Source organism: Streptomyces sp. NPDC093591, assembly GCF_044764885.1.
In the GTDB taxonomy this organism is placed as follows: domain Bacteria; phylum Actinomycetota; class Actinomycetes; order Streptomycetales; family Streptomycetaceae; genus Streptomyces.
Window position 1 is genome coordinate 191327 of the sequence record NZ_JBIWIY010000007.1, and the last position, 114246, is coordinate 305572.

The 114246-nt window shown below is 71.0% G+C and carries 102 protein-coding genes, 1 tRNA gene and 1 pseudogene (2 of these 104 only partly in view); 50 read left to right on the top strand and 54 right to left on the bottom strand.

Annotated features, from left to right (window positions below; genetic code table 11):
- The 5 genes from prcB to arc all read right to left on the bottom strand — a co-directional run.
- Nucleotides 1-150 carry the 5' end (the start) of a proteasome subunit beta gene (gene prcB, locus ACIREI_RS16990; protein WP_403333327.1) on the bottom strand. The gene continues 696 nt to the left of window position 1, outside the view, so only the first 150 of its 846 coding nucleotides appear in the window; it begins with the start codon at nt 148-150; its stop codon lies beyond the left edge, outside the window.
- On the bottom strand, nt 102-668 hold the full coding sequence (locus tag ACIREI_RS16995; protein WP_403333329.1) for an endonuclease VII domain-containing protein: 567 nt from the start codon (nt 666-668) through the stop codon (nt 102-104). Before ACIREI_RS16995 ends, prcB begins: the two co-directional genes overlap by 49 nt.
- Before the next feature lie 50 nt (nt 669-718).
- On the bottom strand, nt 719-937 hold the full coding sequence (locus ACIREI_RS17000; protein ID WP_030955201.1) for a ubiquitin-like protein Pup: 219 nt from the start codon (nt 935-937) through the stop codon (nt 719-721).
- Nucleotides 938-1135: 198 nt separating this feature from the next.
- Nucleotides 1136-2647 (bottom strand): depupylase/deamidase Dop, encoded by a 1512-nt coding sequence (gene dop, locus ACIREI_RS17005; RefSeq protein ID WP_403333331.1) that lies wholly within the window; start codon nt 2645-2647, stop codon nt 1136-1138.
- Nucleotides 2648-2892: 245 nt separating this feature from the next.
- Nucleotides 2893-4659, bottom strand: a complete 1767-nt coding sequence (gene arc / locus ACIREI_RS17010; RefSeq protein ID WP_302001932.1) for a proteasome ATPase — start codon at nt 4657-4659, stop codon at nt 2893-2895.
- Between the two features lie 245 nt (nt 4660-4904).
- Between arc and ACIREI_RS17015 the strand changes: the two genes are divergently transcribed.
- Nucleotides 4905-5210 carry a ferredoxin gene (locus ACIREI_RS17015; protein ID WP_403333334.1) on the top strand — a complete coding sequence of 102 codons (306 nt, stop codon included), beginning with the start codon at nt 4905-4907 and terminating at the stop codon, nt 5208-5210.
- Nucleotides 5211-5268: 58 nt separating this feature from the next.
- Here the strand turns inward: ACIREI_RS17015 and ACIREI_RS17020 are convergent, their stop codons facing one another.
- The 3 genes from ACIREI_RS17020 to ACIREI_RS17030 all read right to left on the bottom strand — a co-directional run bounded on the left by ACIREI_RS17020 (nt 5269) and on the right by ACIREI_RS17030 (nt 8750).
- Nucleotides 5269-5847 (bottom strand): hypothetical protein, encoded by a 579-nt coding sequence (locus ACIREI_RS17020; protein ID WP_403333336.1) that lies wholly within the window; start codon nt 5845-5847, stop codon nt 5269-5271.
- A 264-nt stretch (nt 5848-6111) separates the two neighbouring features.
- Nucleotides 6112-7014: a tRNA (adenine-N1)-methyltransferase gene (locus tag ACIREI_RS17025; RefSeq protein WP_403333338.1), complete on the bottom strand. Its 903-nt coding sequence runs from the start codon at nt 7012-7014 to the stop codon at nt 6112-6114.
- Nucleotides 7015-7088: 74 nt separating this feature from the next.
- Nucleotides 7089-8750, bottom strand: a complete 1662-nt coding sequence (locus tag ACIREI_RS17030; RefSeq protein ID WP_403333340.1) for a site-2 protease family protein — start codon at nt 8748-8750, stop codon at nt 7089-7091.
- A gap of 174 nt (nt 8751-8924) precedes the next feature.
- Here ACIREI_RS17030 and ACIREI_RS17035 point away from each other — a divergent pair, with 174 nt between their 5' ends.
- Both ACIREI_RS17035 and ACIREI_RS17040 read left to right on the top strand, forming a co-directional pair.
- Entirely contained in the window at nt 8925-10028 is a 1104-nt protein-coding gene (locus ACIREI_RS17035) for a RecB family exonuclease (protein ID WP_403333342.1), read from the top strand.
- 14 nt (nt 10029-10042) lie between these two features.
- Complete coding sequence (locus ACIREI_RS17040; protein ID WP_128427961.1) at nt 10043-10714, top strand: response regulator transcription factor; 672 nt, start codon at nt 10043-10045, stop codon at nt 10712-10714.
- Nucleotides 10715-10806: 92 nt separating this feature from the next.
- Here the strand turns inward: ACIREI_RS17040 and ACIREI_RS17045 are convergent, their stop codons facing one another.
- From ACIREI_RS17045 to metH, 4 genes are all read right to left on the bottom strand, one after another.
- Nucleotides 10807-12387 (bottom strand): ABC transporter substrate-binding protein, encoded by a 1581-nt coding sequence (locus tag ACIREI_RS17045; RefSeq protein ID WP_403333344.1) that lies wholly within the window; start codon nt 12385-12387, stop codon nt 10807-10809.
- Between the two features lie 101 nt (nt 12388-12488).
- A complete protein-coding gene (locus ACIREI_RS17050; protein WP_403333346.1) occupies nt 12489-14090 on the bottom strand; it encodes an ABC transporter substrate-binding protein in 1602 nt (533 codons plus the stop codon).
- Nucleotides 14091-14514: 424 nt separating this feature from the next.
- Nucleotides 14515-15210 (bottom strand): HAD family hydrolase, encoded by a 696-nt coding sequence (locus ACIREI_RS17055; RefSeq protein ID WP_403333350.1) that lies wholly within the window; start codon nt 15208-15210, stop codon nt 14515-14517.
- 119 nt (nt 15211-15329) lie between these two features.
- Nucleotides 15330-18848 carry a methionine synthase gene (gene metH, locus ACIREI_RS17060; protein WP_403333352.1) on the bottom strand — a complete coding sequence of 1173 codons (3519 nt, stop codon included), beginning with the start codon at nt 18846-18848 and terminating at the stop codon, nt 15330-15332.
- A 295-nt stretch (nt 18849-19143) separates the two neighbouring features.
- Between metH and ACIREI_RS17065 the strand changes: the two genes are divergently transcribed.
- From ACIREI_RS17065 to ACIREI_RS17080, 4 genes are all read left to right on the top strand, one after another.
- Nucleotides 19144-19908, top strand: a complete 765-nt coding sequence (locus ACIREI_RS17065; RefSeq protein ID WP_403333354.1) for an IclR family transcriptional regulator — start codon at nt 19144-19146, stop codon at nt 19906-19908.
- A gap of 321 nt (nt 19909-20229) precedes the next feature.
- Entirely contained in the window at nt 20230-21024 is a 795-nt protein-coding gene (locus tag ACIREI_RS17070; RefSeq protein ID WP_403333356.1) for an MIP/aquaporin family protein, read from the top strand.
- Nucleotides 21025-21121: 97 nt separating this feature from the next.
- A complete protein-coding gene (gene glpK / locus ACIREI_RS17075; protein WP_403333358.1) occupies nt 21122-22663 on the top strand; it encodes a glycerol kinase GlpK in 1542 nt (513 codons plus the stop codon).
- Nucleotides 22664-22716: 53 nt separating this feature from the next.
- On the top strand, nt 22717-24333 hold the full coding sequence (locus ACIREI_RS17080; protein WP_403333360.1) for an FAD-dependent oxidoreductase: 1617 nt from the start codon (nt 22717-22719) through the stop codon (nt 24331-24333).
- A gap of 237 nt (nt 24334-24570) precedes the next feature.
- Here ACIREI_RS17080 and mtnK read toward each other — a convergent pair whose 3' ends face one another.
- From mtnK to ACIREI_RS17100, 4 genes are all read right to left on the bottom strand, one after another.
- Complete coding sequence (mtnK, locus tag ACIREI_RS17085; protein WP_403333362.1) at nt 24571-25743, bottom strand: S-methyl-5-thioribose kinase; 1173 nt, start codon at nt 25741-25743, stop codon at nt 24571-24573.
- 22 nt (nt 25744-25765) lie between these two features.
- Nucleotides 25766-26812: an ABC transporter permease gene (locus tag ACIREI_RS17090; RefSeq protein ID WP_403333364.1), complete on the bottom strand. Its 1047-nt coding sequence runs from the start codon at nt 26810-26812 to the stop codon at nt 25766-25768.
- 94 nt (nt 26813-26906) lie between these two features.
- Nucleotides 26907-28448, bottom strand: a complete 1542-nt coding sequence (locus ACIREI_RS17095) for a sugar ABC transporter ATP-binding protein (RefSeq protein WP_403333366.1) — start codon at nt 28446-28448, stop codon at nt 26907-26909.
- A complete protein-coding gene (locus tag ACIREI_RS17100; RefSeq protein ID WP_403333368.1) occupies nt 28435-29532 on the bottom strand; it encodes a substrate-binding domain-containing protein in 1098 nt (365 codons plus the stop codon). Before ACIREI_RS17100 ends, ACIREI_RS17095 begins: the two co-directional genes overlap by 14 nt.
- A gap of 613 nt (nt 29533-30145) precedes the next feature.
- Between ACIREI_RS17100 and ACIREI_RS17105 the strand changes: the two genes are divergently transcribed.
- The 3 genes from ACIREI_RS17105 to mtnB are packed head-to-tail and all read left to right on the top strand — an operon-like array spanning nt 30146 to nt 32081.
- A complete protein-coding gene (locus ACIREI_RS17105; RefSeq protein WP_403333370.1) occupies nt 30146-30745 on the top strand; it encodes a 1,2-dihydroxy-3-keto-5-methylthiopentene dioxygenase in 600 nt (199 codons plus the stop codon).
- Nucleotides 30742-31476 carry an acireductone synthase gene (gene mtnC / locus ACIREI_RS17110; RefSeq protein ID WP_403333372.1) on the top strand — a complete coding sequence of 245 codons (735 nt, stop codon included), beginning with the start codon at nt 30742-30744 and terminating at the stop codon, nt 31474-31476. Before ACIREI_RS17105 ends, mtnC begins: the two co-directional genes overlap by 4 nt.
- Complete coding sequence (mtnB, locus tag ACIREI_RS17115; RefSeq protein WP_403333374.1) at nt 31473-32081, top strand: methylthioribulose 1-phosphate dehydratase; 609 nt, start codon at nt 31473-31475, stop codon at nt 32079-32081. The genes mtnC and mtnB overlap by 4 nt, the downstream gene beginning before the upstream one ends.
- Before the next feature lie 42 nt (nt 32082-32123).
- Here mtnB and mtnA read toward each other — a convergent pair whose 3' ends face one another.
- Complete coding sequence (gene mtnA / locus ACIREI_RS17120; protein WP_403333697.1) at nt 32124-33155, bottom strand: S-methyl-5-thioribose-1-phosphate isomerase; 1032 nt, start codon at nt 33153-33155, stop codon at nt 32124-32126.
- Between the two features lie 339 nt (nt 33156-33494).
- On the opposite strand from mtnA, the gene ACIREI_RS17125 reads away from it, so the two are divergent.
- The 9 genes and pseudogenes from ACIREI_RS17125 (at nt 33495) to ACIREI_RS17165 (ending at nt 42199) form a co-directional block, all read left to right on the top strand.
- Nucleotides 33495-34547: a BMP family ABC transporter substrate-binding protein gene (locus tag ACIREI_RS17125; protein ID WP_403333376.1), complete on the top strand. Its 1053-nt coding sequence runs from the start codon at nt 33495-33497 to the stop codon at nt 34545-34547.
- On the top strand, nt 34528-36054 hold the full coding sequence (locus ACIREI_RS17130) for an ABC transporter ATP-binding protein (RefSeq protein ID WP_403333378.1): 1527 nt from the start codon (nt 34528-34530) through the stop codon (nt 36052-36054). The genes ACIREI_RS17125 and ACIREI_RS17130 overlap by 20 nt, the downstream gene beginning before the upstream one ends.
- A 1-nt stretch (nt 36055) precedes the next feature.
- A pseudogene (locus ACIREI_RS17135) lies at nt 36056-37083 on the top strand (ABC transporter permease).
- Nucleotides 37083-37949 carry an ABC transporter permease gene (locus tag ACIREI_RS17140; protein ID WP_403333380.1) on the top strand — a complete coding sequence of 289 codons (867 nt, stop codon included), beginning with the start codon at nt 37083-37085 and terminating at the stop codon, nt 37947-37949. Before ACIREI_RS17135 ends, ACIREI_RS17140 begins: the two are co-directional and overlap by 1 nt.
- 8 nt (nt 37950-37957) lie before the next feature.
- Entirely contained in the window at nt 37958-38734 is a 777-nt protein-coding gene (locus tag ACIREI_RS17145) for a purine-nucleoside phosphorylase (protein ID WP_403333699.1), read from the top strand.
- A complete protein-coding gene (locus ACIREI_RS17150; protein WP_403333382.1) occupies nt 38731-38988 on the top strand; it encodes a hypothetical protein in 258 nt (85 codons plus the stop codon). The genes ACIREI_RS17145 and ACIREI_RS17150 overlap by 4 nt, the downstream gene beginning before the upstream one ends.
- Nucleotides 38985-40283, top strand: a complete 1299-nt coding sequence (locus tag ACIREI_RS17155; protein WP_403333384.1) for an amidohydrolase — start codon at nt 38985-38987, stop codon at nt 40281-40283. The genes ACIREI_RS17150 and ACIREI_RS17155 overlap by 4 nt, the downstream gene beginning before the upstream one ends.
- Before the next feature lie 70 nt (nt 40284-40353).
- Nucleotides 40354-41025: a FadR/GntR family transcriptional regulator gene (locus tag ACIREI_RS17160; RefSeq protein WP_403333385.1), complete on the top strand. Its 672-nt coding sequence runs from the start codon at nt 40354-40356 to the stop codon at nt 41023-41025.
- Nucleotides 41026-41200: 175 nt separating this feature from the next.
- On the top strand, nt 41201-42199 hold the full coding sequence (locus ACIREI_RS17165; RefSeq protein ID WP_403333387.1) for a PAC2 family protein: 999 nt from the start codon (nt 41201-41203) through the stop codon (nt 42197-42199).
- Nucleotides 42200-42257: 58 nt separating this feature from the next.
- Here the strand turns inward: ACIREI_RS17165 and ACIREI_RS17170 are convergent, their stop codons facing one another.
- On the bottom strand, nt 42258-43232 hold the full coding sequence (locus tag ACIREI_RS17170; RefSeq protein WP_403333389.1) for an SMP-30/gluconolactonase/LRE family protein: 975 nt from the start codon (nt 43230-43232) through the stop codon (nt 42258-42260).
- Nucleotides 43233-43544: 312 nt separating this feature from the next.
- Here ACIREI_RS17170 and ACIREI_RS17175 point away from each other — a divergent pair, with 312 nt between their 5' ends.
- The gene (locus ACIREI_RS17175) at nt 43545-45269 is read left to right on the top strand and encodes a S8 family peptidase (protein WP_403333391.1); all 1725 of its coding nucleotides are present in this window, start codon (nt 43545-43547) and stop codon (nt 45267-45269) included.
- A gap of 54 nt (nt 45270-45323) precedes the next feature.
- Nucleotides 45324-45920 carry a hypothetical protein gene (locus tag ACIREI_RS17180; protein ID WP_403333393.1) on the top strand — a complete coding sequence of 199 codons (597 nt, stop codon included), beginning with the start codon at nt 45324-45326 and terminating at the stop codon, nt 45918-45920.
- Nucleotides 45921-46011: 91 nt separating this feature from the next.
- On the opposite strand, the gene mshC is transcribed toward ACIREI_RS17180, so the two are convergent.
- The 4 genes from mshC to ACIREI_RS17200 all read right to left on the bottom strand — a co-directional run bounded on the left by mshC (nt 46012) and on the right by ACIREI_RS17200 (nt 49549).
- Nucleotides 46012-47241, bottom strand: a complete 1230-nt coding sequence (gene mshC / locus ACIREI_RS17185) for a cysteine--1-D-myo-inosityl 2-amino-2-deoxy-alpha-D-glucopyranoside ligase (protein ID WP_403333395.1) — start codon at nt 47239-47241, stop codon at nt 46012-46014.
- A 147-nt stretch (nt 47242-47388) separates the two neighbouring features.
- The gene (locus ACIREI_RS17190; protein ID WP_403333397.1) at nt 47389-48207 is read right to left on the bottom strand and encodes an SCO1664 family protein; all 819 of its coding nucleotides are present in this window, start codon (nt 48205-48207) and stop codon (nt 47389-47391) included.
- A complete protein-coding gene (locus ACIREI_RS17195; protein ID WP_403333399.1) occupies nt 48171-48761 on the bottom strand; it encodes a DUF3090 domain-containing protein in 591 nt (196 codons plus the stop codon). The genes ACIREI_RS17190 and ACIREI_RS17195 overlap by 37 nt, the downstream gene beginning before the upstream one ends.
- Nucleotides 48762-48862: 101 nt before the next feature.
- Complete coding sequence (locus tag ACIREI_RS17200; protein ID WP_403333401.1) at nt 48863-49549, bottom strand: histidine phosphatase family protein; 687 nt, start codon at nt 49547-49549, stop codon at nt 48863-48865.
- 62 nt (nt 49550-49611) lie between these two features.
- On the opposite strand from ACIREI_RS17200, the gene corA reads away from it, so the two are divergent.
- Nucleotides 49612-50610: a magnesium/cobalt transporter CorA gene (gene corA / locus ACIREI_RS17205; protein WP_403333403.1), complete on the top strand. Its 999-nt coding sequence runs from the start codon at nt 49612-49614 to the stop codon at nt 50608-50610.
- 37 nt (nt 50611-50647) lie between these two features.
- Here the strand turns inward: corA and ACIREI_RS17210 are convergent, their stop codons facing one another.
- Nucleotides 50648-51436, bottom strand: a complete 789-nt coding sequence (locus ACIREI_RS17210) for a ferritin-like domain-containing protein (RefSeq protein WP_403333405.1) — start codon at nt 51434-51436, stop codon at nt 50648-50650.
- A gap of 260 nt (nt 51437-51696) precedes the next feature.
- Complete coding sequence (locus tag ACIREI_RS17215; protein WP_403333407.1) at nt 51697-52752, bottom strand: LLM class F420-dependent oxidoreductase; 1056 nt, start codon at nt 52750-52752, stop codon at nt 51697-51699.
- Between the two features lie 185 nt (nt 52753-52937).
- Between ACIREI_RS17215 and ACIREI_RS17220 the strand changes: the two genes are divergently transcribed.
- The gene (locus ACIREI_RS17220; protein WP_403333409.1) at nt 52938-53921 is read left to right on the top strand and encodes an aldo/keto reductase; all 984 of its coding nucleotides are present in this window, start codon (nt 52938-52940) and stop codon (nt 53919-53921) included.
- Nucleotides 53918-56203 carry a helix-hairpin-helix domain-containing protein gene (locus ACIREI_RS17225; RefSeq protein ID WP_403333411.1) on the top strand — a complete coding sequence of 762 codons (2286 nt, stop codon included), beginning with the start codon at nt 53918-53920 and terminating at the stop codon, nt 56201-56203. Before ACIREI_RS17220 ends, ACIREI_RS17225 begins: the two co-directional genes overlap by 4 nt.
- 81 nt (nt 56204-56284) lie before the next feature.
- Here ACIREI_RS17225 and ACIREI_RS17230 read toward each other — a convergent pair whose 3' ends face one another.
- Nucleotides 56285-57010 (bottom strand): hypothetical protein, encoded by a 726-nt coding sequence (locus ACIREI_RS17230; RefSeq protein WP_403333413.1) that lies wholly within the window; start codon nt 57008-57010, stop codon nt 56285-56287.
- Nucleotides 57011-57057: 47 nt separating this feature from the next.
- On the opposite strand from ACIREI_RS17230, the gene ACIREI_RS17235 reads away from it, so the two are divergent.
- Nucleotides 57058-57246 (top strand): DUF5703 family protein, encoded by a 189-nt coding sequence (locus ACIREI_RS17235; protein ID WP_005485166.1) that lies wholly within the window; start codon nt 57058-57060, stop codon nt 57244-57246.
- Nucleotides 57247-57344: 98 nt separating this feature from the next.
- Here ACIREI_RS17235 and ACIREI_RS17240 read toward each other — a convergent pair whose 3' ends face one another.
- The 3 genes from ACIREI_RS17240 to ACIREI_RS17250 all read right to left on the bottom strand — a co-directional run bounded on the left by ACIREI_RS17240 (nt 57345) and on the right by ACIREI_RS17250 (nt 60038).
- Nucleotides 57345-58175: a chaplin family protein gene (locus tag ACIREI_RS17240; protein WP_403333415.1), complete on the bottom strand. Its 831-nt coding sequence runs from the start codon at nt 58173-58175 to the stop codon at nt 57345-57347.
- A gap of 146 nt (nt 58176-58321) precedes the next feature.
- On the bottom strand, nt 58322-58555 hold the full coding sequence (gene chpH / locus ACIREI_RS17245) for a chaplin ChpH (protein WP_302001893.1): 234 nt from the start codon (nt 58553-58555) through the stop codon (nt 58322-58324).
- A gap of 157 nt (nt 58556-58712) precedes the next feature.
- Nucleotides 58713-60038 (bottom strand): M20/M25/M40 family metallo-hydrolase, encoded by a 1326-nt coding sequence (locus ACIREI_RS17250; protein WP_403333417.1) that lies wholly within the window; start codon nt 60036-60038, stop codon nt 58713-58715.
- Nucleotides 60039-60227: 189 nt separating this feature from the next.
- Between ACIREI_RS17250 and ACIREI_RS17255 the strand changes: the two genes are divergently transcribed.
- From ACIREI_RS17255 to ACIREI_RS17270, 4 genes are all read left to right on the top strand, one after another.
- Nucleotides 60228-60312 (top strand) — tRNA-Leu (locus ACIREI_RS17255).
- Between the two features lie 271 nt (nt 60313-60583).
- Complete coding sequence (locus tag ACIREI_RS17260) at nt 60584-64462, top strand: Pls/PosA family non-ribosomal peptide synthetase (RefSeq protein WP_403333419.1); 3879 nt, start codon at nt 60584-60586, stop codon at nt 64460-64462.
- Nucleotides 64463-64539: 77 nt separating this feature from the next.
- Nucleotides 64540-65883, top strand: a complete 1344-nt coding sequence (locus ACIREI_RS17265; RefSeq protein WP_403333421.1) for a M1 family metallopeptidase — start codon at nt 64540-64542, stop codon at nt 65881-65883.
- A gap of 13 nt (nt 65884-65896) precedes the next feature.
- A complete protein-coding gene (locus ACIREI_RS17270) occupies nt 65897-66271 on the top strand; it encodes a YchJ family protein (RefSeq protein WP_403333423.1) in 375 nt (124 codons plus the stop codon).
- A 5-nt stretch (nt 66272-66276) separates the two neighbouring features.
- Here the strand turns inward: ACIREI_RS17270 and ACIREI_RS17275 are convergent, their stop codons facing one another.
- Nucleotides 66277-66978 carry a FadR/GntR family transcriptional regulator gene (locus ACIREI_RS17275; RefSeq protein ID WP_403333425.1) on the bottom strand — a complete coding sequence of 234 codons (702 nt, stop codon included), beginning with the start codon at nt 66976-66978 and terminating at the stop codon, nt 66277-66279.
- Nucleotides 66979-67121: 143 nt separating this feature from the next.
- Here ACIREI_RS17275 and ACIREI_RS17280 point away from each other — a divergent pair, with 143 nt between their 5' ends.
- The 5 genes from ACIREI_RS17280 to ACIREI_RS17300 all read left to right on the top strand — a co-directional run bounded on the left by ACIREI_RS17280 (nt 67122) and on the right by ACIREI_RS17300 (nt 72385).
- Complete coding sequence (locus ACIREI_RS17280; RefSeq protein ID WP_403333427.1) at nt 67122-67631, top strand: gluconokinase; 510 nt, start codon at nt 67122-67124, stop codon at nt 67629-67631.
- A 109-nt stretch (nt 67632-67740) separates the two neighbouring features.
- Complete coding sequence (locus ACIREI_RS17285) at nt 67741-69180, top strand: GntP family permease (protein ID WP_403333429.1); 1440 nt, start codon at nt 67741-67743, stop codon at nt 69178-69180.
- Between the two features lie 10 nt (nt 69181-69190).
- A complete protein-coding gene (locus ACIREI_RS17290; protein ID WP_403333431.1) occupies nt 69191-69955 on the top strand; it encodes an SDR family oxidoreductase in 765 nt (254 codons plus the stop codon).
- 14 nt (nt 69956-69969) lie between these two features.
- On the top strand, nt 69970-70995 hold the full coding sequence (locus ACIREI_RS17295; protein ID WP_403333433.1) for an L-idonate 5-dehydrogenase: 1026 nt from the start codon (nt 69970-69972) through the stop codon (nt 70993-70995).
- A gap of 178 nt (nt 70996-71173) precedes the next feature.
- Nucleotides 71174-72385 carry a hypothetical protein gene (locus ACIREI_RS17300; RefSeq protein WP_403333435.1) on the top strand — a complete coding sequence of 404 codons (1212 nt, stop codon included), beginning with the start codon at nt 71174-71176 and terminating at the stop codon, nt 72383-72385.
- Here ACIREI_RS17300 and ACIREI_RS17305 read toward each other — a convergent pair.
- From ACIREI_RS17305 to ACIREI_RS17320, 4 genes are all read right to left on the bottom strand, one after another.
- On the bottom strand, nt 72296-72919 hold the full coding sequence (locus tag ACIREI_RS17305; protein WP_403333437.1) for a cytochrome b/b6 domain-containing protein: 624 nt from the start codon (nt 72917-72919) through the stop codon (nt 72296-72298). The two genes, ACIREI_RS17300 and ACIREI_RS17305, sit on opposite strands and share 90 nt — an antisense overlap.
- A complete protein-coding gene (locus ACIREI_RS17310) occupies nt 72903-73631 on the bottom strand; it encodes a molybdopterin-dependent oxidoreductase (RefSeq protein ID WP_403333439.1) in 729 nt (242 codons plus the stop codon). Before ACIREI_RS17310 ends, ACIREI_RS17305 begins: the two co-directional genes overlap by 17 nt.
- 88 nt (nt 73632-73719) lie before the next feature.
- Nucleotides 73720-75264 carry an APC family permease gene (locus ACIREI_RS17315; RefSeq protein ID WP_403333441.1) on the bottom strand — a complete coding sequence of 515 codons (1545 nt, stop codon included), beginning with the start codon at nt 75262-75264 and terminating at the stop codon, nt 73720-73722.
- A 229-nt stretch (nt 75265-75493) separates the two neighbouring features.
- Nucleotides 75494-76444 (bottom strand): hypothetical protein, encoded by a 951-nt coding sequence (locus ACIREI_RS17320; protein ID WP_403333443.1) that lies wholly within the window; start codon nt 76442-76444, stop codon nt 75494-75496.
- Between the two features lie 304 nt (nt 76445-76748).
- On the opposite strand from ACIREI_RS17320, the gene ACIREI_RS17325 reads away from it, so the two are divergent.
- The 4 genes from ACIREI_RS17325 (at nt 76749) to ACIREI_RS17340 (ending at nt 79044) form a co-directional block, all read left to right on the top strand.
- Complete coding sequence (locus ACIREI_RS17325; RefSeq protein WP_403333445.1) at nt 76749-77645, top strand: DMT family transporter; 897 nt, start codon at nt 76749-76751, stop codon at nt 77643-77645.
- 86 nt (nt 77646-77731) lie between these two features.
- Nucleotides 77732-78259, top strand: coding sequence for an NUDIX domain-containing protein (locus ACIREI_RS17330; protein ID WP_403333447.1), 528 nt, complete (start codon nt 77732-77734; stop codon nt 78257-78259).
- Nucleotides 78260-78325: 66 nt separating this feature from the next.
- Nucleotides 78326-78718, top strand: a complete 393-nt coding sequence (locus ACIREI_RS17335) for a YidH family protein (RefSeq protein WP_403333449.1) — start codon at nt 78326-78328, stop codon at nt 78716-78718.
- Nucleotides 78715-79044 (top strand): DUF202 domain-containing protein, encoded by a 330-nt coding sequence (locus tag ACIREI_RS17340; RefSeq protein WP_403333451.1) that lies wholly within the window; start codon nt 78715-78717, stop codon nt 79042-79044. Before ACIREI_RS17335 ends, ACIREI_RS17340 begins: the two co-directional genes overlap by 4 nt.
- Nucleotides 79045-79096: 52 nt before the next feature.
- Here ACIREI_RS17340 and ACIREI_RS17345 read toward each other — a convergent pair whose 3' ends face one another.
- The gene (locus ACIREI_RS17345; protein ID WP_403333453.1) at nt 79097-80074 is read right to left on the bottom strand and encodes an NADP-dependent oxidoreductase; all 978 of its coding nucleotides are present in this window, start codon (nt 80072-80074) and stop codon (nt 79097-79099) included.
- A 113-nt stretch (nt 80075-80187) separates the two neighbouring features.
- On the opposite strand from ACIREI_RS17345, the gene ACIREI_RS17350 reads away from it, so the two are divergent.
- From ACIREI_RS17350 to ACIREI_RS17360, 3 genes are all read left to right on the top strand, one after another.
- Nucleotides 80188-80484 (top strand): hypothetical protein, encoded by a 297-nt coding sequence (locus tag ACIREI_RS17350; RefSeq protein ID WP_403333455.1) that lies wholly within the window; start codon nt 80188-80190, stop codon nt 80482-80484.
- Nucleotides 80485-80668: 184 nt separating this feature from the next.
- Nucleotides 80669-81703, top strand: a complete 1035-nt coding sequence (locus ACIREI_RS17355; RefSeq protein ID WP_403333457.1) for a phosphotransferase family protein — start codon at nt 80669-80671, stop codon at nt 81701-81703.
- Nucleotides 81704-81708: 5 nt separating this feature from the next.
- The gene (locus ACIREI_RS17360; RefSeq protein WP_403333459.1) at nt 81709-82923 is read left to right on the top strand and encodes an acyl-CoA dehydrogenase; all 1215 of its coding nucleotides are present in this window, start codon (nt 81709-81711) and stop codon (nt 82921-82923) included.
- A gap of 444 nt (nt 82924-83367) precedes the next feature.
- Here ACIREI_RS17360 and ACIREI_RS17365 read toward each other — a convergent pair whose 3' ends face one another.
- The 3 genes from ACIREI_RS17365 to ACIREI_RS17375 are packed head-to-tail and all read right to left on the bottom strand — an operon-like array spanning nt 83368 to nt 86448.
- Nucleotides 83368-83961, bottom strand: a complete 594-nt coding sequence (locus tag ACIREI_RS17365) for a TetR/AcrR family transcriptional regulator (protein ID WP_403333461.1) — start codon at nt 83959-83961, stop codon at nt 83368-83370.
- 55 nt (nt 83962-84016) lie between these two features.
- Nucleotides 84017-85681 carry a class I adenylate-forming enzyme family protein gene (locus ACIREI_RS17370; protein ID WP_403333463.1) on the bottom strand — a complete coding sequence of 555 codons (1665 nt, stop codon included), beginning with the start codon at nt 85679-85681 and terminating at the stop codon, nt 84017-84019.
- Nucleotides 85678-86448, bottom strand: a complete 771-nt coding sequence (locus tag ACIREI_RS17375) for an SDR family oxidoreductase (protein WP_403333465.1) — start codon at nt 86446-86448, stop codon at nt 85678-85680. The genes ACIREI_RS17370 and ACIREI_RS17375 overlap by 4 nt, the downstream gene beginning before the upstream one ends.
- A gap of 188 nt (nt 86449-86636) precedes the next feature.
- Between ACIREI_RS17375 and ACIREI_RS17380 the strand changes: the two genes are divergently transcribed.
- Nucleotides 86637-87875, top strand: coding sequence for an exo-beta-N-acetylmuramidase NamZ domain-containing protein (locus ACIREI_RS17380; RefSeq protein WP_403333467.1), 1239 nt, complete (start codon nt 86637-86639; stop codon nt 87873-87875).
- Between the two features lie 107 nt (nt 87876-87982).
- The gene (locus ACIREI_RS17385) at nt 87983-89329 is read left to right on the top strand and encodes a serine-threonine protein kinase (RefSeq protein ID WP_403333469.1); all 1347 of its coding nucleotides are present in this window, start codon (nt 87983-87985) and stop codon (nt 89327-89329) included.
- 3 nt (nt 89330-89332) lie between these two features.
- On the opposite strand, the gene ACIREI_RS17390 is transcribed toward ACIREI_RS17385, so the two are convergent.
- Nucleotides 89333-92128 (bottom strand): penicillin acylase family protein, encoded by a 2796-nt coding sequence (locus tag ACIREI_RS17390; RefSeq protein WP_403333471.1) that lies wholly within the window; start codon nt 92126-92128, stop codon nt 89333-89335.
- A gap of 230 nt (nt 92129-92358) precedes the next feature.
- Between ACIREI_RS17390 and ACIREI_RS17395 the strand changes: the two genes are divergently transcribed.
- Both ACIREI_RS17395 and ACIREI_RS17400 read left to right on the top strand, forming a co-directional pair.
- Nucleotides 92359-92964, top strand: a complete 606-nt coding sequence (locus ACIREI_RS17395; protein WP_403333473.1) for a hypothetical protein — start codon at nt 92359-92361, stop codon at nt 92962-92964.
- Between the two features lie 111 nt (nt 92965-93075).
- Nucleotides 93076-93816: a 3-keto-5-aminohexanoate cleavage protein gene (locus ACIREI_RS17400; protein ID WP_403333475.1), complete on the top strand. Its 741-nt coding sequence runs from the start codon at nt 93076-93078 to the stop codon at nt 93814-93816.
- A 139-nt stretch (nt 93817-93955) separates the two neighbouring features.
- Here ACIREI_RS17400 and soxR read toward each other — a convergent pair whose 3' ends face one another.
- The gene (gene soxR / locus ACIREI_RS17405) at nt 93956-94435 is read right to left on the bottom strand and encodes a redox-sensitive transcriptional activator SoxR (RefSeq protein WP_403333478.1); all 480 of its coding nucleotides are present in this window, start codon (nt 94433-94435) and stop codon (nt 93956-93958) included.
- A gap of 115 nt (nt 94436-94550) precedes the next feature.
- Between soxR and ACIREI_RS17410 the strand changes: the two genes are divergently transcribed.
- Nucleotides 94551-95012 (top strand): MaoC family dehydratase, encoded by a 462-nt coding sequence (locus ACIREI_RS17410; protein ID WP_403333480.1) that lies wholly within the window; start codon nt 94551-94553, stop codon nt 95010-95012.
- Between the two features lie 29 nt (nt 95013-95041).
- Here ACIREI_RS17410 and ACIREI_RS17415 read toward each other — a convergent pair whose 3' ends face one another.
- From ACIREI_RS17415 to ACIREI_RS17425, 3 genes are all read right to left on the bottom strand, one after another.
- On the bottom strand, nt 95042-95665 hold the full coding sequence (locus tag ACIREI_RS17415) for a TetR/AcrR family transcriptional regulator (protein WP_403333482.1): 624 nt from the start codon (nt 95663-95665) through the stop codon (nt 95042-95044).
- A 118-nt stretch (nt 95666-95783) separates the two neighbouring features.
- Nucleotides 95784-96071, bottom strand: coding sequence for a YiaA/YiaB family inner membrane protein (locus ACIREI_RS17420; RefSeq protein ID WP_302001851.1), 288 nt, complete (start codon nt 96069-96071; stop codon nt 95784-95786).
- A 60-nt stretch (nt 96072-96131) separates the two neighbouring features.
- A complete protein-coding gene (locus tag ACIREI_RS17425) occupies nt 96132-97283 on the bottom strand; it encodes an acyl-CoA dehydrogenase family protein (RefSeq protein WP_403333484.1) in 1152 nt (383 codons plus the stop codon).
- A 124-nt stretch (nt 97284-97407) separates the two neighbouring features.
- Between ACIREI_RS17425 and ACIREI_RS17430 the strand changes: the two genes are divergently transcribed.
- The 3 genes from ACIREI_RS17430 (at nt 97408) to ACIREI_RS17440 (ending at nt 99833) form a co-directional block, all read left to right on the top strand.
- Nucleotides 97408-98049 carry a TetR/AcrR family transcriptional regulator gene (locus ACIREI_RS17430; RefSeq protein WP_403333486.1) on the top strand — a complete coding sequence of 214 codons (642 nt, stop codon included), beginning with the start codon at nt 97408-97410 and terminating at the stop codon, nt 98047-98049.
- A 47-nt stretch (nt 98050-98096) separates the two neighbouring features.
- Nucleotides 98097-98807: an ArsR/SmtB family transcription factor gene (locus ACIREI_RS17435; protein ID WP_403333488.1), complete on the top strand. Its 711-nt coding sequence runs from the start codon at nt 98097-98099 to the stop codon at nt 98805-98807.
- Nucleotides 98808-98891: 84 nt separating this feature from the next.
- Nucleotides 98892-99833, top strand: coding sequence for a DMT family transporter (locus tag ACIREI_RS17440; protein ID WP_403333490.1), 942 nt, complete (start codon nt 98892-98894; stop codon nt 99831-99833).
- Here ACIREI_RS17440 and ACIREI_RS17445 read toward each other — a convergent pair.
- The 12 genes from ACIREI_RS17445 to ACIREI_RS17500 all read right to left on the bottom strand — a co-directional run bounded on the left by ACIREI_RS17445 (nt 99825) and on the right by ACIREI_RS17500 (nt 113868).
- Entirely contained in the window at nt 99825-101147 is a 1323-nt protein-coding gene (locus tag ACIREI_RS17445) for an MFS transporter (RefSeq protein ID WP_403333492.1), read from the bottom strand. The genes ACIREI_RS17440 and ACIREI_RS17445 overlap by 9 nt on opposite strands.
- Nucleotides 101148-101340: 193 nt before the next feature.
- A complete protein-coding gene (locus tag ACIREI_RS17450) occupies nt 101341-102423 on the bottom strand; it encodes a Zn-dependent alcohol dehydrogenase (protein ID WP_403333494.1) in 1083 nt (360 codons plus the stop codon).
- Nucleotides 102424-102476: 53 nt separating this feature from the next.
- Complete coding sequence (locus ACIREI_RS17455) at nt 102477-103865, bottom strand: aldehyde dehydrogenase family protein (RefSeq protein ID WP_403333496.1); 1389 nt, start codon at nt 103863-103865, stop codon at nt 102477-102479.
- 100 nt (nt 103866-103965) lie between these two features.
- A complete protein-coding gene (locus tag ACIREI_RS17460; protein WP_403333498.1) occupies nt 103966-104427 on the bottom strand; it encodes a DUF3574 domain-containing protein in 462 nt (153 codons plus the stop codon).
- 29 nt (nt 104428-104456) lie between these two features.
- Entirely contained in the window at nt 104457-105794 is a 1338-nt protein-coding gene (locus ACIREI_RS17465) for an ABC transporter ATP-binding protein (protein ID WP_403333500.1), read from the bottom strand.
- A gap of 126 nt (nt 105795-105920) precedes the next feature.
- The gene (locus ACIREI_RS17470; protein WP_403333502.1) at nt 105921-106598 is read right to left on the bottom strand and encodes a class F sortase; all 678 of its coding nucleotides are present in this window, start codon (nt 106596-106598) and stop codon (nt 105921-105923) included.
- Entirely contained in the window at nt 106585-107244 is a 660-nt protein-coding gene (locus ACIREI_RS17475; protein ID WP_403333504.1) for a hypothetical protein, read from the bottom strand. Before ACIREI_RS17475 ends, ACIREI_RS17470 begins: the two co-directional genes overlap by 14 nt.
- Nucleotides 107245-107343: 99 nt before the next feature.
- The gene (locus ACIREI_RS17480) at nt 107344-108579 is read right to left on the bottom strand and encodes an MFS transporter (protein ID WP_403333506.1); all 1236 of its coding nucleotides are present in this window, start codon (nt 108577-108579) and stop codon (nt 107344-107346) included.
- Between the two features lie 58 nt (nt 108580-108637).
- Nucleotides 108638-110050 (bottom strand): CitMHS family transporter, encoded by a 1413-nt coding sequence (locus ACIREI_RS17485; RefSeq protein ID WP_403333508.1) that lies wholly within the window; start codon nt 110048-110050, stop codon nt 108638-108640.
- Nucleotides 110051-110184: 134 nt separating this feature from the next.
- Entirely contained in the window at nt 110185-112437 is a 2253-nt protein-coding gene (locus tag ACIREI_RS17490; protein ID WP_403333510.1) for a molybdopterin oxidoreductase family protein, read from the bottom strand.
- A 176-nt stretch (nt 112438-112613) separates the two neighbouring features.
- Nucleotides 112614-113249, bottom strand: coding sequence for a TetR family transcriptional regulator (locus tag ACIREI_RS17495; RefSeq protein WP_403333512.1), 636 nt, complete (start codon nt 113247-113249; stop codon nt 112614-112616).
- Nucleotides 113250-113346: 97 nt separating this feature from the next.
- Nucleotides 113347-113868, bottom strand: coding sequence for a hypothetical protein (locus tag ACIREI_RS17500; protein ID WP_403333514.1), 522 nt, complete (start codon nt 113866-113868; stop codon nt 113347-113349).
- 160 nt (nt 113869-114028) lie between these two features.
- Here ACIREI_RS17500 and hmgA point away from each other — a divergent pair, with 160 nt between their 5' ends.
- Nucleotides 114029-114246 carry the 5' portion of a homogentisate 1,2-dioxygenase gene (gene hmgA, locus ACIREI_RS17505; RefSeq protein WP_403333516.1) on the top strand. Its footprint extends 1120 nt past the window's final position, so the window shows 218 of its 1338 coding nt (coding positions 1-218); it begins with the start codon at nt 114029-114031; its stop codon lies beyond the right edge, outside the window.

The window sequence follows — 114246 nt, forward strand, 5'->3', positions numbered from 1 at the left end:
CGCCTCGATCACGCCCTGCGTGGGCGGGAGTTGACGGTTGCCGGGCAGCATCTCCGGCTGATGCTCGGAGAGAAAGTCCATGAACGAGGACGACCCAGGCGTCAGGAAGGCAGCTGGTAGACGCCCGGTGCTACGAGTGTTGGCTTCCACGCGTTTCCTTCCAGGTAGTCGGCAGCTCGGTTCATCGCTTCGGGATCGTCCCTCAACAGGCCGAGGCCGGAATTGCAGTTGAAGCACAGTACGCCACGGACCCTACCCGTCTTGTGGCAGTGATCCACATGTACGGCCGGAGCCGTCAGACAGATCGCACAGAGCCCCATTTGGGAGTCGATCATCTCGTCGCGCTCGGTTTCGGTGATGCCGTACTTGCGCCGCAGATGTTGCGCCGGCGCTGCGGCCGCTCTGCACGCCTTGCAGCGACTGGCCAAGCCGTCGGCAGCGCTCCTCTTGCGATGCCACTCGCTGCGCGGCTTCACCTCGCTACATCCTCGACAACGCTTGTGCCCCTCGGGCACGTCCTGTTTGAGCGGGACCACAGCTTCCTGCGCACCGCTGTGGTAGTTGGTCCTGCAATCCCGACAGTGGCGCTGCAAGCCACCAAGGTTCGACCGTTTACGAGCGAAGGCCGCGTACGGCTTGTCCTCACCGCACCGCACGCAGCGCTTCACCGCTCCTTCGTTCGCCAAATTCGACGCCCTCGCAACCTTCGATTCGAAGGCTACTCGCCACCTTTCTGAACGAAACTACGGACGAAGTCCTCTGCATTCTCCTCGAGGACATCGTCAATCTCGTCCAGAACCGAGTCGACGTCGTCGCTCAGCTTCTCCTGCCGCTCCTTGAGGTCCTCGGAAGCCTGCGTCTCAGCCGCCTGCTCCTCGACCTCCTCAGTGGAACGTGTGGCCTTCTGCTGTCCGCCGCCGGTGTCCTTGGTTGCCATATCCCTCACCCCGCTCAGTTCGCCCGACATGGTCGACAGGTCGGCTTTCCTGCCGATCGGTGATGATCAGACCCTACAAGCCGGGTCTGACATCGGCCCCGCAGTTTCTCCAACGTACGGGGGCCATCTCGATGATTCCCGGACGGCGGGTTTTCCACCCTGCCCAGCCGACGTCCGGTCCACACCGCCCGGGTACCCTCAGCCGCCTGACAGGACCCTGACCAGGTCTTCCGCGGTGCGGCAGCGGTCCAGGAGCTCCTTGACGTGATTTCGCGTTCCGCGAAGCGGTTCGAGGGTTGGAACGCGCTGGAGGGAGTCCCGGCCGGGCAGGTCGAAGATCACCGAGTCCCAGGAGGCCGCGGCGACGTCGTCGGCGTACTGCTCCAGGCAGCGGCCGCGGAAGTACGCGCGTGTGTCCTCCGGCGGCTTGGCCTTGGCCCTCTCGACGTCTGTCTCGTCCAGCAGGCGCTTCATGCGGCCGCGGGCGGCCAGGCGGTTGTAGAGACCCTTCTCGGGGCGTACGTCGGCGTACTGGAGGTCGAGGAGGTGGAGCTTCGCGGCGTCCCAGTCGAGGTTGTCGCGGCGGCGGTAGCCCTCCATGAGCTCTCGCTTGGCCACCCAGTCCAGTTCGCCGGCCAGGCTCATGGGGTCCCGTTCCAGGCGGTTCAGGGTGTCTTCCCAGCGGGACAGGACGTCCTTGGTCTGTTCGTCGGCGTCCGCGCCGAACCGCTCCTCCACGTACTTGCGCGAGAGCTCGTAGTACTCCATCTGGAGCTGGACCGCCGTCAGGGTGCGGCCACTACGCAGTGTGATCAGGCGCTTGAGAGACGGGTCGTGCGAGACCTGGTGGAGGGTGCGTACGGGCTGGTCGACGGCGAGGTCGACGGCGATGAAGCTGTCCTCGATCATCGACAGGACGAGGGCAGTGGTGCCCAGCTTGAGGTAGGTCGAGATCTCGGAGAGGTTGGCGTCGCCGATGATCACGTGCAGGCGGCGGTATTTCTCGGCGTCGGCGTGCGGTTCGTCGCGGGTGTTGATGATGGGGCGCTTGAGGGTGGTCTCCAGGCCGACCTCGACCTCGAAGTAGTCCGCGCGCTGGCTGAGCTGGAAGCCGTGTTCGTGGCCGTCCTGGCCGATGCCGACGCGGCCTGCTCCGGTGACGACCTGGCGGGAGACGAAGAAGGGCGTGAGGTGGCGCACGATGTCGGAGAAGGGGGTTTCCCGCTTCATCAGGTAGTTCTCGTGCGTGCCGTAGGAGGCGCCCTTGTTGTCGGTGTTGTTCTTGTAGAGGTGGATGGGCTGGGCGCCGGGGAGCTGGGCGGCGCGTTCGGCGGCTTCGGCCATGATGCGTTCGCCGGCCTTGTCCCAGAGGACTGCGTCGCGTGGGTTGGTGACTTCGGGTGCGCTGTATTCGGGGTGGGCGTGGTCGACGTAGAGTCGCGCGCCGTTGGTGAGGATGACGTTGGCGAGGCCGATGTCCTCGTCGGTGAGTTGGCTGGAGTCGGCGGCCTCGCGGGCGAGGTCGAAGCCTCGCGCGTCGCGCAGCGGGTTCTCCTCCTCGAAGTCCCAGCGGGCCCGGCGGGCCCGGTGCATCGCCGCCGCGTAGGCGTTGACGATCTGGGATGAGGTGAGCATGGCATTGGCGTTGGGGTGGCCGGGGACGGAGATCCCGTACTCCGTCTCGATGCCCATTACTCGCCGTACGGTCATGCGGCCCTCCTTGCCCGGCGGCGCCCTCGGTCGTGGGCGTCGCGCAGATACCGCTGGCGCTCGGTTGCGTGTGCGGTGCCCGTCCCCGCACTGCGCGACTCGGCGGTATGGAAGAGCCTAGAGCGCCTCTGCGCTGGTGGGGAGATCATTTGCGTCATTGCCTTGCACGCCTCGTGTTCCGGTCGTGGCCTGGAAAGCAGTGGGCTGCGGGTACCCGGTGAGGGCACCCGCAGCCGCCCTGCCTTTTACAGGTACTGACCGGTGTTTGCCACCGTGTCGATGGAGCGTCCGGTGTCTGCGCCCTGCTTTCCGGTGATGAGGGTGCGGATGTAGACGATCCGTTCGCCCTTCTTTCCGGAGATGCGGGCCCAGTCGTCCGGGTTGGTGGTGTTGGGCAGGTCCTCGTTCTCCTTGAACTCGTCCACGCATGCCTGGAGGAGGTGGGCGACGCGGAGGCCCTTTTGGTTGTGTTCGAGGAAGTCCTTGATCGCCATTTTCTTGGCGCGGCCCACGATGTTTTCGATCATGGCGCCGGAGTTGAAGTCCTTGAAGTAGAGGACTTCCTTGTCGCCGTTGGCGTAGGTGACTTCCAGGAAGCGGTTTTCCTCGGATTCTGCGTACATTTGCTCGACGGCGGTCTGGATCATGCTCTGGACCGTGGTCGACTTGTCACCGCTGTGCTCGCCGACGTCCTCGGGGTGGAGCGGGAGGCGCTCGGTGAGGTACTTGCCGAAGATGTCCTTGGCGGCTTCGGCGTCGGGCCGTTCGATCTTGATTTTCACGTCGAGGCGGCCGGGGCGCAGGATGGCGGGGTCGATCATGTCCTCGCGGTTGGAGGCGCCGATGACGACCACGTTCTGCAGGCCTTCCACGCCGTCGATCTCGGCGAGCAGCTGGGGGACGATGGTGTTTTCCACGTCTGAGCTGACGCCGGATCCGCGGGTGCGGAAGAGGGATTCCATTTCGTCGAAGAAGACGATGACGGGTGTGCCCTCGCTGGCCTTTTCGCGGGCTCGCTGGAAGACGAGGCGGATCTGTCGTTCGGTTTCGCCGACGTATTTGTTGAGGAGCTCGGGGCCCTTGATGTTGAGGAAGAAGCTCTTGCCCTGGGCTTGGCCGGTGACTTCGGCGACCTTTTTGGCCAGGGAGTTGGCGACGGCCTTGGCGATGAGTGTCTTGCCGCATCCGGGGGGCCCGTAAAGGAGGACGCCCTTGGGTGGGCGCAGTTCGTGCTCCTTGAACAGGTCGGGGTAGAGGTACGGGAGCTCGACTGCGTCGCGGATCATTTCGATCTGGTTGCCCAGGCCGCCGATCTGCTCGTAGCCGATGTCGGGTACTTCTTCGAGGACGAGTTCCTCGACCTCGCTCTTCGGTACGACTTCGTAGACGTAGCCGGAGCGGGGTTCGAGCAGGAGGGCGTCGCCGGGGCGGATGGTGACGTCCAGCAGCGGCTCGGCGAGCCGTACCACCCGTTCCTCGTCGGTGTGCCCGACCACGAGGGCGCGCTCGCCGTCCTCGAGGATCTCCTTGAGGGTGACGATGTCGCCGACGCTCTCGTACTCCATGGCCTCGACCACGTTGAGCGCTTCGTTGAGCATCAGCTCCTGGCCGCGCCTGAGGTCGTCGAGTTCGACGCTCGGGCTGACGTTCACGCGGAGTTTGCGGCCTCCGGTGAAGATGTCGGCGGTGCCGTCGTCGTTGGCTTGCAGGAAGACACCGAAGCCGGCCGGTGGCTGTGCGAGCCGGTCGACTTCTTCCTTGAGGGCCACGATCTGGTCGCGGGCCTCACGGAGCGTGTTGGCAAGTCGCTCGTTCTGTGCGGAGACGCCGGCCAGGTTGGTCTGCAGCTCGACGATCCGCTCTTCGAGAATCCTCGTGTGTCGCGGAGAGTCGGCGAGCTTGCGTCGCAGGACGGCGATCTCCTGCTCAAGGTAGGCAATCTGCCCGGCCGGGTCGTCGGACCCGCGTCCCGGGCGGATGCCGCGGTTCATGTCGTCGTCGTGGGCTGCCACGGTCCTCACCTCCTCCAAGGGGAGCTGGACGCTTCCAGACCCTACCTGGGTGGGTGTCGATTGAAACCCCTAGATCACAAAGACTGTCGAGGTGTGTCCGATCTTCACCCTTGCGCTCTCCCTCACGCCAGGGGAATACCCACCGAACATGATTGGAAAGCCGCCGGAGGTAGGGTCGAAGCGTTCAACACCCGTCAGAGCTGGCCGGATTCCCGTGCGGCTCGGCGTAGCAAACGGCAGGAGAGATGAGCGTGGAGCAGGCGGCCGGGGTCGACGGTGAGGCGCTGGAGGTCTGGATCGACCAGGATCTCTGTACCGGTGACGGCATCTGCGCCCAGTACGCGCCCGAGGTGTTCGAGCTGGACATCGATGGTCTGGCTTATGTGAAGAGTGGTGAGGACGAGCTGTTGCAGGCCAAGGGGGCCACAACGCCTGTGCCGTTGCCGCTTCTGACGGATGTGGTGGACTCGGCGAAGGAGTGTCCGGGCGACTGCATCCATGTGCGTCGTGTTTCGGACAAGGTCGAGGTGTACGGTCCGGACGCCGAGTGACCTTGCGTATACGGGGTGTTACGACTGTCTGATTTCTCACACGCGCTGGTGGCGTGGGTCAGACGCTGTGGGCGCCGGCGGGTGTCGAGCGGACGAACGTGCCGTTCTTCCACTGCCACTTCGCGCTCTTCTTCACGTCGGGGCAGCAGCGGGGTACGTCGGTTGACGAGTAGCCGAGCAGGTCGGTGACGACGGCTCCGTCGCGGACGGCGACGTCACTGACGGTGATGCTGTCCTTCGGGTCGATGAGGGTGGCGATGACGCGGGGGGTGGCGGTTTCGGTGGCGTGGGTGAGGACGTAGAGGCCGTCGGGCGGGGTGCCCATGGGTGAGTCGCAGTGGACGACGGCCACGGTTTCGGGGCTGCCGTCGCCGTCCAGGTCTCCGGTTGCCTCTTTGACCACGACGGCTTTCACCGGCCCGCATTCGAGCGGGAAGTCGACGCGTGCGGGGTCGGGGGGTGTGGTGGCCGCGGGGGCGTTCTTCGCTTCCGGTCCGGCTGTCTGGGCCGCCGTCGCCGAGTTGGGTTGCAGGACCGAGGAGAGGGCCACGACGCCGGCGAGGGCTGTGGCGGTGGCGAGCCAGTGGATCGGCCGGGTGTGGGTGTGTGCCAGTTCCGGGACGGCGGATTGCTGCACTAGGAGCGTCTCCTGTGAGGGCTGTGCCGGTGGGGGTGGCCAGAATGGTGCCACACGTCACAGTCGGGGGGAACGGCGGGGTGGGGAGTTCCGGTGCCGGATGGCCGGTGGTTGGGGGTGCGGAGGGGGCGTGCGGGTGTCGTACGACGTTCGGATTGTCGGGTGTTGGTGGTGCGGCAACACAAAGGCGCTGTGGCCGAGTTCCGGGGGTGTTCCGGGAACTCGGCCACAGCGCTTGTGCGTTGAATGCGGCACGGGGCCGCCTCAGCGGCCGGCGCCTCCGTCGGCGTTGGGGCCTTCGTAGTCCTCGCCGTAGGCGCCCTTGGCGGGGCGGCGGCGGCGCATGGGGGGCTCGACGCCGTCGGCGAGGCGGCGGGCGGTGAGCAGGAAGCCGGTGTGGCCGATCATGCGGTGGTCGGGGCGGACGGCGAGGCCCTCGATGTGCCAGTTGCGGATCATCGTCTCCCAGGCGGTCGGCTCGTTGAAGCAGCCGATCTCGCGGATGGACTCGACGGTCCGGGCGAGCTGGGTGGTGGTGGCGACGTAGCAGCAGACGATGCCGCCGGGGACGAGCGCCTTGGAGACCCCTTCGAGGCATTCCCAGGGGGCGAGCATGTCGAGGATGACGCGGTCGACGTCGGTGTCGCTCAGGTTGTCCTGGAGGTCGCCGACGGTGAGCTGCCAGGCGGGGTGGGGGCCGCCGAAGTAGCGCTCGACGTTCTGCCGGGCGATGTCGGCGAAGTCTTCGCGGCGCTCGTAGGAGTGCAGCATGCCCTGGTCGCCGATGGCGCGCAGCAGGAAGCTGCTGAGCGAGCCGGAGCCGACGCCGGCCTCGACGACGCGGGCGCCGGGGAAGATGTCGGCGAAGGCGAGGATCTGTCCCGCGTCCTTCGGGTAGACGACGGCTGCCCCGCGGGGCATGGACAGGACGTAGTCGGGGAGCAGGGGGCGCAGCGCGAGGTAGGCGACGTTCCCGGTGGTGCGGACAACGCTGCCCTCGGGTGCGCCGATCAGTTCGTCGTGCGGGAAGGAACCCTTGTGGGTGTGGAAGTTCTTCCCGTCCTCGAGCGTGAACGTGTAGTGGCGGCCCTTGGGGTCGGTCAGCTGAACCTGGTCCCCGACCTTGAAGGGCCCGCGCCTGCGGGCGGCACCGGTCGGTTCGGACATGTGAACAGCCTACCGGGGTTTGTGGGGGTCGCCGACCACGGGGAAGCCGGAGGACCGCTTTAGGAGAGCCGGGGTCAGCTTGGCCTGGCCATGGCCTTCACGAAGGCGCGCTCCACGTCCGCCGCGGACAGGACGCCGTAGATCTCGCCGGTCTCTTCGACGACGAGGTATTCGGTGGCGGGGGTCGCGCGCAGGGCGTCGAGGAGTTCCTCCCCGGCCAGCTCGGCGGAGATGCGCATGCCGTCGGTCAGGTCCTGGGCGAGGCCGCTGACGGCGACCCAGGGGCGGCGGTGTTCGGGGACGCCGGCGATGGCGGCCTCGCGGACGAGGGAGAGGGGGTGGCCGTCGGCGTCGACGACGACGAGGGCGCGGGCGCCGGCGGCGTTGGCGCGGCGCAGGGCCTCGGAGAGGGGGGTGTCGGTCTCGACGGGGACGGCTCGGCGGGTGAGGGCGCGGGCGCGCAGTTCGGGGAGGTGTTCGCGCAGGCGGGCCATGCGCAGGCTGTTGCCGGCGCCGGTCCAGATGATCGCGGCGAGGATGGCGGCGAGCAGGGCGTCCATGACGGTGTCCATGCCGACGTTGTCGACGGCGTCGGAGCCGAGGGCGCCGGACTGGGTGAGCAGGGGGAGCCCGACGAGGACGGCGACGGCGAGGGCGCGGCCGATCCATGCGGCGGCGATGGTGCCGCTCATCGGTTTGCCGGTGATCTTCCAGACGACGGCGCGGAGCATGCGGCCGCCGTCGAGGGGCAGGCCGGGGAGCAGGTTGAAGGCGGCGACGATGAGGTTGGAGACCATCAGACCGGCGAGCAGGACGCCGGGTACGGTGCCGGGTTCGACGGTCTGCAGGGCGGCGTAGAAGACGCCGGCGAGGGCGAGGGAGAGCAGGGGGCCGACGAAGGCGAGCCAGAATTCCCGTCCCGGTGTCTCGGCTTCCTTCTCGATCTCGGAGACACCGCCGAAGAACTGCAGCTGGATGCGGCGGACGGGGAGTTTGAAGCGGAGGGCGGCGACGGTGTGGGCGAGTTCGTGGACGAGGACGGAGGCGTAGAAGGCGACGGCGAAGAACAGGGAGACGAGGTAGCGGGCGGCGCCGAGTTCGGGCAGTACGCGGTCGAGCTGTCCGCCGAACACCCAGGTGATGAGGGCGGCGACGAGGAACCAGCTGGGGGCGACGTAGACGGGCACGCCGAAGGGCCGTCCCATGAGCAGGCCGCCTCGGGGGTCCTTGGGGCGCTGGGGCGGGGTGGTCTTTCCCGCGTCGGGGGCCGGGGCGGGCGGGCGGGTGGCGCTGGGGCTGTCGGTTTCGTTCGGGCTCGGGTGGGAGGCCTGGTTCGTGGCCCCTGCCGTGGAGGCGTCCTCCGTGGCGGGGCCGCCCGCGTCCTGCCGGGGGGCGGGGTCGGCCGCGAGCTCTTGCGCCTGTGGCCGCCCCTCAAGGGCGTTCCCGCTCTTCTCGCCGTTCTCGCTGTCGCCCTCGCCGCTCGGGGTGTCCGCGTCGTGTGAGCGCCCCGGGGTCTCGTCCTGTGGGCGGTTCTCGGCGTGGCGCGGTGGCTGGGTGGCTTCGTGTTCGGCGTCGTCCCGGTCGGTGTCCAAGGGCTGGGCGCCCGTGGGCTGTTCGGTGTTCGGGGCCGGGTCGGGGCGTGTGGGGTCGGTGGCCGGGGTCATACGGTCTGCTCGGCGCTCGGTCGACTCGCCGGTGCCGGACCGCGGCTGCCCGCTCCCGCCGCTCTCGTCCACGGTGTCCCCTCGTTCGAAGCGTCTTCCGCGCCTGCCGGGCGGATGGGTCTCGGGTCGATGGTATGCGGCCGTGGTGACGCCCTTCGCCCCGGCACCCCTCAGTTTCCCCTGCCGACGCGGGTGTGAGGGCGGCGGCCGGGTCACTGTCAGTGGCGGGCCGTAAGGTCTGTGGGCATGGAGACGAGCACGGAGGGTGCCGCGGCGGACTGCGGCAGTGACGTCGCGCCCGTGACAGGGGCCGTGGCGGACGGGTACCCAGCGGGGGCGGAGGCGTCCCCTTCGGGGGCGGACGGTGTGGTGGCGACGGTCGATGCGGGTGGGGGCGCGGCCCCTGCGGTCGGCGTGGCCGCGCGCCCGGCCATACCGCCGGCCTCGTTGTCGCCGTCCCGTGCCAGTGACTTCATGCAGTGTCCGCTGCTGTACCGGTTCCGGGTGATCGACCGGCTGCCCGAGAAGCCGAGCGCGGCGGCGACCAAGGGCACCCTGGTGCACGCGGTGCTGGAGCGGCTCTTCGACGCTCCGGCCGCCGAGCGGACCGCCCCGCGTGCCAAGTCCCTCGTCCCGGGCCAGTGGGACCGGCTGCGCGAGAGCAGGCCGGAGGTGGTGGAGCTGTTCGAGGACGATCCGGAGGGTGAGCGGCTGGCGAGGTGGCTCGGTGAGGCGGAGCAGCTCGTGGAGCGCTGGTTCAGCCTGGAGGATCCGACGCGGCTGGAGCCCGCCGAGCGTGAGCTGTTCGTCGAGGCCGAGCTGGACTCGGGGCTGCGGTTGCGCGGGATCATCGACCGTGTCGATGTGGCGGCCACGGGCGAGGTGCGGATCGTCGACTACAAGACCGGCAAGGCGCCCCGGCCCGAGTACGCCGAGGGTGCGCTGTTCCAGATGAAGTTCTACGCGCTCGTGGTGTGGCGCCTGAAGAACGTGATCCCCCGCCGGCTTCAGCTCGTGTATCTCGGCAGTGGTGACGTGCTGACGTACGACCCCGTCCTCGCCGACCTGGAGCGGGTCGAGCGCAAGCTGCTGGCGCTGTGGGAGGCGATCCGGCAGGCCACGGAGACGGGCGTCTGGCGTCCCCGGCCGACGAAGCTGTGCGGCTGGTGCGATCACCAGGCCCACTGCCCGGAATTCGGGGGCACTCCCCCGCCATATCCGTTGCCGGTCAGGGTGACTGACCCAGGTTCGGCCGGGGGTCCGGGGGTTGGCCCCCGGGAGATGCAGTCGTTGCCGGTCAGGGCGGGCGCGTCCGGTGACGGCCCGCAGGGCAGAATGGGGCCGGACTAGCGAAGGAGACTTACGTGGCCATCCGCGTCCTACTGGTCGACGACCAGCCGCTGCTGCGTACCGGCTTCCGGATGATCCTGGAAGCGGAGCAGGACCTCGCGGTCGTGGGCGAGGCCGGTGACGGCCTCCAAGCTCTCGACCAGGTGCGGGCCCTGCAGCCCGACGTGGTGCTGATGGACATCCGCATGCCTCGGATGGACGGTGTCGAGGCGACCCGGCAGATCACCGGGCCCGGGCGGGACGGTCCGGCGAAGGTGCTGGTGCTGACGACGTTCGATCTCGACGAGTATGTGGTCGAGGCGTTGAAGGCGGGTGCCAGTGGCTTCCTGCTGAAGGATGCCCCGGCCAATGAGCTGGTGCAGGCGATCCGTGTGGTCGCCGCCGGTGAGGCGATGCTGGCGCCGAGCATCACGCGCCGGCTGCTGGACAAGTACGCCACGCATCTTCCGTCGGGCGACGAGCCGGTGCCGGACACCCTGCACACGCTCACCGACCGCGAGGTGGAGGTGCTGAAGCTGGTGGCGCGTGGCCTGTCCAACGCGGAGATCGCCGCCGATCTGTTCGTCAGCGAGACCACCGTGAAGACGCATGTCGGTCATGTGCTCACCAAGCTGGGTCTGCGTGACCGGGTGCAGGCCGCGGTGTACGCGTACGAGAGCGGGCTGGTGCGTCCCGGCGCGCAGTAGGACTTCGCGTCACGGCACGGAGGGCGCCCCTACTCGGGAACGATCTCGAGTAGGGGCGCCCTCCGTGCGTGTACGGCGGTCAGGGCCGTGTGTCAGCCCTTGCTGAGCTCCCAGAAGCGGAAGACGGTGGAGGCGTCGAGGCAGTACTCCAGGCCGTAGACGTCGTCGTGGACGACGGCGTACTGCTTGGCCTGCCAGACCGGCAGGACGGGGAGTTCCTTGGCCACGATGTCCTGGAGCCGGCCGAACTCGTCGTCGGTCGCGGAGCGGTCGCTCTCGGCGGCGGTGCGCGGGATGAGCGTGCCGGTGATCGAGCGGTTGTCGTAGTTGTTGCCCAGCACGTTGCCCTTGCCGAAGAAGGGGGCCGTGAAGTTGTCGGCGTCCGGGTAGTCCGGGATCCAGCCCTTCACGTAGACGCCGTACTTGCCGGCGGCTATGTCCTTCTCGTACTGGTCGAAGGCGACGGACTGTACGTCGGCGTCGAACAGGCCGCTGTCGTTGAGCTGCCGCGCGATCGCCTTCAACTCCTGGTCGGTGGCGGGGCCGTAGCGCGACGGGGTGGACCACAGGGTCAGCTTGACCTTGCCGGTGATGCCGTCGCTCTGCAGCGCGGCGGCGGCCTTGGCCTTGGAGGGGCGGGCGCCGTAGGTGTCGAAGAAGGCCGTGTTGTGGCCGCCGATACCGGCCGGGATGATCGAGTACAGCGGGCTCGCCGTGCCCTGGTAGACGTCCTTGATGAGGGCGTCGCGGTCGATGAGGTAGGCGATGGCCTTGCGGACGCCGAGCTTCCCGGCGACCGGGTCGTCCATGTTGAAGACCAGGTGCTGGACCTCGGCGCTGCTGCCCTCGACGACCTCGACTCCGGAGTCGCCGCCGGACTTCTCGATGTCGGCGATGTCGCCCGCGGTGAGGCCTCGGTAGGCGATGTCGACCTCGCCGGCGAGGAGGGCCTTCTTCAGGGCGTCCTGGTCGCCGTGGAAGAACTTCAGCGTGACGCCGGAGTTCTGCACCTTGGCGGTGCCCTTGTAGTTCTCGTTGACGGAGAAGACGGCTTCGTCGTCGTCGAACGAGTCCAGCTGGTACGGGCCGGAGCCGACCGCGTCGCCGTCCTTGCGCAGGCCGTCCGCGTCGTACTGCTCCTTGTCGACGATGGAGCCGGCACCGGAGGCGATCTTGCTGGGGAAGGTGGCGTCGGGTGTGTTGAGCCGGAAGACGACGGTCTCGTCGTTCGGTGTCTCGACCTTGTCGAGGGTGGGGAACATGACCGCGGGGCCGTCGGCGTCGTTGATCTTCAGCATGCGGTCGAAGGAGAACTTGACGTCCTCGGAGGTGAGGGCGTCACCGTTGCTGAACTTCAGTCCGTCCCGCAGCGTGCACTTGTAGACCTTGGCCTCGGTGTCGGAGAAGGAGCACTGCTCGGCGGCCTCGGGCTGCGGTTCGGTGGCGCCCTTGGGGAAGCTGAGCAGCGATTGGAAGACGTTGTTGAACAACAGCCAGGATCCGGGGTCGTAGCCGGAGGCGGGGTCGGTGGCGAGGACGTCGTCCGACATCCCCATGACCACCGAGGTTCCGGTCCCCCCGGTGCCCCCCGTTTCGGTTCCGCAGCCGGTCAGCAGGCCGGAGGCCAGCCCTGCCACGACGGGCAGGACCGGCCACTGGTTACGCATGTTCACGTACGAGTGCCTTGTCGTCGGTTGTGAGAAGCCCGGGCCTCGTCCTGGTCCCGGGCCCGGCCCGGCGCGCCCTGGTCCTGGGCGCCGGGGAGGGGGAGACGTCAGCCGCTCACGCCGCGGCCGAGCTCCCACAGCTGAAGGGTCGAGGAGGAGTTGAGCGCATACGCCGTGCCGGTGACGTCGTCGCCCGCGGCGATGTACTGCTTGCCCTGCCACAGCGGGAGGACGGGCACGTCATTGGCGACGATGTCCTGAATGTCCGTCAGGCTGCCCGCGGCGGACAGTCGGTCGGCCGCGCGGCGGGACTCCGGGATGAGGGTGTTGCGGATGGCGCTGTTGGCGTACGGCGAGCCGAGGAAGTTGTCCTTGTCGAGGAACGGCGCGAGGTAGTTGTCGGCGTCGGGGAAGTCCGGGAACCAGCCCATGCCGTAGACCTCGTACTCGCCCTTCTGCTCGGCGGGGCGGAACGTCGCCCAGGGGGCGCCCTGGATGTCGGCGTCGAACAGGCCGCTGTCGTTGAGCTGCTTCTGCAGCAGCTCGAACTCCTTCTTGGTGGCCGAGCCGTAGTGGTCGGTGGTGTAGTGCAGGGTCAGCTTCACCGGGGTGGTGATGCCCGCCTTCTCCAGCAGCGCCTTGGCCTTGCTCACGCTCGGTTCGCCGTACTTGTTGAAGAACGCGTTGGAATGGCCGGTGATGCTGGCGGGGACCAGCGAGTACAGCGGTTCGGCCTGGGAGCCGTAGACCTTGGAGACGAGTTCGCCGCGGTCGATGATCTGGGCCATCGCCTGGCGGACGGCCTTGCTGCGTACGGCCGGGTCGTTGGTGTTGAAGGCCAGGTAGCGGATTTCCAGACCGGACATGTCGACGAGGTCGACGCTTTCGTCGGAGTCGGACGACAGCTTCTGGATCTGCTGGGGCGACATGGTGCGGGTCATCAGGTCGATGTCGCCCTCGGCGAGGGCGGTGCCCATGTCGTCGGCGTTCGCGAAGTTGCGCAGTTCGACCTTGTCGTTGTTCACCTTCAGACTCCCCTTGTAGTCGGGGTTCTTGGTGAACACGGCAGAGACCAGCTCGTCGTTCTTGACCTCGGCCTTGAGGGTGTAGGGGCCGGAGCCGTCGACCTCGAAGCCGTCGCGCAGCTTGTCCTTGGCGTAGATGTCCGGGTCGACGATGCCGGCGACCGGGGTGGACAGCTTGAACGGGAAGGTGGCGTCGGCGGTCTTGAGGTGGAAGATCACCTCGCGGTCGCCCTGGGTCTCGACGGTGTCGATGGTGGACAGCAGCGCGAAGACGCCGCTGTCGGCCTTGAGGGAGCGGGCGCGGTCGATGGAGTACTTCACGTCTTCCGCGGTGACGGCGTCGCCGTTGGCGAACTTCAGGCCCTCGCGCAGTTTGCAGGCGTAGCGTTCGTTGCCGCTGTCGGTGAAGGCGCAGCTCTCGGCGGCCTCCGGCACCGGGGCGCCCTCGCCGCGCGGCTGGATCATCAGGGTCTGCACGGTCTGGCGCAGGATGTTCCAGGTGCCGACGTCGTAGGCGTAGGCGGGGTCGAGCGGGGCGGGAGCCTGCTTCGAGGCAGTGAACGCGTCCGTGGTGCCGACGACGATCGCGTCGCCGTTACTGCCGCTGTCGGTTCCGCCGCAGGCGGCGAGAACCGGCGCGAGCAGGCCGATGACGGCCGGCAGCACCAAAGTTTTGCGGTTCATGCTCGGGTTTCTCCAGCTGTCGACTCCGTGTACCCGGCATGCAGGGGTGGTGCGGCGGATCACGGGGGAAGTGCGATGTTCTCGCGACGAGGTTAGTCCGCGCCCGCAGGGGGGTTCGCCGCCACCGGAGTTGGGGTTCCATCACGCTGTGGAGCCGGTCGCGGACGCACCGAGAACCTTTCACCGGAAGGATTCGTGCACCGATCCATCAATCGGGACACAAGGGTGCGCTCGAAGCCTCCGGCAGAGGGCGTGCGGCGCGCGGTGGGGCACCCGTCGACCCGTTATTGAGTGGCGAACGTCACAAACTGAACAGTCTTGGCATCCACTGGAATTCAGCCATCGGACCGCATTCGAATTCCTCCACGGAATTACCGCGCTATCGATGTTGCACGCTGGGTGAACGTCGCAACTATTTCTGTTGTCAGGCCGCCATCAGCCCGCGCAGAAATGCGAGATCGACCTCTTCGAGGGAGGTCACCACGGTGCGCCGGGCGGCCGGGGTGATCGGCGCCACGGACGGTACGGCGACGACATGGCAGCCCGCGGCCTCGGCCGCCGCGACGCCGGTCGCCGTGTCCTCGACGACCGCGCATCGGGCCGGGTCGACGCCGAGTCCGGCCGCCGCGAACAGGTACGGGTCCGGGTGCGGCTTGGTGCGCGGCACCTCGTCGCCGGCGACGGTCAGCGCGAAGTGCTGGGGGCCGAGCGAGGTGAGCACGCGGTCGATGATGCGCCGGTGCGAGGCGGAGACCAGGGCCGTGGGGATCTCGTAGGCGGCCAGCTCGGCCAGCAGCCGGGCGGCCCCCGGCATCAGCGGCAGGGCGCGGTCGATGCGGTCCTCGAAGCCCTGGTTGAGCAGCACGGTGAGTTCGGCGAGGGTGATGTCGGCGCCGGTGGCCTCGATCAGGAATCCTGCGCTGCGGCTCATGGGGCCGCCGACCACGACATGGCGCCAGGTGTCGTCGAGGGTGTGGCCGAGGCCGGCGAAGATCTCGACCTCGACGTCCCACCAGAAACCCTCGGTGTCCACCAGGGTTCCGTCCATGTCGAGCAGCACGGCCTGCAGGGCTGAGCCCTCGGCCGTAAGAGTTCCTGGTGCGGGGACCGTGCTGGTCATCCACGTACCTCCTTGAAGGGGCGGTCAGGCCGGTTCCCACGAAGGGAACCGGCCTGCGGTGGACCGACCAGTGTACGACTCTCGCTGCCGAAACGCCTGGATTGATCGACGAGCCCGGCTCAGCGGGCGTTGAAGTACTTCGCCTCCGGGTGGTGGATGACGATCGCGTCCGTGGACTGCTCGGGGTGGAGCTGGAACTCCTCGGAGAGGTGGACGCCGATGCGCTCCGGCTGGAGCAGGTCGGCGATCTTGGACCGGTCCTCCAGGTTCGGGCAGGCACCGTAGCCCAGCGAGAAGCGGGCGCCCCGGTACTTCAGCGCGAACATGTCCTCGATGTCGGCCGGGTCCTCACCGGCGAAGCCCAGCTCGGAACGCACGCGCGCGTGCCAGTACTCGGCGAGCGCCTCGGCCAGCTGGACGGACAGGCCGTGCAGTTCGAGGTAGTCGCGGTAGGCGTTCGCCTCGAACATCCGGGCCGTCTCCTCGCCGATCCGCGAGCCGACGGTGACCACCTGGAGGCCCACGACGTCCGTCTCGCCCGACTCCTGCGGGCGGAAGAAGTCGGCGAGGCACAGGCGGCGGCCGCGGCGCTGGCGCGGGAAGGTGAACCGGGTGCTTTCATTGCCGTGCTCGTCCAGGAGGATCAGGTCGTCGTCCTTGGAGACGCACGGGAAGTACCCGTAGACCACGGCCGCTTCCAGGAGGTTCTCCGTCTGGAGCCGGTCGAGCAGACCGCGCAGGCGGGGGCGGCCCTCGGTCTCGACGAGTTCCTGGTAGGACGGGCCGTCTCCGGTGCGGGCCTCCTTCAGGCCCCACTGGCCCTTGAAGAGGGCGCCCTCGTCGAGCCAGGACGCGTACTCCTTGAGCTGGATGCCCTTGATGACGCGGGTGCCCCAGAACGGCGGCTCGGGGACCGGGTTGTCGGTGGCGACGTCGGAGCGGACGTGGCCTTCCTCCGGACGCTCGTCCAGTACGGCCGTGGCCGCGGCGCTCCTGACCCGGCGCTGCTTGAGCTCGGGGAGCTTCGCGCCGGGCACGCCGCGCTTGACGCCGATGAGGGCGTCCATCAGGCGCAGGCCCTCGAAGGCGTCGCGGGCGTAGCGGACTTCGCCCTCGTAGAGCTCGTGCAGGTCCTGCTCGACATACGCGCGTGTGAGGGCGGCGCCGCCGAGGATGACCGGGTAGTTCGCCGACAGGCCGCGCTGGTTGAGCTCCTCCAGGTTCTCCTTCATGATCACCGTGGACTTCACCAGCAGGCCGGACATGCCGATGACGTCGGCCCGGTGCTCCTCGGCGGCCTCCAGGATCGCCGAGACGGGCTGCTTGATGCCCAGGTTGACCACGTTGTAGCCGTTGTTGGACAGGATGATGTCCACGAGGTTCTTGCCGATGTCGTGCACGTCGCCGCGCACGGTGGCCAGCACGATGGTGCCCTTGCCGTCGGCGTCGGACTTCTCCATGTGCGGTTCGAGGTAGGCGACGGCGGCCTTCATCACCTCGGCGGACTGCAGGACGAACGGCAGCTGCATCTGGCCGGAGCCGAACAGTTCGCCGACGACCTTCATGCCGTCCAGGAGGGTCGCGTTGACGATGTCCAGGGCGGGGCGCTCCTGGAGGGCGTCGTCGAGGTCGGCCTCCAGGCCGTTGCGCTCGCCGTCGATGATGCGGCGCTTGAGGCGCTCCTCCAGCGGGAGGGCGGCCAGCTCCTCGGCCTTGCCGGCCTTCAGGGACTTCGCGGTGGCGCCCTCGAACAGGGCCATCAGCTTCTGCAGCGGGTCGTAGCCCTCGGAGCGCCGGTCGTAGATCAGGTCGAGGGCGGTCTGCACCTCTTCCTCGCTGAAGCGGGCGATCGGCAGGATCTTCGACGCGTGGACGATGGCCGAGTCCAGGCCCGCCTTGACGCACTCGTCGAGGAAGACGGAGTTGAGCAGGATGCGGGCGGCCGGGTTGAGTCCGAAGGAGATGTTGGACAGGCCCAGGGTGGTCTGTACGTCGGGGTGGCGGCGCTTGAGTTCGCGGATCGCCTCGATGGTGGCGATGCCGTCCTTGCGGGACTCCTCCTGGCCGGTACAGATGGTGAAGGTCAGGGTGTCGATGAGGATGTCCGACTCGAGGATGCCCCAGTTCGTCGTCAGGTCCTCGATCAGCCGCTCGGCGATCTCGACCTTCTTCTCGGGGGTGCGGGCCTGGCCCTCCTCGTCGATGGTCAGCGCGATCAGCGCGGCGCCGTGCTCCTGGGCGAGCTTGGTGACCTTGGCGAAGCGGGACTCGGGGCCGTCGCCGTCCTCGTAGTTGACGGAGTTGATGACCGCGCGTCCGCCGAGCTTCTCCAGGCCCGCCTGGATCACGTCGACCTCGGTGGAGTCCAGGACGATCGGCAGGGTGGAGGCGGTGGCGAAGCGGCCGGCGAGCTCCTCCATGTCGGCGACGCCGTCGCGGCCGACGTAGTCCACGCACAGGTCGAGCATGTGCGCGCCCTCGCGGATCTGCTCGCGGGCCATCTCGACGCAGTCGTCCCAGCGGGCCGCCAGCATGGCCTCGCGGAACTTCTTCGAGCCGTTGGCGTTGGTGCGCTCGCCGATGGCCAGGTAAGAGGTGTCCTGGCGGAAGGGGACCGTCTGGTAGAGGGAGGCGGCGCCGGGTTCGGGCTGCGGCCGGCGCTCGCCGGGCGTGGCTTCCCGGACGCGCTCCACGAGCTGCCTGAGGTGCTCGGGGGTGGTGCCGCAGCAGCCGCCGATGAGGTTCAGCCCGTAGTCCCGTACGAAGGTCTCCTGGGCGTCGGCCAGGCCCTCGGGGTCGAGCGGGAAGTGGGCGCCGTCCTTGGTGAGGATCGGCAGACCGGCGTTGGGCATGCACAGCAGCGGGGTGCGGGAGTGCCGGGCGAGGTAGCGCAGGTGCTCGCTCATCTCGGCGGGGCCGGTCGAGCAGTTCAGGCCGATCATGTCGATGCCGAGCGGCTCCAGCGCGGTCAGCGCGGCGCCGATCTCGGAGCCGAGCAGCATGGTGCCGGTCGTCTCGAAGGCCATCGAGACCAGCAGCGGGACCTCGGTGCCGGTCGCCTCCATGGCGCGCCGGGCGCCCAGGATCGACGACTTCGTCTGCAGGAGGTCCTGGGTGGTCTCCACGATCAGGGCGTCCGCGCCGCCGGCGAGCAAGCCCTCGGCGTTCGCCTGGAAGCCGTCGCGCAGCGTGCCGTAGCCGATGTGGCCGAGGGTCGGCAGCTTCGTGCCGGGGCCGATCGAGCCGAGCACCCATCGCTGGCGGCCGTCGCGGGCGCCGAACGCGTCGGCCGTCTCGCGGGCGATACGGGCGCCCGCCTCGGACAGCTCGTGGACCCGGTCGGCGATGTCGTACTCGGCCATGGCCGAGTGGTTGGCGCCGAAGGTGTTGGTCTCGACGCAGTCCACGCCCGCTTCGAAGTAGGCCTCGTGGACGGAGCGGACGATGTCGGGCCGGGTGATGTTCAGGACCTCGTTGCAGCCCTCGAGGTTCTCGAAGTCCTCGAGCGTGGGCTCCTGGGCCTGCAACATGGTGCCCATCGCTCCGTCGGCGACCACCACACGGGTGGCGAGCGCCTCACGGAGAGCGGACACACGGGTCCTGCTGTCGGCGGAAGGGGTCGGTGGCAACGAGGCCATGAAAGGGCTCCCTGGAGTGCGACGGCTGTCGGCTTTGCGCCCTTCACGGAACCGTCCGCAGTGGGCGCACGCCGCAAGGGTAGCCGGGACCGCCGCCAAATGGTCAGGGCGTCCACGGGGCGGGACGAGGATGGCGGCCGGGGCGATTCCCGGATACGGGTGACGCAACAGAAGCGGCCGGATGCCGACCGACCATTAGCGGGAGGTCGGCATCGACTAGTAGTGTTCGACATTGCCGAACAGCGGCAGCGACGTCGCATGGTCGACGCTCGAAGGGGACGGAGGCAGTACGGCGATGGCACGGAACATCCAGTCGCTCGAACGGGCGGCCGCGATGCTGCGGCTCCTCGCGGGCGGTGAGCGGCGGCTCGGCCTCTCGGACATCGCCTCATCGCTGGGCCTCGCCAAGGGCACCGCCCACGGAATCCTGCGCACGCTCCAGCAGGAGGGCTTCGTCGAGCAGGACGACGCCTCCGGGCGCTACCAGCTGGGCGCCGAGCTGCTGCGCCTGGGCACCACCTATCTGGACGTGCACGAGCTGCGCGCGCGTGCCCTGGTGTGGACGGACGACCTGGCCCGCTCCAGCGGGGAGAGCGTCTACCTGGGCGTTCTGCACCAGCAGGGCGTGCTGATCGTGCACCACGTCTTCCGGCCCGATGACAGCAGGCAAGTGCTGGAGATCGGGGCCATGCAGCCGCTGCACTCCACGGCCCTGGGCAAGGTCCTGTCGGCGTACGACCCGGTCGCGCACAGCGAGGCGATCGAGGCCGACCGCAAGGCCTTCACGGACCGGACCGTGTGCGAGCTGGACGGATTCGAGCACATCCTCGACATGACACGCGCGCGTGGGTACGCGGCCGACGTCGAGGAGACCTGGGAGGGCGTCGCCTCCGTCGCCGCCCCCATCCACGACCGGCGCCGTATGCCGGTCGGGTCGGTGGGCATCACGGGCGCCGTGGAGCGGCTGTGCCGGGACGGCGAGCTGCGGCCCGAGCTGATCGCGGCGGTACGGGACTGCGCCCGCGCGGTGTCGCGGGACCTGGGCGCCGGGCGGTTCTGAGCGCCCGCACGGGGTGAATGTGGCTGCCGGGACGTCGTAGGACGTTCCGGCCTTCGTCATGCCCCGCCCCCTCCATCTCCATGTCGATAAATCAACACAACCGACAACGATCGCGCATTCGACGACACAGCTCTTGACGCACATACGACGCCGAGGCAAGACTCCCGTCCATCGGTCGGCATTGTCGAACACCTACCGGCAATACGCGCTAGAGTGTGACAACGCCAAGGGCCGGCATCGCTCTCACCCCCGAGGGCAACGCGAACCACCGGAGGGACCCGGGGTTCGGCTTCCCCTGGACGAAGGACAAAGGAGTCGCGGGTGTCCAGCTCCGACATCTTCATCGGCGAGACCATCGGTACCGCCATACTCATCCTGCTCGGCGGCGGCGTCTGCGCCGCTGTCACGCTGAAGGCCTCCAAGGCTCGTAACGCCGGCTGGCTCGCCATCACCTTCGGGTGGGGCTTCGCGGTACTCACGGCGGTCTACACCTCGGCGCCCCTGTCCGGCGCCCACCTGAACCCGGCCGTGACCGTCGCACTCGCGATCAAGGACAACGACTGGAGCAACGTTCCGACGTACTTCGCCGGACAGCTGCTCGGCGCCATGATCGGTGCGGCCCTGGTCTGGGTCGCCTACTACGGCCAGTTCCACGCCCACCTCACCGACAGGGAGATCGTCGGCGGTCCGGGCGCGCAGGCCACGACGGCCAAGGCCGTGGAGGCCCAGGAGAAGGGCGCCGGCCCGGTCCTGGGCATCTTCTCCACCGGTCCCGAGATCCGGAACGCGGTGCAGAACCTCCTCACTGAGATCATCGGCGCCGTCGTGCTGGTGCTCGCGGTCCTCACCCAGGGCCTGAACGACAGCGGCAAGGGCCTGGGCACCCTGGGTGCCCTGATCACCGCGCTCGTGGTCGTCTCGATCGGTCTGTCCCTCGGCGGTCCGACCGGCTACGCGATCAACCCGGCCCGTGACCTCGGTCCGCGCATTGTCCACGCCCTTCTCCCCCTGCCCAACAAGGGCGGTTCCGACTGGGGCTACGCCTGGATCCCGGTGGTCGGCCCGCTCATCGGCGGCGCCATCGCGGCAGGCATCTACAACGTCGCCTTCGCTTAGGAGCACCGATCTTCACCCGTTCGGGTGAGGAGTGCCGAAACTCTCAGCGCGCGCCGTACGTAAAGCCCCATAACCACGGAACTTCCAGGAGCACACAGTGACCGACGCCCACACCGCCGGCCCCTTCATCGCCGCCATCGACCAGGGCACCACCTCGTCCCGCTGCATCGTCTTCGACCGCGACGGCCGTATCGTCTCCGTCGACCAGAAGGAGCACGAGCAGATCTTCCCGAAGCCGGGCTGGGTCGAGCACAACGCCACCGAGATCTGGACCAACGTCCAGGAGGTCGTCGCCGGAGCCATCGCGAAGGCCGGCATCACCCGCGACGACATCAAGGCCATCGGCATCACCAACCAGCGCGAGACCACCGTGCTGTGGGACAAGAACACCGGTGAGCCCGTCCACAACGCCATCGTCTGGCAGGACACCCGCACCGACGCGCTCTGCAAGGAGCTCGGCCGCAATGTCGGCCAGGACCGCTTCCGCCGTGAGACCGGCCTTCCCCTCGCCTCCTACTTCGCCGGTCCCAAGGCCCGCTGGCTGCTGGACAACGTCGAGGGCCTCAAGGAGCGCGCCGAGGCCGGCGACATCCTCTTCGGCACCATGGACACCTGGGTCATCTGGAACCTGACCGGCGGTGTCGACGGCGGCAAGCACGTCACCGACGTCACCAACGCCTCCCGCACCATGCTGATGAACCTCCACACCATGGAGTGGGACGAGAAGATCGCCGAGTCGATCGGCGTGCCGCTGCAGATCCTGCCCGAGATCCGCTCCTCCGCCGAGGTCTACGGCGAGGTCACCGGCGGCAAGCTGGGCGACCTGCTCGGCGGCATCCCGGTCGCCTCCGCGCTCGGTGACCAGCAGGCGGCCCTGTTCGGCCAGACCTGCTTCTCCGAGGGCGAGGTCAAGTCGACGTACGGCACCGGCACCTTCATGGTGATGAACACCGGTGAGAAGATCATCAACTCGTACGCGGGTCTGCTGACCACGGTCGGCTACAAGATCGGCGGCCAGCCGACGGTCTACGCCCTCGAGGGCTCGATCGCCGTCACGGGTTCCCTGGTGCAGTGGATGCGCGACCAGATGGGCCTGATCTCCACCGCCGCCGAGATCGAGACGCTCGCGCTCTCGGTCGAGGACAACGGCGGCGCCTACTTCGTGCCGGCCTTCTCCGGCCTGTTCGCCCCGCACTGGCGCTCCGACGCCCGCGGTGTGATCGCCGGCCTCACCCGGTACGTCACCAAGGCGCACCTCGCGCGTGCCGTTCTGGAGGCCACCGCCTGGCAGACGCGGGAGATCGCCGACGCCATGGTCAAGGACTCCGGCGACGAGCTGGTGGCGCTCAAGGTCGACGGCGGCATGACCGCCAACAACCTGCTGATGCAGACGCTCTCCGACGTCCTGGACGCCCCCGTGGTGCGCCCCATGGTCGCCGAGACCACCTGCCTCGGTGCCGCCTACGCCGCCGGTCTCGCCGTCGGCTTCTGGAACAGCACCGACGACCTGCGCGCCAACTGGCGCCGGGCCGCCGAGTGGACCCCCCGCATGGACGCGGAGACCCGCGACCGTGAGTACAAGAACTGGCTCAAGGCCGTCGAGCGGACCATGGGCTGGCTCGAGGACGACGAGAGCTGACGAGAGCCGACGAAGGCTCCGACGCGAGCTCTGATGAGGAGTAAGAACCCGAAATGACCAGTCAGTCCACCCTGCAGTCCGTGCCTGCCCTCGGTACGCGCCCGGCCTCCGGCTCCAACCCGAGCCGCGCCGAGACCCGGGAGCAGCTCGCCAAGGCGTCGTACGACCTTCTCGTGATCGGCGGCGGCATCCTGGGCATCTCCACCGCCTGGCACGCCGCGCAGTCCGGCCTGCGGGTGGCTCTGGTCGACGCCGGCGACTTCGCCGGCGCCACCTCGTCCGCCTCCTCCAAGCTGCTCCACGGCGGTCTGCGCTACCTGCAGACCGGCGCGGTGAAGCTGGTGGCGGAGAACCACTTCGAGCGCCGTGCGGTCTCCCGCCAGGTGGCACCTCACCTGGCGAACCCGCTCACGTTCTACCTCCCCGTGTACAAGGGCGGGCCGCACGGCGCCGCGAAGCTCGGGGCGGGCGTCTTCGCCTACTCCGCGCTCTCCGCGTTCGGTGACGGAGTGGGACACCTGCTGAGCCCGGCCAAGGCCGCGCAGGACGTGCCCGAGCTGCGCACCGAGAACCTCAAGGCCGTGGCCGTGTACGGCGACGACCAGATGAACGACGCGCGCATGGCGCTGATGACGGTCCGCGGGGCCGTCGAGGCGGGCGCCGTCGTGCTCAACCACGCCGAGGTCACCGGCCTGCGCTTCACCAAGGGCCGGGTGACGGGCGCGGAGCTGCGCGACCGCCTCTCCGGCGACGAGTTCGGTGTGAGCGCCCGCCTGGTGCTCAACGCGACCGGCCCGTGGGTCGATCACCTGCGCAAGATGGAGGACCCGAATGCCGCGCCGTCGATCCGTCTGTCGAAGGGCGCGCATCTGGTCCTGAAGCGGACCTCGCCGTGGAAGGCGGCGCTCGCGACCCCGATCGACAAGTACCGCATCACCTTCGCCCTGCCCTGGGAGGACATGCTCCTGCTGGGCACCACGGACGAGGAGTTCGAGGGCGACCCGGCGGACGTCGCGGTCAACGACAAGGACATAGCCCAGATCCTGGACGAGGCCGCGTTCTCCATCCGGGACCAGCAGCTCGACCGCGACCTCATCACGTACGCCTTCGCGGGTCTGCGCGTGCTGCCGGGCGGCCCCGGTGACACGGCGAAGGCCAAGCGCGAGACCGTGGTGACCGAGGGCAAGGGCGGCATGCTGTCCGTCGCGGGCGGCAAGTGGACCACCTTCCGGCACATCGGCCGTACGGTCATGCAGAAGCTCCAGGCGCTGCCGGGCCACCCGCTGGGCGACGACTTCGAGCCGATCGCCTCGCTGCCGAAGAAGCTGCCGCTGCCGGGCATCGCCAACCCGCGCGCGGTCGCCCACCGTCTGCTGACCGACCGTCCGGCGCCCGGCCCGCGCATGGCGGCCGACACGGCGAAGCACCTGGCGACGCACTACGGTTCGCTGGCCTTCGACATCGCCCGCATCGCCAACGAGAACCCGGAGCTGGGCGAGCGCGTCCACCCGGACGCCCCGGAGATCTGGGCCCAGGTCGTCTACGCCCGCGACAACGAGTGGGCGCAGACGCAGGACGACGTGCTGCGCCGCCGTACGACGCTGACGATCCGTGGTCTGGCCACGGACGATATCCGGGCGAAGGTGCAGGACCTGCTCGACAAGAAGTAAGCCTCGGAGGCGTCGAGGGAGGTTTTCGCCGGATGAGCCTCCCTCGGCGCCAGGTCCGGCCACTCCCCTGACCAGGCCGGACCGCACGAGGGCGGCCCCGTTTCTTCCGCACCGGGGCCGGCCATCACCGGAAGGGGCGGCTCCACGCCGATGGAGCCGCCCCTTTCGCATGCCCTGCGGTCAGTGCCGGGCTTCACGTGCCCAGCTGTCAGGAGCGGACACGCACCTGACGTGCGTTCAGGCCGGCGACTCCACGACCGCCCGTACGGCGACGGGGTCCGGCAGCTCTGCGCGTCGCACGATCAGTTCACGCCCCAGCAGCAGCGCCCGCCGGGACGCCGGTACCGGGTCCGGCAGGGTCGTCAGGTCCGTCAGATGGGCGAAGCCGATGATGCGGCGGACGATTTCCGTGCCGGCGTAGCCGAGGGACTCGGTCCACACGCGGCGCAGGAAGCGGTCGAGGTAGGCGTCGTCGAAGAAGGTGTCGACGCGGGTCGGCCACAGGCGGCGGAACTCCGTCTCGAACGCCTCCCAGGACAGGCGGAGTTGGTCCGCGTGGTCGGACAGCGTGCCGAGCGCCCGTGCCCGCTCCTCGGACACCAGGACGTTGGCCCAGTACAGGCCCAGGTCGTAGCCGACGGGTCCCACGAAGGAGAACTCGGGGTCGAAGACCCGTACCACGTGGGCGCCTTCGCGCTCGCCGACCATGACGCTGCCGGTGTGCAGGTCACCGTGGAGAAGGGCCTGGGCGCTGGTCATGAAGGTGTGGCGGAGGTCGGCGACCTCGGTGCGCAGCCGGGCGTCGGCGCGGAACTCGGCCGCCAGGTCGTCCAGGCCCTCGTGCCAGTGGTTGTGCTCGTGCTCGATGTACGGCTCGGACAGGACCACATCCTCGGTGATCTTGCAGAGCTCCGGGCTGACCGAGGCCGCGATGAGCGCCTTGCGGTCGGCCGACTCCATGCCGAAGTCGCTGGTCGCGAAGGCGAGCTGGGCCACGAACTCGCCGATGCGGGCGGAGGTGCGGGGGCCGTACGGCTCGCCCTCGTTCAGGCGGGTGCGCAGGACCTCCAGGTCGGACATGTCCTCCATGACGAGGGCGTAGTTCTCGGGGTCGTAGCCGTGGATCGCCGGGATCTTGTCCGGGGCGACCTTCGCCACCTGGTCGTACGCACGGGCCTCGGCGTCGGCACGGTCGGGGTTCATCGGCCAGGAGGGGCCGGCGACCCGGACCCAGGGCAGGGCCTGCTTGACAGCGAGGCTGCGGGTGCCGTCGGCCGAGGACGCGAGGAACACGCGGTTCATGTTGCCGTCCGACACCTCGCGCACGCGGATGTCGGTGGCGTCGTCCCAGTGGCCCCGCTCGCGCAGGTAGCCGGGGATGTCGTCGGTCTCCAGGATGCGGTAGCCCATCGTGGGAACTCCTCGAACTTCCTTATGCGGTACGGCGCTTGGACAGGGTGAAGCTGAAGACCAGGGCGAGGATGAGGACCGCGCCCTCGACGACGTCCTGGGTGTAGTACGGCAGGCCCTTGATGGTCAGTCCGGTGGTGATGATGCCGATCAGGACGGCGCCGAGGGCCGTGCCCCAGACGTTGGGGCGGCCGCGGCCCAGGACGGAGGTGCCGACGAGGGCCACCGCGACCGCCTCCAGCAGCTGCGAGGTGCCGGCACTCACGTCGCCCTGGCCGATGCGGGACGCCAGGATCAGGCCGCCGATCGAGGCGAGGACGCCGGACAGGACGTAGGCGAGCGCACGGTAGGCGCCGACGCGGATGCCCGCCAGGCGGGAGGCCTCGGGGTTGGCGCCGATGGCGTACAGGACGCGGCCCCAGCGGGTGCGGGCGAGGAAGACCCAGGCGGCGATCGTCAGGCCGCCGAAGATCAGCACGGAGAGGGGGATGCCGAGGACCGTGCCGCGGTCGATGCGCAGGAAGCCGTCGGTGAACCTGCCGGGGGCCGTGGTGCCGTCGTCCAGGGTCATGCCGGGGGTGATGGACTGGCCGTCGACCAGGATGAGCTTGCTGCCCTGGATCACGAACATGGTGCCGAGGGTGGCGAGCATGTCGGGGATCTTCAGTACGACGATGAGGAGCGCGTTGAGCAGGCCCGCGAGGGCGCCCGCCGCGAGGACCGCGATGATCGCGATCGTGCCGATCTGGTTGTAGACGACCATCGTCTGGGCGGCGACCGAGACGCCGAGGCCCGCCACCGCGCCGACGGACATGTCCATTCCGCCGACGGCCATGGTGAGGGTGACGCCGAGGCCGAGGATCGCGGCGACCGAGACGTACCGGAGGGTGTCGAGGAGGGTCGCCGACTCACGGAAGGAGCCCTCGCTCAGCGCGAAGTACAGGAACAGCGCGACGGTGACGAAGATGAAGCCGTACTTGATGACGGCGTTCTGGACGCGTACGGCCGTGCTGGTGGCGGGCGGGATCGCCGCCTTCACCGGGACCTCGGTGCTCTGCTGGGTGGTCATGGGGTGCTGCTTCCTTCGGGCGTACGAGGCCTACGAGGGGTACGGGGCATACGGGGCCTGCGAGGCGTACGAGGCCTACGGCCGACGGGCGGCATCAGACCGACGCCGAGATCGTCTGGATCACGCGATCGCGTTCCACGTCCTCGCCGTGGGCGTCGAGGTGGACCTCCCCGGCGGCGAGCACCACGACCCGGTCGGCGATCTCGAGGATCTCGTCGACGTCGGCGGAGAGGACGAGAACCGCGGCGCCCTCGGCGGCCAGCGCGCGGGCGCGGCGGCCGATGTCCCGTCGAGCGCCGATGTCCACGCCTCGGAACGGTTCGTCCAGGATCAGGACGCGGGGGGTTTCGGCGAGCCAGCGGCCGACGACGACCTTCTGCTGGTTGCCGCCGGACAGTTCCTCGACGGTGCTGTGCTCGTCGCGGGCGACGACGCCGAGGGCGGCGATGGTGTCGCGGCCGAGGGCGTCCTCCTTGGAACGCCGGACGAGTCCGGCCCGGGAGAGCGACTTCAGGAACGGCAGTGAGATGTTCTGGGCGAGCGACCAGCCGGGGACGAGTGCGTCCGCGTGCCGGTCCTCGGGCACCAGGTGGACGCCGTTGCGGATGGCGTCGGCAGGGCGGCGGGGCTGGTACGCCTTGCCGTCCAGCACGACCGCGCCCGCCAGGAAGGGCTCGGCGCCGAACAGGCCTCGGGCCAGCTCGGTCTTGCCCGCACCCAACAGGCCCACGACGCCGGTGACTTCGCCGGTGCGCAGGTCGAGGTCCAGGGGTGTGCCGCCCTCGAAGAGGCGGACGCCGCGCAGCGACAGGGCCACCTCGCCCTCGGCCCCTTCCCGGACCGGGCGGGCGGTCGTCGCCTCCTGCGCCTGGGCCAGCATCGCGCGCAGGGCGGCGTCCCAGTCGAACGGCTTGGCCTGGTCCTCGGTGAGACGGCCGTCCCGCAGGACGACCAGGCGGTCGGCCAGGGCGTCGATCTCGCCGAGGCGGTGGGAGACGTAGAGCACCGCGATGCCGTCGTCCCGCATCCTCTCGACGAGCGTGAAGAGGCGCTCGGCCTCGGCGGCGGACAGGGCGGACGTCGGCTCGTCGAGGATGAGCAGACGGGGGCGGGTGGCCAGGGCGCGCGCGAGGATGAGCAACTGGCGGTCGGAGATGCCGAGTTCGGTGACGTCGCGGCGCAACAGGGAGTCGCTCCAGTCCAGGCCCAGGCCGGCCTGGATCTCTCGGGCGCGGGCCAGCAGCCTGTTCCCGTTGAGGAAGGGGTTGCCGCGGCTCTGCGCCAGCTCCTCGAAGACGAGGTTCTCGGCGACCGTGAGGCCGGGCACGATGCCCTCGCCGATGCGCTGGTGCACGGTCTGGATGCCCAACTGCCGTGCGGCGAGGGGCGACTGGAGAGCGGCGGGCTCCCCGGCGACCCGCACTTGCCCGCTGTGGTCCGCGTGCACGCCCGACAGGATCTTGATCAGCGTGGACTTGCCTGCGCCGTTCGCGCCGAGCAGCGCGACGACGCTGCCCGGTGCGATGTCGAGGGAGACGGAGGCGAGGACCGTCTTGCCGCCGAAGGACTTGCCGACGTCCCGGAGGCTGACCGCGGGGGCGGGGTCAAGGAGTTCGGAAGGCTCAGTGGGCGACATTGGGGATCCAGTCCGCGGTGCTGACCTTGGCGAGGTTCAGCGCGGGCAGCGCCTCCCGCAGCTGGTCCATGTTCTCGATCTTCTTCTCGCGCAGGAAGTCCTGGGTGATGGCGACGGCCGGGAACTCGACGGAGGACTTGCCCAGTTGACCGGCCAGCTCCAGGGCGGTCGTACGCACGACGGCGGCGCCGACGGCCGACGGGTCGGTGCCCGCGGTGGCGACCCAGGGGCTGTTGTCCGCGGTCATGTTCTGGATGTCGGCGTTGGAGACGTCCGCGCCGAAGACCTTCACCCTGTCCTGGAGCTTCTTGTTCTGGACGGCGAGGACGGTGCCCTTGGCGAGTTCGTCGTACGGGGCGAAGATGCCGGTGACGTCGGGGTGCTGGGTGAGCGCGGCGGACACCAGCGGCACATTGTCGGTGGCCGTGGAGTCGGTCACCTTGCCGACCTTGAACCGCTGCTTCCAGCCCTGGGCGTCGACCGTCGACTTCCAGACGCTGTCGCGCTTGTCGAGGGCGGCGTATCCGGCGACGTTGACGTAGCCGACCTCGGCGTTCTTGCCGAGTTCCTTCGCCATCACGTCGAGGACGGCCTGCGCCATGCTCGCGTCGTTCTGCCTGGTGCTGACGACGCCCTTGGTGGCGCTCTCGACGTCGTAGACGACGACCTTGATGCCCTTCTTCACGGCCTTGTCGATCTCCGGCTGGAGGGTGGCCGGAAAGCCGTGGTCGACGATGATGGCCTGCGCGCCGGAGTTGATGGCCGAGGACAGGTCGGTGGCCTGCTTGGCGTTGTCGGCCTGGGCGTCGTACACGGTCAGGTCGATCCCGAGGGCCTTGGCCTGTGCCTTGGCTCCGTTGCCCCACTGCTCGAAGTAGTCGCCGGCGCCGCTCTGCCGGACCAGGGCCACCTTGACGGTGCCCTTGCTGAAGGGGGCGGGCTCGGCGCCGGTCGCCGCGGCGGCCGACGCGGCGGTGTTGCCGGAGGTCTTGGAGGCGTCCGTGGACTGCGAGCAGCCCGCGAGGAGCAGGGCGGAGACGGAGGCGAGGGAGAGCGCGGCGAGGGGAAGGCGGACGCGGGACATGACGGGGCTCCAGGTGCGGGGAGAGGATGCGGAGTTGCTCGGCCCGGAGCTGGGACACGAAGGCGCCACCGGCCGTTGCGCGGCGCGGCCGGCCGTTTGCGCGGCACCCGACCGCCGATGAGCGGCCACCACCGGCCGGCGCACCGCTGGGCGAGTGCGGCAGCCCGCGGAAAGCGGGCGTGCGGGAGCTCCGGATGAGGTCAGCGACAGCTGGCTGTGGTCGACCGGAGCAAGTCCACGTACAGCCGCCGCACGAGCAGCAGCGTCTTCATACGGAGATCATGGGAACGATTTCAGCCACCCGTCAAAGCGATGGAAGCGGTTTCTCAGCACGTGAGACAACGACTTCGTCACACGGGGTTGACGCTTCGACGGAGTCCTGACGGAGTTACGATCACGGGACCGGCACCCCGAACCGGCACGGTGAGGCCCTGATGACGACTCTTCGCGCGACAGCGATGCGCATGCCCCGCATGCGGTGCTGTCCTGGCGCGATGTGTCGCGGCTGACCGGCACCGACCGGCTTTCCCGCCCGCTGCGCCCTTCCTCACCTCCCCCTCCGGGTGCTTGTCTCGGTACCCGGATTCCCCTTCCAGTTCCAGGAGTTGCACCCATGACCCTGCTGACGACCTGGCCCGAGTCCGGACCTCAGACCCTGATCCGCCGCACCTCGGACCCCGCCGAGATCGCCGCGGCCCTGAAGCCGCTGGGCGTGCGCTACGAGCAGTGGCCGATCCGCGAGGACGTGCCGTTCGACGCGGACAGCGACACGGTGTTCGCGGCGTACGGCCCGGAGATCGACCGGCTCAACGCCGAGGAGGGCTTCACCACCGTCGACGTCCTGGGCCTGCACCCCAGCGACGACCCGGAGTTCCCGGCGAAGGCGAAGGCCGCGCGCGAGAAGTTCCTGCAGGAGCACACGCACGACGACGATGACGAGGTCCGCTTCTTCGTCTCCGGCTCCGGCATCTTCTACCTCCACGTGAACGGCGAGGTGCACGCCGTCTTCTGCGAGAAGGGCGACCTGCTCGGCGTGCCGCGCGGCACCACGCACTGGTTCGACATGGGCACGAAGCCGTCCTTCACCGCGATCCGCTTCTTCCACGAGGAGGACGGCTGGATCGGCAACTTCACCGGTTCCGCCATCGCCTCCCGCTTCCCGGACTACGACACGATCGCGGCCGGCTACGAGGCCGACAGGGCCGCCGCGTGAGCGTGCGGGACCTGCGGTTCGACGTGGACGCCGTGGTGCTCGACATCGAGGGCACCACCAGCGCCACCGGGTTCGTCGTCGACGTGCTGTACCCGTACTCGCGCTCGCGGTTCGGCGCGCTGCTCACCGGGCGCGGCGACGACCCTGAGGTGGCGCGGGCGGTCGCGCAGGTGCGGGAGCTGGCGGGAGAGCCGGACGCCGACGCCGTACGCGTCGAGAAGATCCTCAACACCTGGCTGGACGAGGACCGCAAGGCCACCCCGCTGAAGACCCTCCAGGGCATCATCTGGTCCGAGGGCTTCGCCCGCGGTGACCTCGTGTCGCACTTCTACGACGACGTCCTCCCGCGGCTGCGCGCCTGGCACTCGGCGGGAGTACGGCTGTACGTCTACTCCTCGGGGTCGGTGGCCGCCCAGCGGGCGTGGTTCAGCAACAGCCCGGAGGGCGACCTGACGTCCCTCGTCTGCGGTCTGTACGACACCGAGAACGCGGGCCCCAAGCAGGAGCCGGAGTCCTACCGCCGCATCGCGGAGTCGACCGGCATCGAGCCCGCCCGTCTCCTCTTCCTCTCCGACCGCCCCGGCGAGCTGGACGCGGCCCGCGCGGCGGACTGGTGGGCGGTCGGTGTCCGGCGGCCCGGGGAGCCGTACTACGAGCAGGGCGTCGGCGACCACGCGCAGGCGGGGACGTTCGACGAGATCACCATCACCACTTCCGGGAGCAGCACGTGACCACCGAGATCAGCCAACTCGACCTGGAGGAGGCGGGCGCGGTGCTGGCCGCCGAGTCCGCCCGGTTCGCGTCCTTCGGCTGGATGCGGGGCACCTCGGGCAACCTGTCCGTGGTGCTGTCCCGCGACCCGCTGCGGCTCGCGGTCACGGCCAGCGGGCACGACAAGGGCGAACTGACGCCCGCGGACGTGGTGCTGGTCGACGGGCAGGGCGCCGCGGTGCGGGGCGGCAAGCCGTCCGCCGAGGCCGAACTGCACGCGCGTGTGGCCGCGCTGACCGGCGCCGGGGCCGTGGTCCACGTCCACACGGTCGCGTCCGTGGCGATGGGCCGCCGTGCGCCCGGCGGCATCGTCTTCAAGGACCTGGAGATGCTCAAGGGCGTCGGCCAGCCCGCCCACGACGTCGAGGTGACCCTGCCGGTCATCGCCAACAGCCAGGACATGAAGGTCCTCGGCGACCGCCTGGAGGCCGCGCGCGATCCTCGCATGCCCGCGGTGGTCGTGGCCGGACACGGGCTGTACGTGTGGGGCGACAACCCGCGCCAGGCCCGGCACCACACCGAAGTGGTGGAGTGGCTGCTGGAGTTGGAGCTGTCCCAGCGCTGACACCAGGGAAGGGATCCCCGAGGCCGGGGATCCCTTCTTCGGCTACTTCAGGTGGTCAGCGGGCAGCTGGCCGGAAGCCACTTCCAGCACGCCCCGCTCGGTCACCAGTCCCGTCACCAGGCGCCCCGGGGTGACGTCGAACGCCGGGTTGTGGCCGCGCGACCCGGCCGGAGCCGTCCGTAGGCCGCCCCACTCCAGCACCTCGTCCTCGCCCCGGAGTTCGATGTGGATGTCGTCGCCGGTCTTCGTGGCCAGGTCGACGGTGGTCGTGGGCGCCGCCACCAGGAACGGGATCCCGGCGTCGGCGCAGGCCAGGGCCACGCCCACGGTGCCGACCTTGTTCGCGGTGTCGCCGTTGGCGGCGATCCGGTCGGCGCCGACGACCGCCGCGTCGACCTCGCCGCGCAGGATGGTGCCGGCCGCGGCCCCGTCGGCCTGGACGTAGTGCGGGATGCCTTCCTGGACCAGCTCCCAGGCGGTCAGGCGGGATCCCTGGAGCAGCGGGCGCGTCTCGTCGGCGTACACGACCTCCAGCCGCCCGCGCGCGTGCAGTTCGCGGATGACGCCGAGTGCCGTGCCCCAGCCGGTCGTGGCGAGCGCGCCGGTGTTGCAGTGGGTGAGGACGCGCAACGGCCGGTCCGCGCCGACGCGTTCGAGCAGCCAGTCGGCGCCGTAGGCGCCCATGGCGCGGTTGGCCTCGACGTCCTCGCGCTGGACGGCGGCGGCCTCCTCCAGCACGGCGTCGAGGCCCTCGTCGAAGCGGGTCATGACGCGGTCCACGCACACCATGAGGTTGACGGCGGTGGGCCGGGCCTCACGGACTCGGGCCACGGCCGCGCGCACCTCGTCGGCCGGCCAGCCCTCCCGCTCCCCCTGGAGCAGCGCGAGCGCGACGCCGTAGGCCCCGGCGGCGCCGATCGCGGGCGCGCCGCGCACGACGAGCCGCCGGATCGCGTCGACCAGGGTGTCCACGTCACGGACGTCCATCGTCTCGGTGCGGTGCGGGAGCACGGTCTGGTCGATCAGCGCGAGGCTGGTTCCGGTCCAGTGGACGGCACGCAATTCCTCGGCCATGGGCCGCACTTCCTGGGACATAAGGGGACACTCCTGCTGCTCCTGTGGGTGTCCGTCACCGTACATGACCTCGAAGAACCACAGTTCGAGACAGTTGAGCGGATGTCCGAACATCAGGTGTACAGTCCAGCCACCCGCGCAGCCCGCAGGCCGAGACGAGGAGGACGAGTGCTGCTCACCAAGCGCCGCTTCCTGGACTTCGGCCGCTGCGCCGGCGACGGCTGTCCCCGCTGAACCGCCCCCACCTCAGCCTCTCTTCCCGTCGCCCGCTCTCACCGCACGCGTTCACCGCCGAGCGCGCCTTGCCGTTCCCCGGAAGGCTTCCCGGAAGGTCCCTCGATGCCCCGCAGACTCCGCCGTACCCTGCAACTCGCCGCCACCACCGCGCTCGTGGTCACCGCGGCCACCGCCTGCAACGCCGCTGCCAAGAACGAGGCATCCGACAGCGCGAGCGGCGGCAGCGGCAAGACCTTCACCCTTGTCACCCCGGACGCCGTCGGCCAGAACGAGTTCCTGAAGCTCGCCGTCAGCGGCATCAAGGACGCGGCGAAGCGGCACGACGGATCGCAGAAGGTCTACGAGTCCACGGACACCGCCTCCCAGCAGCAGAACGTGCAGGCCGCCGTCGAGGCCCAGCCGGACGTCATCGTGCTGGTCGGCTTCGAGTTCGCCGACCTCGTCGCCCAGCAGGCCGAGAAGAACCCGAAGCAGCAGTTCCTGATCGTCGACGCCTGCACGACGAAGACGTACGAGAACGTCAGCTGCGCCGTCTTCCGCGAGCACGAGGGCGTCTACCTCGCGGGCGCCGAGGCGGGCCTGCTCAGCAAGTCCGGCAAGGTCGGCGCGGTCGACGTCCTCGACACGCCCCAGTTCCGGCGCTACAGCGACCCGTTCGCGGCCGGCGCCAAGAAGGTCGCCGCCAAGACGGAGACCTCGACGCGCTTCGTGGGCGGACAGTCCCCCTTCGACGACTCGGCCCGTGCCAAGGAGCAGGCGAACACCCTGCTCTCCAAGGGCTACGACCAGATCATGGCGGCCGCGGCGGCCGGCAACTACGGCGTCTTCGAGGCGGCGAAGGCCAAGGGCGCGTTCGCGTACGGCGTCGACGTCAACCAGTGCGTCTCGGCGCCCGGCACGGTCGTCGACAACGTGATCAAGCGCACGGACGTCGCCGTGGACAAGGGCATCGACGCCGTCCTCGCCGGAAAGACGGGCACGACCGTCTCGTACGGCCTGAAGGAGGGCGGCATCAGCCTGACGGGTCTTGAGGACGGTGTGGAGTCGTCGAAGTGCGTGATCGCCGACCACAAGGACGTCCTGAAGAAGGTCGAGGCGCTGCGCGACCAGATCGTGGCCGGGAAGCTGACGGTAGATGACCCCGCCGCGAGCTGAACCGGCCGTCGAGCTCCGGGGAATCACCAAACGGTTCCCCGGCACGCTCGCCAACGACGCCGTCGACCTGACCGTCCACCGCGGTGAGATCCACGCGCTCATGGGCGAGAACGGCGCGGGCAAGTCGACGCTCATGTCGATCCTGTACGGCATGGAGCGCGCCGACGCCGGGACCGTCCGGATCGACGGGCAGGCCGTCGAGCACGGCTTCGGCAGCCCGTCCGACGCCATGGCCGCCGGGCTCGGCATGGTCCACCAGAGCTTCAAGCTGTTCGACGCGCTGACGGTCGCCGAGAACGTGGTGTACGCCGCCGAGCCGCGCCGCTTCGGCCTGGTGGACCGGGCCGCGGCCCGCCGCCGGGTGAGTGAACTCGCCGAGGAGCATGGGCTGTTCGTCGATCCGGACGCCCGGGTCGGGGACCTGCCGGTCGGCGTGCGTCAGCGCGTGGAGATCCTCAAGCTGCTGCACCGGGGCGCCCGCACGCTCATCCTCGACGAGCCGACCGCCGTGCTCACGCCGGCCGAGGCGGACGCCCTGTTCGCGGTGCTCAAGTCGCTGGCCGCCGAGGGCCGCACGGTGATCCTTGTCACGCACAAGCTGCGCGAGGTGCTGGAGGGCAGCGACCGCGTGACCGTCCTGCGGGACGGCCGGGTCGTGGCCCGGCTGGTCACGGCGGAGACCTCCGCCGACGAGATCGCCGCCGCGATGACCGGCCGCGCGGTGGAACTGGACCGTATCCACGCGCCGGGCACGCCGGGTGACGTGGTCCTGGAGGCGTCCGGCCTCGCCACCGACGCCGTGCACGACGTCGGTCTGACCGTCCGCGCCGGGGAGATCGTCGGTATCGCGGGCGTCGCGGGCAACGGGCAGAGCGAGCTGGTCGAGGCACTGGCCGGACTGCGGCCGGTCACGGCCGGGCAAGTGACGCTCCAGGGCGAGGAGATCACCCATGCCTCCGCCACCGAACGCCGCCTCAAGGGGCTGGCGTACGTCCCCGAGGACCGCCACGCGGTCGGTACGGCGCCGGCGGCATCGGTCGCGGACAACCTCGCGATGGGCCACCACCGTACGTCCCTGTCCTCCCGCGGCCTGCTGCCGCCCGCGGCCGTCCGCGCCCACGCCCGGCGTCTCATGGAGCGCTTCGGCATCAAGGCGTCCGCCCCCGAGGTGCCCGCCTCCGCGCTGTCCGGCGGCAACCTCCAGAAGCTGCTGATCGGCCGCGAACTCGCCCATGACGCGCCGCTGTTGCTCGTCGAGCAGCCGACGCGCGGCGTGGACATCGGGGCGATCCAGAACATCCACGACCAGCTGATCGCCTACCGCGACGCCGGTCACGCCGTGCTCCTCGTCTCGGCCGAGCTGAGCGAGATCCGGGGGCTCGCGGACCGGGTGCTGGTGATGTACGAGGGCCGGATCACGGCGGCGTACGACAAGAGCGAGGCGGACGAGCGGACGCTGGGCCTCGCCATGGCCGGCGGCACCGCCGCCGTGGAGGCCGTCGACTGACATGAACGACCGGATGTCCGGAGCCCTGCGCTCCCCCGTCACCTTCTCCGTGCTCGCGGGCGTCGTCATCGGCGCGCTCTTCCTCGTCGGCACCGGCGCGGACCCGCTCACGGCCTACGAGGCGGTCCTGACCGGCGCGCTCGGCGCCGACGGCATCGGCTCGACCCTCACCACCGCCACCAGCGTGCTCGGCATGGCGCTGGCGCTGGCGATCCCGCTGCGCGCCCGGCTCATCAACCTGGGCGGCGACGGACAGATGGTGCTCGGCGGCATCACCGCGGCCGTGACCGGCCTGTACTCGCCGCTGCCCGCGCCCCTGACCGTCGTCCTCGCCCTTCTCTCCGGCATGGCGGCCGGCGCCGCCTACGCGGCCCTCGCCGCCCTGTGCGAGAACCACCTCGGCGTCCCGCTGCTGGTCAGCAGCCTGCTGCTGAGCTACCCGGCGGTGTCGCTCGCCTCCTACCTGGCCCGCTACCCGCTCAAGGAGCCCGGCTCCAGCCTCCCGCAGACCCGGGCGATGCCCGACGGGGTGGCACTGCCCGCGTTCGGCGACTCGACCGTGACCGTCGGGCTGGTGCTCGTCGCCCTCGCGGCGGCCGCGTACTGGTTCACGGATCGGCGCACCGCCGTCGGGTACGAGATACGCATGACGGGCCTCAACGCGCGCTTCTCGGCGTACGCCGGGGCCTGACCCTGAAGTTGATGTCCGTCTCCGGCGCGCTCGCCGGACTCGTGGGCGCCATCGGGGTGTTGAGCTTCCCGTACCGCTTCGTCGACGGCTCGCTCACCGCTCCCGGCTACACCTGGACGGGCCTCACCGCCGCGCTGCTGGCGATGGCGGCCCCGGTCGGCACGGTGGTCTCCGCGTTCTTCTTCGCGGTCCTCCAGGTCGGCGGGCTCGCGATGGAGCGGACGACCGAGGTGCCGCGCGAGCTGACGCAGGTGCTCCAGGCGATCGTGATCGTGTTCCTCGCGGCCCGGCTGCGCTTCCCCGGCCGCCGGCCGGGCCGCCGTAAGGAGGCGGTGTGATGTTCCTCGACTCCGATCTGCTGATGTCGGCGCTGCGCGCGCTCACCCCGATCCTGCTGGCCGCGCTCGGCGGCGCGATCTGCGAGCGGGCGGGCGTGTTCAACATCGGCCTCGAAGGCATGATGCTGATGGGCTGCTTCACGGCGGTGGCCACCAGCTGGTTCACCGGCAGCGCCTGGCTCGGCGTGCCGGCGGCGGCCCTCGCGGCGGCCGCGTACTCGCTGATCCTGGCCGTGGGCGCGGTGACGCTGCGCGGGGACGCGGTCGTTCTCGGCGTGGCCATGAACCTGCTGGCCGTCGGCCTGACCGGGTTCCTGCTGCGTACCGTCTTCGGCGTCCAGGGCACTTTTGACGACCCGTCACTCGCCGGGCTCCCGCTGATCGGCGGCTTCACCCCGCTGACATATCTGTCGTGGGCGGCGGTCGCGGTGGCCGCGGTACTGCTGTCCCGGCATGTGTGGGGGCTGCGGCTGCGCGGGCTCGGCGAGGCCCCGGACGCGGCGGCGACGCTCGGGGTGAGCCCGGCCGGGTACAAGTACGGGGCGATCCTGCTCTCCGGCGTCCTGTGCGGGCTGGCCGGTGCCCAACTCGCCCTCGGCAACGTCACCTTGTTCACCGAGAACATGACCGCGGGCCGCGGCTGGATCGCCGTCGTCGCCGTCATGCTCGGCCGCGCCGCCCCGGTCGGCGTCCTGCTCGCCGCCCTGCTGTTCGGCCTCGCGGAGGCGGCCGGCTTCCGCTTCCAGGGCCTCGGTCTGCCGCAGCAGGCGACCGACGCCGCGCCGTACGTCGTCACGCTCGGCGCCCTGTTCCTCACGACGGCCCGCCGCCGTCGCCGTATCCGCCCTTCCGGAGCCGCCTCATGACCCAGGATCTGCCCCAGGACCCGCTGCCCGTCACCCGCATACCCCGCACCGGGCTCCCGGCGCACGCGGTCGTCGTCGGCGACCCGGCGCGCGCGGCCGCCGTCGCCGCCCTGCTGGACGGTGCCGAAGAGGTGTCCCAGCACCGCGAGTACCGCGTGTTCAGCGGGAGTTGGAAGGGCGTGCCGGTCACCGTCGCCTCGCACGGGGTGGGCGGGCCGGGCGCGATCCTGATGTTCCAGGAGCTGGCGGACGCGGGGGTCCACACCATCCTCCGGTTCGGTACGGCGGGCGCGATGCGGCCGGGTATCGGCGACGGCGACCTCGTCATCGCGGAGGCGGCCGTACGGGACGACGGGGTCACCCAGCAGTTGCTGCCGCCCGAGTACCCGGCGGTCGCCGCCCCCGAGGCGGTGCTCGCGCTGCAGCGGGCCGCGCGTGCGGCGGGCGCCCCGCACCACCGGGGCATCGTGTGGACCCGGGCGGCGTTCCAGCCGGGGCTGCTGCCGCTGTTCTCGTACGACGGTGCCGGGCTCGCGGCGATCGAGATGGAGCTGTCGGCGCTCCTCGTCACCGCCTCGCTGCGGGACATCGTCGCCGACGGCGTGCTCGTCATCGACGGGGCGAACGCGGACGAGCTTGTCGACGACGAGGGCACCAGCGCCTACGACCCGCACCGCGAGGTCGTCGCGGCCGGTGTGGAGCGGGGCGCGGTGGTGTCGCTGGAGGCGCTGCGGCTGCTGGCGAAGGAGTACCGCGCGGATCGTCCCGAGGAGGGCGCGGCGTGAGCACGATCGAAAGGGAGCTCTCGGCGCTGCTGGTGACGGCCTCGCCGCGAGAGCTGATCGCCGGGGGCGCGCTGGTCGTGGACGGCGCCGACGAACTCCTTGACGAGGACTCCCCCTCACCGCCAGGCGGGTACGACCCGCACCGGGAGGCCGTCGCGGCAGGCCTGGAGCGGGGCTCGGTGGTCTCGCTGGAGGCGCCGCGGCTGCCGGCGGAGGAGCATGCCGCCGGCCGTTCGGAGGGGAGTGCGGCGTGAGCGTGATCGACCTGTTGGTCCACGGCGGTGACGTCCTGACGGTCGACGACGCCGGAACCGTCGTACGCGGCGGGGCGGTCGCCGTCCACGAGGGCGAGATCGTCGCCGTCGGGCCCGCCGCCGAACTGTGTGCGCGGTTCACCGCGGCGGAGTCCGTCGACGCCGCGGGCTGCCTGGTCCTCCCCGGCCTGATCAACACCCACACCCACCTCGCGATGACCCTGCTGCGCGGTCGCGCCGACGACGTCACGCTCCAGGGGTTCCTGGAGCGGGTGCTGCGGTGGGAGGCCGAGCTGCTGTCCCCGAAGAACGTGGCGGCCGCGGTGCGGGTGGCGGTGGCCGAGAGCGTACGGGCCGGGGTGACGTCGGCGCTGGACATGTACTGGTTCCACGAGGCGGCCGAGCGGGCGGCCCGCGAGTCGGGCTGGCGGCTGCTGACCGGGCCCACCTTCATGGACGTGCCGGAGCCGCCGGACAAGCTCGCCCACGAGGACCGGATGGCGTGGGCCCGCCGGGACCTGGAGGCGCGCGGTCCGGCGCGGGGTGGCCGGCGGCCCGTCCTCTTCGCGCACTCCACCTACACCCTCTCCCCCGACCAGCTCACCGAGATCGCCGCCCTGGCACGGGAGTTCGGGGCGCTGCTGCACATCCACGCCGCCGAGAACGCGACCGAGGTCGCCACCGTCGAGGTGCGGTACGGCAAACGCCCGGTGGAACTGCTCGACTCCCTCGGGCTGCTCGGCCCCGACCTGCTGCTCGCCCATGCCGTGGAGCTCAACGGGCCGGAGATCGCCGCGCTGGCCCGCACCGGCACGTCCGTGGCCCACTGTCCCGTGTCGAACCTGAAGCTGGGCTGCGGCATCGCGCCGGTGCCCCGGCTGCTGAGCGCCGGCGTGACCGTCGGGCTCGGCACGGACGGGGCCGTCAGCTCCAACACCCTGGACGTGCTGGGGGCGGTGCGGCAGGCGGCGCTGGTGCACAAGGCGGGCGGCGACCCCACGGCGGTCGGCGCCGAGCGTGCCGTACGCCTGGCGACGATCGAGGGCGCGCGGGCGCTGGGGCTCGGGGCACAGCTGGGCTCGCTGGAGGCCGGCAAGCGGGCCGACCTGATCGTGCTCGACCTGAGCGCCCCGCATCTGCGTCCGCCGCACGATCCGTGGTCCACGCTGGCGTACGCGGCGCACTCGGCGGACGTGCGGGACACGGTCGTCGACGGACGCGTGCTGATGTGGGACCGGGTGCTGACGACGATGGACGAGGAAGCGGTGATCGCCGGTCTGGAGGCGCTCGTCTGAACAGGCCGCATAATGTGGGCTGAGACGTCGGATGTCTTGCACGGCGTCCTGAACGACCGGGAGGGCGGCCATGGCAGTCACCGACGAGGCGATCGAGAAGATCAAGGGCATGATCGTCTCCGGCGCGCTGCGCCCCGGCGACCGGCTCCCCAAGGAGAGTGAGCTGGCCGCCGATCTCGGGCTGTCCCGCAACTCCCTACGGGAGGCCGTGCGGGCCCTGTCGCTGATCCGGATCCTGGACGTACGGCAGGGCGACGGCACCTACGTCACGAGCCTGGACCCGCAGCTGCTGCTGGAGGCGCTGAGCTTCGTCGTCGACTTCCACCGCGACGACACGGTGCTGGAGTTCCTCGCCGTGCGCCGCATTCTGGAGCCGGCCGCCACGGCGATGGCGGCGTCGCGGATCAGCGAGCAGCAACTGGACGCGCTGGCCAACCAGCTGGACAAGCTCGGCGACGCCCCGTCGGTGGAGGAGCTCGTCGCCTGCGACCTGGAGTTCCACCGGGGCATCGTGCAGAGCTCGGGGAACTCGGTGCTGTGTTCGCTCCTCGACGGTCTGTCGGGGCCGACGACGCGGGCGCGCATCTGGCGGGGCCTGACCCAGGAGGACGCGGTGAGCCGGACCCTGCACGAGCACCGGGCGATCCTGGCGGCGCTGCGGGACCGGGACGCGGAGGCGGCGCGGTCGTGGGCCACGGTGCACATCGCGAGCGTGGAGCAGTGGCTGCGGTCGACGCTGTGACCTGGCGGTCCGCTTAGGCACGCCTTCGTCGGACATCGGATCTCTAGCGGGTGTTCCGGGGTGGCGAACGGGGCAGTGATCCGTTCACTCCCCCGTGCAAGGGGGCTGCGGGCGCCCCCGCCGCACGCCGTAAGGTTGTGTGGTCAAGCGAGGGCACGTCGGAAGGAGGCGCTGGGTGATCGAGCTCGAGGGGGTTCCCGAGCTGATCGACCCGGTCATGGTGGCCGCGTTCGAGGGCTGGAACGATGCCGGCGACGCCGCCTCCACCGCGGTCGCGCATCTGGACAGGGAGTGGAAGGGCGAGGTGTTCGCGGCGCTGGACGCCGAGGACTACTACGACTTCCAGGTCAACCGCCCCACGGTGTGGATGGATGCCGGGGTGAGGAAGATCACTTGGCCGACGACAAGGTTGTCGGTGGTCCGCGTCGGCGGCGAGAAGCCACGTGATCTCGTACTCGTCCGGGGTATCGAACCGTCCATGCGGTGGCGTTCGTTCTGCAACGAACTGCTCGGCTTCGCGCACGAGCTGGGTGTGGAGCTGGTGGTCATCCTGGGCGCTCTGCTCGGCGACACCCCGCACACGCGTCCGGTCCCGATCAGCGGCACCACGTCCGACACGGACCTGGCCCGCCGCATGGATCTGGAGGAGACCAAGTACGAGGGCCCCACGGGCATCGTCGGCGTCCTCCAGGAGGCCTGCACGCACGCCGGCGTGCCGGCGGTGTCGCTGTGGGCCGCCGTACCGCACTACGTCTCGCAGCCGCCCAACCCGAAGGCGACGCTGGCCCTCCTCAACCGCCTGGAGGACCTGATCGACGTGCGCATCCCGCTGGGCGAACTGCCCGAGGACGCGCGCGCCTGGCAGGTCGGCGTGGACCAGCTGGCCGCCGAGGACAGCGAGGTCGCCGAGTATGTGCAGTCGCTGGAGGAGGCCCGGGACACCGCGGAGCTGCCGGAGGCGTCGGGCGAGGCGATCGCCCGCGAGTTCGAGCGGTATCTGCGCAGACGGGACGGCGGCGGCCCGTCTGCGGGCGGGCACGCCACGGAGAGCGGAGAGGCCGGGCCGTTCCTGAGGGACAACCCGGGCGGCCGTACGAAGCCGCCCAAGCCGCCGAAGCCGAGCGGCACGGACGACGACGGGCCGTCGGGGTCGTCGGAGTCGCCGGAGGAGTGAGGACGAGGGCGGTGCGCCGGACGCACCGCCCTCGTCCGTTCCGTGGGGACGGGTCTCGTCACGCCGGCACGGAGATCACGTCGTACGTCGTCTCCGGCGTCGGTGTGGTCGTGAAGCGCGCGTTGGGCAGGTAGAGGCGGCCCTGGTGGGCGGCCACCGTGGTCGGCACGTCGAAGAGCGGGTCGGTGATCCGGCGCTGGAAGACGCCGCTGCGGCCGTCGGCGGCCAGCTTGAACACGTCGATCGCGTTCTGCCGGTTCTGTACGACGTACAGCGTCCGTCCGGTCAGCAGCAGGCCGTCGCCGTTGGTGAGCGGGGCCGCGTCACCGAGATCGACGAGCTCGGTGACGCCGGTGCGCGGGTTCACCCGGTGCAGGCGGCCGACGCCGGACTGCACGACGAGGAGGGCGGAGCCGTCGGGGGTGCGGGTGATGCCGTTGGCGTTGACGACCTCGCCGGGGGACTGGCTCCAGTCGCCGCTCAGGGTGAGCGTCACGATGTCGTCCGTGTCCGGCAGTTCGCCGCGCCGGCCGAGCGGCAGGGCGTACAGCGCGGGCCGGTAGGAGTCGGTGAACCAGGCCGTGCGCGGGGTCAGGAACACGTCGTTGGCGAAGGTCGGGGTCGCCGTGGTGAGGACGTACGAGGCGAGGATCTCGCCGGTGCGGGCGTCCACGACGCGGGCGCCCTGGCCGCGTCCGGCGACGAACAGGCGTCCCCGGTCGTCGAGTTTGAGGCCGACCGAGGGCGTGCCGGGCCCGGCGGAGATAATGCCGCCTTCGCCGGTGCGCAGGTCGGCGCGGTAGATCGAGCCGTCGCCGAGCGAGCCGAGGTAGGCGTACGGTCCGCCGCCGATGGTGATGCCCTCCGGGCGGAAACCGTTCGGGAGGTGGATCACGGAGGGCCGGGTCTTTCCGGCCGCCGCGGCGGAGGTGCCGGCGGATCCGACGAGTACGGCGCCGGCGGTGGCGGCGCCGGCCGCGAGGAGTGCGCGGCGGGTGGGGCGAGGTGCGAAGGAGCGGCGTTCGGGGGACACGGTGCGTCCTTCCGCGGACAGGACCGGCCAACAGCTGGTCCAACGGTCAACTGACTCTTCCACCACACCACACGCCGACCGCCTCCGCAGCATGGGACAGCCTCTCGACAGCGTCTGGACAGCTTCTGGCCCGATTGTGGCGTGACATCTCTTTCAGGACGGATTGCTCACGTTGCCCAATTCAACTTGTTTTCAAACCGAGTTGGCGAACGCGGTCTGGACGGACCGGGCAGGGAGTGCTTGGTTGTCCCCCGAAGGCGCGCCGCACCACCCGCACTTGGGATCCGCAGGAACCGAAGGGAGCGGCAGACGATGACCGACCAGGCACAACCGGCGCAGGGCCCGGGAGCGTCCGGGCCGGGGCCCGACGGAGCGGGATTCACTTATCGAGGAGCCGAGCGGGAACTGATCGTCGTCGCCCGCCCGGAGGCCGGGCTGCGCGCCCGGGCCGAGGGCGTGCGGTCGGTGTCGGGCGCCGACACCTCGGCTCTCGACATGTTCCTCACCGACGAACAACTCGCGCTGGAGCCGCTGTTCGGCAACGAGGAGCGGCTCCAGCAGGCCACCGGCGCCGAGGACGTGCCCGACCTCGCGCTGTTCTACCGGGTGCGCGGCGGGGAGAGCCGCGCCGAGGAGCTGCGGGCGCGCATCGCCGCGCTGCCGGGGATCGACTCGGCGTACGTGAAGCCGGGCGCGGTGCCGGCCTCCCTCGGGCAGGTCGGGGAGGACAGCGGGCGCCTGAAGGAGGGCGCGCCGGTCACGCCCGACTACACCGGCCGGCAGGGCTATCTGCGGCCCGCGCCCGAGGGCGTCGACGCGTACTGGGCCTGGCAGCGGCCCGGCGGCACCGGTCAGGGCGTGACCGTGGTCGACGTGGAGGGCTCCTGGCAGCTCGGCCACGAGGACCTGGCCGCCAAGCTGGCCGGTGTCGTGGTCGGCACGCCGATGGCCGACCTCGCCTGGCGCAACCACGGCACCGCCGTGATCGGGGTGATCGGCGGCGACCGGGGCGAGTACGGCGTCACCGGCATCGTCCCCGACACGGTGACCGCGGCCGCGTCCTTCCAGGGCATCGGCACGGCGGCCGCGATCCACGCGGCGGCGGACCGGCTGAGCCCCGGCGACATCGTGCTGGTCGAACTGCACCGCCCGGGGCCCCGGTTCGAGTACGCCGACCGCGACGACCAGCGCGGCTACGTGCCGCTGGAGTGGTGGCCGGACGACCTCGCCGCCGTCCGCCACGCCACCGCCAAGGGCGTCCTCGTGGTGGCGGCCGCGGGGAACGGCGCCGAGTCGCTCGACGACGCGGTCTACGAGCGCCGCCCGGACGGCTTCCCGGAGTCGTGGCGCAACCCGTTCAACCCGTCCAACCCGACCTCCGGTGCCGTCCTGGTCGGCGCGGGCGCCCCGCCGCCCGGCACGCACGGCCGTGACCACGGCCCGGACCGCTCACGGCTCGCGTTCTCCAACTACGGCGCCCGCGTGGACGCCCAGGGCTGGGGCCGCGAGGTGACGACGACCGGCGGCTTCTGGGACCGGCCCGGCGATCTTCAGGGCGGGCCGGAGGAGATCGCCTGGTACACCGACACGTTCTCGGGGACGTCGTCCGCCTCCCCGATCGTGGTCGGCGCGCTGGCCGCGCTGCAGGGCATGCTCAAGGCGGCGGGCCAGGAGCCGATGTCCCCGGAACGGGCCCGCGCCGTCCTGCGGGCCACCGGCTCTCCGCAGCAGGACGCGCCGGGCCGGCCCGCCTCCCAGCGGATCGGCAACCGGCCCGACATCAAGGCGGCGGTCACCCACCTGGTGCCGCAGGCGGTCGGCTCGGGCAGGGCCGAGCGGTACTGGGACGAGCTGCTGCCGTATCCACGTGAACTTCCGCCCAGGCTCCGGCTGTTCGTGGCCGGCGAGTGGCGCAACCTCAATCATCCGTCCCCGGAGATCCGTCAGGCGGTCCACACCGCCTTCGCGGGGGGACGGCCCGAAGTCCGGGTCTGGTTCTCGGACGACGAGATCGTCGGTCTGGTCATCACCGGCTGACGCGGCCCATCACATCAAGGCAAGCCCATCACATCAAGGGAAGGTGACACCCGCATGAGCACCACCCCGCAGATGAGTCACATGGGACAACAGCAGGGCCAGCAGTTCCCCAGCACGTCGCCGTACGGGCAGCAGCCGTACGCGCAGCAGCCGTTCGGTCAGCAGCAGGGCTACGGCCAGCAGCAGGGCTACGGCCAGCAGCAGCCGTACGGCATGAGCGGCTCCCTGGAGCAGCTCCAGCAGCTCGGTCAGCAGCAGCCGTTCCAGCAGCTGTTGCAGCAGCTGGGCCAGCCCTTCGGCGGGCAGCAGCAGGGTCAGCAGGACCAACAGGCGCAGCAGGCCGAGCAGCAGATGCAGCAGCAGCTCCAGCAGGTCGCGCTGGCGGCGGTGCAGCAGGTCGTGCAGCAGGTGCAGGCCCAGGCGCTCGCCTCCGGTGTGGCGAACGGCTTCGTCGACATCGTTCACCCGCTCCAGGGGCAGCCGCACCAGATCTTCCTGCGCATCAACAACCAGTTCCGGGTTCTCAACAACCCGAACCCGCAGGTGCACCAGCAGATCCAGCAGGCCTTCGCGTTCGGCCACCAGGTGATCGGCATCTGGGACACCCAGTCGCCGAGCGTGCTGCGCAGCGTCCGCATCCAGCGGATCTGACGGGCTGACGCCCACCGCGACGCACCCACGACGCACTCGGGGCGCTTCCTCCGGCGGGAGGAAGCGCCCCTTGCGTGTCTGTCCGCCGTGGTTACAGCGCCACGCCCAGCAGCGCGTCGACGGCCCGCGATACGACGCCGGGGGCGCCCGTGTCCGTACCGCCCCGCTCCTCCTGCGCCACGACCCAGCCGTCGACCGCGGCGAGCGCGGCCGGGGCGTTCAGGTCGTTGGCGAGGGCCTCGCGGATCTCCTCGACGAGCGCCTCGGCGGGCGGGCCGTCGGGCCGGGAGACGGCGGCCCGCCAGCGGTCGAGACGGGCGACGGCGTCCTGGAGCACCTGGTCGGTCCACTCCCAGTCGGCCCGGTAGTGGTGGGCGAGGAGGGCGAGCCGGATGGCGGCGGGGTCGACGCCTTCGCGCCGCAGCTGCGACACGAAGACCAGGTTCCCCTTGGACTTGGACATCTTCTCGCCGTGCAGGGCGACCATGCCGGCGTGGACGTACGCCTTGGCCATGGGGAACTCGCCGGTCAGCACCTGGGCGTGCGAGGCGCCCATCTCGTGGTGCGGGAAGGCGAGGTCGGAGCCGCCGCCCTGGACGTCGAAGCCCATGCCGAGGTGGTCGAGGGCGATCGCGACGCACTCGATGTGCCAGCCGGGCCTGCCGCGCCCGAGCGAACCGCCGTCCCATCTGGGCTCGCCCTCGCGGGCGGCCATCCACAGCATCGGGTCGAGCGGGTTCTTCTTGCCCGGACGGTCCGGGTCGCCGCCGCGCTCGGCGGACAGCAGTCGCATCGCGGCGGCGTCGAGGCCCGACACCTTGCCGAAGTCCGGGTCGGACTCGACGGAGAAGTAGATGTCCCCTTCGAGCTCGTACGCGGCCCCGGCGTCCCGCAGCCGCTCCACGAGCGGCACGATGCCGGGTATCGCCTCGACGGCGCCGATGAAGTGCCGCGGGGGCAGCATGCGCAGGGCGGTCATGTCCTCGCGGAAGAGGGCGGTCTCCTTCTCTGCGAGGGCGGCCCAGTCGATGTTGTCGCGCTCGGCCCGCTCCAGGAGCGGATCGTCGATGTCGGTGACGTTCTGGACGTAGTGAACCTGCCGCTTGGTGTCGAGCCACACGCGCTGGACGAGGTCGAACGCGTTGTAGGTCGCCGCGTGACCCAGGTGGGTCGCGTCGTACGGGGTGATGCCGCAGACGTAGATACGGGCGACGGGACCGGGGTCGAGGGTGACCGGACCGCCGGTCGCGGTGTCGTGGATCCTCAGGTCGCGGCCCTGACCAGGCAGGGCGGGGACCTCAGAAGCGGGCCAGGCATACATGTCATGAGCCTAACCGGACGGATGTTCCGGATACGAACCGGACCGGGGCGGATGGCCGGTAAGGCCTTCTTGCGCGATACCGGCCGTTGTGCTGCTGGACGGGGGGCCGTGGCGAGCCGGAAGGCCGTGGCCTGGAGAAGGGCCGGGCTAGACCGGCGGCCAGGGAATCGCCGGCCACTCCCCGCCCGGTTCCGGATGCTTCCCGGACGTCACCAGCGCCTCGACACGCGCGCGCGTGGCGTCCACCTCGGCGGCGGTGATCAGTCCGGCCAGGCGTACGGCCAGCTCACCGCCCTCCTTCAGCCCTGTCCGCAGGGCACCGAGCACCTCGGCCGCCTCCGCCGTCAGCGGCTCCCCGGCCCAGCCCCACAGCAGTGTCCGCAGCTTGTTCTCGACGTTGAAGGTGACGCCGTGGTCGATGCCGTACAGATGGCCGCCCTCGGTGGGCAGCAGGTGCCCGCCCTTGCGGTCGGCGTTGTTGATCACGGCGTCCAGGACGGCGAGCCGCCGCAGCCGCTCGTCGTCGGCGTGCACCAGCAGGGCGGTCTTCCCCTCGCCGACCTCGGCGAAGCCGATCGCCTTCCAGCCGGGCTCGGGCTCCTCGCCGTCGACCAGGGCGAGCAGCTCGGCCTCGGGCGTCACGTCGATCCACAGCTGGACCATGCCCTCGCCGTACGGTCCGTCCCGCAGCACGGTGGGTGGTACGAGCCCCCAGCCGGTCGCCTCGGAGACCTCGTACGCGGCGACCTCGCGCTGCGCGAGCGTCCCGTCGGGGAAGTCCCACAGCGGCCGCTCACCGGCGACCGGCTTGTACACGCAGGACGCCTCCTGCCCCTCGTACGCGACCGTGCAGAACAGCGCCGCGTTGGACGCCTCGCGGATGCGCCCGCGCACGGTCAGCTCGCCCTCGGCGAGCAGGTCCACCGGGGTCACGCTCCGCGGCGGTATCCGTTCTGGCGCGGACATACGTGTCCTTCCGGGTCGAGCGGGAGGCTGCACAGCGGGCACGGCGGCCGCCCGGCGTTGACGACGTCCAGGGCGCGCTTGGCGAAGGCTCTCGCCTGCGCGCCGGTGAGCCGGACCCGCAGCATCGGGGGCCCGTTCTCCTCGTCCTGGAGGAGCCGCTCCTCGGCCTCGGCGAGGTCCTCCTCGGTGTCGGCGTCGAGCTCGACGAGGGCCTGCGCCTCGACGATCATGCGCTGTTCCTCGCCGTCCCAGGCCAGGGCCATGGTGCCGACGCGGAACTCCTCCTCGATGGGCGCCTCCAGCGGGGCGGTGTCGGCGATCTCGGAGGGCGCCACGGCGGGGACTGCGGCGCTGCCGCCACTACGCCGTACGACCTCGTCGAGCAGCTCGTCCATGCGCTCGGCGAGGGCGGCGACCTGGGTCTTCTCCAGGGCCACGCTGGTCACCCGGGAGCCTGCGGTGGCCTGGAGGAAGAACGTACGGCGTCCGGGAAGCCCGACCGTACCGGCCACGAAACGGTCCGGGGGGTCGTAGAGGAACACCTGACGGGACACGTCCTGTCTCCATTGGAATCGTGAGTACGGCGAATCGTGAGTACGGCGAAAACGTGAGTACGGGCGCTACTTCGACCGCTTCACCCTACTGCGCCGGACGATCACGGTGCGCCCGCGCCGCCCCCGACCGTCGCGTCGTCGGCCGGCGGTTCCTCGCGAGGGGCGAGGGACGCGAAATCGCCGGTGTCCCCGAGGCGTACGAGGAACGGCCTCAGGCGTGTGTAGCGGATCGCGGTGATGGAACACGGTTCAACGGAAATCCTCTGGAAGAGGTCGAGATGAAGACCGAGTGCGTCCGCGACAAGGGACTTGATGATGTCGCCGTGCGAGCACATCACGTACACGGCGTCGGCGCCGTGATCGCGCTCCACGCGCGCGTTCCATTCCCGTACGGCCTCGGCGGCCCGGGTCTGCATCGCCCGCATCGACTCCCCGCCGGGGAACGCCGCCGCCGAGGGGTGCGCCTGGACGACCTCCATCAGCGGCTCGTCCGCCAGCTCGGCGAGCTTGCGGCCGGACCAGTCGCCGTAGTGGCACTCCCCGATCCGCTCGTCGGTGTGGGCGGTGAGCTCGGGCCGGGCCTCCAGCAGCGGCCGGATCGTCTCCTGGCAGCGCTGCAGCGGGCTCGTGACGACCTCGGAGATCGGGAGCCGGGCGAGCCGTTCGGGCAGGGCGGCGGCCTGCGCGGCCCCGCGCTCGTCGAGGGCGACGCCGGGCGTCCACCCGGCGAGCACCCCCTCGGTGTTGGCGGTGGAGCGTCCGTGCCGGACCAGGATCAGCGTGGGCATGGCGCCCAGCGTAGGCGCACCAGGGGGTGCGCCATCGGGCGGACGGCGGGAGAATACGCTCCGTGATCGTCGACTGCGCCATCTACCGGGACGGGCGCCGGACGGAAGGGCCGGACGACCTCTCCGACGCGCTGGGTCTGTGCCGTCTGCAGGACGACGCGTTCGTGTGGATCGGCCTGTACGAGCCCACGGAGAAGGAGTTCGACCAGGTCACGCAGGAGTTCGAACTGCATCCGCTGGCCGTCGAGGACGCCCTGAAGGCGCATCAGCGGCCGAAGCTGGAGGTGTACGACGACTCGCTGTTCATGGTCATCAAGCCGGTCGGGTACGAGCCGAAGAGCGACATCGTCTCCGCCGGCGAGGTCATGGTCTTCATCGGCGACTCGTTCGTGGTGACGGTCCGGCACGGCGAGGAGGCGCCCCTGGGCGTCGTACGGCAGCGTCTCGAACACGAGCCGGAGATGCTCCGGCACGGTCCCACGGCCGTGCTGTACACGATCGCCGACGCCGTGGTCGACCACTACGTGGAGGTGGCGGGCGAGCTGAGCACCGACCTGGAGGAGCTGGAGACGGAGGTGTTCTCGCCGACCGGCGGCGGCTCCCGGCACACGGCGTCCCGCATCTACGCCTTCAAGCGGCAGATCCTGGAGTTCCGCAGGGCCACCGGCCCTCTGGCGCAGCCGCTGTCCCGGCTCGCGGGCACCGGCATGTTCGGCGCGCGCGTGCCCTTCGTGCAAGAGAAGGCGCAGCCCTTCTTCCGGGACGTGAGCGACCATCTCACGCGCGTGAACGAGTCCGTGGAGGGCCTGGACCGGCTCGTCTCCGACGTCCTGTCGGCGCATCTCGCGCAGATGAGCGTCCGGCAGAACGACGACATGCGCAAGATCTCCGCGTGGGCGGCCATGGCCGCGATCCCCACGATGATCGCGGGGATCTACGGCATGAACTTCGACCACATGCCGGAGATGAGCTGGCAGTGGTCGTATCCGGTACTGATCGCCGTCCTGGCCGGCCTGGAGGTGCTGCTGTACCGGCTGTTCAAGAGGCGGGGCTGGTTGTAGGGGCGAGGTCGGCGGGCCGGTCGCGGGGGCCTGGGCGTCAGGCGAACTCGGGCGCCGAGGTGGCGGGTCCGCCGAGTGCGTCGCGCCGCTCCGGCATCTTCAGGGACACCATGCGCCGCCAGCCCGCGGCCCGCTCCCAGGCGTACACGGCGTGGATGCCCGCGGCGAGCACGGCCGCCTTCGCCCTCGGCCAGCCGAGGATGCGCCCCATGTGGTCCATGACCGCGAGGCTGACGTCCCGGTAGATCCGGATCTCCGCGAGCGCGCACTCGCGCAGCGTCCGCTGGATGGCCCGGCCGTGTCCCTGGGCCGCGAAGCGCAGCAACTCCTCGTGGCAGTAGGCGAGGTGGTTGTCCTCGTCGGCGGAGATCATCCGGACGGCGCGGCCGAGGTCGGGGTGGTCGGCGAAGTGCTTGCGCAGCAGTTCCATCTGCTCCGAGGCGCGCTGCTCGGTGACCCTGCTGTGCGAGAGGTAGGTGACGATGTCCTGGACGGTGAGCGGCTCGTCGCTCTTGAGCTTGTCGTGGGCGAGACCGATGCCGTGGTTCTCCAAGAGCATCGTGTAGTCGGTCTCCGGCGGGACGGGCACCGGTTCCAGGCCGCGCTTCTTCATGAGGGCGTTGAAGATCCGCCCGTGCTTGTCCTCGTCCGCGCCGTGCCGGGTGATCTTGGGTGCGAGGGGGCGCTCGCTCTGGGGGACGAGCGCGGCGATACGGGCGTTCTCCCAACCGCCCTGGGACTCCCCGCTGGCCGCGATGGAGCAGAACAGGCGGAAGGACTCGTCGTTGTCGAGGATCTCCTGGAACAGACTCTTGGCCGAAAGCATCGTTGGACACCTCTCCGCAGGGTGCAGGACGCCGGACTCCGGACTCCGCAGGATTCCGCAAAGAACGAGTCAAATGCGGCGAGAGAGGCACTGCAACAGCTGTGTCGGACAACTCCGCCAAAAGAATGACCAGCCGGGTCACGTAGGGGGCGTAACCGCGCGGCCACGCGCGCGTTGTTCTGCGTGACGGCCGTGGCGGGGAAGACCCCCCGAGCCCCCACCACGGCCGCAGAAAATCCCTTTCGGGTACTTCCCCCTCGTCACGCCAGGCCGGCACGCTCCAGGGCCTCGGTGCCGGCCCGCAGCGAGGCGAGCCGCTCGTCGAGCGTGAAGCCCGCGGGCGCGAGGGACAGGGTGGTGACGCCGGCCGCGGCATAGGCCTTCATGCGGTCCGCGATGCGGTCGACGGAACCGAGCAGCGTGGTCTTGTCGATCAGCTCGTGCGGTACGGCGGCCGCGGCGCCCTGCTTGTCGCCGGAGAGGTACTTGGTCTGGATCTCGGCGGCTTCCTTCTCGTAGCCCATGCGCTGGGCGAGCTGGTTGTAGAAGTTCTGCTTGGGGCTGCCCATGCCGCCGACGTACAGCGCGGTGTAGGGACGGAAGGTGTCGGCGAGCGTGGCCACGTCCTTGTCGTCGCCGACGGCGAGGGGGAGGGTCGGGCAGACGTCGAAGCCGTCGAGGGTCTTGCCGGCCTTCTCGCGCCCGGCGCGCAGGTACTTGATCGTCGTGTCCTCGAGGTGCTCGGCGGAGGGGAAGATCAGCAGTGCGCCGTCGGCGATCTCACCGGTCTGCTCGAGGTTCTTCGGGCCGATGGCGGCGATGTACAGCGGGATGTGCTCGCGCTGCGGGTGCACGGTCAGCTTGATCGGCTTGCCGGGGCCGCCGGGCAGGGGCAGCGTCCAGTGCTGCCCCTCGTAGGACAGGCGCTCGCGGGTCATGGCCTTGCGGACGATCTCGACGTACTCGCGCGTGCGTGCCAGCGGCTTGTCGAACTTGACGCCGTACCAGCCCTCGGAGACCTGCGGGCCGGAGACGCCGAGGCCGAGCCGGAAGCGGCCGCCGGAGAGCGAGTCCAGGGTTGCCGCCGTCATCGCGGTCATCGCGGGCTGGCGGGCCGGGATCTGGAAGATGGCGGAACCCACGTCGATGCGCTCGGTCTGGGCGGCGACCCAGCTCAGCACCGTGGCCGCGTCCGAGCCGTACGCCTCGGCGGCCCAGCACACGGCGTATCCCAGCCGGTCGGCCTCCTGCGCGACGGCGAGGTTGTCCGCGTCCATTCCGGCACCCCAGTAGCCGAGGTTGATCCCGAGCTGCATGGCCGATCCCCTTACCGATCAGTAACGTCCCTTGTGGGGCCGACCTTAGCGCGGGGGACCCCGCACGGGGAGGCCGGTGTGGCGGGCGTCGCCCCGGCGGCCGTGGGGATCCCTGGTGACCGTCCTGAAAACTGGTTATCCACAGGCCCCCACATGCCAGGTTCTGGCCAGTAATCTCGGCGTTCATGGAGCAGAGGCATCTCGGCCGCACCGGCCTGCGCGTGTCCCGGATCGGGCTCGGCACCCTCACCTGGGGCAGGGACACCGACGAGCACGACGCCGCGGACGTCCTGAAGACGTTCTGGGAGGCGGGCGGCACCCTCGTCGACACGGCGGACGTGTACGGCGACGGAGAGGCCGAGTATCTGCTCGGCCGGCTCATAGAAGGGCTGGTCCCGCGCCGGGACCTGGTCATCTCGACGAAGGCGGGCAGCGTGCCCGACCCCGACCGCCGCTTCGACGGCTCGCGCGGCCATCTGCTCTCCGCGCTGGACGCCTCGCTGACCCGGCTCGGCACGGAGTACGTCGACGTCTGGCACATCCACGCCTACGACCCGGACACCCCGCTGGAGGAGACCCTCCAGGCCCTCGACCTGGCGGTCAGCAGCGGCCGCGCGCGCTACGCCGGCGTCTCCAACTTCTGCGGCTGGCAGCTCGCCAAGGCGGCGACCTGGCAGCTGGCGGCGCCGGGCATACGGACCCGGCTGGCGAGCACACAGCTGGAGTACTCGCTGCTCCAACGTGGTGTGGAACGCGAGGTGCTGCCGGCCGCGCTGGATCTGGGCATCGGCCTGCTGCCGTCCTCGCCGCTGGGGCGCGGGGTGCTCACGGGCAAGTACCGCGACGCGACGCCGCCCGACTCACGCGGCGCCTCGGAACATCTGGCGCCCTTCGTCGCGCCGTACCTCGACGACACGGCGAGCCGCATCGTGGACGCCGTGCAGACAGCGGCCGACGGGCTGGCGGTGACCCCGCTCCAGGTCGCCCTCGCCTGGGTCCGCGACCGGCCCGGCGTGACCGCGCCCGTGATAGGCGCGCGCAACGCACAGCAACTCGCGGCGGCGTTGTCAGTGGAGGCCCTTAGTCTTCCTGACGAGATCTGCCGGGCGCTCGACGACGTGTCGGCGCCCGTGCACCGCTATCCCGATCACGACTGGAGCACGCTGTGAGCACGGAGCCGCCCGAGACCACGGAGGACACGGAGCCGGGGACGCCGGGGGCCACGCCCGAGGGCGGGACGCCGGAGGCCGGCAACGGCGACACCGCTGCCCGGAGTTCCGCGGCCGAAGAGGGTGACGGTGGCGCCGGGGCACAGTCGTCGGAAGGCCAGGAAGGCGACGGCGACTCACCCGCAGAGGCGTCCCCCTCCGAGTCGTCCCCCTCCGAGTCGTCCCCGGCAGAGCCGTCCGCGGCGCAGCTGTCCGAGGCCGAGGCCGAGATCGCCGCGCAGAAGGTCGAGCGGGAGCGGATCGAGCGGCGCAAGGCCGAGAAGGCGGGACCCGTCGAGAGCGGGGCCAAGCTCAGCGGGAAGGCCGCCGATCTGCTCGCCGCGGTAAGGGCGGTGGAGAGCGGTGCGAAGCCCGTGGCCAACGTCTTCAGTGAGCCCGAGCCGGCGCGCCGCCCCACCCCGGAGCCGGTACGCCGGCCGCAGCCCGTGGCGGCCGAGGCGCCCGCGGGCCCTGCTGCGGAGACCGTCGAATCCGTGCGCCTCGTGCTGACCGAAGGCGGTGCTCCCGAGGCTCTCGCCCCGCAGGTCGCCGCGGTCCTCGGCGAGGGGGCGGACGACCAACTGCGGGCGGATCCCTGGCAGTTGCTGCGCGTCGGCGGCGTACGTCCGGAGCAGGCCGACGGGTTCGCGCGGGCGCTGCTCGGCGCGGAGTGCGGACCGGACGACGAGCGGCGTGGCCGGGCGGTCACCGTCTGGCTCCTGGAGCAGGCGGCCCTGGCCGGGCACACGGCCCTGGAGATGCCGAAGCTCACCGCCGCGCTGGCCCAACGGGGTGTGCCGGACGCCGACACGGCCGTGCACAGCACCCTGGCCGAGGGCGAGGCCCTGGTCTTCCAGGACGCCCTGGACGAGCCCGGCGCCCCGGCCGCCCGGCGGGACGAAGAGGCGGAGGAGGACGAGGAACGGCCCGTCCGTGTCCTGGTCGGCCTGGAGCGGTACGCCCTCGCGGAGGAGAGCCTCGCCGACGGACTGGCCCGCCTGATCAACTCGGTGCCGAAGCAGGACGGTTCGGCCGAGGAGTGGCAGGAGGCCGCGTCCGCCGCGGGCTCCTCCGCCGACCTGATCCGCGCGGTCGCCGCGCACGGCCTGGTGCTCCACACCGGCGGGGAGGCCTCCCTGACGGAACCGGCGGCGCTGCTGCACGCCGCGCACGCTCTCGGACTGCGGGCCTGGGCGGCCACCCACGGCCCGGTCGGCCGGGGGCGCTTCTCGGCGCTGCTGAGCGGGTCCGGTCGGCCGGACGGCCCCACGCAGGCGGAATCCGCGCCCGGCGTCGCCACCGTGGCCGGTCTGCTCGCCGGTGCCGAGGGGCCCGGCCGGGACGCGGAGGGTGCGTTCGACCTCGATCTGCTCGTCGTGCTCGACGCGCCGCAGCTGGACGTCGAGACGGCGGCCCTGCTGACGGAGTCGTTGCCGGACGGAGCCCGGCTGGTGCTGGCCGGTGACCCGGCGGTGCTGTGGTCGGCGGGGCCCGGGCGGGTGTTCGCCGATCTGCTGGCGGCGCGGGCCTGCCCGCAGATCGCCTCGCGGCGACCGGATCCCGGCCCGCTGGGCGAGCTGGTGTCCGGTATCGGCATCGGCGAGCTGAACCAGGTCGAGGCGCCCGGCAAGGAGGTCGTGATCGTGCCGGTGCGCGACGCGGGCGAGGCCGTGCACCGGACCGTGCAGCTCGTCGCGGACTCGGTGCCCCGCGCGATCGGCGTCCCGACCGAACAGACCCAGGTGATCACGCCGGGCCATGGCGGGGCGGCCGGCACACGCGCGCTCAACGCCGCGCTCAAGGAGCGGCTCAACCCGGGCCCCGGCCGCTTCGGCGGCTTCGACGCCGGTGACCGCATCGCGTACTCCCCCGCGCCGGGCCGTACGGTGCCGGGCCAGGTGGTGAAGGCGGACGCCGAGGGGCTGCACCTGACCTGCGCGGGCGAGTCCCTCGTCGTACCGAAGGAGCGGGTGGAGCAGTCCGTACGGCACGGCTGGGCCCTGACCGCGCACCAGGCGGCCGGCACCCGCTGGCCGGCGGTGGTCGTGGTCCTCCCGGGCGACGCGGCCCAGGCCCTGAGCCGTCCCTGGGTCTACACGGCCTTCAGCCGCGCCGACCGCCACCTCTCCGTGGTCCACGGCGTGGAACAGGCCCTCCCCCGGGCGGTCGCCGAAATCCCGGCCAAGCCCCGCACGACCCGCCTGCAGGCGCTGCTGGCACCCCAACTGGCGACGGCCGACTGACCCGGCGCCGGAACGACGGCGGCGGCGGTCACGGAAGCCCTCGCTCCCATGACCGCCGCCTCCGACAGCCGTAGCCTCCGCTCAGCGGTCCGAATCCAGTGGCTCCAGGTCCTCGTCCTCGTCCAGCTCGGTGTCGAGGTCGTCCTCGATGTCGTCGGCGTCCTCGTCGTCCTCGTCCGGCTCGTCGACGTCGTCCAGCTCGTCGTCGAACACCGCGCTGACGTCGAAGCGGCAGACCACCCGCTGCGGGTCGACCGCCTCGAAGGGCGCCTCCAGCCATTCGCCGGGATCGGCCTGCTCGTCCGCGGCGGTGACCCAGAGCGTGGAGTCGCCCTCTTCCAGGCCGAACTCCTTGTGCCGGGAGGCGATCTCGTCCGGCTCGAACTCGCCGAACAGGAGGCCCAGCGCCCCGTGCACCGTGCCGGAGGCATCCATGTCGTCCGGGCCGGCGTCGTAGTCCGCCGCCTCGACCCGCTGGGCCTGCGCGAGCAGCCGCTGCGGCTCCGCCACGGAGTAGTCGCGGCGGATCAGCACGCTCACCGCGTTCGGTTCCTCGGGGCCCGTGTACGGCGGCAGCGCGTCCTCCGTACCGGGGATCTCGAAGGGCGTGACCTCGTCGTAGCGGTCGTAGAGCAGCTCGTCGTAGATCTCGGCGGCCGCGGCCAGCTGGTTGAACGCCTCGTAGACGGCCGGGTCGTCCTCACCCGACCGGCGTTCGACCGCGGCCAGGTGGCGGTCCAGCGCGGTCTTGACCGCCTCGGCGGCGGCGCGTACCTCGGCAGCGGTGGGCTGCACAGCATCAGACATAGTGCAGACGCTATCCGTACCGGGCCCCAGCCCGCACAATAGATGCGATGCCGGAATACGAATTTGTCGACGTGTACGTACCGCGCGGGGTCTCCCGCAAGGACGCCACACGCCTGCTGACGGACCATGCCGAGTACGGACACTGGGAGTTGGACCGCCTGAGCCTGCTGCGCGACGGCAGCCGCAGGGTGCGGCTGCGCCGCCGGATCATCCGCCAGGTGCGGGCCACGTGGTGAGCTGAGGCGACAAGGAACAACGGAGCGGGCCCCGCCACGGCGGGGCCCGCTCCGTTCAAGCCGAACGACTTCGGCCTACCGGGAGCGGAGCCAGGGCCCTACGCCGAGGTCCGTGCCTTGCGGTACAGCACCGAGCCCGCCAGCAGCGCGCCCGCGCCGACCGGCAGGACGAGGCCCAGCGGCAGGTCACTGCCGGTCTGGGCGAGCTCGGCGTCGCCCTGGGGCTGGGTGACGGACTGGGCACCCGGGTCGTTCCCGTCCGAGGAGCCACCGCCCGGCGTCTCGCCGCCCGTGCTGGGCGGCGTGCTCGGGGTGCCGGGGTGGTTGGGCTCGTCCGGGTTCTGCGGGCTCCCGGGGTTTCCGGGGGTCTCCGGGTTGCCCGGCTGCTCGGGGGTGCCGGGGTTTCCGGGGTTGCCCGGCTGCTCCGGCGACCCGGGCGGGTTCTCCTGGCCGCCGCCCGGCGGGGTGTGGCCCGTGCCACCGCCGCCGTTGGTGCAGTCGTTGCCCTCGACGGAGTTGCCGATGCCGATGACGTCGACGCTGTTGCCGCACACGTTGACCGGCACATGGACCGGCGCCTCGACGTGGTTGCCGGAGCCGATACCGGGTGAGTCACTGGTGTGCCCGCCGGACGACGCGCCTGAGCCGCCGTCGGAGTCCCCGTGACCGGCGGACGCGCCGCCGCCCTGGTTGGCGCAGCTGTTGCCGCTCGCCGGGTTGAGCACCCCGACGACGTTGACCGTGTTGCCGCACACGTTGACCGGCACGTGCACCGGCGCCTGCACCGTGTTGCCCGACAGCACGCCGGGCGAGTTCGAGGTGGAGCCGTCCGCACCCGATCCGGTTGCGTGGGCGGCGCCGCCCGCGGCGGCGATGACGCCGGTCGCGGCCGCCACGGTCATCAGGCCCTTGCGGGTGACCTGTCGCATTTGCTGTTTACCTGCCTTCGACCTTGTTCCGAAAGGACGACGTCGGAAATTCGACCGACGTTCCGAAAGGCCGGTCGGCCCCGGAGCGCATGGCGTGCACTCCGGGGCCGACGGGCTCAGCCCCATTCACGGGGCGAGGCACAACGTCACTTGTTGATGCAGGTGTTGCCGAAGGCGGGGTTCAGCAGACCGACCACGGAGACCGTGTTGCCGCAGACGTTCACGGGGACGTGAACCGGCGCCTGAACGACGTTGCCCGACAGGATGCCCGGGGAGTGCACCGCGGCACCCTGAGCACCCGAGTCGGCAACGGCCAGGCCCGCGCCCGCGAGAACCAGCCCACCAGTGGCAGCCGCAGCAGCGACGACCTTCTTGATCATTATTCCTCCTTGTTGGCAATGCGATCACAAGTAGCTGATCGCATCACCTGTAACGAGGAGGAACTAATAGGGCTACGACCTGATGAGCGCGTTCACTCCCCCCAGCCATATCCCGTACGCCTGGCCGAATACTGAAGTGTCGTTTCAGTGGACCAATTCAGGACGCATCGATGAACCGGTCGAGAACCCGCACCCCGAACTTCAGCCCGTCCACCGGTACCCTCTCGTCGACGCCGTGGAACATGCCCGCGAAGTCCAGCTCGGGCGGCAGCTTCAGCGGCGCGAAGCCGAAGCCCCGGATACCCAGGTCGTCGAAGGACTTGGCGTCGGTGCCGCCGGAGAGCATGTAGGGGATGGCCTTCGCGGCCGGGTCCTCGGCGACCAGCGCGGACTGCATGGCGTCCACGAGCGCCCCGTCGAAGCTCGTCTCGACGGCCTTGTCGGCGTGCACGTCCTCGCGCTTGACCTTCGGCCCGAGGATCTTGTCGAGGTCGGCGAGGAACTCCTCCTCGAACCCGGGCAGGAAACGGCCGTCGACGTGCGCGGTGGCCTCGCCCGGGATGACGTTGACCTTGTAGCCCGCGCCGAGCTGCGTGGGGTTGGCCGTGTTGCTGAGGGTCGCGCCGATGAGCTTGGCGATGCCGCCGAGCCTGGCGAGGGTGCCCTCCATGTTCTCCGGGTCGAGCTCGGTGCCGAGCGCGTCGCCGAGTTCGTCGAGGAAGGCACGGGTCGTCTTGGTGACCCGTACCGGGAACTTGTGCCGGCCCAGCCGGGCGACGGCCTCCGACAGTTCGGTGATGGCGTTGTCCCGGTGGATCATCGAGCCGTGCCCCGCCGTGCCGGCCACGGTCAGCTTCATCCAGTGCATGCCCTTCTCGGCCGTCTGGATCAGATAGAGCCGCCGCTGCTCGCTCACGGTGAACGAGAACCCGCCCACCTCACTGATCGCCTCGGTGACGCCTTCGAAGAGGTCCGGGTGCTTGTCGACGAGGAACTTGGCGCCGAACTTGCCGCCGGCCTCCTCGTCGGCGAGGAACGCGAGCACGATGTCCCTCGGCGGGCGGCGCCCGCTGCGCAGCCGGTCGCGGACGACCGCCAGGGTCATCGCGTCCATGTCCTTCATGTCGACGGCCCCGCGCCCCCACACGCACCCGTCCGCGACCTCGCCGGAGAAGGGGTGGTGGGTCCAGTCGTCCGCGTTGGCGGGTACGACGTCGGTGTGGCCGTGGATGAGCAGCGCGGGCCGGGACGGGTCCTCCCCCTCGATCCGCGCCACCGTGGAGGCGCGGCCCGGGTGCGACTCGAAGATCTTCGGTTCGAGGCCCACCTCGGCGAGCTTCTCGGCCACGTACTCGGCCGCCTTGCGCTCACCGGGCCCCGAGTGGTCGCCGTAGTTGCTGGTGTCGATCTGGATCAGCTCGCGGCAGAGGTCCACGACCTCGTCCTCGCCGGTGACGCCCCTGGCCGTGTCCGTCTCGCTCACGCTGCTTCCTCCCGCGCTGTTGCTGCTGGTGGTCCCCCTCATCCTCCCTCTCCCTCCGGCTCCGCCCAAGACCGGCCGCGGCCCGTCACACGCCGTTCACGCCGGGACGGGGGGTGATCGGGGCACCCCGCGGAGCCTGGTAATGTTTCCTCTGTCGCCGCGGGGGAAACCCCGCACGACAGACACCTTGTCCGGGTGGCGGAATGGCAGACGCGCTAGCTTGAGGTGCTAGTGCCCTTTATCGGGCGTGGGGGTTCAAGTCCCCCCTCGGACACGCGAAATGGCGAGGGCCGTGACCACGAGGTCACGGCCCTCGGCCGTTGTGTGGGGGAAGTCTCCTCCGGTCGAAGATCACCAGGTCAGCGCCTGTTCCGTCGGCGCCCCGCCGCCCCGAACGGCTGCTCCCAGTGGCGTATCGAAGGGCCCGAACCTAGCGTCGTACTAAAATTTCCGGCTTGTTACGGAGCTGGAGCCGGACAACCCCAGGCAGACCTGCGGGCCCGCCAGCGCCCCGGAGGCTTCCGGGATCGAGACGCGAGGACCGGATGGCAGCCATACAGGAGAGCGACGCTCTCGGCCTGCTCGGCGAAGAGATCGGTGCGGAGCTCAGCGCGGAGATCAAGCAGCGGTTCGGTGACACGGCACGCTTCTCCGGGGGTCCGGCGGCCTCCGCCCGCACCCTCGTCGACGTCTTCGATGCGTCCGTGCGGTCGTATCCGGACGAGCCGGCCCTGGACGACGGCACGACCTGCCTCACCTACCGCGCGCTGGCCGTCGAGGTGGACCGGCTGCGGCGCGGGCTCGCGGCGGCCGGGGTCGGGCTCGGTGACCGGGTGGGCGTGCGGGTGCCGTCCGGGACCAATGAGCTCTACGTCGCGATCCTCGCCGTGCTCGCGGCCGGTGCGGCGTACGTCCCCGTGGACGCCGAGGACCCGGACGAGCGGGCCGAGTTGGTGTTCGGGGAGGCGGACGTGCGGGCCGTCGTGGGGGCCGGGCACGAGATCGCCGTCCATGGCGTCTCCGAGGTCCCGGCCGCCCGGCCCGGTGTCGAGCACGACGCGTGGATCATCTTCACCTCCGGCTCGACCGGGAAGCCGAAGGGCGTCGCCGTCTCCCACCGCAGTGCGGCCGCGTTCGTGGACGCCGAAGCCGCGCTGTTCCTGACCGAGGAGCCGATCGGGCCCGGCGACCGGGTGATGGCGGGGCTGTCGGTCGCGTTCGACGCGTCCTGCGAGGAGATGTGGCTGGCCTGGCGGTACGGGGCCTGTCTGGTGCCGGTGCCGCGCTCGCAGGTCAGGAGCGGCGCCGATCTCGGGCCGTGGCTGGTCGAGCAGGAGATCACCGTCGTGTCGACGGTGCCGACGCTGGCCGCGCTCTGGGAGCCCGAGACCCTCAACGACGTACGGCTGCTGATCTTCGGTGGTGAGGCCTGTCCGCCCGAGCTGGCGCAGCGGCTGGTCACCGAGGGGCGCGAGGTGTGGAACACCTACGGGCCGACCGAGGCGACCGTCGTGGCCTGCGCCTCGCTGATGAGCGGGGAGGAGCCGATCCGGATCGGGCTGCCGCTGGACGGCTGGGAGCTGGCCGTCGTCGACGAGGCCGGGGAGCCCGTGCCGATGGGCGGCAGCGGGCAGCTGGTGATCGGCGGGGTCGGGCTGGCCCGGTATCTCGACGCCGAGAAGGACGCGGAGAAGTACGCGCCGCTTCAGTCCCTGGGCTGGGAGCGGGCGTACCGCAGTGGTGACCTCGTCAAGGCGGAGCCGGAGGGGCTGGTCTTCCTCGGGCGGGCCGACGAGCAGATCAAGCTCGGCGGGCGGCGGATCGAGCTCGGTGAGGTGGATGCCGCGCTGCAGGCGCTGCCGGGGGTGGCCGGTGCGGCTGCCGCCGTGCGGACCGCTCGCAGTGGCAATCAGCTGCTCGTGGGGTACGTCGTCACCCAGGACGGCTGGGATCACGCGGCCGCGGTGGAGAAGCTGCGGGCCGAACTGCCCGCCGCGCTCGTGCCGTTGCTCGCGCCGGTCGAGGAGCTGCCGACCCGTACGTCGGGCAAGGTGGACCGCAACGCGCTGCCCTGGCCGCTGGAGGGGCTCGAGAGCGGTGGTCCGGCCGAGCAGCTCTACGGCACCGAGGCGTGGCTCGCCGAGCAGTGGGCCGAGGTGCTCGGCATCCCGGTCTCCGGCGCGTCCGACGACTTCTTCGCGATCGGCGGCGGCAGTCTGGCCGCCGCGCAGCTGACGACGCGGCTGCGGACGCGCTATCCGAGCGCGGCCGTCCTGGACATCTACCAGCAGCCGGTGCTGCGGAAGTTGGCCCGGCACCTGGAGGAGTCCGCGCAGGACGACGGGGCGGAGCGGATCGTCACGCCGGTGCCCCGGCGCGCGCAGGTGATCCAGCTCCTGCTCCTCGTCCCGCTGTTCACGCTGCTCGGGCTGCGCTGGACGGTCGCGCTGGCCGCGCTCGGGAATCTGCTGCCCGCCTACGCGTGGCTGCCGACGGCGCCCTGGTGGCTCGTCGCGCTCGGGGCGGTCGTCCTGTTCAGTCCGCCGGGGCGGCTCGCGCTGGCCGCCGGTGGCGCGCGGCTGCTCCTCAGGGGCGTGAAGCCGGGGCGGTACGCGCGCGGTGGCCGTGTGCATCTGCGGCTGTGGACCGCCGAGCGGCTGGCCGAGTTCAGCGGGGCGACCTCGCTGACCGGGGCGTGGCTGGAGCGGTACGCGCGGGCGCTGGGCGCCAAGGTCGGGCCCGATGTCGACCTGCACTCGCTGCCACCGGTCACCGGGCTGCTCAAGCTGGGGCGGGGCGCGGCCGTCGAGTCCGAGGTGGATCTGTCCGGGTGGTGGCTGGACGGGGACCGGCTGGAGATCGGCGCGGTGAAGGTGGGAGCGCATGCCGTCGTCGGTACGCGCAGCATCCTCTTCCCCGGTGCCCGGGTGGGCAAGCGGGCGGAGGTGGCGCCCGGTTCGGCGGTCACGGGGCAGATTCCCACCGGTCAGCGGTGGGCGGGTGCTCCGGCGGTCAAGCTGGGCAAGGCCAAGCGCAACTGGCCCAAGGACCGGCCGCGGCGCGGGACGTACTGGCGTGTGATGTACGGCCTCACCGGCTTCGCGCTGACCGCGCTTCCCGTGCTGGCGGGCGGGGCCGCGTTCCTCGTGGCCCGGGTGTTCTTCACGCCGGACGCGCCGCTGGCGGGCGCCGCGCTGGCTCTCGTACCGGCGACGCTCGCCTTCGGGCTGGCGTACGCCGTACTGCTGCTGATCGCCGTACGACTGCTGAGCCTGGGCCTGCGTGAGGGCACGCATCCGACGCACAGCCGGGTCGGCTGGCAGGCCTGGACGGTCACGCAGCTGATGGACCGCTCGCGGGAGACGCTGTTCCCGCTGTACGCCGGGCTGGTCACGCCGGTGTGGCTGCGGCTGCTCGGGATGCGGATCGGGCGGGGCGCCGAGGTGTCGACGGTGCTGGCGCTGCCGAGCCTGACGACGGTCGGCGAGGGCGCGTTCCTGGCCGACGACACGTTGACCGCGCCGTATGAGCTCGGTGGCGGCTGGATGCGGATCGGGCGGGCGGAGATCGGGCGGCGGGCCTTCCTCGGGAACTCGGGGATGACGGCGCCCGGGCGGACCGTGCCGGACGGCGGGCTGGTCGGTGTGCTGTCGGCGACGCCGAAGAAGGCCAAGAAGGGCACGTCGTATCTGGGGCTGCCGCCGGTGAAGCTGCCGCGTGCCGCGGCCGGCGGCGACCAGAGCCGGACGTACGATCCGCCGGCCCGGCTGCTGTGGGCGCGCGGCCTGGTGGAGCTGTGCCGGATCGTGCCGGTGTTCTGCTCGGCGTGGCTGGCGGTGCTGACGGTGGCGGCGCTGTGTGCGCTGGGGGTGTGGGCGCCGCTGCTGGCGGGGCTGGTGCTGCTCGGGGCGGGGGTCGTGGCGGGGCTCGTGTCCATCGTCGCCAAGTGGCTGCTCGTGGGGCGGCACCGCAGCGGTGAGCATCCGTTGTGGAGCGGCTTCGTGTGGCGCAACGAGCTCGCCGACACCTTCGTCGAGGTGCTCGCCGTGCCGTGGCTGGCGGGTTCGGTGCCGGGTACGCCGGTGATGACGGCGTGGCTGCGCGGGCTCGGCGCGCGGATCGGCAAAGGCGTGTGGGTGGAGAGCTACTGGCTGCCGGAGACGGATCTGGTGACGCTTGAGGACGCGGCCACCGTGAACCGGGGTTGTGTGCTGCAGACGCACCTCTTCCACGACCGGATCTTGCGGACGGATACTGTGGTCCTCCGTGAGGGCGCGACGCTGGGTCCTGGCGGGATCGTCCTGCCCGGCAGCGCGATCGGGGCCCGTACGACGCTGGGTCCCGCGTCGCTCGTCATGGCCGCGGAGTCCGTCCCCGACGACACCCGTTGGCTCGGCAATCCGATCGAGGCATGGCGTCCCTGAGCGCGGCCCACTCGGAGCCGGAGGGCGGGGGACCGGCACGGAGTGGCAGCGGTACGGCGCAGGGAGCACAGACAGCAGTGGCAGTTCAGCAGGCGGCGGGCGTGGACCCGTACTTCCCGGAGCACGGCGACTCCCGCTACCGGGTGCACCGGTACGAGCTGGCGCTGGACTACCGCCCGGCCCCGAACCGGCTGTCGGGGACGGCCCGGATCAACGCCATAGCGGGACGGGCGCCGCTCACCGAGTTCGTGTTGAACCTGGCCGACTTCCGGATCGGGCGGGTCCGGGTCGACGGACGGCAACCGCACTACACGCATCGCGGCGGGCGGCTGCGCGTGCGCCCCGCCAAGCCGGTCCGCGCCGGGGCGGCCTTCACGGTCGAGGTGCACTGGTCGGGCAACCCCAAGCCGGTCAACAGCCCGTGGGGCGGGCTCGGCTGGGAGGAGCTGGAGGACGGGGCGCTGGTGGCGAGCCAGCCGATCGGGGCGCCGTCGTGGTACCCGTGCAACGACCGGCCCGCCGACAAGGCGTCGTACCAGATCTCGATCACCACGCCGTCGGCGTACGCGGTGGTGGCGGGCGGGCGTCTGCTGACCCGGACGACGAAGGCGTCCACGACCACGTGGGTGTACGAGCAGTCGGCGCCGACGTCGAGTTATCTGGTCGGCCTGTCGATCGGGAAGTACCAGACGGTGCTGCTGGGCGACCCGGGGCTGGGCGGCGTGCCGCAGCACGGGCACATCCCGGCGCAGCTGCTGCCGGAGTTCTCGCGGGACTTCGCGCGCCAGCCGCAGATGATGGAGCTCTTCCAGGAGCTGTTCGGGCCGTACCCCTTCGACGAGTACGCGGTCGTCGTGACGGAGGAGGAGCTCGATGTCCCGGTCGAGGCACAGGGGTTGTCGCTGTTCGGCGCCAACCACGTGGACGGGGCGCGGGGTTCGGAGCGGCTCGTCGCGCACGAGCTGGCGCACCAGTGGTTCGGCAACAGCGTGTCCATCGCGGACTGGCGGCACATCTGGCTGAACGAGGGGTTCGCGAAGTACGCCGAGTGGCTGTGGTCGGAGCGGTCCGGTGGGCGTACGGCGCAGCAACTCGCCGCTGCCGCACACCGGTTGCTGGCGTCGATGCCGCAGGATCTGCGGCTGGCGGATCCGGGGCGCAAGTCGATGTTCGACGACCGGTTGTACGAGCGCGGCGGCCTCGTCCTGCACGCGGTGCGCTGCGCGCTGGGCGACATCGCCTTCTTCCGCATGCTGCGCGCGTGGGGGCAGCTGCACCGAAACGGCACGGTGACGACCGGGGCCTTCGCCTCGCATGTGGCCCGTTTCGCGGCCGAGCCGGTGGAGGAGCTGTTCGAGGCGTGGGTGTACGGGGCGGTGCTGCCGCCGCTGCCCGGGGCGCAGACGCGGGCGGCGGGCTAGCACAATGGCGGGCATGACGACGCGTTCCTGCCCGTGCGGGCTGCCCGAGGCCTACGACAAGTGTTGCGGCCGTTTTCACGCCGGTGCGGCGCCTGCACCGACCGCCGAGGCGCTCATGCGGTCGCGGTACAGCGCGTTCGTCAAGGGCGATGTGGCGTACCTGCTGCGGACCTGGCATCCGAAGACGCGGCCGGCGCGGCTGGACCTCGATGCCGGGATGCGGTGGACGGGGCTGGAGATCCTGGGGACGACCGAGGGTTCGGCGTTCCACTCCACGGGGACGGTGACCTTCCGCGCCTCGTTCCGGGGTGGGTCGCTGCATGAGCGGAGCCGGTTCGAGCGGGTCGAGGGGGCGTGGGTGTACGTCGACGGGGAGTTCCTGAGTTAGCGCCGCTACGGCGCCAGGATGTCCAGTTCCTGAAGCGCCCCCACCGTGATCTCCCGGGTCAGGTGTTCCGCCCTGGCCGCGTCGCCCGCGCGGACCGCCTCCGCGACCTGGACGTGCAGGGTGACCGCGGCGGGGTCGGGGTCCTCGAACATCACCTCGTGGTGGGTGCGGCCCGCGAGGACCTCGGCGACGACGTCACCGAGGCGGGCGAACATCTCGTTGCCGGAGGCGTTGAGGATGACGCGGTGGAAGGCCATGTCGTGGATGAGGTAGCCCTCCAGCTGGTGGCCGCGGGAGTGGGCGACCATGCCGAGGGCGCACTCGGTGAGTTCGGCGCACTGGTCGGCGGTGGCGTACTTGGCCGCCAGGCCTGCCGCGACCGGCTCGATGGCCGAGCGCAGGACGGTGAGTGAGCGCAGCTGCTGGGGGCGGTCGGCGCCGGCCAGGCGCCAGCGGATGACCTGCGGGTCGTAGACGTTCCACTCGGCCTTGGGCCGGACCGTGACGCCGACGCGGCGGCGGGACTCCACCAGGTGCATGGACTCCAGGACGCGGACCGCCTCCCGCATCACCGAGCGCGACACGTCGAAGCGCTGGGCCAGTTCGTCCGTGCGCAGGACACTGCCCGGCGGGTACTCGCCCGCGGCGATCGCGGGGCCGAGGGTTTCCAGTACATGGCCGTGCAGCCCCCGGCCCGGTGTGCTCATGCACTCAGCGTACGGGGCACATCACGGGATCAAAAAGTCAGACTTATTTGTCACAGGCTCTTGAATTCGTCGTACCTAATGGGTTTCAGTGTGGCCGACGTCGGATGTCGACGTCGGATGTCGAGGAAGACAGCGAGGCAGTGATGCGTACCCCCCACGTCGTCGTGGTGATGGGCGTCGCCGGCACGGGCAAGACCACCATCGGTCCCCTGCTCGCCGCCCGGCTCGGCGTTCCGTACGCCGAGGGCGACGACTTCCACCCGCAGGCCAACATCGCCAAGATGTCGGCCGGTACCCCGCTCGACGACGCGGACAGGTGGCCGTGGCTGGACGCCATCGGCGCCTGGGCGCACGGGCGGGCCGGGCTCGGCGGGGTGGTCAGCTGCTCGGCGCTGAAGCGGTCGTACCGTGACCGGCTCAGGGCCGCCGCTCCCGGGGTGGTGTTCGTGCACCTCACCGGCGACCGGCAGGTCATCGAGGACCGGATGGCGCATCGGCAGGGGCACTTCATGCCGACCGCGCTGCTGGACTCCCAGTTCGCGACGCTGCAGCCGCTCCAGGCCGACGAGGCCGGAGTCACCGTGGACGTCGCCGGGAGCCCGGAGGAGATCACCGAGCGGGCCTCGAACGCGCTGAGCGAACTTCCCGGCTGACACCGGCGAACACCGGCGGCACCCACCGGTGTAACGCCGCAGCACCACCGGCAAGCGCCGGCAGCACCCCCCACCCGTCCCCCATCCCCGTACCTGCAAGGGAACCCCCGTGACCAGACTCAGCGCCGAGATGCTGGCAGCGGACACCGTCGAGCCCATCACCTCGGCCGGCCACGCTCAGCTGGGCATCGCCGTCCTGGCGGGCATCGCCGTCATCGTCCTGCTCATCACCAAGTTCAAGCTCCACGCGTTCCTGTCGCTGACCCTCGGAACGCTCGTGCTCGGCGCGATCGCCGGGGCCCCGCTCGACAAGGCCATCGCCAGCTTCACCACCGGCCTCGGCACCACGGTCGCCGGCGTGGGCGTGCTGATCGCCCTCGGCGCGATCCTCGGCAAGATGCTCGCCGACTCCGGCGGCGCCGACCAGATCGTCGACACGATCCTCGCCAAGGCGGGCGGCCGTTCGATGCCGTGGGCGATGGTGCTGATCGCCTCCGTGATCGGTCTGCCGCTGTTCTTCGAGGTCGGCGTCGTGCTGCTGATCCCGGTCGTGCTGATGGTCGCCAAGCGCGGCAACTACTCGCTGATGCGCATCGGCATCCCGGCCCTCGCGGGCCTGTCCGTGATGCACGGCCTGGTCCCGCCGCACCCCGGCCCGCTGGTCGCGATCGACGCGGTCGGCGCCGACCTGGGCGTCACGCTGGCGCTCGGCGTCCTCGTCGCCATACCGACCGTGATCATCGCCGGTCCGCTGTTCTCGCGGTACGCGGCCCGCTGGGTGGACGTCCCGGCCCCGGACCGCATGCTGCCTTCAACTGGGGGTTCCCCCCAGACCCCCGCGCAGCGTCCCTCCGATGACGGCGAATTGGGCAAGCGCAAGCTCCCCGGCTTCGGGCCCACGCTGATCACGATCCTCCTTCCGGTCGTCCTGATGCTCTCCAAGGCACTGGTCGACATCGTCATCGACGACCCCGAGAACACCGTGCAGCGCGTGTTCGACGTCATCGGCTCCCCGATGATCGCGCTGCTCGCCGCCGTACTCCTGGGCATCTTCACGCTGCTCGCGCCCGCCGGGTTCGGCAAGGAGCGCATCTCGCCGCTGGTCGAGAAGGGCCTCGCACCCATCGCGGGCATCCTGCTCATCGTCGGCGCGGGCGGCGGCTTCAAGCAGACGCTGATCGACACCGGTGTGGGCCAGATGGTTCTGGACATCTCCGAGGACTGGTCGATCCCGGCGCTGCTGCTGGCCTGGCTGATCGCGGTGGCCATCCGTCTCGCGACGGGTTCGGCGACGGTCGCGACGGTCTCGGCCGCCGGGCTGGTCGCCCCGCTGGCCGCCGACATGTCGACGACGCACGCGGCCCTGCTGGTCCTCGCCATCGGAGCCGGCTCGCTCTTCTTCAGCCATGTCAACGACGCCGGATTCTGGCTGGTGAAGGAGTACTTCGGCCTGAACGTCGGGCAGACCATCAAGACCTGGTCCGTCATGGAGACGATCATCTCGGTCGTCGCCGGTGGTGTGGTCCTGCTGCTCTCGCTGATCATTTAGGGATACGACGATGACGGCTCACCCCCTCTTCGACATCGGCGGCCGCACGGCCCTGGTCACCGGCTCCAGCCGGGGCATCGGCCTCGCGCTCGCCCGCGGCCTGGCGGAGGCCGGCTGCACGGTGGTCCTCAACGGGCGGGACGGCGAACGCCTCACGAAGGCCGCCGCCGAACTGCCCGGCGACCGGGTCCACACGGCCGTGTTCGACGTGACTGACGGTCCGTCGGTGGCCGCCGGGATCGCGGATGTCGAGGAGCGGGTGGGCCCGCTCGACATCCTGGTCAACAACGCGGGCATGCAACTGCGCGCGCCCTTGCTGGAGTTCACGGACTCCGACTGGCACCGGATCCTCAACACCAACCTCACCAGCGCGTTCCTGGTCGGCCGGGAGGCCGCCCGGCGGATGACGGAACGCGGCCACGGAAAGATCGTCAACATCTGCTCGCTGCAGAGCGAGGTCGTCCGCCCCGGCATCGCCCCCTACGCCGCCACCAAGGGCGCGCTGAAGATGCTCACCAAGGGCATGTGCGCGGACTGGGGCCCGCACGGCGTCCAGGTCAACGGCCTCGGCCCCGGCTACATCGAGACCGAGCTCACCCAACCCCTCGTCGAGGACGAGGAGTTCAGCGCGTGGGTGCGGCGACGCACCCCGGCCGGGCGCTGGGGGCGTACGCAGGACCTGGTGGGCGGGGTGCTGTTCCTCGCCTCTCCGGCGGCGGACTTCGTCAGCGGGCAGGTGCTGTATGTCGACGGCGGCATGACGAGCGTGCTGTGAAGGAGGCTGCGGGGATGCTCGGTTGTGTGATCCACGGTCAGGACGACCTGCGGGTGGAGGAGCTGCCGGTGCCGGTCCCCGGGCCCGGGCAGGCTCTGGTGGCCGTGCGGTACGGCGGGGTCTGCGGCTCCGACCTGCACTACTGGCGGCACGGCGGGGTCGGCGACTTCCGGCTCAAGGAGCCGATGGTGCTCGGGCACGAGGTGGTCGGGACGGTCGTGTCGTACGGCGACGGGGCATCAGGTCCGCTCGCCGGTACGGCCGTCGCGGTCCACCCGGCCACGCCCTGCTCGCTCTGCCCCGAGTGCGTGGACGGGCGGCGCAACGTCTGCCGGGACACCCGCTACCTCGGCAGCGCGGCGCGCTTCCCGCATGTGCAGGGTGGATTCGCCGCCCAAGTGGTCGTCCCCGCAGACCAGTTGAGGCCCCTCCCGGCCAGGCTCGACCTGCGGCGGGCGGCGCTCGCCGAGCCGCTGTCCGTCGCACTGCACGCGGTGCGGCGGGCCGGAGAGGTGGCCGGGAGGCATGTCCTCATCACCGGTGCCGGGCCCATCGGATGTCTGGTGGTCGCGGCGGCCAGGGCGGCCGGGGCGGCACACGTGACGGTGACGGACCTGCTGCCGACGGCTTTGGAGTACGCGCGGACCGCCGGCGCCGACACCCTCGTACGGGCCGACGATCCGGGCGATGCCGGGTGGCCTTCCGAGGTGGACGTCGCGATCGAGGCGTCGGGGGTCGCCGCCGGGCTGGACACGTGTCTGCGGCTGGTGCGGCGCGGGGGTGTCGTGGTGCAGCTCGGGATGCTGCCGCCGGGGCTGAGTCCGTTCGCGGGGAACCTCGTCGTGAGCCGGGAGATCGAGCTGCGGGGGGCGTTCCGCTTCGACGGGGAGTTCGACGAGGCACTGGAACTGCTCGCCGCCGAGGCCTCGTTCGACGGGCTGGTCAGCTCGGTGGTGCCGGTGCGGGAGGCCCTGTCGGCGTTCGCGCTGGCGGCGGACCGGAGTCGGTCGTGCAAGGTGCTGCTGGACTTCGGGGGCTGAACGGCCTGGCCGCGCCGGGTTCCCCTGGGTTCCGCTTCCCGGGCGCGTCACTTCCCGGTGCCTGAACTCGTCCTGACGATCACATGAAGCCACTTCCCCGGGGGCGCCGCCGGCCCGATGATGAGGTGACCCTTGGCGGCTGCCGCAGCCGTCCGGGGCGGGAACTTCGGGGGGCGTCATGGCGGTTTCCCTCGGGATGCGTATCTCGGGGCTGCTCGTCGCAGGGGCGGTGGCGGTCGCCGCCGTGGCCTTCACGAGTGACGGGGGTGTCACTGCGGACGGCAGGGGCGGCGGGGGCACGATCGTCACCGCCGGGCCCTCCGACGGCGCGCGGAAGCTGCCGACCGGTCCGCCGAGCAGTTCCCCTCCTCCGGCACGGCAGTCGCCGGACGGCCACTTCGGCGCACCCGCGGTCACGAGCATGCCCGGCGCGTCGCGGGGCGGAACGGTGAGCGAGCGTCCGAGCCCCTCCTCCCCCAGCCCCTCCATGAGCAAGAAGCTCCTCGACGTCCCCGCCTGGCTCCCGCCCGGCCCCGATTCACCGGACGTCGACGGCACGCCGGACCCGGCGAGCGTGTACGACCTGCTCCGCTCCCCCACCGAGTGCCGGGCCGCGCTGCAGGTGATTCCCCGGACGCGGGCCGAGGCGGAGTGGACGCCGCTGCGCGGGCTGGCCACCGCCTGTCTGGCCGTGCAGGGCCAGGGCGGTGACTGGAAGCAGGCGGCCCGGGACCATGCCGCCCTGGCGGACAAGGCCGACACCTGCAAGGGCCGTGCCGCGTACGCCGTCCTGGGCTCCCTGCTCGACTTCCACCGGCGGCATCCCGGCGCCGTCGTGCGGCTGAAGCCGTCGGCGAGCGGTACGCCCGCGGCGTGCGGCTATCGGATCGCCGGGGTGGACACGGGAGGTGACGGCGAGGCGCGGCCCGGCGAGGCGATCGGGATCGAGCTGGCGGACACGTACGTCGACCATGCCGAACTGCTGCCGAACGTGAGCGTGAGCGTCGGTGGGCAGCAGGGGCCCGGGGTTCCCGTGCTGAGGTCCGAGTCGGGCGATCGGCTGGTGCTGTCCGTCGTCGTACCGGTGCTGGAGCCGGGCGCCGTCGAGGTGACGGTCCGGTATGCCGGAACCGAGGTGCGCCTGCCGACGGCCTTCAGGGTCGCCGCTGCCGAGGTGGTCCCGCAGCCGGACACGGGGCCTGAGGCACCCGGCGGTCCGGTGTCGCCGCTCGGCGCGGGGGTGCCGTCCACGGGCGATCCGACGGAGTTCCCGGCCCGATCGCCCTCGGCCCTCACCGCCTCATGGCCGCCACAGGGAATGCTCCCGCTCGGCCCACTCCCGGCTCACCCTGCCGGTCCGCATGCCGCGGCGGGCCTCCGGATCCGCTAGCGCCATGCCGATGTGCCCGGCGAGGACGATGCCGATGGTCAGGGCCAGCCAGTCGTGGACGAACGTCGCGCTGGTGCGCCAGACCAGGGGTGTGAGGTGGGTGAACCACATCAACAGCCCCGTGCCGAGCATCACCAGCGTCGCCCCGGCGATCCAGGCCGCGTAGATCTTCTGCCCGGCGTTGAACTTGCCCGCGGGGCGGGACGCGGCCCGCTCGTCACGGCGGAACGCGGCGCGCAGCCACAGGCGGTCGTGCGAGCCGAAGCGGTTGAGGAAGCCCAGGTCGGTGCGGAAGGCGCGGGAGGCGAGGCCGGCCAGGACCGGCACGGGCAGGGCGAGGCCGGCCCACTCGTGGATGCGGACCACCAGCTCGCGGCGCCCGACGAGTTCGGCGAGCTGCGGCACGTACAGGCAGGCCGCCGTCACCACGCACATGCCCATCAGCGCGGCCGTCGTACGGTGCACCCAGCGTTCGGCCCGGCTGAAGCGCCGGATGTCGGTGGTCCGGCGGGGTGCGTCAAGTCGTGGGCTCATCGTCGCGTCCGTTCGAGCGGCCGACCCAGGCGTCGACGTCGTAGCCCCGTTCCTCCCAGTAGCCGGGCCGCACGTCCTTGGTGACGGTGATGCCGGAGAGCCACTTGGCGGACTTGTAGAAGTACATGGGGGCCACATAGAGGCGGACCGGGCCGCCGTGGCTGTGGCCCAGGTCCTTGTCCTGCATGCGCAGGGCGACCAGGACGTCCGCGCGGCGGGCCTGGTCGAGGGTGAGGCTCTCGGTGTAGGTGCCGTCGAAGCAGGTGAAGCGCACCGCCCCGGCCCCCTCGCGCACTCCCGCGGCGTCCAGCAGCCGGGACAGGCGCACGCCTTCGAACGGTGTCTCGGGTACCCGCCAGCCGGTGACGCACTGGACGTCGCGCACCATCCGGGTCTGCGGGAGGGCGCGCAGGTCGGCGAGCGTGTAGGTCCGGGGGTGGTCGACCAGGCCGTCGACCGTGAGGCGGTACGTCGTGGCGTTCTTGCGGGGTACGGAGGAGGCGACCGAGTAGTAGCGGAAGCCGCCGCCGTTGGGGAGCAGGTCGGTCAGGCCGGTGGGGTCCTTGTCGGAGGCGCTCGCCAGGAAGGACTCCAGCCCGCGTTGCAGGGTCGGCGCGGTGACCACGCCGAGGGCGCCCAGGCCCAGGGTGCCGAGGAGGACGCGGCGGCCCACCGGTTTGCCCCGCGGCTCTTCGGGTGGTTCGTAGTTCACCTGCTCATCGAACACCCGCGTCCCCCCGCTGGGCCAGGGATCGCGGGTGCCCGTCAGTTTTCCGTAACCACCTCTCACCCGACGCTCATCAGTCGCCGCGGGCGGCCTTCTCCAACTGGAACGCCTCGTTGCCGAGCCCGATGCGGGCGTGCTGTTCGGGGGCGCGGGAGCGCAGGAGCAGGCCCTGTGCCAGGCCGAGGGCCAGGGCTAGGGCGATGACGGCGGGAAGGGCCCAGCTCAGGGACGAGCCGGGGCCCGCCCCGATCAGGACGTCGAAGTCCTTGACGGTGTAGACGACGATGAAGGCCAGCGCGAGAACGGCGAGCGCGGACGCGGCCAGTCGCCAGAACTGGGCGGCGACGGCGCCGCGGCGGACGAAGAAGACGATGACCGAGGCCGAGGCGGCGGCCATCAGCGCGGCCACGCCCAGCGCGCCGAGGCTGCCCATCCAGGTGAACAGGTGCAGGACCGGTGCGGTCGGGTCGCCGACCGGCTTGTCGTCGGTGAACGCGAACGCGGCGACGACCACGAGCGAGATCACGGTCTGCAGCAGCGAACCCGTGCCGGGGGCGCCGCTCGCGCCGCTGGTGCGGCCGAAGACCGCGGGCAGCAGGCCCTCACGGCCCATGGCGAAGGCGTAGCGCGCGACGACGTTGTGGAAGCTGAGCATCGCCGCGAACATGCCGGTCACGAACAGCACGTGCAGGACGTCGGTGAAGGCAGGCCCGAGCAGGTCCTCGGTGAGGAAGAACAGCAGCCCGGCGCTCTGCTCCTGCGCGGTGCCGACGATCGCCGAGGGGCCGGCGGCGACGGTGTACGCCCAGCAGCTGATCGTGTAGAAGACGGCGATCCCGCCGATGGCCAGGAACATCACGCGCGGCACGAGGACGTGCGGGCGGCTGGTCTCCTCGGCGTAGACGGGCGCCTGCTCGAAGCCGAGGAAGGCGGCGACGCAGAAGCACAGGGCGGTGCCGATGCCCGCGCCGGTGAGCGTGTCCGGATTGAAGGCGTGCAGCGACAGGCCCTCCTTGGCGGGGTCGGCGATCGCGGCGACGTCGAAGATGACGACCAGGGCGACCTCGATGACCAGCAGTACGCCGAGCACGCGCGCGTTGAGGTCGATCTTCAGCCAGCCGAGGGCGCCGACGAGGAGCACGGCCAGGAACGCCGGTATCCACCAGGCGACCTCGGTTTCCAGGTAGGTGGCGAACAGCCCGGAGACCTCGAAGCCGAAGATGCCGTAGATGCCGACCTGGAGGGCGTTGTAGGAGACGAGCGCGACCATCGCGGCGCCGGCGCCGGCCGTGCCGCCGAGGCCTCGGGAGATGTACGCGTAGAAGGCACCGGCGTTGTGGACGTGCCGGCTCATCTCGGCGTACCCGACGCTGAAGAGGGCGAGGACGAGGCCGAGGATCACGAAGAGCAGCGGCTGGCCGAGCACGCCCATCACTCCGAAGGTCGTGGGCATGACACCTGCGACCACCATGAGGGGTGCCGTCGCGGCGAGCACGGACAGCAGCAGGCCCGTGGTGCCCAGCCGGTCGGCGCGCAGGGCGCGGTCCTGCCCCTTGAACGTGCTGATGCCGCCGCCGGGCGTGGTGGCTCGGCTCTTGCTGGAACTGCCCGTCGTCATGGAGAGACCGTCCTTCGTCGGGTCGGATCGGGTGGGTTGGGGTTGGGGTGCGAGTCGGGTCGGTGCCGTTGCGTTGGGACGGTGCGGTTTCGTCGGGACGGTGCGGTCACGTCGCTCCTGTCACGTCGGATCGGTGCCGTCACGTCGGGTCGGTATCGCCGCGTCGGGCCGGCACCGTTACGTCGAGTCGGTATCGTCGCGTCGCTCCTGTCACGTCGACTCGATACCGTCACATCGCTCCGAGCGCGCCGGCCCGCGCGGCACGGAAGGCGGGATACGGATCGCGGTCCGGGTACGACCAGGGCGACGCCGTGGCGTGCTCACCGATGCGGTGGAACAGGGCGGCCGCCTCGGCGCTCCGGCCCTCGCAGACCTTGGCGTGGGCGAGGAAGTTCAGGTCGATGAGGCGACGCGGGTGGCCTTCCTGTTCCCACTCCAGCCACCAGTCGAAGGCGGCCCGCATCACCTGCCGGGCCCGACGGCCGGTCCAGTGCCCGGAGGCGGCCGTGTCGCGGGGCTCGTGTCCCACCGCGGCGAGGACGCGGTAGCGCTCGGTGTGGGCGATGACGGGAAGGATGGCGAGCGGTGAGTCGGCGGGGGCCTGCTCCGCGGCGGCGTTGGCGAAGTCGTAGACCTCGTGGAGCGGATCGGGGCCGACCCCGGGGCGGCGCTCGGCGAGACGGGCGACCATCAGGTGGTGGGCGTGGTGGTGGTCGGCGTACCGGGCGCGGACCTCGGCGAAGAGGCGGCGCACCTCCTCCTCGGCGCCGAGGGCGCTCTCCAGCATGAGCAACCCCAGCCAGGGGGTGGGGTCGGCGGGTGCGAGCGCCGCGGCGGCGTGGCAGGACTCGCGGGCGCGGACCGGTTTCTCCTTGCCACGCAAGGCGCGCCGCACCTGGGCGAGGGCGAGCAGGACGGCGGCGTCGGCGGAGTCGGGTTCGGCGAGCAGCCAGTCGCGGGTCCAGGCGGCGCAGTACGGCTCCTGGGCGAGGACGGTGACGCGGTGTCCTCTGCGGTCCCAGTCGTCGCCGGTCCGGGCGAGCAGCGAGCGGGCCGCCTGCCACCTGCCCTGGGTCAGTGCGGTGCGGGCCGCGGCGAGGTCGGCGTCGTCGAGGGCCGCGTCGAAGGCGTGGGCTGCGCGCTTCCGGCCGCGGCCGAGGGGTGGCGGAGGTGGGGGCACCGTTTCGGGTTCTGTTGGGGGGAGAGTGTGGACAGTCATCAACCGATCACACACAGCAAATCCGCAGCCAACGGTTCGCGTCAAGGGTCGCCGCCGCGTTACACGCGTCAACTCCCGTGACTGATGAGGCAGTTGAGACTCGAACTATGCCCACGATGCCCGATTTGTTCGGAGTGTGTGGCGTACGTCATGGCGTCGCCACCCGTCGGCGTCGGAGGATTGCGGGACGCGCATGCCGGGTTCCGGGTCGCTACAGTCGGCCCTTACGCGCCCCGTCCGCCCGGCAGGATTCGAGGTACGCAGCGTGTCGCTTCAGATTCTGATACTCGCCGTGAGCGCCGCGTGCTGCCTGGGCTTCGGCTTCGTACTTCAGCAGAACGCGGCCCAGAAGGCGCCGCTGAGCGACTTCCTCTCCCCCCGGATCCTGCTCGACCTGATGAAGGTGCCGCGCTGGCTCGGCGGCATCGGGCTCATGGTGGTCGGTATGGCGCTGGGCGCGATGGCGCTGGGCCAGGGCGAGATCTCCCTGGTGGAGCCCCTGCTGGCGACGAACCTGCTGTTCGCGCTCATGCTCTCGCGCCGCCAGACCAGGCAGCCACTGGGCCGCCAGGGCTGGGCGGGCCTCGCCCTGCTCGCGGGCGGAGTGACGGCGTTCATCGTCGCCGGACAGCCACGCGGCGGCACGGCGACCAGCGACCCGCTCCGGCACTGGCTGATCATGGGCGTCATGATCGGGCTTGCCCTGCTGCTCACGGCCTGCGCCAAGCGCTCGCGGCTCAGCTCGGGTCCGGCGCTGCTGGCCACGGCCGCCGGTCTGCTGTACGGCGTCCAGGACGCCCTGACCCGCGTGACCGGCCAGCGTTTCGCCGAGGGCGGCATGGCGGAGGTCCTGACCGGCTGGCAGCCGTACGCCGTGGTGGCGCTCGGCCTCACCGGACTGATCCTCGTCCAGAGCGCGTTCGAGACGGCGTCCCTGCGCATGTCCCTGCCCGCCCTGACCGCGGCCCAGCCCCTGGCCGGAATCGCCTGCGGCGTCGGCTTCCTCGGCGACCGGCTCCGCACCGATACGGGGGCACTGGCGTGGGAGGCGGCCGGACTCGCCGGGATCGTGGTCGGCATCATCCTGCTCGGAACGCACTCGGCGATGCCGTGCGGGGCGAGGCAGCCGGAACGGGCGGCGGTCCTGCAGACGGCGGGCTGACGGGGCGACGCGGCTGTGGGCCAGTGCCGGCGGGCCGCCCGCGGACGGACCCTGCTCGGACCGGTGGCCCCTGCTTGGATGGGCCCATGAGTGCTGCTGACGAGATTCTCGACATCGTCGACGAACACGACCAGGTCATCGGGCAGTCCCCACGTGGCGAGGCCTACGCCAAGGGGCTGCGCCATCGCGCCGTCTTCATCGAGGCCCGGGACGCGCGGGGCCGCCTCTTCGTGCACCGCCGTACCCCCACCAAGCTGGTCTTCCCCTCGCGGTACGACATGTTCGTCGGCGGAGTCGTCGGTGCGGGTGAGTCCTACGACGAAGCCGCCCTGCGCGAGGCCGAGGAGGAGCTCGGCGTGAGCGGCCTGGCCCGGCCGGCGTTCCTGTTCAAGTTCCTGTACGACGACGGCGCCGGACAGACCTGGTGGTCGGCGGTGTACGAGGTGCGCTGCGAGCTGCCCGTGAGCCCGCAGGTGGAGGAGGTCGCCTGGCACGACTTCCTGCCCGAGGCCGAAGTGGAGCGGCGGCTGACGGAGTGGGCGTGGGTGCCGGACGGGCTGGCGGCCTACCAGCGGCTCAGGGCCTACCGGGCGAACGGCACGGCGGTCGGCTGACCGACGGCCGCGGCGACCGGCTGAGCGGCAACGCCGCCCGGCGACTGCCCGGATAGGGTCGTGCATGTGATCGAGTTCGTACGAAACGTCCGGCTGTGGTTCGCGCCGCAGCAGATCCGGCAGGAGGGCGGCACCCCCGACTACCGGTTCTCGCTGGCCAACGAGCGCACCTTCCTGGCCTGGTTGCGTACCGCGCTCGCGCTGATCGGCGGCGGCTTCGCCGTGGACCAGTTCCTGCCGGACCTGCGCTGGGGCTGGCGCGTCGGGCTGGCGCTGGCGTTGCTCGCGGCGGGCGTGCTGTGTTCGTTGCGCGCGGTCAATCACTGGGTGCGCTGCGAGCGGGCGATGCGCCGGGGCGAGGACCTGCCGGTGTCCCGGTTCCCGGCGGTGCTGAGCATCGTCGTCGCGGTCGTGGCCGTCGCGATGGTCGTCGTCGTGCTCGTGGGGTGGGAAGGGTGAGCGCCGCGGCGGAAGCGGAGCCGGTGCGGGATCCGGGGCTGCAGCCCGAGCGGACGCGCCTGGCGTGGCGCCGTACGACGCTGTCCGGCACCGTGGCCGCCGTACTCGCCGCGAAGACCGCGCTGCACGGTCGGCTCTCGGTGGTCGGCGTCGTCGTCTGCGCCCTGTGTTTCGGGCTGTGGCTGGGCTTCCTGGCCCTGGCCCACCGCCGCATCCGCGTCCTGGCCTCCTCGGCCGAACCGGCGGCACTCGCCCCCCGGCATGCCGCGGCCACGGTCCTGTTCACCGTGGCCCTGGCGGTGTGCGGCGCCGCCCTCGTCCTCTGAGCCGGTTCCCTCCGGACAACACCAGACAACACCAGACAGAACCAGACAGGCCCTAGTCCGCCGCCTGCCACAGCCCCTCCGGCGCCACCGCCTCCTCCGTCTCCCAGTCCACCGTCACCACGATCTTGCCGCGCGTACGGCCCTCCTGGCTGAGCCGGTGAGCGTCCGCCGCCTGCTCCAGCGGGAACGTCTGCGAGACGTGCACGGACACCACCCCCTCCTCCGCCAGCTCGGACAGCCGCAGCAGGTCCTCCGCGTCGGGGCGGACGAAGTAGTAGCGGCCGCCGTAGTCGAAGACGTCCGGGTCGGCGATCGACACCAGGCGGCCTTCCGGGGCCAGGAGGTTGGCCGTGGCCTTCAGCGCCTCGCCGCCGACCGTGTCGAGGGCCGCGTCCACGCCTTCGGGCGCCAGCCCTCGCACCCGTTCGGTCAGGCCGTCGCCGTACTCGACCGGCTCGCCGCCGAGGCCGCGGACGAAGTCGTGGTTGTGCCCGCTCGCCGTACCGATGACCCGGGCGCCGAGATGGCGGGCGAGCTGGACGGCGATGGAGCCCACCCCGCCGGCCGCGGCGTGCACCAGGACCGTCTCGCCACGCCTGACCTGGAGCACCTTGATCAGCACCTGATACGCCGTCAGCCCGACCAGGGGCAGACCGGCGGCCTCCTCCCAGGTGAGGTTGCGGGGCTTGCGCGCGAGGGTGCGCAGCGGGGCGGCGACGTACTCGGCGAAGGTGCCGCGGGAGAGGAGGTCCTCGCGTACGTAGCCGATGACCTCGTCGCCGACGCCGAACTCCGCGACGGACACGCCCGGTTGGACCACGACACCCGACACGTCCCATCCCGGGACCACCGGGAAGGCCGGCTCGAGCATCCGGTCCATATGGCCCTCGCGGCACTTCCAGTCGACCGGGTTGACCGCCGCCGCCCGTACCTTGACCAGCACCGAGTCGGGGCCGACCTTGGGGTCGCGCACCTCTCCGTATGCGAGCACCTCGGGGCCGCCGTAGCGTGTGTAGCTGATGCCCTTCATGGGTTCGACCCTCTGCGGTCGCAGGACGCCACGCAAGCCCGAATGACCTGATATGCGCCGTTCGCGTGGCAGCCTGTCCGTCGTCACAACCCGCACCTCCGAAGGCGAGCACCATGACCACCCTTCATGTGGAACACCCCTCCCACACACACGTCCACGGCCCCGACTGCGGACACACCGCGGTGCCGCACGGCGACCACACCGACTACGCGCACGACGGCCACCTCCATCGCGAACACGGCGGCCACTGGGACGAGTGCGAGAACGACGGACACGTCGCGCACGAGGGCCACACCCACCAGCACGGCGCCGACTGCGGACACGAGAGCGTCCTGCACGGCGACCATGTCGACTACCTGCACGACGGCCACCGGCACGCCTCCCACGAGGGCCACTGGGACGACCACTGAGCCCACCGAAAGCTCACGAAAGCCGTACTGGCCGAGAAACCACCACCGACAGCTCCCCGGCGCGCCGCGCGGGGAGCTGTCGGCCTATCGTGGCCCCGATCACGTTCGGCTTCCGCACTGGACTACATACCGACTGGTCGGCATCATGAGTCCAGTCCTGTTCACCTGCCTTCAGGAGCGATGTATGAGCCCCGACCATCCGCCCGGTCTCGATCTCGACCGGCTGCGCGGCCTGCTCGAGCGCGAGCGGCCCGGTCTGGCGCAGGGTCCGCTGACCGGCCGGCTGATCGAGGGCGGACGGTCGAACCTCACCTACGCGGTCTCCGACGGCACCTCGAAGTGGGTCGTACGGCGTCCCCCGCTCGGCCATGTCCTCGCCACGGCGCACGACATGAAGCGCGAGCACCGGGTCATCAGCGGGCTGTACCCGACGAACGTGCCGGTGCCCCGGCCGGTGCTGCTGTGCGAGGACGAGGAGGTGCTCGGGGCGCCGTTCTACGTCATGGAGTTCGTCGAGGGCACCCCGTACCGCACCGCCGACCAGCTCGCCCCGCTGGGCCCTGAGCGCACCCGGGGCGCGGTGCTGTCCCTGGTGGACACGCTCGTCGAGCTGCACGCGGTGGATCCGGCGGAGGCCGGGCTCGCGGACTTCGGCCGCCCCGAGGGTTTCCTGGACCGGCAACTGCGGCGCTGGGGCAAGCAGTTGGACGCCTCCCGCAACCGCGACCTGGCCGGCATCGACGAGCTGCACGCGACCCTCGGACGGCGGCTGCCCGTCTCCCCCGCCCCGGCCGTCGTGCACGGCGACTACCGGCTCGACAACGTGCTCATCGGTGACGACGACCGGATCAAGGCGGTCCTGGACTGGGAGATGTCCACGCTCGGCGATCCGCTGACCGACCTGGGCCTGCTGGTGATGTACAGCCTGCCGCTGGGCATGGCGGACTCCCCGGTCTCCACGACGGCCGAGGCTCCCGGACATCCGGCGCCCGGCGAGCTGATCGAGCGGTACGCCGCGCGCTCGGGGCGCGATGTCTCCGCGGTCTCCTGGTACACGGCGTTCGCCTGGTTCAAGCTCGCCGTGATCCTGGAGGGCATCCACTACCGCTACACGCTGGGCCAGACGGTCGGCCGCGGCTTCGACCGCATCGGCGACCTGGTTCCGGTCTTCATCGAGCACGGACTGACCACTCTCCAAGCAGGCATCCAGGAAGGCTGACGCACATGGACTTCGCGTTCGACGCACGCACCGAGGAGCTGCGCGGCAAGCTGCTGGCCTTCATGGACGAGTACGTCTATCCGGCCGAGGCCGTGGCGGAGGAGCAGCGGGCCGCGCTGGCCTCCCCCTGGGACACCCCTGCCGTGGTCGAGGAGCTCAAGACCGAGGCACGCCGCCAGGGCCTGTGGAACCTCTTCCTCCCCGACGCCGAGTACGGTGCCGGGCTGACCAACCTCCAGTACGCCCCCCTCGCCGAGATCACCGGCCGCTCCCCGCAGCTCGCGCCCACCGCGCTGAACTGCGCGGCGCCGGACACCGGGAACATGGAGGTGCTGTCCCAGTTCGGCGACGAGCAGCAGAGGAAGCAGTGGCTGGAGCCGCTGCTGGCCGGTGAGATCCGCTCGGCGTTCGCGATGACCGAGCCGGAGGTGGCCTCGTCCGACGCCACCAACATCACCACCCACATCGAGCGGGACGGCGACGAGTACGTCATCACCGGCCGCAAGTGGTACATCTCCGGGGCGATGAACCCGGACTGCAAGATCTTCATCGTGATGGGCAAGACGGACCCGGACGGCGAGGACATCCGCCGCCAGCAGTCGATGGTCCTGGTCCCCCGCGACACCCCGGGCGTCACGGTCAAGCGCGCCATGCAGGTGTTCGGCTACGAGGACCACTACCACGGCGGCCACGCCGAGGTGATCTTCGACCACGCGCGCGTGCCGGTGTCGAACCTCGTCGGCGAGGAGGGCGGCGGCTTCGCCATCGCCCAGGCGCGGCTCGGTCCCGGCCGTATCCACCACTGCATGCGGCTGATCGGCATGGCGGAGCGGGCGATCGAGCTGATGTGCCGCCGGGCCGTGTCCCGTACGGCGTTCGGCAAGGCGCTGGCCCAGCAGGGGGTGGTGCACAACTGGATCGCCGACGCGCGGGTGACGGTGGAGCAGCTGCGGCTGCTGGTGCTGAAGACGGCCTGGCTGATGGACACCGTCGGCAACCGGGGTGCCCACACCGAGATCCAGTCCATCAAGATCGCCACGCCGCGGGCGGTCGTCGACATCATCGACCGGGCGATCCAGTTGCACGGCGCGGGGGGTGTCAGCCAGGACTTCCCGCTGGCCGAGCTGTACGCCGGGGCGCGGACGCTGATGATCGCCGATGGGCCGGACGAGGTGCATCAGCGGTCGCTGGCGCGGCGGGAGTTGAAGAAGTACCTGTGACTCCGTCGGCGGCGGGGGTTTTCCCGCCCCCGCCGCCCCTACCCGTCCCATCCTCAAGGGGCTCCGCCCCTTCGACCCCGTTCCCAGGGGGCTCCGCCCCCTGGACCCCCGCTCCTCAAACGCCGGAGGGGCTGGACTTGACGCGTCCGCCGTTCGAGGAGCGGGGCCACGCCATCCCTAGCCCCCACCCACCCGCAGAGGGGCCTCACCCGTCAACGCCAGCCCAGGCATCCCAGCCCACGCGGCGTTCGAGGACGAGCACGACCATCCCTAGCCCCCCCACCCACCCGCAGGGGGCTTCACCCCTCAACGCCGGCCCGCATCATCCAGCCCGTCCGGCGTTTGAGGACAAGGCCCGTTCAGGGCCGAAGCGGGGTCTGGGGGCGCAGCCCCCAGGGACGGGAATGGGTAGGGGCGGCGGGGGCGGAGAAAGCTCTGCGTCGGCTACGGTCGCAGCGCCCGCAGCAGCAGGTCCGCCAAGTGGTCGGCGACCTCCTGGGGGCTCATCGGGCCGTCCGGGCGGTACCAGGTCGACAGGTGGTGGACGGAGCCGAAGTGGTAGTCCACCACCAGGTCGGCCGGGGTCGCCTTCGAGAAGACGCCCGCTTCCTGGCCCTCCTCGACGAGCGCGCGGAAGCGTTCGTGGTAGCGCCGGCGCTCGGCGCGCACCTGCTTGTTCTTCTCCGGGCTCAGGTGGTGCATGGAGCGGAAGAAGATCATCGCGTCGTCGAGGTTCTCGATCGTCGTCACCACGACGTCGGCCGCCGCGCCTCTGAGCCGCTTCTCGATGGGCTCGTCGGCGCCCGCGAACGCGTCCAGCCGCTCCTGCTGAACGCGCAGCACGCGCGCGTACACCTCGTGCAGGAGGTCGTCCTTGGAGCCGAAGTAGTGGTACAGCGCCCCCTTGGTGACGCCGGCCGCCTCGACGATCTCCTGCACCGAGGTGCGGTCGTAGCCCTGCTCGGCGAAGAGCCGGGTGGCGGCGGCGAGCAGCCGCTGCGGGACGGGCGTACCGTCACCGTCCGTCGTCCTGGCCACTGTGCCGCCACCTGCCCTTCCGAGATGTCTGCCTGCTGTCCGGCAGACCTGCTGTCTAGCCTTCGGTCACGCGGGAACGAAGTTCCCGACGGAGGATCTTCCCACTTGCCGTCTTGGGCAAGTCGGGCAGGATCTCCACCTGTCGCGGATATTTGTAGGCGGCCAGTCTCTCCCTGCAGTACGCCGCGAGTGCGTCGGGGTCCGTTTCCGCACCCGGACGGAGGCTGATGTACGCCTTGACGGTCTCCCCGCGGTACCCGTCGGGGACCCCGACGACGGCCGCCTCGCGCACCGCCGGGTGGGTGTAGAGCACGTCCTCGACCTCGCGCGGCCAGACCTTGAAGCCGGACGCGTTGATCATGTCCTTCTTGCGGTCGACGACGTACAGCCAGCCGTCGGCGTCCATGAAGCCGATGTCGCCGGTGCGCAGTTCCCCGTCCGGGAAGGTCTCGGCGGTGGCGTCGGGGCGCCGCCAGTAGCCGGGGACGACCTGCGGGCCGCGTACGAGGATCTCGCCCTGTTCGCCGAAGGGGACCTCCTGGCCGGCGTCGTCGACGATGCGTACGACCGTCTCGGGCCCCGGCAGCCCCACGGCGAGCGTGCCGGAGACCGGGTCGACGGGGGCCTCCAGGCCGGGCGGGACGGAGGCGCAGGGAGCGGTGCACTCGGTCAGGCCGTAGCCGTTGCGGATGTACGGTCCGAGGCCCGCCCGGAACTTCTCCACCAGGGCGGGCGGCAGCGGGGCGCCGCCGGAGGAGATCATCCGGAAGGAGGCGAAGTGGTCCCGGGTGACCGCCGGGTGGGCGGCCAGCGCCATGAACGCGGTCGACGGGCCGACGGTGTAGTGCGGCCCGTGCTCGGCGAACGCGTCGAGCACGACACCCGCCTCGAAGCGGTACGCCAGCACGAGGGTGCCCGCGCTGTCGAGACAGGCGCCGAGCTGGCAGACCATCCCGGTGATGTGGAACAGGGGCGCCAACGCGAAGTAGACGGGCGCCTCGGGCAGTTCCAGTCCGGTCGCCTGCCGCTCGGCGTTGTACATGATGTTGCCGTGCGTGTTGGTGGCGCCCTTGGGAGTGCCGCTGGTACCCGAGGTGTAGCTGATCAGCGCGATGTCGGACGGACCGAGGTCACGGCCCTCCGGCGCCTTGTGCCCGGCGCGCGCGACGGCCGCGAGGTCCTCGGCGTCGTCGGGCTGCGGCAGCCGTTCGAAGGTCAGCACGCGCGCGTCGTCGCGAGTCTGGAAATCCAACTCGCAGCCGGTGAGCGCGATCCGCACCGGCGACCCGGCCGCCGTCTCGCGCAGGTACGACTCCCAGGCCCGGTCGGAGCAGATGAGCGCGGCCACGTCACCGTCCCGCAGGACGTGGCCGACCTCCCCCGACTTGTACATCGGGTTGACGGGCACCACGATCGCCCCCGCCTTCCACGCGCCGAGCAGCGCGAGCACGAAGTGCGGGGTGTTCTGCAGCAGGATCGCCACCCGGTCGCCGCGTTCCAGGCCGCGGGCGGCGAGGTGCCCGGCGAGGGAGTCGCTGAGCTCGTCGACCTCGCGGTAGGTCAGCCGGCCGTCGAAGTAGGCGAGGAAGGTGCGCTCCGGTGTCTCGGCGACCACCCGGCGCAGGGCGTGCACGAGGGTGTCGGCCGGGTCGATCGGGGCGCGCTGGGCGTCGCTGAGCAGGGCCAGCCAGGGCTTGGCGGCGTAGCGGGACTCGGTCACCTGGCCTCCTCCCACTTCTGCTGGATGTGGTTCATGCCCGCCAGCCAGCGGTCGGGCGTGGCGGCCCGCGCCTCGTAGTACCCGGCGACCTCGGGGTGCGGCAGGATCAGGAAGCGGTCCTCCGCCATGCCCTTGAACAGGGCGTCCGCCACGTCCTCCGGCGCGATGGCGGTGGGCTTGAGCACCAGGTCCCCCGCACTGCCGGTGGCATCCAGCATGTCGGTACGCACACCCTGCGGACAGATGGCATGGACCTTGATCCCACGGTGGCGGTACGTCAGCGACAGGTACTCGGCGAAGGCGTACGCCCCGTGCTTGGTGACGGCGTAGGGGGCGGCGCCGATCATGGTGAGCAGCCCGGCGGCGGAGACGGTGGAGACGAACCGCCCGCTGCCCCGCTCCAGCCAGGCCGGGAGGAGGGCGTCGGCGGCGCGGACGTGGGCCATGACGTTGACGTCCCAGGACAGCGACCAGGCCTTCTCGTCCAGCGATCCGGCCTCCCCGCCCTCGAAGGCGACGCCGGCGTTGGCGCAGTAGACGTCGATGGTGCCGCCGAGGGCGTCACGGGCGTCGGCGACGATGGCGGAGGCGTCTCCGGGGACGGCGATGCCGCCGATCTCGTCGGCGACGGCGGAGGCCTTCCCGCCGTCCAGGTCATTGACGACCACCCGGGCCCCTTCGGCGGCGAAGCGCCGGGCCAGAGCGGCCCCGATGCCACCCCCAGCCCCGGTAACGACGACTCCGGTACCTTGAACGGCTTCCACCATCGGTCTCCTTCGACTTCGGCTCACCTGCGACGATCAGACTAACCGGTCGGTATGTTGCTGGGAAGGGCGGCTGCGACGCCACCAAGGGGCGCGGGCTGTGTCGATATGCGGCTCCGCCGCGCGGGCGCGACAAGCCACGAACCACCGGCACCTTCCCCCCAACCTGCGGGAGCAATACCGTGCCCCCCATGCGCCTATCCAGACGAGCCCTACTCGCAGCGACAACGGCAGCAGCTTCACTCACGACGGCCTCCGAGGCCTCCGGTGCCGAGCGCCGCAGGCACCTACGCACCGGTTTCGAGAACCTCGTCACAACCGGATACGCACCCCTGCGCGGCCAGCGCATCGGCATCGTCACCAACCCCACCGGAGTGACCCGCGACGCCCGCCACATCGTAGACGTCATGCACGCCGACGACAGGGTGAACCTGGAGGCCGTCTTCGGCCCCGAGCACGGCTTCCGCGGCACCGCCCAGGCAGGCGGCTCCGAGGGCCGCTACGACGACCCCGCGACCGGTCTCCCGGTCTACGACACGTACCTCAAGAGCGGCCGCCCCCTCGCCGACATCTTCACCGCGTCCGGTGTGGACACGATCGTCTTCGACATCCAGGACGTGGGCGCCCGCTTCTACACGTACATCTGGACGCTCTACGACTGCATGGAGGCAGCCCAGCTCGCCGGCAAACGCTTCGTCGTGCTCGACCGGCCGAACCCGGTGACCGGACGGGCGGCCCAGGGCCCGGTGCTGCACAAGGAGTTCGCCACGTTCGTCGGCCGCCAACCCGTCTCCCAGGCGCACGGCATGACGGTCGCGGAGCTGGCGCTGCTGTTCAACGGCGAGTTCCTGACCACCCCGGTGGCCCTGGAGACCGTACGGATGACGGGCTGGCGGCGGTCCGAGTTCTACGACGCCTGGGGCCTGCCCTGGGTGCCGCCGAGCCCGAACATGCCCACCCCGGACACCGCGCTGGTGTACTCGGGGACCTGTCTCTTCGAGGGCACGAACCTGTCGGAGGGCCGCGGGACGACCCGGCCGTTCGAACTGCTCGGCGCGGAGGGCATCGACGGACGCTGGGCGGCCGCCGTCAGCGAACTCGACCTGCCCGGCGTGCACTTCAGGGAGGCGTACTTCGCGCCCACGTTCTCGAAGTTCCAGGGCAGGACCGTCGGCGGCGTACAGATCCATGTGCACGACCGGGCCGCGTACGACCCCGTCCGCACCGGGATCGCCCTGCTCGTGACCGCCAAGAAGGTCTGGAGCGGCTTCGGTTGGCGCCCCGACAACTGGATCGACAAGCTCACCGGCTCCACGCGGGTGCGCACGATGATCGACGCGGGCGCGAGCGCCGACGAGGTGGTGGCGGGCTGGCAGCAGGAGCTCGCGGCGTTCCGGCGGATGCGCGGGGAGTACCTGCTGTACAAATGAGCGCCCCGCTCATGTGCCCCGGATGAGTGACGACGTATGGCCATTCGCGCCCGGTAGCAGGACGATGCGCCCGTGTCGCACCACTACGGGGGACGAGGGGGCCTGTGATGGCGAATCCGCCAGTGAGCGTGAATCCCTACTGGGAGCTGACCTTCGACGCGGACGGGGATCCGGACGCGGGCAGGCGGGACCGGCTGCTGGCCGGGGTGGCGAAGCACCACGTCCGTGATCTGATCGTCTTCGCGCACGGCTGGAACAGCGATCGCTCGGGGGCGACCCGGCTCTACGACCGCTTCTTCGCGCCGATCCCGCGGCTCGCGCCGGCGGCGAGGATCGGGTACGTGGGTGTGGTCTGGCCGTCGATGCGGTTCTCGGACGAGCCGATCCCGGACTTCCCGCGTGCCGTGGCGGCGGAGATGCCTCGCCGCCCCGTGCTCGACAAGGACTCGCGGCACGCGCTGCTGGAGACGTTCCCGGGACGGGCGACCGTGATCGACCAGATCGCGCGGCTGCTGGACCAGCAGCCGCGCGAGGAAGCCGAGTTGGAGGAGTTCGGGCGGCTGGTGCGGATGCTGGTGGACATCGTGCCGCCGGGGCCGCAGGTGCTGTTCGCGGCGGACACGCTGGCGGAGGGGGTGCCGGAGAGCTCGCCGGACATGTTCTCGGCGTCCACCGCCGCCGTGTGCGAGGAGTTCGCGCAGGCGCTGACGCATCTGGAGGCGCCGGACGGAGCGCCGGAGGGTGCGGCCGCCTTCTCGCTGCCGAACCCGTGGGAGGGTGCCCACGAGTTGCTGCGGCAGGCGACGTACTACGCCATGAAGCGGCGCGCGGGGACGGTCGGTGAGCGGGGGCTCGGCCGGGTGATCGGGCAGCTGGCTGCGCGCTCGCCCGAGGTGCGGGTGCATCTCGTCGGGCACAGCTTCGGCGCGCGGCTGGTGTCGTTCGCGTTGCGCGGGCTGCCGAAGGGCGTGCGGTCGGTGAAGTCCGTGACGCTGCTCCAAGGCGCCTTCTCGCACTACGCGTTCGCGTCCCGGCTGCCGCATGACGCGCGGGCGGGCGGGGTGCTGGAGGGCCAGCACAACCGGATCGACGGACCGCTGGTGTGCTGCTACTCGCGGCACGACTCGGCCCTGTCCACGATGTATCCGCTGGCCTCCCGGATGGCGGGGGACGCGCGTGGGATCGCGGCGTTGGACATCGGCCGGATGCTGGGGGACAAGTGGGGGGCGATGGGGCACGACGGGGTGCAGGCGGTGCCGGGCACGCGGTCGTTGAAGCTGGCCGACGCGCTGAAGGCGGAGCTGCCCACGTCGGGATGCGTGAACATCGACGCGGCGTCCGTCGTCAGACGTGGTGGACCGCCGGCGGGAGCCCACAGCGACATCGTGCACCGGGAGCTCGCGCAGGTGGTGGTGGCGGCGGGCCGCATCGACCGGCCCGCCGCCGACCACTGATCGTCACCTGTGTGACGTGAACTCCACGACCTGCTGATACGTCGGCCGGTTCTGCCAGCTGATCCTGGAGTGCTTGATGCCGCCCAGGGTGCGCTGGACGATCGAGTCGGCGCACCACTGGTCGCCCGCCGAGCACTGGTCGTCGCCGGGATAGACCTGGGCCGCGGTCTTGCCGGCCGCCTCCTTCAGTGTGCTGATCAGGATGTCCCGGCAGGCACTGAGGCTGCCGCCGCCGCAGTACTTCCGGTCGAGCGGGCCCTGCACCGACTCACCGAGCACGGCCCGGATGTCCTTGTCGACATAGCTCCACCAGCCGTACTGGAAGGAGCTTCCGGCGTGCGAGCCGGTCGGGCCGTGCGCGGCGGACGGGGACTCGTCGATGGGCAGGTTGTTCGTCATCGCGGCGTACAGCTCGCTCCCGAGGCCGGGTTCGAACTCGGCCTTGACCAGCAGCGGCCACCAGGCGTCCAGGATGCGGATCGCGTCGGCGTCGGCGTACGTCTTCGAGCCGGCCGACGTCTCGGTGCGCTTGGCGCCCGCCGAGATCCAGGCCTGGAGCTTGCTGACGGCCGCCGCGGCGGTGGAGTCGGTCACGGTTGAGCTGTTGACGACCTTGAGCAGGTCCGGGAGTACGTCCTCGGCACGCAGATCGGCCAGCCCCGCATCCGCCATGGCCTTCACCAGCGAGGCCCGGGTCACCCCGCCCGCCGCGACCAGCTTCTTCACCCGGTTCTCCAGCAGATTGCCGCGGTGGACCGAGCCGTCGCCCCAGGGAGCGGTCGTGTAGTCCTTGGCCTGCTTGTTGTTCCAGGAGATGTAGTAGTCCTGGTCGATGGAGTTGGGGTGGGCCGACGGCGGGGTGTACTGCGCGGTGTTCGTCGCCGGGTCCCAGCCCCGCCACTCGTACGCCGACCGCGCCCACACCGGGAACTCCGCGTCGACACCGGTCGCCCGGACCGGGTTGTCGCCGCTGTTGTAGTAGGCGGTGTGCTCGGAGTCGACGTAGAACCAGTTGAAGGTGTAGTTGATGTGCTGCACCGCCTCCTGGAAGTCCTCCGGGCCCTTGACGTAGTCCGGGTCGTTCAGCATCTGGAAGCCGATGATCGAGTCGGCCTCGTGCATGAAGGACGAGCGCAGGGTCGTGTAGGCGACCTTCTTGCCGCCGACGGTCGCTCGGTGCGTGACGGGTCCGTACTTCGTGCGCCAGACCCGCATCGTGTACGAGCCCGCAGGGGTGCTGTCGGCGGTGGTCGGCTTCCAGGCGTTCTTCTGCTCGACCTTCTCCATCGCCGTGCAGGTGCCGCGGTACAGGTAGTGGTAGTCGTCCTGGCACAGCTCGACGGCGTAGGTGTCGATGATGTCCTGGCCGGAGGTCGTCGCGCTCCACGAGTAGTCCTGGCCGCGGCCGAGTTCGACGTACATGCTCAGGCCGGCGAAGGAGGCGCCGCGGGCGCTGATGCCCGGGCCCTGGATCTCCTGGAGCAGCAGCAGCTGGGGCGCGAAGTAGCCGGTCTGCGGACCGAAGACGGCGACCGGGTGGCCGCTGGCGGTGTACTCGCCGCTCACGACCAAGGCGTTGGACATGCCCCGCTTGGCCGAGCTCATGGCGGTCCGGGCCGCCGTGGTGGAGGCGGTGCTCGCGGCGGAGCCGGACGCGCTGCCCGTACGGTCGTGGACGAGTTGCTCCTCGGTCACCGAACCGGCGTCGGGCAGGGCCTCGCCCTGCGGGTCGTCGGGCTTGGTGGCGTACGGGAAGCTCTTGTCGTGGAGGGTGACGACGGCCTCGGGGTCGTTGCGTTCGCGGAACGACTCCCAGAGCTTCGTCCCCTCGGCAACTCCGTACTTCTCCTGGGCGGCGAGCAGGGAGAGGGCGTTGTTGACCTCGCCGCCGCCTCCGGAGCCGAACAGGGCGCCGATCACGGACGCAAGCGCGACCAGGTCGGTGGGTTTGAAGTGCTCGATCTTGCCGGCGTTGGTGATCGAGTCCTTGTGACCGGTCAGGACGTACTCGCCGGGGAAGTAGCGGCCGCTGTCGGAGGCGTCGATGTAGGAGTTGATGCCGTCGATGTAGGCGTTCACGTCGGCGAGGGCCTGCTTGCCCCGGTCGCCCGCCGCGGCCACGGCGTTGTCGATCTGGGCCTGCAGATCGGCCTCGGTGTACGGCGCGTGACGGTAGAACTCCTGCTCCAGGCCCTGGTTGGAAGGCGCGCCACCGGCGAACGACGTCAGCTGACCGCGTCCGACGTGCCGGAAGACGTCCATCAGCCACAGCCGGTCCTGGGCGGCCGCATAGCCCGCGCCGAACTCCGTGCCGTATCTGGTGGTACCGGTGATGTGCGGTACGCCCGTCTTCTTGTCACGGACGATCGTCACATCACTGCGGCCCGCGGGCTTGAGAGTGGAGGCGACTTGATCGGACGGAACGCCGAACGAGGCGTCGTTGAAGAAGTTGTTGATCGTCGCGTTGGTGAGGCCGGAGTAGCCCTTCGCCAGGTTGGCGTAGGGGCCGAGCTGGTCCGAGGCGTGCTCGGGCATACTGCCGAAGGCCTGGTTGGCCAGGATCTGGGCGAGGGTGGCGTTGCCGTTCTGGCCCGGCGGCAGGATGTCGGAACACTGGTTCCCGCAGTGGTCGGCGGCCGCCGCCTCGGCCGCTGACGCCTCGGGCGCGGTGGCGGCTTGGGAAAGTGGCGACAAAAGACCGGCAATCAAGGCGCATATGGATGCCGTCTTCAGGAACCCGGGGAATCGGTCGGGAGTTCTCACTCTGTCTGGGGCGTTGCGTGGGGTACGCCGTGGCATGGCAGCTCCTACCGACGAGGGTGGGCCGGATGTTACCGGCGGTATCCCCGGGATTGAAGGTGAACATGCGTCACTTTTTGGAGTCACCAGGGCTCGCTATGGAGGTCATCGGAAAACGAATGGAGCCGAATCGCTTGTCGATACGTCTATTCGTCAACGTCGCGCGAAGTCCGTGCGGCGACGCCGAAGTGACCGAAGTACAGGTGCAGGTGTGACGGAGGTGCAGGGCGATGGCCGGTTTCCGGAGTCTGGCGAGACAGGTGCGAGACCCGAGGTGCGATCTGGCGCTACGGCGCTACTCGCTGCGTAAGTGCCTTGAGCGGTTCGCTCCTTACGGGCACAGGGCGACCTGGGACCACTTGTGCTCCCGGGCAGGGTTCGGTCCGGAGGACCGGTCCCCCGATCCGGCGCGGCTCGTGGCCGCGTTGGACGAGCTGGAGGAGGCGCGTTCGGTCTGGCTGGCCTACGAGGTCGAGTTCGCCGAGCGACGCAAGAAGGAGAAGCACGACGGACTGCGCAGGCCGGGCACCGTGGACGACTGGCACCGGCTGACCTGGGGCGGCTTCGGGGTCGCCTGGTGCGACGACCCACGGGTCCACCCGCAAGAACCGCTGGCCGTGGTGCTGCGCCGGCTGATCTCCGCGCTGGAGCGCGAACCGGGTTCGGAGTGCCCGGTGTGCGGCGGGGAGCGGCTGATCTACAAGTACGACCTGGCCCATGAACCGTCGTCGGGTCCGGTCTGCACGGACTGCGGAATCGTGGTGCCGCGTCCGGTTCTCACGCCCGAAGCGCTGGCGGCGTCACGGCGTGAACGGCGGCTGCTGATGTCCGCCTAGTACGACGGGGGTGCGCCGGGGATGCCGCACCCCCCTTTCGCCGGGGGCCGGTTCGATGCCTGCCCGTTCTTCCCGTCTGCCGTTGTCAGTGGTGGCTGGCACCATCGAGACATGATCCAGGTGTGTCTGAACGGGCCTCGGGGGGCGGGCGACGGTGCCGCGGTGCCGCTCTCGCCGGAGGCCATGGCCGAGTCCGCCGCGGCCGCGGTCGCGGCCGGAGCCACGGACATCCATGTGCACCCCAAGACACCCTGCGGGAAGGACAGTCTGTCGCCGCGGGTGCTCGCGCCGACGCTGGAGGCGATACGGGCCCGGGTGCCGGTGCCGGTCGGGGTGACCACGGGCGCGTGGGCGGAACCGGACGCGGCGGCCCGGCTGGAGCGGATACGGAGCTGGTCGACGCTCCCGGTCCTCCCCGACCACGCCTCGGTCAACTGGCATGAGCCGGGCGCCGAGGAGGTGGCGGCGGCGCTGATCGACCAGGGCGTGGGCGTCGAGGCGGGCATCTGGTCCGGCACGGATGGAGCGGCACGGTTCGCCGCCTCACCGCTGGGGCCGAGGGTGCTGCGGGTGCTGGCGGAGGTGACGGACAGGTCCGCGGAGTCGGCCGAGGAGACAGCGCGAGCACTGCTGGCCGACCTGGGCTCGGCGTTCGGCCGTCCGGTGCTGCTGCACGGGGAGGACGCGGGAGCGTGGCCGGTGCTGCGGCTGGCGGGGCGGCTGGGGCTGGCGACGCGCATCGGCCTGGAGGACACGCTGGTCCTGCCGGACGGGGAACGGGCCGGGTCGAACGCGCAGTTGGTGGCGGCGGGGCTGGTCCACTACGGGTGGGAGTCCCGGCGCTCGTCGTGAGGGAGGCCAGGTCGGGCCTGACCGCCGACTGCGCTGCAGCACCGCTGGGGCGCGAGGCTGTACCGGCATGCGACTCCGCCGCGCAGGCGCGACCCGCCACACACAACCCGCGGCCGCCGTACGAGCCGGAGCCCCGAACTCATTGTCCCCCCTTCTGTCGACCTCCCGGCTCCGCCAGCAGGCGCGACCCCGTCAGGCGTTCACCGAAGGCGTCGTCCGGGTTGGACAGGACGCATGTGTCGAGGGAGAGGCAGCCGCAGCCGATGCAGTCGGTCAAGTGGTCGCGCAGGCGGTTCAGTTGCTTGATGCGTTCGTCCAGTTCCGAGCGCCACGCCTCCGACAGCCGCGCCCAGTCCTCGTTGGTGGGCGTGCGCTCCTCGGGGAGTCGGGCGAGGGCCTCGCGGATCGTGGCCAGCGGGATGCCGACGCGCTGCGCGGCCCGGACGAAGGCGACCCGGCGGAGGGTGTCACGGGTGTAGCGACGCTGGTTGCCGGAGGTGCGGCGGCTGCTGATCAGGCCCTTGGACTCGTAGAAGTGCAGGGCGGAGACGGCGGCGCCGCTGCGCGCCGACAGTTGGCCGACGGTCAGCTCGTGGATCTTCTCGGGGATCTGGGGCACTCCTCAGAGACTACCGACCGCGTCGCACGCCCGTTCCGTTGACATAGGACTCGCACCCGACCATGCTAAGCAGTCGCTTAGACATTGCGGGACCGCGACGCGAGAGGCCGGGAACATGGCAGAGCCGAGGATCTTCACTTCCGTCGACGACCTGAAGGCGGCGGTGGGCGAGCAGCTGGGGTACACCGACTGGCTGGAGATCGACCAGAAGCGGATCGACCTGTTCGCCGAGGCCACCGGCGACCATCAGTGGATCCACGTCGACCCGGAGAAGGCGGCCGCCGGCCCCTTCGGGACCACCATCGCCCACGGGTACCTCACGCTGTCACTGCTGCCGCTCTTCGGACCCCAGTTGATGAGGGTCGAGGGCGTGAAGATGGGCGTCAACTACGGCACCAACAAGGTCCGCTTCCCCTCCCCCGTGCCGGTCGGCTCGCGACTGCGCGCGACCGCGAAGATCAGCAACGTCGAGGACGTACCCGGCGGCGCCCAGCTGACCGTCGCCTACACCGTGGAGCGCGACGGCGGGGACAAGCCGGTCTGCGTGGCCGAGTCGGTGGCCCGCTTCTACGTCTGACCCGCTTCCACGCCCGAGGGGCCCGGCGGCTACTTGACCCCCACCATCCGCAGCACGAGGTCGGCGTAGAGCGCGCCGACCTCGTCGGGCGTCCAGGGGCCGTCGACGTTGAACCAGCGGGCCACGTCGATGCACAGGGAGAGCACGGCGAGCGTCGTGCCCTTCACGTCCAGCACGTCGAACTCGCCGGCCGCCACACCGTCCTCGATGATCGCGCGCACCTCGGCGTCACACTGTCGGCGCAGCGCGAGAATCTCGGCGCGGGCGTCCGGGCCGAGCGAGTCCAGCTCGTACTGCACGACCCGGGCGGTCGTGCGCCCGCCTGCGTGCCAGCGGACGAAGGAGCTCACCGCGTCGGCGAGCCGCTCGGCCGCCGTGCCCTCGCGCCGGGAAGCCGTCCGCAGGATCTCCAGTGCCTTTTCGTGGCCGATCCTGCTGATGCGGTGGAGCAGCTCTTCCTTGGTCTTGTAGTGGATGTAGAGCGCGGCCGGGCTCATGCCGGCGCGGCCCGCGATGTCACGGGTCGTGGTGGCGTGGTAGCCGCGCTCGGCGAAGGCCTCCACGGCGGCGATCAGCAGCCGCCGTGCCGCGTCGGGCGTGACCTCACCCCACGCCGACGTGTCGCCGCCGGCCGTCTCCTCCGCCGTACTCATCGCTCACTCGCCCCTCTCGCTGACAGAGGAACCACCATACCGCCGATACTGAGCGGGCGCTTAGGGCGTCCGGCGCGGAGGGGCCGGCCCCGACCGCAGGCCCTGGGCTTCTCGGGGCTCAGATCTTCTCGAAGGGGTCGTGCTCGGCGAGCAGCTTCTCCAGCCGCGCCTGGTCGACCCGGCTGACGATCTGCCCGGCCTCCTGGCGGTCCCGGATCACCTTGGCCAGCGTGAACGCCGAGGTCACCAGGTAGAGGACCGCGATCGCGAGGAAGCCCCGCACCCAGGCGTCGGCGCTCAGCTGGTAGATGCCGATGCCGGTGGCGGCCATGGCGATCGCGAAGGATGCGACGGACTGGCCGTAGAAGGCGGCCGTGCTCTGCTGCTTGACCGGTGTGTCACTCATGGGGAAGAGGGTCGGCGGTTATGGCGGCGGACACATCCGCTGTTGTACTCACCCCGGTACTCAGAACGCCGAAACCCCCGTCAGCGCCCGCCCGATGACCAGCTTCTGGATCTGGCTCGTGCCCTCGTAGAGGGTCATCACCCGGGCGTCGCGCAGGAGTTTGCCCGCCGGGTACTCGTCGATGTAGCCGTAACCGCCGAAGACCTGGAGGGCGTTGTTGGCCGCGCGTACGGCGGCCTCGGAGGCGAAGAGCTTGGCCTTGGAGGACTCGACGGCGAAGGGCTGCCCGCGGTCGATGAGGTCGGCGACCCGCCAGGTCAGCAGCCGGGCCGCGTCGACGTCCACGGCGATGTCGCTGATCAGCTCCTGGACGAGCTGGTGGTGGGCGATGGACTTGCCGAACTGTTCGCGCTCGCCGGCGTACCGGACAGCCGCGTCCAGCGCGGCCTGGGCGATGCCGACGCACCCCGCGGCGACCGACATCCGCCCCTTGGCCAGGGCCGACATCGCCACCGAGAAGCCCTTGCCCTCCTTCCCCAGCATCGCCGCCGCGGGCACCCGTACGTCCTGGAGCACCAGCTCCGCGGTGGCCTGGCCGCGCAGGCCGAGCTTGCCGTGGATGGTGCGGCGGGTCAGGCCGGGGGTGTCGGTGGGGACCAGGAAGGCGGAGACGCCCTTGTGGCCCGGCGCGTCGGTGGAGCGGGCGAAGAGCAGGACGACGTCGGCCCAGGTGCCGTTCGTGATGAACATCTTGGTGCCGTTGATCACGTAGTCGTCGCCGTCGCGCACCGCCCGCGTGGCGAGGTTGCCCGCGTCGGAGCCGGTGCCCGGCTCGGTGAGGCCGAAGCAGCCGACGTACTCGCCGGAGGTGAGGCCCGGCAGCCAGCGGCGCCTGTGCTCCTCGCTGCCCCAGGCGGCGATGGTCTTGGCGACCAGGCCGAGGGAGACCGACACGATGCCGCGCACCGAGGAGTCGCCCCGGCCCAGTTCCTCCGTGACCAGGCAGTACGCGAGGTGATCGCCGCCGGAGCCGCCGTACTCCTCGTCGATCGTCAGGCCCAGGAAGCCGACCTCGCCGAGCTTCTTGACGATCGAACGGTCCACCTCCTCGGCACGGTCCCACTCGACCACGTGCGGGGCGATCTCGCGGTCCACGAAGTCCCTCGCGAGCTGCCGGACGGCGGTCTGCTCCTCGCTGAGCCCCAGGTTCATGCCGAGTCACCCCCACAGACGGTGGCCAGCCCCGCGCACGGCGGCCGGGGGAAGCCGTACATTGAAAGCCGTACATTTAAATTAGCACTGCTAGTTTCTGTTCGGCAGCCCTACTATGTGCGCCATGGCCCGACCGCGCAAGCCCCTCCTCAGCTACGACCGGATCGTCGAGACGGCTCGCGAACTCGTGGACGCGGAGGGCCTGTCGGCCGTCTCCACGCGCCGCCTCGCCGCCGAGCTCGGGGTGAGCGGGCCGTCCCTCTACAACCACTTCCGCACGAAGGACGAGATCCTGGAGGCGGTCGCCGACTCGGTCAGCGCCCAGGTCGATCTGTCGATGTTCGAGGACGGCCGCGACTGGCGGACCGCGCTGCACGACTGGGCCGTCTCCTACCGGGCCGCCCTGCGCGACCACCCGAACATCGTCCCGGTCCTCGCCCAGGGCCCCGGCCGCCGCCCCGCCGGGCTGCGCCTCGCCGACGCCGTCTACGGCGCGATGGTCGCCGCGGGCTGGCCGCCCGCCCAGGCCACCTCCATCGGCGCGCTGATGCGGTACTTCATCATGGGCTCGGCGCTCGGCTCGTTCGCCGGCGGCTTCGTGGACGACGCGAGCGCGTACGACCCCGCCGACTATCCCCACCTCGGACAGGCCCACCTCCTCGCCGAGCAGCAGGAGAAGATCGACGAGCGGGCCTTCGAGACGGGCCTGACCGCGCTGCTGGACGGCCTCGCCCGACAGTACGAGCAGGTCGGGCGCACCGGCTAGCCACGGTTCGGCGGACGCCGAAGTGTCCGTGGCCCATGCTGGGGTCCATGACCACCAGGGATCCCCAGGCGCCCCAGCTGGCCCGGCTCGCCGCGCTGATCGCCGACGAGACGCGGGCCGCCTGTCTGCTGGCGCTGCTCGACGGACGGGCCTGGACCGCAGGTGAGCTGGCGCGGCACGCCGGGGTCGCCGCGTCGACGCTGAGCGAGCATCTGAGCAAGCTCGTCGCGGGCGGGCTGCTCGCCGAGGAGCGGCAGGGGCGGCACCGCTACGTCCGCCTCGCCGACGCGCGGGTGGCGCAGCTGGTGGAGGACCTGGCGGCGCAAGTGGCTCCGGGTGCGGTCCAACGGCCCCGGAATCTACGGGAGTCCAGCGCCGGGTCCGCGATGGCGCGGGGACGCACCTGCTACGACCATCTCGCCGGGCGGCTCGGCATCGCGGTCACCGACGCGTTGACCGCGCGGGGGCTGTTGCGGCAGGACATGGGGTTCGCCCTCACGGACGCGGGGCTGGACTGGTTCGACAGCGCGGGTATCGGCCTCGACCGTTCGAGTCGCCGCCCGCTGGCCCGTGCCTGCCTCGACTGGACGGAGCGCCGTCCTCATCTCGCGGGGGTCGCCGGGGCGGCCCTGTGCCGGCATGCGCTGGATGCGGGGTGGTGCGTGCGGATCGGTTCGGAGCGGGCGGTGAAGGTGACCGCGTCGGGGGAGCGGGCCCTGTACGAGCTCCTGGGCATGGATCAGGCAACGCTGTGCTGAGCGCCCCTCACTCATCCGCGGACGGCCATGGCCCCGTCCGAAATCCGCGAGCTTGCGAACCCTTGTCTTCCTAGCCTCTGGAGCATGATGAACCCCTCCCCCGCCCGCCGCACCGAACTGCTCGCCGCCGGCGCAGCCACCGTCACCGTCGTTCTCTGGGCCTCCGCCTTCGTCTCCATCCGCAGCGCGGGTGAGGAGTACTCGCCGGGCGCGCTCGCGCTGGGGCGGCTGGTCGTCGGGGCCGTGGTGCTGGCCGGGATCTGCCTCGTCCGGCGGGAGGGGGTGCCGCCTCGGGCGGCCTGGCCCGGGATCGCGATATCGGGGCTGTTGTGGTTCGGGTTCTACAGCGTCGTGCTGAACTGGGGCGAGCAGCAGGTGGACGCCGGTACGGCGGCGCTCGTCGTGAACATCGGGCCCCTCCTCATCGCGCTGCTGAGTGCCCGGCTGCTCGGCGACCGGATGCCGCCGCGGCTGCTGGCGGGGATGGCGGTGTCGTTCGCCGGGGCGGTGACCGTGGGTCTGTCGATGTCGGGCGGGGGCGGGTCCTCGGTGCTCGGGGTGGTGCTGTGCCTGCTCGCCGCGGTCGGATACGCGGGCGGGGTGGTGGCACAGAAGCCGGCCCTGGGCCATGGGAGCCCGCTCCAGGTGACGACGTTCGGGTGTCTGGTCGGGGCGGTCCTCTGCCTGCCGTTCAGCGGGCAGCTCATCGACGACGCGGCCGACGCCTCCCTGTCCGCGACCCTCAACCTGGTCTATCTGGGCGTCTTCTCACTGGCGCTCGCCTTCACGACCTGGGCGTACGCCCTGGCCCGCACGACCGCCAGCCGCATGGGCGCGACCACGTACGCGGTGCCCGCCCTTGTCGTGCTGATGTCGTGGCTGGCGCTGGGCGAGGCGCCAGGACCGCTCACCCTGGCGGGCGGGGCGCTGTGTCTGGCCGGGGTCGCCGTGTCGCGGTCCCGGAACCGTTCCGCTCGGGTCGTGGCAGCGGCGCCACAACCCGAGCAGACCCGGGAATCAGCGTGACCGCGCCCTGTCCGCAAGGACCTTGATGGACAGCAGGGCGATCACCGCGAGGCCGATGATGTAGCCGGACACCGCCATCGAGGTACCGGTGGCCTCCAGGAGCAGCACCATGACGAACGGGGCGAGGCCGCCGCCGAGCACGGCCGCGATCTGGTAGCCGAGGGAGGCGCCCGTGTAACGCATCTCGGGCGTGAACAGCTCGGCGAACAGGGCCGCCTGGGGGCCGTACATGATGCTGAGGAAGCAGCTGGCGACGAACGTGCCCACCGCCAGCCACAGCAGCGAGCCGGTGTCGATCAGCAGGAACAGCGGTACGGCCCACAGGCCGATGCCGGCCGCGCCGATCGCGTAGATGCGGATCCGGCCGATCTTGTCGGAGAGCGCGGCGGCCGCCGGGATCAGGATCAGCTGGGTGAGGCTGATGCAGAGCGAGACGGTGAGAACGGCGCTCTTCTTCATGCCGAGCTCGCGGGTGGTGTAGTCGAGTACGCCGGTGATGATGATGTAGAAGGTCGCGGTGTTCACGGCGAAGGAGCCGCCGGCCAGGAGCACGGTGCCGAGGTGGCCCTTCAGGATCGTGCGCAGCGGGGAGGACTGCTCGGTCTTCTCCTGCTCGGCCAGCTTCTTCTCCGCCTCCCGGAATTCCGGGGTCTCCTCGACGCGCGTGTGGATGTACCAGGCGAGGACGAGGACGAACAGGCCGACGAGGAACGGCACGCGCCAGCCCCAGGACGCGAACGCGGCATCGGTCGTGAAGGCTCCGGCCAGCAGGAAGACCGTGTTGGCGGTCACCACGCCGATGGGGACGCCCAGTTGGACGAAGCTTCCGTAGATGCCGCGCTTGCCCTCGGGGGCGTACTCGGTGGCCATGAGCATCGCGCCGCCCCACTGGGCGCCGACGGCGATGCCCTGCAGCACGCGGAAGAGGACCAGCAGGATCGGCGCGGCGACGCCGATCGTGTCGTACGTCGGGAGCAGGCCGATGCCGGTGGTGGCGAGGCCCATGAGGGTGAGCGCGAGGACCAGCATCGGCTTGCGGCCGCGCTTGTCGCCGAGCTGGCCGGCGACGATGCCGCCGAGCGGGCGGGCCAGGAAGCCGACGGCGAAGGTGGCGAAGGAGGCGAGGACGCCTGCGGTGGGGCTGCCGGACGGGAAGTACAGGTCGCCGAGGACCAAAGCGGCGGCGATGCCGAAGACGAAGTAGTCGTACCACTCGACGGCTGAGGCTAGGGCCGCCGCGGTGGCTACGCGGCGACGATTGCCTACGGCGGGAGCGGTGGTGGCGAGCGGCTCGGCGGAAGGGGCCGTGTCCATACTGCACACTCCGGGTGGGTGCGGGGGACGGAGCGGGGGGTGGTTCAGGTTCCGGGGAACGTACTGACCGGACGGTATGGACGTCAACGGGTCGAGCATCAGGACTTTTACCTGTACGTGGCACACAGAACGGGGTCCGGACATGCCTCGGACCCCGGCCTCGCACGGAGGCCGGGGTGCGTGGGCGGGGGCGTTAGAAGACCACCAGCGCCCTGCCGCCCTTGCCCGCCAGCATGTTCTCGAAGGCCGCCGGGATGCCCTCCAGGGCAATGCGTTCCGTCACCAGCGCGCCCAGGTCCAGGCGGCCCTCGCGGACATGCTCGGCCAGTACCGGCAGGTCACGGGCCGGGTCGGAGTTGCCGTAGACGCAGCCTGAGAGGGTGCGGCCCCAGTGGAAGATCTCCAGGGCGTTGAAGGTGACCTGCTGGTCCTTGCCGCCGATGCCGACGACCGTGGTGCGGCCGCCGCGGCGGGTGGAGTCCCAGGCCGTGCGGATCGTCGTCGCGCGGCCCACGCACTCGACGGCCACGTCGACGCCCTGCTTGCCGGTGAGGGCGCGGATCTCGCGGGCCGTGTCCGCGGAGGCGATCACGTAGTCGGTGGCCCCTGCCGCGCGGGCCAGCTCCTCCTTCTCGGGGGAGACGTCGACCGCGACGATCTTCGCCGCGCCCGCGATCCGGGCGGCCTGCAGGGCGGCGAGGCCCACTCCCCCGACGCCGTACACCGCGACCGTCTCCCCCGGCTGGACCCGCGCGGAGTGGTGCACGGCGCCGTAGCCGGTGAGGACGGCGCAGCCCAGCAGGGCGGCGTCGGTGAGCGGGACGCCGTCCGGGAGCGGCAGGAGGCAGCCGGCCGACACGACCGTCTCCTCGGCGAAGGCGGCGACGTTCAGGCCGGGGTGGAGGTCGGTGCCCGCCGTGGTACGGGCGTAGACGTCGGCGGCGCCGTTCAGCGCGTTGGCGCACAGCCAGACCTCGCCGAGCGAGCAGGCGTGGCAACTGCCGCAGGACGGCGCCCAGTTGAGGACCACTCCGGCGCCCGGCGCGACGTGGGTGACGCCCTCGCCCACGGCCACGACCGTGCCGGCGCCCTCGTGGCCGAGGACCGCGGGGACCGGGACGCGCATGGTGCCGTTGGACAGGGACAGGTCGGAGTGACAGACGCCGGCGGCGGCGAGGCGGACGCGGACCTGGCCGGGGCCGGGGTCGGGCAGGTCGATCTCGGTGACTTCGAGCGGGGCACCGATGGCGGGCAGGACGGCGGCACGGACGGCCATGAGGAGCGACTCCCTTGGAACCTTGGGGGACCTGGGAAACCCTGGAACGGGCCTCAGAACTGGAGGGACTTGGTCTGGAGGTACTCGGCCAGGCCGTGCGCACCGAGTTCGCGGCCCACACCGGACTGCTTGTAGCCGCCGAAGGGAGCGAGCGGGTTGAAGCGGCCGCCGTTGATGTCGACCTGCCCCGTGTCCATACGGCGCGCGAAGGCCACCGCCTCCGCCTCGTCGCCCGCCCAGACGGCGCCCGCGAGGCCGTAGACCGTGCCGTTGGCGATGCGCAGCGCGTCCTCCTCGTCCTCGTAGCGCAGGATCGACAGGACCGGGCCGAAGATCTCCTCCTGCGCGATGGTCATCTCGGGCGTGACGTCGGCGAAGACGGTCGGGCTGACGAAGTAGCCCTGCTCGCGCGGCGCTTCGGGGCCGCCCGCGACCAGTCGTGCCCCTTCGGCGACGCCCTTCTCGATGTAGCCGCGCACCCGCTCCTGCTGCTTGGCGTTCACCACCGGGCCGATGCGCTCGCCGTACTTCGCGGCGGCGGCCGCGGCCAGCTCCACGGCCTCGTCGTACTGATCCCGGTGCACGAGCATCCGCGTCCAGGCGCTGCAGGTCTGTCCGGAGTTGGACATGACGTTGGCGACGCCGACGTTGACCGCCTTGGCCAGGTCGGCGCTGGGCAGGATGACGTTGGCGGACTTGCCGCCCAGCTCCAGGGCGACCTTCTTGATCGCCGCCCCGGCCACCGCGCCGATCTGCCGGCCGACGGCGGTGGAACCGGTGAAGGAGACCAGGTCGACGCCGGGGTGCTCGGCGAGCGCCTGGCCCGCGACCGGGCCGCGGCCGGTGACCAGGTTGAAGACGCCCGCGGGGACACCGGCCTCGTTCACCGCCTCGGCGAAGAGCTGGGCGACCAGCGGGGTGTCCTCGGCGGGCTTCAGCACCACCGTGCAGCCCGCCGCGAGCGCCGGGGCGACCTTGGCGACGATCTGGTGGAGCGGGTAGTTCCAGGGCGTGATGGCGCCGACCACACCGATGGGCTCGTGGTGGACGGTCGAGTTGCCGACCTTCTCCTCGAAGGCGTACGTCGCCGCCAGCTCGGCGTAGGAGCCCGCGACCGCGATGGGCACGCCCGCGTGCACCCCCTGCGAGAACTTCAGCGGCGAGCCGAGCTCGGCGGTCACCGTCTCGGCGATCTCGTCCTTGCGGGCCTGAAGGACGTCCCGGAGGGCGGCCAGCCGCGCGGCCCGTTCGACGGGCGGGGTCGCGGCCCAGCCCGGGAGGGCGGCGCGGGCGGCCCGTACGGCGGTGTCGACGTCCTCGGCGGTGCCGGCCGGGACCCGGCCGACCACCTGCTCGTCGGCCGGGTTGATCACCTCGATCACGTCCCGGCCCGCGGCGGGGCGCCACGCGCCGTCGATGTACATGCCGTCGTGTGCCTTCATTCGCGCTTCCTCCCGGGCGGGCCGGCTCGTCGTCCGGCCGTCGTCGTCCGGCTCATAAACTAGCGGCGTTAGTTTTTATGCGCCAGACAGCCCCATGACATCAGAAGTCGACGCGCGCCTCGTCGTCCACCCTCCCCACGGCCTCCTGGCCGAAGGCCTTCTCGTAGGCCCGGCGGATCTCCTCGATCCTGTGGTCGCTGCTCCGCGCCTCCGCCTGCGGGTACAGCAGGATCAACTCGTACGACCGCTCCTTCTCGATCGCGCCGTTCACGTCCCGCCACTGCCCGCGCCCGGACTGGATCGTGAGCCCGTCCGGGAACTGCGGGGTGACCTCCTTGTCGACGAAGGCCATGAACTGCCGGTCGGTGACGGCGGGACCGCCGTCGGGGCGTGCGGTGCCGAAGAAGAGCTGGGTCTCGATGTACGGATCGCCGCGCCGCGGCTCGGCGGCGGCGGGTGCGTCAGTGTCGTCGAGGGTGGCGTACGCGGTCGGCGCGGCGACGGCGAGGAGGAGGCCAACGGTGGTGAGGACGGCCCGAGTTCGGGTGAAGTGCACGTTCATGGCCCATAGCTAGCCATACCCGGCGTATTTCACTCCTCCAGATCGGGCAGCCGGGCCGGATCCGGGCAGATCCGCTCGCCGTGGTGGTCGAAGACGAACAGGTGGGCGATGTCGACGAGGAGCGGGACCTGCATGCCGTGCCGGAGGTCGAAGTCGGGGGTGGTGCGGACGATCAGGTCGCCGGGCAGGCGGCCCTCGGGCGGCGCCGGCTCGGGGGCCGCGTCGGCCGGATGCTCCAGCGTCACCACTGGCCCGGCGCGCAGGGCGCCCGCCCGGCCGCGGAGCCGGTCCAGCACGGTGCCGGCGTCACGGCGGCGGCGCCGGACCGGAGGAACGGGGCGTGGGGCCTCCAGGTCGGGTACGAGCGCGGGGCGGGAGCCGGTGTTGAAGTGGACGAGGACCTCGTGTCCCTGGAACTCCACATGCTCGACCAGGCCGGTGATGTGCACCTCACCGGGGCGGGCGGCGGCGGGCTTGGCGATCCGGACCGCCTCCGAGCGCAGGCCCACGATGACCTCGCGGCCCTGCTGGACACGGAGCAACTGGTGGTCCAGGGACAGGGGTTCGGGCAGGCGGAGGTACTGCTTGCCGAGGCTGATGGTCATCGCGCCGTCCAGCGGGGCGCGTACGACGCCGCGCAGCAGGTTGATGCGCGGGGTGCCGATGAAGGCGGCGACGAAGACGTTGCGGGGCAGGGCGTACACCGAGCGCGGGGTGCCGACCTGCTGGAGGACGCCGCCGCGCAGGACGGCGACCCGGTCGCCGAGCGACATCGCCTCGGTCTGGTCGTGGGTGACGTACACCGTGGTGACGCCCAGCTTCCGGGTGAGGCCGGAGATCTCGGCGCGCAGGTGGTTGCGGAGCTTGGCGTCGAGGTTGGACAGCGGCTCGTCCATCAGGAACGCGGTGGGGTGGCGGGCGATGGCCCGGCCCATGGCGACGCGCTGGCGTTCGCCGCCGGAGAGCTGGGCGGGGAAGCGGTCGAGGAGGTCCTCGATGCCCAGCATGCGGGCGGTGGCGTCCACGCGGGGGCGCGGGTCCGCGCCGGGTGCCTCGATGCGCAGCGGGAAGCCGATGTTGTCGCGGCTGGTCATGCTCGGGTAGAGGGCGAAGTTCTGGAAGACCATCGCCATCTGCCGGGCGGCGGGCAGCAGGTCGTTGGCGTACTCGCCGTCCAGCAGCAGCTCGCCCTCGTCGATGTCCTCCAGACCGGCGATCATCCTGAGCACGGTGGACTTGCCGCAGCCGGAGGGGCCGAGCAGGACGAGGAACTCGCCGGGCTCGATGTCCAGCGAGAGCCGGTCCACGACCCGGACGCCTCGCGTATAGGTCTTGCTCACGTCGTGCAGAGAGATGGCTCGTGTCATGACGTTGCCGCCCCCGGGGGCTGTCCGGAGCGCCGGTGCTCCGTGTGTCCGAAGGCCTCGTGCGGGTCGTACGGGCCCGTGAGTCACGGAAGTTAACGGAATGTGCCGGGCCGGGGAAGGGTCCGGTCACTTCGTGGCGGTCAGGTGCGCGAAGACCACCACGTTGCTGGTGTATCCCGTACGCCGGCCGAACAGGCCACCGCAGGTGATCACCCGGAGTTCCGGGCGCCGGGCCGGGCCGTAGACCTCCTTGTCGGGGAAGCTCGCCTTGTCGTAGACCTTCACTCTGTCCACGGTGTAGACGGCGGTACGGCCGTCCGCGCGCCGCGCCTCGATCTGCTTGCCGCGCTTGACCGAGGCGAGTCCGGCGAACACGGCGGCGCCGGTCGTGGTGTCGCGGTGGCCGACGGCGACGGCGGTGCCGGGCTCGCCCGGTGTGGGGCCACCCCTGTACCAGCCGACGATGTTCGGGTTGTCGACGGGTGGCGTCTCCAACTCCCGGTTGCCGTCGAGTCCGAGGCCCATGATCGGCGCGTCGATGCCCAGGGACGGAATGCGCAGGGACGTCGGCCTCGAGCGCGGCAGGGGGCGGGGTGGAGGCGTCGGCTCGGCGGAGGAGGCCGCGTGGGCCGGGCCCGCCGCCAGGGAGCCGGGGCCGTGGTCTCCTTCCGGCGCGGTCGGCGTGCCGTGTCCGTCACAGCGGAACACCACCAGCACCAGGACGACCGTGAGCATGGCCGTCCTGGCAAGGCGGTAGGCGCGGGTCCGGTGCCAGGGCCTGCGTCTGCGCCTACGCGGCACCATCGGGCCGCCGGCGGGTCCTGCGGACGTACACGGTGCCACCGACGGCGACCAGGCCCACGGCTGCCGCGGCCGTCACCGGTGCGTACGCGGCCGCGGTGTCGACGAGGCCGCCGCCGCCCGCGTGCACACCGCCCTTCGGGCCGCCGTGGTCGCCGCGTCCCCAGCCTTCGTTGTGGCCGTGGTCCTCGATGTGCCCACGCGGACCGTGGTGCCCGTCGTGCCTGTCGTCGTGGCAACGGACGCGGAAGACCTTCTCCTTCGGCGGGTGGCCCGTCACGACCCAGGTGATCTTGTACTGCCCGTCCGCCAGCCCCAGCACGTCCGTGTGACCGGCGCCGCCCGCGAGCGCGATGGTGCCGGTGACGGTGGCTGCGGTGGGCAGCGGAGGCTGCGGAGTGATGGTGTACGCGATCGAGGCGAGGATGTCGAAGTTGACCGCGTCGAGGTAGAACCGGCAGACCACCGGGTCGTCCTTCGAGACCCCGAACGGCACTCCCTCGCGGTGGATTCTGATGTCGCCGTTCTCCCCTTGGGCCGACGCGGTCGGCGCCGCCACCCACGACGCGCCCGCCGCGGCGAGGGCGGTGAGGACGACTGTGGCGCCCGCGCGGGCGCGGAAGGTTCGTGAGGGTGTCAGGCTGGGCATGCACGCTCCTCAGATTCAGACGATTTTCATACAAATCGCTCTTTCGCCTGACTCTCCTTCACGTGCACGGCGACTCGCCGCACGACGCCCGGCGCGTCGTCAAATATCGCTCGTCCGGCCCAATCGCGGGCGCTTCGGCCGCTCCCGTACGGCCGCTGCGGGCCCCTCCGGCCGCCCGGGCGCGCGCAGCGCGACCCCCGCCGACAGCAGCAACAGCGCCCCCAGCATCACGAACGGCGCCGCCACCCCCGCGAGGCCGGCGACCAGCCCGGCCGACGCCGGTGCGGCCACCTGGCCGAGGCGGTTGCCGGTCAGCCGCAGGGCGAGGGCGGTGGAGCGGGCGCCGTCGGGGGCCGCCTGGACGACCGTCGTCATGGACAGCGGCTGGCCGACGCCGAGGCAGAAGCCCAGCACCGCCAGCATCAGGGCCAGCGCCCACACCGGCACCGGCAGCGCGATCCCGGCGCACAGCAGGGCCGCCAGCAGACAGGTCACGGTCAGCAGCAGGGTGCGGCCGAGCAGTCGCAGCAAGGGCGTCAGGACCAGACGGCAGGCGATGGTGGCCGCCGCGCGCAGGCTCAGCAGGAGGCCGATCACCGACGGCGCGATGCCCCGGTGCTCGCCGACCACGGGGAGGTAGGCGGTGAGGATGTCGGTCGCGGACAGCACGGCGAGGCTGATGAAGATGCCGGCGGGCACACCCCGGGCCCGCAGGATGCGCCGCACGGGGACCCGTTCGCCTTGCTCCTTGCGGGACTTGGCCGTCGTACGGCTCTCTATGCGCCACAGCGAGGTGAGCGCGACCGCGCCACCCGCCCCCGCCACCAGCAGGGCGAACGCGCTGGTGCCCGCCATGTCCCGGCCTCCGATCAGCGCGCCCGCGGCGATCGGGCCGACCAGTTGGCCGAGGGAGGCGCCGATGGTGAAGTGGCCGAAGTTGCGGTCCTGTTCGTGCGGGGCGGACTGGCGGGCGACGAGCGACTGGGCGCCGATGACGAAGCAGAGGTGGCCGAGGCCCATCACCCCGCTCCAGACCGCCATCGCCCACAGGGAGTTCGCGAGGCCGCTCAGCGCGCAGCCGCCCGATATCAGCACGACGCCGACGGGCAGCAGCGGCGCACAGCGGCCGTGGTCGGTGCGGCGGCCCAGCGGGACGGCGGCGAACAGCGGCAGCAGCGCGTACACACCCGCGATCACACCGATCGCCCGCTCGTCCGCGCCCAACGCCAGCGCCCGGTAGGAGACGGCGGGCCGGGCCATCGACACCGCCCCCTGCGCGAAGCTGAAGGCGATGACGAGGCGGAGCAGCCAGCCGCGGTTCCCACCGGGCGTCATGAACGTGTCCTCCTGAAAGGTGCCTGTGAACCGGAACGGCCCTCGCGGGCCGGACGGTTCAGATGATGCCGAAGAGCATTCCCGCCGCGAGGATGATCAGGCAGGTGAGCGCCGCCCACTTCACGACGAACTTGGTGTGGTCGCCGAACTCCACCTTGGCCATGCCGACCAGGACGTACACGGCCGGGACGAGCGGGCTCGACATGTGCAGCGGCTGGCCGACCAGGGAGGCGCGGGCCATCTCCAGCGGCGAGACACCGTGGGCGGCGCCGGCCTCGGCGAGGACCGGCAGGACGCCGAAGTAGAAGCCGTCGTTGGACATGAAGTAGGTGAGCGGGAGGCTCAGGATGCCGGTGACCAGGGCCATGTGCGGGCCCATGCCCTCGGGGATGACGTCGACCATCCAGCGGGCCATGTGGTCGACCATGCCGGTGCCCTGCAGGACGCCGGTGAAGACGGCGGCGGCGAAGACCATGCCGGAGACGTTGAGGACGTTGTCGGCGTGGGCGGCGAGGCGGGCCTTCTGGTCCGGGATGTGCGGGAAGTTCACGGTGAGGACGAGCGCGGCGCCGAGCAGGAACAGCACCGGGATCGGCAGCCACTCCATGATCATGGCGGTGAGCAGGGTGGCCGTGACCAGCGCGTTGAACCAGTACAGCTTGGGGCGCAGGGTGGCGCGGTTGGGGTCGAGGACCGTGAAGTGCTCCTCGTCGTCGTCCTCGGCGTCGGTGCCGGAGCCGGCGCCGCCGGTGACCGTCTTGTCCGTGCCCGCGGAGCCGGAACCGCCGCCCACGAGAACCGTCTCGGGCTCCTTCTCCTCGACCTTCTCCTCGACCAGGACCTCACCCAGCGTCAGCACACCGAGCCGCTTGCGCTCGCGCAGACCGAGGAAGTACGAGAGGACGAAGACACCCAGCAGGCCGACGAGCAGGGCCGGGATCATCGGGACGAAGATCTCGCTGGCGTCGAGCTTGAGCGCGGTGGCGGCGCGGGCGGTCGGGCCGCCCCACGGCAGGGTGTTCATCACGCCGTTCGCCATGGCGGCGACACCCGTCATCACGACCAGGCTCATCTTCAGGCGCTTGTACAGCGGGTACATCGCCGAGACCGTGATCATGAAGGTGGTCGAGCCGTCGCCGTCGAGCGAGACGATCGCGGCGAGGATCGCCGTACCGACGACGATCCTCATCGGGTCGGCCTTGGCGAACTTCAGAATCCCCCGAACGATCGGGTCGAAGAGACCGACGTCGATCATCACACCGAAGTAGACGATCGCGAACATGAGCATCGCCGCGGTGGGGGCGAGGCTGGTGACGCCTTCGATGACGTAGTCACCGAGCTTGGCGCCCTTTCCTACGAAGACGCAGAAGAGTGCCGGAATCAGCACGAGCGCCGCGATCGGCGACATCTTCTTCATCATGATCAGGACCAGGAAGGTCGCGATCATGGCGAAGCCAAGGATGGTCAGCATGAGTGGATACCTAACGTTCGCCCTTGAACGACCCACCAGGGCCGGCGGTGGGACGACGTTAGGTCCCTTCAAACAGCGTTAACAAGACGTTGACATGCGAGCAATAAGCGCAAAACTCCAGGTCAGAGCTTTGCTCAGGTCAGAGCCGTGATCTTTTCGGCCACCGGGACCACTTCGACCGGCACCCCGTTGAGCACCGCGTTGCCCGACAGCGGGTCGAGCAGGCTGCCGTCGAGGAGCTGGTTGACGTTGACGCCGGGGTCGGCGGCGGCGTGGCCGAGGCGGGTCCCGGGGCGGTCGTGGCCCCAGCCGTGCGGCAGGCTCACCACGCCCGGGCGCACGCCGTCGGTGACCTCGGCGGGGGCGGTCACCTCTCCCCCGGCGCCCTTGAGGCGTACGGCCGCCCCGTCGCGTACGCCGAGCCGCTCGGCGTCCTCGGGGTGGATGTGCAGGGTGCAGCGGTTGGTGCCGCCGGTGAGGGCGGGCACGTTGTGCATCCAGCTGTTGTTGGAGCGCAGATGACGGCGGCCGACGAGGACGAGCCCGTCCGGGCGCTCCCGCAGCGCGTCACGGAGACGGGGCAGGTCCTCGGCGATGGGCCCGGGCAGCAGCTCGACCTTGCCGCTGACGGTCTTCAGCGGCTGCGGCAGCCGCGGCCGGAGCGGACCGAGGTCGATGCCGTGCGGGTGGTCCAGCAGCTTCTGGAGGGTCAGGCCGTCGGGGCGGGCGCCGAAGCCGTCGCCGTACGGGCCGAGGCGCAGCATCATGTCGAGGCGCCGCTCGGGGCCGGTGAGGCCGGTCAGTCGCGCGGCGAGCTCGTGGGGGTCACGCCCGTGGACGGGCGAGTGCGCTTCCTTGACGGCCTTGCCGAGGGTCTGGCCGATGACCAGGTCGTCGACCGCGGACGGGTCGGCGCCGTGCATGCCGGTCGCGGCGAGGACCAGCCGGGCCAGAATCTCGGTCTCGGCCATGCGGCCCGGCTCCAGCGGCACGGCGGGGCGCGTGTAGCGGACCTGGTTGCGCACGGCGAGGGTGTTGAAGGCGAAGTCGTGGTGCGGGCTCTGCGAGGGCGGGGGCGGCGGCAGCACGACGTGGGCGTGGCGCGAGGTCTCGTTGAGGTACGGGTCGACGCTGACCATGAAGTCGAGCGAGTCGAGGGCCTTGTCGAGGCGGTCGCCGTCGGGGGCGGACAGGACGGGGTTGGCGGCGACGGCGATGAGTGCCCGGATCGGCTCGCCCTGCTCGGTGGCGGTGTCGATCTCCTCGGCGAGCGCGGAGAGCGGCAACTCGCCCTTCGCCTCGGGGTGTTCGCTCACCCGGGAGTGCCAGCGCCCGAGCGCGAAGCCGCGGCCGGGGCCTGCCGGGCGGGGCGTCTTGTCGGTGGCCGCCTGCGGGAAGAGGGCGCCGCCGGGGCGGTCGAGGTTGCCGGTGAGGATGTTCAGTACGTCGACCAGCCAGCTGGCCAGGGTGCCGTGCGGGACGGTGCAGCTGCCGATGCGGCCGTAGACGGCGGCGGTGGGGGCGGCGGCGAGTTCGCGCGCGAGGACACGGATCGTACCGGCGTCCACGTCGCAGGCCTCGGCGACGGCTTCGGGGGTGAAGTCCCGTACGGCGTCCCGGAGTTCGTCGAGCCCTTGGAGGTGCCCGGTCAGCTCCCGCGGATCGGCGAGGGCTTCCTCGAAGAGCGCGTGCGCCATCGCGGCGAGCAGCAGCGCGTCCGTGCCGGGCCGGATCGCGATGTGCCGGTCGGCGAGTTTCGCGGTGCGGGTGCGGCGCGGGTCGATGACGGTGAGGGTGCCGCCGCGGGCCTTGAGCGCCTTCAGCTTGCCGGGGAAGTCGGGGGCGGTGCACAGGCTGCCGTTGGACTCCAGGGGATTGGCGCCGATGAGGAGCAGTTGGTCGGTGTGGTCCAGGTCCGGTACGGGGATCGCGTGGGCGTCGCCGTAGAGCAGGCCGCTGGAGACGTGCTTGGGCATCTGGTCGACCGTGGACGCGGTGAAGAGGCTGCGGGTGCGCAGGCCGGCGAGCAGCACCGGCGGGTAGAGGGCGCCGGCCACGGTGTGCACGTTGGGGTTGCCGAGCACGACGCCCACCGCGTTCGGGCCGTACCGCTCGACGACCGGTCGGATACCGGCGGTGACCGCGTCGAAGGCCTCCTCCCAGGTGGCCTCGCACAGCTCGCCGTCCTTGCGCACGAGCGGGGTGCGCAGCCGGTCGGGGTCGCCGTCGACGGCACCGAAGGAGGCGCCCTTGGGGCAGATGAACCCCTGGCTGAACACGTCGTCGCGGTCACCGCGGGCACCGGTGACCTCAGTCCCCTCGATCGTGAGCGTCAGGCCACAGGTGGCCTCGCACAGGGGGCAGATGCGCAGTGCGGTGCGGGACACGGGTCCTCCCGAGGTGGCGGCGGCGATGACGCACGATTTCGGGACCGAGCATACCGACCGGTATGGACCGTGGGGAGCCTCGCGCCCCAAAGGGGCGCCGGGCTGCAATCGATGTGCGGCTACCGCCGCGCGGGCGCGACCAGCCACCACAGGCCCGCAGACGACAGACGGCCGGCCTATCGCGGCAGCTCCCGCGGAGCGTCCAGCACCCGCGCCAGATACGCCCGCAGCATCTCCCGCGCCTCCTCGATGATCCGCTCGTCGCCCTCCGGCGCCACCCGGAAGGCCAGGTGGACCAGGGTGTCGGCGGTCTCGACGGCGATGAGGAAGACGCGGCGCAGGTCTTCGTCCGGTTCGCGGTCGAGGAAGCCGGAGAGCAGGTCGGTGAGGCGGTCGGCGACGCGGTGGTTGGGTTCACCGCGGGTGCCGACGGGGATCTGGTTGCCGAAGTCGACGAGGGAGAAGCCGGGCGCGGTGCGCTTCATGGCGAGGTACTCGTCGAGCACGGCGTCCATGGCGGCGCGCCAGCCTCCGTTCCCGGCGCCCTTCAGACGCTCGGTGACACGGGCGGTGTAGCGCTCGAGGTTGCGCTGGGCGAGGGCGTCGGCCATCTGGCGTTTGTTGCCGAAGAAGCGGTAGACCGAGCCGATGGGAACGCCTGCGCGCTGGGCGACGGCCCGCGTGCTCAGGTCGTCGTAGCCGACCTCGTCGAGGAGGTCGGCGCAGGCGTCGAGGATCCTGGTGAGCCGTTCGGCACTGCGCCGCTGCACGGGCGCCCGGCGAAGCGTTTCTGGGTGGGGCACGGTCTTCATGATGCCTTTCCGCCTCGGTCCGGTGAACCTTGCCCCCCTGTACGGAGACGGGTGCCCCATGCACTCACTGCCGCGGTGGACGGGGCCGACGACTGCGTCACGGTCGCTCCGTCTCCGACGCGGTGATGTCGGCCGCGCTCTCGACGGGGGCACCGTCCACCGCCCACACCGTGCCGTCGTCGGCGTACAGGCGGGCGGTGACCTTGTGCGTGCCGCGCGGGACGAGGGAGGCCGGCAGGCGGTACTCGGGGGTGCGGAGCCTGGTGACGAGACGGCCGTCCACGAAGAGGTACGCGAGCCCTCGGCCGGCCACCGCCTGCGCCTTCGCGCCGGCGGGCGAGAAGCGGAAGCCGCGGACGGTCAGCCGCACGTCCCAGCTGCCGTCGCCGCTGCCCGCCTCCGGCTGCACCTCGATGCCGACCTCGGGCGCGTCACCCTCGTCCACCTCCCGGTAGTGCCGCCCGGCACCGTCGGTGGCCCCGAGAACCTGACCCACCGGGGAGGGCGACGCGGCACTCTCCCCCGGTTCCCGGGCATCACTGGAGCCACAGCCCGCGGATCCGGTCAGCAGCAGGACACAGACCGCGAGCACGGCGAACGGGGTCCGTGTCCACGACATGCCGGGAGACTAGAACACCGGTCCGACAGCCGAATCCCCCTGAGGTCTGGTCGGCGTCCGGTTCCGGTCGTACTTCCTGAGGAGGATCAGCGGATCCCTTGCGCTCCTGAAACCGCAATCCTACGGTGAAGCATAGGAATCAGATCTCAAGGGAGCGATCATGAGCGGGGACGCGCGGAAGACCGCGGAAGGGCTGACCTACCTCTCCGGTTTCGGCAATGAGCACAGCTCGGAGGCGGTGCCCGGCGCCCTTCCCGAGGGCCGCAACTCACCCCAGCGAGCCCCGCTCGGCCTCTACGCCGAGCAGCTGAGCGGTTCGGCGTTCACCGAGCCGAGGGCACACAACCGCCGCTCGTGGCTGTACCGCATCCGCCCGTC

Coding starts and splice junctions, on each gene's coding strand:
- ACIREI_RS17000 (WP_030955201.1), bottom strand. CDS start 937: ATGGCAACCAAGGACACCGGCGGCGGACAGCAGAAGGCCACACGTTCC.
- dop (WP_403333331.1), bottom strand. CDS start 2,647: ATGACCGTACGGCGAGTAATGGGCATCGAGACGGAGTACGGGATCTCC.
- ACIREI_RS17015 (WP_403333334.1), top strand. CDS start 4,905: ATGAGCGTGGAGCAGGCGGCCGGGGTCGACGGTGAGGCGCTGGAGGTC.
- ACIREI_RS17025 (WP_403333338.1), bottom strand. CDS start 7,014: ATGTCCGAACCGACCGGTGCCGCCCGCAGGCGCGGGCCCTTCAAGGTC.
- ACIREI_RS17035 (WP_403333342.1), top strand. CDS start 8,925: ATGGAGACGAGCACGGAGGGTGCCGCGGCGGACTGCGGCAGTGACGTC.
- ACIREI_RS17050 (WP_403333346.1), bottom strand. CDS start 14,090: ATGAACCGCAAAACTTTGGTGCTGCCGGCCGTCATCGGCCTGCTCGCG.
- ACIREI_RS17055 (WP_403333350.1), bottom strand. CDS start 15,210: ATGACCAGCACGGTCCCCGCACCAGGAACTCTTACGGCCGAGGGCTCA.
- metH (WP_403333352.1), bottom strand. CDS start 18,848: ATGGCCTCGTTGCCACCGACCCCTTCCGCCGACAGCAGGACCCGTGTG.
- ACIREI_RS17065 (WP_403333354.1), top strand. CDS start 19,144: ATGGCACGGAACATCCAGTCGCTCGAACGGGCGGCCGCGATGCTGCGG.
- ACIREI_RS17080 (WP_403333360.1), top strand. CDS start 22,717: ATGACCAGTCAGTCCACCCTGCAGTCCGTGCCTGCCCTCGGTACGCGC.
- mtnK (WP_403333362.1), bottom strand. CDS start 25,743: ATGGGCTACCGCATCCTGGAGACCGACGACATCCCCGGCTACCTGCGC.
- ACIREI_RS17090 (WP_403333364.1), bottom strand. CDS start 26,812: ATGACCACCCAGCAGAGCACCGAGGTCCCGGTGAAGGCGGCGATCCCG.
- ACIREI_RS17095 (WP_403333366.1), bottom strand. CDS start 28,448: ATGTCGCCCACTGAGCCTTCCGAACTCCTTGACCCCGCCCCCGCGGTC.
- ACIREI_RS17100 (WP_403333368.1), bottom strand. CDS start 29,532: ATGTCCCGCGTCCGCCTTCCCCTCGCCGCGCTCTCCCTCGCCTCCGTC.
- ACIREI_RS17105 (WP_403333370.1), top strand. CDS start 30,146: ATGACCCTGCTGACGACCTGGCCCGAGTCCGGACCTCAGACCCTGATC.
- mtnA (WP_403333697.1), bottom strand. CDS start 33,155: ATGGCCGAGGAATTGCGTGCCGTCCACTGGACCGGAACCAGCCTCGCG.
- ACIREI_RS17125 (WP_403333376.1), top strand. CDS start 33,495: ATGCCCCGCAGACTCCGCCGTACCCTGCAACTCGCCGCCACCACCGCG.
- ACIREI_RS17130 (WP_403333378.1), top strand. CDS start 34,528: ATGACCCCGCCGCGAGCTGAACCGGCCGTCGAGCTCCGGGGAATCACC.
- ACIREI_RS17140 (WP_403333380.1), top strand. CDS start 37,083: ATGTTCCTCGACTCCGATCTGCTGATGTCGGCGCTGCGCGCGCTCACC.
- ACIREI_RS17160 (WP_403333385.1), top strand. CDS start 40,354: ATGGCAGTCACCGACGAGGCGATCGAGAAGATCAAGGGCATGATCGTC.
- ACIREI_RS17175 (WP_403333391.1), top strand. CDS start 43,545: ATGACCGACCAGGCACAACCGGCGCAGGGCCCGGGAGCGTCCGGGCCG.
- ACIREI_RS17180 (WP_403333393.1), top strand. CDS start 45,324: ATGAGCACCACCCCGCAGATGAGTCACATGGGACAACAGCAGGGCCAG.
- mshC (WP_403333395.1), bottom strand. CDS start 47,241: ATGTATGCCTGGCCCGCTTCTGAGGTCCCCGCCCTGCCTGGTCAGGGC.
- ACIREI_RS17190 (WP_403333397.1), bottom strand. CDS start 48,207: ATGTCCGCGCCAGAACGGATACCGCCGCGGAGCGTGACCCCGGTGGAC.
- ACIREI_RS17200 (WP_403333401.1), bottom strand. CDS start 49,549: ATGCCCACGCTGATCCTGGTCCGGCACGGACGCTCCACCGCCAACACC.
- ACIREI_RS17210 (WP_403333405.1), bottom strand. CDS start 51,436: ATGCTTTCGGCCAAGAGTCTGTTCCAGGAGATCCTCGACAACGACGAG.
- ACIREI_RS17215 (WP_403333407.1), bottom strand. CDS start 52,752: ATGCAGCTCGGGATCAACCTCGGCTACTGGGGTGCCGGAATGGACGCG.
- ACIREI_RS17220 (WP_403333409.1), top strand. CDS start 52,938: ATGGAGCAGAGGCATCTCGGCCGCACCGGCCTGCGCGTGTCCCGGATC.
- ACIREI_RS17230 (WP_403333413.1), bottom strand. CDS start 57,010: ATGTCTGATGCTGTGCAGCCCACCGCTGCCGAGGTACGCGCCGCCGCC.
- ACIREI_RS17235 (WP_005485166.1), top strand. CDS start 57,058: ATGCCGGAATACGAATTTGTCGACGTGTACGTACCGCGCGGGGTCTCC.
- ACIREI_RS17240 (WP_403333415.1), bottom strand. CDS start 58,175: ATGCGACAGGTCACCCGCAAGGGCCTGATGACCGTGGCGGCCGCGACC.
- chpH (WP_302001893.1), bottom strand. CDS start 58,555: ATGATCAAGAAGGTCGTCGCTGCTGCGGCTGCCACTGGTGGGCTGGTT.
- ACIREI_RS17260 (WP_403333419.1), top strand. CDS start 60,584: ATGGCAGCCATACAGGAGAGCGACGCTCTCGGCCTGCTCGGCGAAGAG.
- ACIREI_RS17270 (WP_403333423.1), top strand. CDS start 65,897: ATGACGACGCGTTCCTGCCCGTGCGGGCTGCCCGAGGCCTACGACAAG.
- ACIREI_RS17275 (WP_403333425.1), bottom strand. CDS start 66,978: ATGAGCACACCGGGCCGGGGGCTGCACGGCCATGTACTGGAAACCCTC.
- ACIREI_RS17280 (WP_403333427.1), top strand. CDS start 67,122: ATGCGTACCCCCCACGTCGTCGTGGTGATGGGCGTCGCCGGCACGGGC.
- ACIREI_RS17290 (WP_403333431.1), top strand. CDS start 69,191: ATGACGGCTCACCCCCTCTTCGACATCGGCGGCCGCACGGCCCTGGTC.
- ACIREI_RS17295 (WP_403333433.1), top strand. CDS start 69,970: ATGCTCGGTTGTGTGATCCACGGTCAGGACGACCTGCGGGTGGAGGAG.
- ACIREI_RS17300 (WP_403333435.1), top strand. CDS start 71,174: ATGGCGGTTTCCCTCGGGATGCGTATCTCGGGGCTGCTCGTCGCAGGG.
- ACIREI_RS17305 (WP_403333437.1), bottom strand. CDS start 72,919: ATGAGCCCACGACTTGACGCACCCCGCCGGACCACCGACATCCGGCGC.
- ACIREI_RS17315 (WP_403333441.1), bottom strand. CDS start 75,264: ATGACGACGGGCAGTTCCAGCAAGAGCCGAGCCACCACGCCCGGCGGC.
- ACIREI_RS17330 (WP_403333447.1), top strand. CDS start 77,732: ATGAGTGCTGCTGACGAGATTCTCGACATCGTCGACGAACACGACCAG.
- ACIREI_RS17345 (WP_403333453.1), bottom strand. CDS start 80,074: ATGAAGGGCATCAGCTACACACGCTACGGCGGCCCCGAGGTGCTCGCA.
- ACIREI_RS17350 (WP_403333455.1), top strand. CDS start 80,188: ATGACCACCCTTCATGTGGAACACCCCTCCCACACACACGTCCACGGC.
- ACIREI_RS17355 (WP_403333457.1), top strand. CDS start 80,669: ATGAGCCCCGACCATCCGCCCGGTCTCGATCTCGACCGGCTGCGCGGC.
- ACIREI_RS17360 (WP_403333459.1), top strand. CDS start 81,709: ATGGACTTCGCGTTCGACGCACGCACCGAGGAGCTGCGCGGCAAGCTG.
- ACIREI_RS17375 (WP_403333465.1), bottom strand. CDS start 86,448: ATGGTGGAAGCCGTTCAAGGTACCGGAGTCGTCGTTACCGGGGCTGGG.
- ACIREI_RS17380 (WP_403333467.1), top strand. CDS start 86,637: ATGCGCCTATCCAGACGAGCCCTACTCGCAGCGACAACGGCAGCAGCT.
- ACIREI_RS17385 (WP_403333469.1), top strand. CDS start 87,983: ATGGCGAATCCGCCAGTGAGCGTGAATCCCTACTGGGAGCTGACCTTC.
- ACIREI_RS17390 (WP_403333471.1), bottom strand. CDS start 92,128: ATGCCACGGCGTACCCCACGCAACGCCCCAGACAGAGTGAGAACTCCC.
- ACIREI_RS17395 (WP_403333473.1), top strand. CDS start 92,359: ATGGCCGGTTTCCGGAGTCTGGCGAGACAGGTGCGAGACCCGAGGTGC.
- ACIREI_RS17400 (WP_403333475.1), top strand. CDS start 93,076: ATGATCCAGGTGTGTCTGAACGGGCCTCGGGGGGCGGGCGACGGTGCC.
- ACIREI_RS17410 (WP_403333480.1), top strand. CDS start 94,551: ATGGCAGAGCCGAGGATCTTCACTTCCGTCGACGACCTGAAGGCGGCG.
- ACIREI_RS17415 (WP_403333482.1), bottom strand. CDS start 95,665: ATGAGTACGGCGGAGGAGACGGCCGGCGGCGACACGTCGGCGTGGGGT.
- ACIREI_RS17420 (WP_302001851.1), bottom strand. CDS start 96,071: ATGAGTGACACACCGGTCAAGCAGCAGAGCACGGCCGCCTTCTACGGC.
- ACIREI_RS17425 (WP_403333484.1), bottom strand. CDS start 97,283: ATGAACCTGGGGCTCAGCGAGGAGCAGACCGCCGTCCGGCAGCTCGCG.
- ACIREI_RS17430 (WP_403333486.1), top strand. CDS start 97,408: ATGGCCCGACCGCGCAAGCCCCTCCTCAGCTACGACCGGATCGTCGAG.
- ACIREI_RS17435 (WP_403333488.1), top strand. CDS start 98,097: ATGACCACCAGGGATCCCCAGGCGCCCCAGCTGGCCCGGCTCGCCGCG.
- ACIREI_RS17440 (WP_403333490.1), top strand. CDS start 98,892: ATGATGAACCCCTCCCCCGCCCGCCGCACCGAACTGCTCGCCGCCGGC.
- ACIREI_RS17445 (WP_403333492.1), bottom strand. CDS start 101,147: ATGGACACGGCCCCTTCCGCCGAGCCGCTCGCCACCACCGCTCCCGCC.
- ACIREI_RS17450 (WP_403333494.1), bottom strand. CDS start 102,423: ATGGCCGTCCGTGCCGCCGTCCTGCCCGCCATCGGTGCCCCGCTCGAA.
- ACIREI_RS17455 (WP_403333496.1), bottom strand. CDS start 103,865: ATGAAGGCACACGACGGCATGTACATCGACGGCGCGTGGCGCCCCGCC.
- ACIREI_RS17460 (WP_403333498.1), bottom strand. CDS start 104,427: ATGAACGTGCACTTCACCCGAACTCGGGCCGTCCTCACCACCGTTGGC.
- ACIREI_RS17465 (WP_403333500.1), bottom strand. CDS start 105,794: ATGACACGAGCCATCTCTCTGCACGACGTGAGCAAGACCTATACGCGA.
- ACIREI_RS17470 (WP_403333502.1), bottom strand. CDS start 106,598: ATGGTGCCGCGTAGGCGCAGACGCAGGCCCTGGCACCGGACCCGCGCC.
- ACIREI_RS17475 (WP_403333504.1), bottom strand. CDS start 107,244: ATGCCCAGCCTGACACCCTCACGAACCTTCCGCGCCCGCGCGGGCGCC.
- ACIREI_RS17480 (WP_403333506.1), bottom strand. CDS start 108,579: ATGACGCCCGGTGGGAACCGCGGCTGGCTGCTCCGCCTCGTCATCGCC.
- ACIREI_RS17485 (WP_403333508.1), bottom strand. CDS start 110,050: ATGCTGACCATCCTTGGCTTCGCCATGATCGCGACCTTCCTGGTCCTG.
- ACIREI_RS17495 (WP_403333512.1), bottom strand. CDS start 113,249: ATGAAGACCGTGCCCCACCCAGAAACGCTTCGCCGGGCGCCCGTGCAG.
- ACIREI_RS17500 (WP_403333514.1), bottom strand. CDS start 113,868: ATGTCGTGGACACGGACCCCGTTCGCCGTGCTCGCGGTCTGTGTCCTG.